Source organism: Tenacibaculum aiptasiae, from assembly GCF_965221665.1.
In the GTDB taxonomy this organism is placed as follows: domain Bacteria; phylum Bacteroidota; class Bacteroidia; order Flavobacteriales; family Flavobacteriaceae; genus Polaribacter; species Polaribacter aiptasiae.
This window is the reverse complement of sequence record NZ_CBDCSN010000002.1, coordinates 749,727-865,069: the sequence shown is the minus strand read 5'-3', so window position 1 is coordinate 865,069 and position 115,343 is coordinate 749,727. Positions and strand designations below refer to the sequence as shown.

General features: G+C 31.3%; 105 protein-coding genes and 1 tRNA gene (2 of these 106 cut by a window edge). 53 read left to right on the top strand and 53 right to left on the bottom strand.

The features are described 5' to 3' along the window. The 3 genes from ACOQN8_RS04250 to ACOQN8_RS04240 form a co-directional block, all read right to left on the bottom strand. On the bottom strand, window positions 1-43 hold the beginning of the coding sequence (locus ACOQN8_RS04250) for a Kelch repeat-containing protein (RefSeq protein ID WP_420551736.1). Its footprint begins 1,100 nt before the window's first position; the window shows 43 of its 1,143 coding nt (coding positions 1-43); it begins with the start codon at window positions 41-43; its stop codon lies off the left edge, out of view. A 20-nt stretch (window positions 44-63) separates the two neighbouring features. Further along, entirely contained in the window at window positions 64-786 is a 723-nt protein-coding gene (locus tag ACOQN8_RS04245; protein ID WP_420551735.1) for a hypothetical protein, read from the bottom strand. A gap of 139 nt (window positions 787-925) precedes the next feature. Continuing rightward, complete coding sequence (locus tag ACOQN8_RS04240) at window positions 926-2,569, bottom strand: hypothetical protein (RefSeq protein ID WP_420551734.1); 1,644 nt, start codon at window positions 2,567-2,569, stop codon at window positions 926-928. 200 nt (window positions 2,570-2,769) lie between these two features. On the opposite strand from ACOQN8_RS04240, the gene ileS reads away from it, so the two are divergent. The 5 genes from ileS to ACOQN8_RS04215 are packed head-to-tail and all read left to right on the top strand — an operon-like array spanning window position 2,770 to window position 8,527. Then, window positions 2,770-6,168, top strand: coding sequence for an isoleucine--tRNA ligase (gene ileS / locus ACOQN8_RS04235; protein ID WP_420551733.1), 3,399 nt, complete (start codon window positions 2,770-2,772; stop codon window positions 6,166-6,168). Between the two features lie 4 nt (window positions 6,169-6,172). After that, window positions 6,173-6,550 carry a TraR/DksA family transcriptional regulator gene (locus ACOQN8_RS04230; RefSeq protein ID WP_150898439.1) on the top strand — a complete coding sequence of 126 codons (378 nt, stop codon included), beginning with the start codon at window positions 6,173-6,175 and terminating at the stop codon, window positions 6,548-6,550. 48 nt (window positions 6,551-6,598) lie between these two features. Then, window positions 6,599-7,246: a hypothetical protein gene (locus ACOQN8_RS04225; protein WP_420551732.1), complete on the top strand. Its 648-nt coding sequence runs from the start codon at window positions 6,599-6,601 to the stop codon at window positions 7,244-7,246. A gap of 43 nt (window positions 7,247-7,289) precedes the next feature. Beyond that, entirely contained in the window at window positions 7,290-7,871 is a 582-nt protein-coding gene (locus ACOQN8_RS04220; protein WP_235274197.1) for a lipoprotein signal peptidase, read from the top strand. A gap of 53 nt (window positions 7,872-7,924) precedes the next feature. After that, a complete protein-coding gene (locus tag ACOQN8_RS04215; RefSeq protein ID WP_150898442.1) occupies window positions 7,925-8,527 on the top strand; it encodes a DUF4230 domain-containing protein in 603 nt (200 codons plus the stop codon). Here the strand turns inward: ACOQN8_RS04215 and ACOQN8_RS04210 are convergent. The 10 genes from ACOQN8_RS04210 to pdxA form a co-directional block, all read right to left on the bottom strand. Next, a complete protein-coding gene (locus tag ACOQN8_RS04210) occupies window positions 8,524-8,937 on the bottom strand; it encodes a DUF6691 family protein (RefSeq protein ID WP_420551731.1) in 414 nt (137 codons plus the stop codon). The two genes, ACOQN8_RS04215 and ACOQN8_RS04210, sit on opposite strands and share 4 nt — an antisense overlap. A 1-nt stretch (window position 8,938) precedes the next feature. Beyond that, window positions 8,939-9,499, bottom strand: a complete 561-nt coding sequence (locus tag ACOQN8_RS04205) for a YeeE/YedE family protein (RefSeq protein WP_420551730.1) — start codon at window positions 9,497-9,499, stop codon at window positions 8,939-8,941. After that, window positions 9,499-10,737 carry a 3-deoxy-D-manno-octulosonic acid transferase gene (locus ACOQN8_RS04200; RefSeq protein WP_420551729.1) on the bottom strand — a complete coding sequence of 413 codons (1,239 nt, stop codon included), beginning with the start codon at window positions 10,735-10,737 and terminating at the stop codon, window positions 9,499-9,501. The genes ACOQN8_RS04205 and ACOQN8_RS04200 overlap by 1 nt, the downstream gene beginning before the upstream one ends. A 29-nt stretch (window positions 10,738-10,766) precedes the next feature. After that, the gene (locus tag ACOQN8_RS04195) at window positions 10,767-11,627 is read right to left on the bottom strand and encodes a DUF2911 domain-containing protein (protein WP_420551728.1); all 861 of its coding nucleotides are present in this window, start codon (window positions 11,625-11,627) and stop codon (window positions 10,767-10,769) included. A gap of 111 nt (window positions 11,628-11,738) precedes the next feature. Next, window positions 11,739-13,076 carry an acetyl-CoA carboxylase biotin carboxylase subunit gene (gene accC / locus ACOQN8_RS04190; protein WP_150898447.1) on the bottom strand — a complete coding sequence of 446 codons (1,338 nt, stop codon included), beginning with the start codon at window positions 13,074-13,076 and terminating at the stop codon, window positions 11,739-11,741. A 65-nt stretch (window positions 13,077-13,141) separates the two neighbouring features. Further along, window positions 13,142-13,633, bottom strand: a complete 492-nt coding sequence (gene accB / locus ACOQN8_RS04185; protein ID WP_420551727.1) for an acetyl-CoA carboxylase biotin carboxyl carrier protein — start codon at window positions 13,631-13,633, stop codon at window positions 13,142-13,144. Between the two features lie 26 nt (window positions 13,634-13,659). Continuing rightward, entirely contained in the window at window positions 13,660-14,655 is a 996-nt protein-coding gene (locus ACOQN8_RS04180; protein WP_235274191.1) for a beta-ketoacyl-ACP synthase III, read from the bottom strand. A 149-nt stretch (window positions 14,656-14,804) separates the two neighbouring features. Then, on the bottom strand, window positions 14,805-14,999 hold the full coding sequence (gene rpmF, locus ACOQN8_RS04175) for a 50S ribosomal protein L32 (protein ID WP_150898450.1): 195 nt from the start codon (window positions 14,997-14,999) through the stop codon (window positions 14,805-14,807). A gap of 8 nt (window positions 15,000-15,007) precedes the next feature. Then, window positions 15,008-15,547 carry a YceD family protein gene (locus tag ACOQN8_RS04170; protein ID WP_150898451.1) on the bottom strand — a complete coding sequence of 180 codons (540 nt, stop codon included), beginning with the start codon at window positions 15,545-15,547 and terminating at the stop codon, window positions 15,008-15,010. A gap of 74 nt (window positions 15,548-15,621) precedes the next feature. After that, entirely contained in the window at window positions 15,622-16,656 is a 1,035-nt protein-coding gene (pdxA, locus tag ACOQN8_RS04165; protein ID WP_420551726.1) for a 4-hydroxythreonine-4-phosphate dehydrogenase PdxA, read from the bottom strand. A 62-nt stretch (window positions 16,657-16,718) separates the two neighbouring features. Between pdxA and ACOQN8_RS04160 the strand changes: the two genes are divergently transcribed. From ACOQN8_RS04160 to ACOQN8_RS04115, 10 genes are all read left to right on the top strand, one after another. Further along, the gene (locus ACOQN8_RS04160; RefSeq protein ID WP_420551725.1) at window positions 16,719-17,306 is read left to right on the top strand and encodes a riboflavin synthase; all 588 of its coding nucleotides are present in this window, start codon (window positions 16,719-16,721) and stop codon (window positions 17,304-17,306) included. 416 nt (window positions 17,307-17,722) lie between these two features. After that, a complete protein-coding gene (locus ACOQN8_RS04155; RefSeq protein WP_420551724.1) occupies window positions 17,723-22,186 on the top strand; it encodes a PKD domain-containing protein in 4,464 nt (1,487 codons plus the stop codon). A 709-nt stretch (window positions 22,187-22,895) separates the two neighbouring features. Next, the gene (locus ACOQN8_RS04150) at window positions 22,896-23,018 is read left to right on the top strand and encodes a hypothetical protein (RefSeq protein ID WP_420551723.1); all 123 of its coding nucleotides are present in this window, start codon (window positions 22,896-22,898) and stop codon (window positions 23,016-23,018) included. Window positions 23,019-23,238: 220 nt separating this feature from the next. Then, window positions 23,239-23,388 carry a hypothetical protein gene (locus ACOQN8_RS04145; RefSeq protein WP_420551722.1) on the top strand — a complete coding sequence of 50 codons (150 nt, stop codon included), beginning with the start codon at window positions 23,239-23,241 and terminating at the stop codon, window positions 23,386-23,388. Between the two features lie 743 nt (window positions 23,389-24,131). Further along, window positions 24,132-24,410, top strand: a complete 279-nt coding sequence (locus tag ACOQN8_RS04140) for a hypothetical protein (RefSeq protein WP_420551721.1) — start codon at window positions 24,132-24,134, stop codon at window positions 24,408-24,410. 264 nt (window positions 24,411-24,674) lie between these two features. After that, entirely contained in the window at window positions 24,675-24,878 is a 204-nt protein-coding gene (locus ACOQN8_RS04135; RefSeq protein ID WP_420551720.1) for a hypothetical protein, read from the top strand. Further along, window positions 24,872-25,066 carry a hypothetical protein gene (locus ACOQN8_RS04130; RefSeq protein WP_420551719.1) on the top strand — a complete coding sequence of 65 codons (195 nt, stop codon included), beginning with the start codon at window positions 24,872-24,874 and terminating at the stop codon, window positions 25,064-25,066. The genes ACOQN8_RS04135 and ACOQN8_RS04130 overlap by 7 nt, the downstream gene beginning before the upstream one ends. 78 nt (window positions 25,067-25,144) lie before the next feature. Beyond that, a complete protein-coding gene (locus tag ACOQN8_RS04125) occupies window positions 25,145-30,484 on the top strand; it encodes a T9SS type B sorting domain-containing protein (RefSeq protein WP_420551718.1) in 5,340 nt (1,779 codons plus the stop codon). Window positions 30,485-30,507: 23 nt separating this feature from the next. Then, window positions 30,508-31,428, top strand: a complete 921-nt coding sequence (locus ACOQN8_RS04120) for a PorP/SprF family type IX secretion system membrane protein (protein WP_420551717.1) — start codon at window positions 30,508-30,510, stop codon at window positions 31,426-31,428. Between the two features lie 10 nt (window positions 31,429-31,438). Then, window positions 31,439-33,367 (top strand): OmpA family protein, encoded by a 1,929-nt coding sequence (locus ACOQN8_RS04115; RefSeq protein WP_420551716.1) that lies wholly within the window; start codon window positions 31,439-31,441, stop codon window positions 33,365-33,367. Between the two features lie 4 nt (window positions 33,368-33,371). On the opposite strand, the gene ACOQN8_RS04110 is transcribed toward ACOQN8_RS04115, so the two are convergent. The 9 genes from ACOQN8_RS04110 to ACOQN8_RS04070 all read right to left on the bottom strand — a co-directional run bounded on the left by ACOQN8_RS04110 (window position 33,372) and on the right by ACOQN8_RS04070 (window position 45,435). Continuing rightward, window positions 33,372-36,122 carry a M16 family metallopeptidase gene (locus tag ACOQN8_RS04110; RefSeq protein WP_420551715.1) on the bottom strand — a complete coding sequence of 917 codons (2,751 nt, stop codon included), beginning with the start codon at window positions 36,120-36,122 and terminating at the stop codon, window positions 33,372-33,374. Between the two features lie 32 nt (window positions 36,123-36,154). After that, the gene (locus ACOQN8_RS04105; RefSeq protein ID WP_420551714.1) at window positions 36,155-37,387 is read right to left on the bottom strand and encodes a DUF4929 family protein; all 1,233 of its coding nucleotides are present in this window, start codon (window positions 37,385-37,387) and stop codon (window positions 36,155-36,157) included. Window positions 37,388-37,419: 32 nt separating this feature from the next. Further along, complete coding sequence (locus tag ACOQN8_RS04100) at window positions 37,420-38,778, bottom strand: RagB/SusD family nutrient uptake outer membrane protein (RefSeq protein WP_420551713.1); 1,359 nt, start codon at window positions 38,776-38,778, stop codon at window positions 37,420-37,422. Between the two features lie 18 nt (window positions 38,779-38,796). Beyond that, window positions 38,797-41,886 carry a SusC/RagA family TonB-linked outer membrane protein gene (locus ACOQN8_RS04095; protein ID WP_420551712.1) on the bottom strand — a complete coding sequence of 1,030 codons (3,090 nt, stop codon included), beginning with the start codon at window positions 41,884-41,886 and terminating at the stop codon, window positions 38,797-38,799. A gap of 292 nt (window positions 41,887-42,178) precedes the next feature. Continuing rightward, window positions 42,179-43,000: a hypothetical protein gene (locus ACOQN8_RS04090; protein WP_420551711.1), complete on the bottom strand. Its 822-nt coding sequence runs from the start codon at window positions 42,998-43,000 to the stop codon at window positions 42,179-42,181. Between the two features lie 2 nt (window positions 43,001-43,002). Then, complete coding sequence (locus ACOQN8_RS04085; RefSeq protein ID WP_420551710.1) at window positions 43,003-43,668, bottom strand: DinB family protein; 666 nt, start codon at window positions 43,666-43,668, stop codon at window positions 43,003-43,005. A gap of 46 nt (window positions 43,669-43,714) precedes the next feature. Further along, on the bottom strand, window positions 43,715-44,170 hold the full coding sequence (locus tag ACOQN8_RS04080) for a nuclear transport factor 2-like protein (protein WP_420551709.1): 456 nt from the start codon (window positions 44,168-44,170) through the stop codon (window positions 43,715-43,717). A gap of 168 nt (window positions 44,171-44,338) precedes the next feature. Beyond that, window positions 44,339-44,412, bottom strand: a tRNA-Ile gene (locus tag ACOQN8_RS04075). A 51-nt stretch (window positions 44,413-44,463) separates the two neighbouring features. Further along, on the bottom strand, window positions 44,464-45,435 hold the full coding sequence (locus ACOQN8_RS04070; protein WP_420551708.1) for a polyprenyl synthetase family protein: 972 nt from the start codon (window positions 45,433-45,435) through the stop codon (window positions 44,464-44,466). Window positions 45,436-45,561: 126 nt separating this feature from the next. Between ACOQN8_RS04070 and ACOQN8_RS04065 the strand changes: the two genes are divergently transcribed. The 4 genes from ACOQN8_RS04065 (at window position 45,562) to ACOQN8_RS04050 (ending at window position 52,302) form a co-directional block, all read left to right on the top strand. Continuing rightward, entirely contained in the window at window positions 45,562-46,167 is a 606-nt protein-coding gene (locus tag ACOQN8_RS04065) for a TetR/AcrR family transcriptional regulator (RefSeq protein WP_150899855.1), read from the top strand. 132 nt (window positions 46,168-46,299) lie between these two features. Next, window positions 46,300-47,622: a TolC family protein gene (locus ACOQN8_RS04060; RefSeq protein ID WP_420551707.1), complete on the top strand. Its 1,323-nt coding sequence runs from the start codon at window positions 46,300-46,302 to the stop codon at window positions 47,620-47,622. Between the two features lie 13 nt (window positions 47,623-47,635). Further along, window positions 47,636-48,817 carry an efflux RND transporter periplasmic adaptor subunit gene (locus ACOQN8_RS04055; RefSeq protein WP_420551706.1) on the top strand — a complete coding sequence of 394 codons (1,182 nt, stop codon included), beginning with the start codon at window positions 47,636-47,638 and terminating at the stop codon, window positions 48,815-48,817. A 23-nt stretch (window positions 48,818-48,840) separates the two neighbouring features. After that, window positions 48,841-52,302: an efflux RND transporter permease subunit gene (locus ACOQN8_RS04050; RefSeq protein ID WP_420551705.1), complete on the top strand. Its 3,462-nt coding sequence runs from the start codon at window positions 48,841-48,843 to the stop codon at window positions 52,300-52,302. An 83-nt stretch (window positions 52,303-52,385) separates the two neighbouring features. Here ACOQN8_RS04050 and ACOQN8_RS04045 read toward each other — a convergent pair whose 3' ends face one another. Next, window positions 52,386-54,713, bottom strand: coding sequence for a TonB-dependent receptor (locus ACOQN8_RS04045; RefSeq protein ID WP_420551704.1), 2,328 nt, complete (start codon window positions 54,711-54,713; stop codon window positions 52,386-52,388). Between the two features lie 211 nt (window positions 54,714-54,924). Between ACOQN8_RS04045 and ACOQN8_RS04040 the strand changes: the two genes are divergently transcribed. From ACOQN8_RS04040 to ACOQN8_RS04030, 3 genes are read left to right on the top strand one after another with little or no spacing between them, the layout of a single operon-like run. Beyond that, complete coding sequence (locus tag ACOQN8_RS04040) at window positions 54,925-56,004, top strand: sensor histidine kinase (RefSeq protein WP_420551703.1); 1,080 nt, start codon at window positions 54,925-54,927, stop codon at window positions 56,002-56,004. A gap of 5 nt (window positions 56,005-56,009) precedes the next feature. Further along, complete coding sequence (locus ACOQN8_RS04035; protein WP_420551702.1) at window positions 56,010-56,723, top strand: LytR/AlgR family response regulator transcription factor; 714 nt, start codon at window positions 56,010-56,012, stop codon at window positions 56,721-56,723. A 17-nt stretch (window positions 56,724-56,740) separates the two neighbouring features. Further along, window positions 56,741-57,214: a regulatory protein RecX gene (locus ACOQN8_RS04030; protein WP_420551701.1), complete on the top strand. Its 474-nt coding sequence runs from the start codon at window positions 56,741-56,743 to the stop codon at window positions 57,212-57,214. On the opposite strand, the gene ACOQN8_RS04025 is transcribed toward ACOQN8_RS04030, so the two are convergent. Further along, window positions 57,198-57,746, bottom strand: a complete 549-nt coding sequence (locus ACOQN8_RS04025) for a hypothetical protein (RefSeq protein WP_420551700.1) — start codon at window positions 57,744-57,746, stop codon at window positions 57,198-57,200. The genes ACOQN8_RS04030 and ACOQN8_RS04025 overlap by 17 nt on opposite strands. A 161-nt stretch (window positions 57,747-57,907) precedes the next feature. Between ACOQN8_RS04025 and ACOQN8_RS04020 the strand changes: the two genes are divergently transcribed. The 3 genes from ACOQN8_RS04020 (at window position 57,908) to ACOQN8_RS04010 (ending at window position 60,144) form a co-directional block, all read left to right on the top strand. Next, entirely contained in the window at window positions 57,908-58,876 is a 969-nt protein-coding gene (locus ACOQN8_RS04020; protein ID WP_420551699.1) for an NAD-dependent epimerase/dehydratase family protein, read from the top strand. A 110-nt stretch (window positions 58,877-58,986) separates the two neighbouring features. Further along, entirely contained in the window at window positions 58,987-59,577 is a 591-nt protein-coding gene (locus tag ACOQN8_RS04015; protein WP_420551698.1) for a thioredoxin family protein, read from the top strand. A gap of 90 nt (window positions 59,578-59,667) precedes the next feature. Continuing rightward, complete coding sequence (locus ACOQN8_RS04010; RefSeq protein WP_420551697.1) at window positions 59,668-60,144, top strand: ABC transporter ATPase; 477 nt, start codon at window positions 59,668-59,670, stop codon at window positions 60,142-60,144. Window positions 60,145-60,148: 4 nt separating this feature from the next. Here the strand turns inward: ACOQN8_RS04010 and ACOQN8_RS04005 are convergent, their stop codons facing one another. The 6 genes from ACOQN8_RS04005 to mce all read right to left on the bottom strand — a co-directional run bounded on the left by ACOQN8_RS04005 (window position 60,149) and on the right by mce (window position 63,821). Then, window positions 60,149-60,688: a hypothetical protein gene (locus tag ACOQN8_RS04005; protein ID WP_420551696.1), complete on the bottom strand. Its 540-nt coding sequence runs from the start codon at window positions 60,686-60,688 to the stop codon at window positions 60,149-60,151. A 34-nt stretch (window positions 60,689-60,722) separates the two neighbouring features. Further along, on the bottom strand, window positions 60,723-61,418 hold the full coding sequence (truB, locus tag ACOQN8_RS04000; protein ID WP_420551695.1) for a tRNA pseudouridine(55) synthase TruB: 696 nt from the start codon (window positions 61,416-61,418) through the stop codon (window positions 60,723-60,725). Further along, entirely contained in the window at window positions 61,418-62,227 is an 810-nt protein-coding gene (locus ACOQN8_RS03995; RefSeq protein WP_420551694.1) for an undecaprenyl-diphosphate phosphatase, read from the bottom strand. The genes truB and ACOQN8_RS03995 overlap by 1 nt, the downstream gene beginning before the upstream one ends. A gap of 2 nt (window positions 62,228-62,229) precedes the next feature. After that, window positions 62,230-62,472 (bottom strand): DUF3098 domain-containing protein, encoded by a 243-nt coding sequence (locus tag ACOQN8_RS03990; protein WP_420551693.1) that lies wholly within the window; start codon window positions 62,470-62,472, stop codon window positions 62,230-62,232. Between the two features lie 6 nt (window positions 62,473-62,478). After that, window positions 62,479-63,357: a cell division protein FtsX gene (locus ACOQN8_RS03985; RefSeq protein WP_420551692.1), complete on the bottom strand. Its 879-nt coding sequence runs from the start codon at window positions 63,355-63,357 to the stop codon at window positions 62,479-62,481. Between the two features lie 62 nt (window positions 63,358-63,419). Next, window positions 63,420-63,821, bottom strand: coding sequence for a methylmalonyl-CoA epimerase (gene mce / locus ACOQN8_RS03980; protein ID WP_272151626.1), 402 nt, complete (start codon window positions 63,819-63,821; stop codon window positions 63,420-63,422). Between the two features lie 97 nt (window positions 63,822-63,918). On the opposite strand from mce, the gene ACOQN8_RS03975 reads away from it, so the two are divergent. The 7 genes from ACOQN8_RS03975 to ACOQN8_RS03945 all read left to right on the top strand — a co-directional run bounded on the left by ACOQN8_RS03975 (window position 63,919) and on the right by ACOQN8_RS03945 (window position 69,162). Then, window positions 63,919-64,545 (top strand): hypothetical protein, encoded by a 627-nt coding sequence (locus ACOQN8_RS03975; RefSeq protein ID WP_420551691.1) that lies wholly within the window; start codon window positions 63,919-63,921, stop codon window positions 64,543-64,545. A 244-nt stretch (window positions 64,546-64,789) separates the two neighbouring features. After that, complete coding sequence (locus ACOQN8_RS03970) at window positions 64,790-65,443, top strand: hypothetical protein (protein ID WP_420551690.1); 654 nt, start codon at window positions 64,790-64,792, stop codon at window positions 65,441-65,443. Window positions 65,444-65,544: 101 nt separating this feature from the next. After that, window positions 65,545-66,069 carry a hypothetical protein gene (locus ACOQN8_RS03965; RefSeq protein WP_420551689.1) on the top strand — a complete coding sequence of 175 codons (525 nt, stop codon included), beginning with the start codon at window positions 65,545-65,547 and terminating at the stop codon, window positions 66,067-66,069. Beyond that, a complete protein-coding gene (locus tag ACOQN8_RS03960) occupies window positions 66,042-66,791 on the top strand; it encodes a sensor histidine kinase (RefSeq protein ID WP_420551688.1) in 750 nt (249 codons plus the stop codon). The genes ACOQN8_RS03965 and ACOQN8_RS03960 overlap by 28 nt, the downstream gene beginning before the upstream one ends. Before the next feature lie 69 nt (window positions 66,792-66,860). Next, window positions 66,861-67,505, top strand: coding sequence for a response regulator transcription factor (locus ACOQN8_RS03955; RefSeq protein WP_255689061.1), 645 nt, complete (start codon window positions 66,861-66,863; stop codon window positions 67,503-67,505). Window positions 67,506-67,526: 21 nt separating this feature from the next. Next, window positions 67,527-67,922, top strand: coding sequence for a 30S ribosome-binding factor RbfA (gene rbfA / locus ACOQN8_RS03950; protein WP_235273612.1), 396 nt, complete (start codon window positions 67,527-67,529; stop codon window positions 67,920-67,922). Between the two features lie 37 nt (window positions 67,923-67,959). Beyond that, the gene (locus ACOQN8_RS03945) at window positions 67,960-69,162 is read left to right on the top strand and encodes an ABC transporter permease (RefSeq protein WP_420551687.1); all 1,203 of its coding nucleotides are present in this window, start codon (window positions 67,960-67,962) and stop codon (window positions 69,160-69,162) included. A 3-nt stretch (window positions 69,163-69,165) separates the two neighbouring features. Here ACOQN8_RS03945 and dusB read toward each other — a convergent pair whose 3' ends face one another. Continuing rightward, entirely contained in the window at window positions 69,166-70,167 is a 1,002-nt protein-coding gene (gene dusB, locus ACOQN8_RS03940) for a tRNA dihydrouridine synthase DusB (RefSeq protein ID WP_150899877.1), read from the bottom strand. A 103-nt stretch (window positions 70,168-70,270) separates the two neighbouring features. Here dusB and lepA point away from each other — a divergent pair, with 103 nt between their 5' ends. Then, window positions 70,271-72,067 carry a translation elongation factor 4 gene (gene lepA / locus ACOQN8_RS03935; protein ID WP_235273610.1) on the top strand — a complete coding sequence of 599 codons (1,797 nt, stop codon included), beginning with the start codon at window positions 70,271-70,273 and terminating at the stop codon, window positions 72,065-72,067. 33 nt (window positions 72,068-72,100) lie between these two features. Here the strand turns inward: lepA and ACOQN8_RS03930 are convergent, their stop codons facing one another. The 4 genes from ACOQN8_RS03930 to ACOQN8_RS03915 form a co-directional block, all read right to left on the bottom strand. After that, window positions 72,101-72,865 (bottom strand): LytR/AlgR family response regulator transcription factor, encoded by a 765-nt coding sequence (locus ACOQN8_RS03930; protein WP_420551686.1) that lies wholly within the window; start codon window positions 72,863-72,865, stop codon window positions 72,101-72,103. Between the two features lie 4 nt (window positions 72,866-72,869). Continuing rightward, complete coding sequence (locus tag ACOQN8_RS03925; protein WP_420551685.1) at window positions 72,870-73,877, bottom strand: sensor histidine kinase; 1,008 nt, start codon at window positions 73,875-73,877, stop codon at window positions 72,870-72,872. 69 nt (window positions 73,878-73,946) lie between these two features. Beyond that, on the bottom strand, window positions 73,947-76,319 hold the full coding sequence (locus tag ACOQN8_RS03920) for a TonB-dependent receptor (RefSeq protein WP_420551684.1): 2,373 nt from the start codon (window positions 76,317-76,319) through the stop codon (window positions 73,947-73,949). A gap of 207 nt (window positions 76,320-76,526) precedes the next feature. Next, window positions 76,527-77,225, bottom strand: a complete 699-nt coding sequence (locus tag ACOQN8_RS03915; RefSeq protein ID WP_420551683.1) for a zinc metallopeptidase — start codon at window positions 77,223-77,225, stop codon at window positions 76,527-76,529. Between the two features lie 97 nt (window positions 77,226-77,322). On the opposite strand from ACOQN8_RS03915, the gene ACOQN8_RS03910 reads away from it, so the two are divergent. The 6 genes from ACOQN8_RS03910 (at window position 77,323) to ACOQN8_RS03885 (ending at window position 81,653) form a co-directional block, all read left to right on the top strand. Continuing rightward, on the top strand, window positions 77,323-78,354 hold the full coding sequence (locus tag ACOQN8_RS03910) for an asparaginase (protein ID WP_420551682.1): 1,032 nt from the start codon (window positions 77,323-77,325) through the stop codon (window positions 78,352-78,354). A gap of 254 nt (window positions 78,355-78,608) precedes the next feature. Next, window positions 78,609-79,328 (top strand): MotA/TolQ/ExbB proton channel family protein, encoded by a 720-nt coding sequence (locus ACOQN8_RS03905; protein ID WP_420551681.1) that lies wholly within the window; start codon window positions 78,609-78,611, stop codon window positions 79,326-79,328. Between the two features lie 8 nt (window positions 79,329-79,336). Beyond that, entirely contained in the window at window positions 79,337-79,774 is a 438-nt protein-coding gene (locus tag ACOQN8_RS03900) for a hypothetical protein (protein WP_420551680.1), read from the top strand. Between the two features lie 6 nt (window positions 79,775-79,780). Continuing rightward, window positions 79,781-80,407, top strand: a complete 627-nt coding sequence (locus tag ACOQN8_RS03895; protein ID WP_420551679.1) for an ExbD/TolR family protein — start codon at window positions 79,781-79,783, stop codon at window positions 80,405-80,407. An 18-nt stretch (window positions 80,408-80,425) separates the two neighbouring features. Beyond that, the gene (locus ACOQN8_RS03890) at window positions 80,426-80,896 is read left to right on the top strand and encodes an ExbD/TolR family protein (protein WP_420551678.1); all 471 of its coding nucleotides are present in this window, start codon (window positions 80,426-80,428) and stop codon (window positions 80,894-80,896) included. 82 nt (window positions 80,897-80,978) lie between these two features. Continuing rightward, window positions 80,979-81,653, top strand: coding sequence for a porin family protein (locus ACOQN8_RS03885; protein WP_420551677.1), 675 nt, complete (start codon window positions 80,979-80,981; stop codon window positions 81,651-81,653). Here the strand turns inward: ACOQN8_RS03885 and ACOQN8_RS03880 are convergent. The 11 genes from ACOQN8_RS03880 to ACOQN8_RS03830 form a co-directional block, all read right to left on the bottom strand. Next, entirely contained in the window at window positions 81,648-82,250 is a 603-nt protein-coding gene (locus ACOQN8_RS03880; protein ID WP_420551676.1) for a hypothetical protein, read from the bottom strand. The two genes, ACOQN8_RS03885 and ACOQN8_RS03880, sit on opposite strands and share 6 nt — an antisense overlap. Next, window positions 82,250-83,713 carry an RNA polymerase factor sigma-54 gene (gene rpoN / locus ACOQN8_RS03875; protein ID WP_150900133.1) on the bottom strand — a complete coding sequence of 488 codons (1,464 nt, stop codon included), beginning with the start codon at window positions 83,711-83,713 and terminating at the stop codon, window positions 82,250-82,252. Before rpoN ends, ACOQN8_RS03880 begins: the two co-directional genes overlap by 1 nt. Window positions 83,714-83,796: 83 nt before the next feature. Further along, window positions 83,797-85,230 carry an asparagine--tRNA ligase gene (gene asnS, locus ACOQN8_RS03870; protein WP_420551675.1) on the bottom strand — a complete coding sequence of 478 codons (1,434 nt, stop codon included), beginning with the start codon at window positions 85,228-85,230 and terminating at the stop codon, window positions 83,797-83,799. A gap of 77 nt (window positions 85,231-85,307) precedes the next feature. Then, window positions 85,308-87,671 carry an efflux RND transporter permease subunit gene (locus tag ACOQN8_RS03865; protein WP_420551674.1) on the bottom strand — a complete coding sequence of 788 codons (2,364 nt, stop codon included), beginning with the start codon at window positions 87,669-87,671 and terminating at the stop codon, window positions 85,308-85,310. 97 nt (window positions 87,672-87,768) lie between these two features. Next, window positions 87,769-88,323 (bottom strand): ribosome recycling factor, encoded by a 555-nt coding sequence (gene frr / locus ACOQN8_RS03860; RefSeq protein ID WP_150899893.1) that lies wholly within the window; start codon window positions 88,321-88,323, stop codon window positions 87,769-87,771. A 47-nt stretch (window positions 88,324-88,370) separates the two neighbouring features. Next, window positions 88,371-89,081, bottom strand: coding sequence for a UMP kinase (pyrH, locus tag ACOQN8_RS03855; RefSeq protein WP_420551673.1), 711 nt, complete (start codon window positions 89,079-89,081; stop codon window positions 88,371-88,373). A gap of 110 nt (window positions 89,082-89,191) precedes the next feature. Continuing rightward, entirely contained in the window at window positions 89,192-90,160 is a 969-nt protein-coding gene (tsf, locus tag ACOQN8_RS03850) for a translation elongation factor Ts (RefSeq protein ID WP_150899895.1), read from the bottom strand. A 90-nt stretch (window positions 90,161-90,250) separates the two neighbouring features. Further along, on the bottom strand, window positions 90,251-91,015 hold the full coding sequence (gene rpsB / locus ACOQN8_RS03845) for a 30S ribosomal protein S2 (protein ID WP_150899896.1): 765 nt from the start codon (window positions 91,013-91,015) through the stop codon (window positions 90,251-90,253). A 120-nt stretch (window positions 91,016-91,135) separates the two neighbouring features. After that, entirely contained in the window at window positions 91,136-91,522 is a 387-nt protein-coding gene (gene rpsI, locus ACOQN8_RS03840) for a 30S ribosomal protein S9 (RefSeq protein ID WP_150899897.1), read from the bottom strand. Then, the gene (gene rplM / locus ACOQN8_RS03835) at window positions 91,522-91,977 is read right to left on the bottom strand and encodes a 50S ribosomal protein L13 (protein WP_150899898.1); all 456 of its coding nucleotides are present in this window, start codon (window positions 91,975-91,977) and stop codon (window positions 91,522-91,524) included. Before rplM ends, rpsI begins: the two co-directional genes overlap by 1 nt. A 169-nt stretch (window positions 91,978-92,146) precedes the next feature. Then, window positions 92,147-92,995 (bottom strand): OmpA/MotB family protein, encoded by an 849-nt coding sequence (locus ACOQN8_RS03830; protein ID WP_150899899.1) that lies wholly within the window; start codon window positions 92,993-92,995, stop codon window positions 92,147-92,149. A gap of 132 nt (window positions 92,996-93,127) precedes the next feature. Here ACOQN8_RS03830 and ACOQN8_RS03825 point away from each other — a divergent pair, with 132 nt between their 5' ends. Next, window positions 93,128-94,102: an FAD:protein FMN transferase gene (locus ACOQN8_RS03825; RefSeq protein WP_272151600.1), complete on the top strand. Its 975-nt coding sequence runs from the start codon at window positions 93,128-93,130 to the stop codon at window positions 94,100-94,102. Here the strand turns inward: ACOQN8_RS03825 and ACOQN8_RS03820 are convergent. The 6 genes from ACOQN8_RS03820 to ACOQN8_RS03795 all read right to left on the bottom strand — a co-directional run bounded on the left by ACOQN8_RS03820 (window position 94,099) and on the right by ACOQN8_RS03795 (window position 103,335). Further along, window positions 94,099-94,869, bottom strand: a complete 771-nt coding sequence (locus tag ACOQN8_RS03820) for a class I SAM-dependent methyltransferase (protein ID WP_420551672.1) — start codon at window positions 94,867-94,869, stop codon at window positions 94,099-94,101. The genes ACOQN8_RS03825 and ACOQN8_RS03820 overlap by 4 nt on opposite strands. Before the next feature lies 1 nt (window position 94,870). Continuing rightward, on the bottom strand, window positions 94,871-95,689 hold the full coding sequence (map, locus tag ACOQN8_RS03815) for a type I methionyl aminopeptidase (RefSeq protein ID WP_150899901.1): 819 nt from the start codon (window positions 95,687-95,689) through the stop codon (window positions 94,871-94,873). A gap of 29 nt (window positions 95,690-95,718) precedes the next feature. Then, complete coding sequence (locus ACOQN8_RS03810; RefSeq protein ID WP_420551671.1) at window positions 95,719-96,258, bottom strand: thioredoxin family protein; 540 nt, start codon at window positions 96,256-96,258, stop codon at window positions 95,719-95,721. Window positions 96,259-96,265: 7 nt separating this feature from the next. Further along, window positions 96,266-97,783 carry a 2,3-bisphosphoglycerate-independent phosphoglycerate mutase gene (gene gpmI / locus ACOQN8_RS03805; protein WP_420551670.1) on the bottom strand — a complete coding sequence of 506 codons (1,518 nt, stop codon included), beginning with the start codon at window positions 97,781-97,783 and terminating at the stop codon, window positions 96,266-96,268. A gap of 146 nt (window positions 97,784-97,929) precedes the next feature. Further along, a complete protein-coding gene (locus ACOQN8_RS03800) occupies window positions 97,930-101,862 on the bottom strand; it encodes a GEVED domain-containing protein (protein ID WP_420551669.1) in 3,933 nt (1,310 codons plus the stop codon). Window positions 101,863-102,561: 699 nt separating this feature from the next. Continuing rightward, window positions 102,562-103,335 carry a M48 family metalloprotease gene (locus ACOQN8_RS03795; RefSeq protein ID WP_420551668.1) on the bottom strand — a complete coding sequence of 258 codons (774 nt, stop codon included), beginning with the start codon at window positions 103,333-103,335 and terminating at the stop codon, window positions 102,562-102,564. 113 nt (window positions 103,336-103,448) lie between these two features. On the opposite strand from ACOQN8_RS03795, the gene ACOQN8_RS03790 reads away from it, so the two are divergent. Then, entirely contained in the window at window positions 103,449-105,191 is a 1,743-nt protein-coding gene (locus ACOQN8_RS03790) for an aromatic amino acid hydroxylase (RefSeq protein WP_420551667.1), read from the top strand. Between the two features lie 47 nt (window positions 105,192-105,238). Next, entirely contained in the window at window positions 105,239-105,520 is a 282-nt protein-coding gene (locus tag ACOQN8_RS03785) for a rhodanese-like domain-containing protein (protein ID WP_235273588.1), read from the top strand. 9 nt (window positions 105,521-105,529) lie between these two features. On the opposite strand, the gene ACOQN8_RS03780 is transcribed toward ACOQN8_RS03785, so the two are convergent. Then, the gene (locus ACOQN8_RS03780) at window positions 105,530-106,480 is read right to left on the bottom strand and encodes a GSCFA domain-containing protein (RefSeq protein ID WP_420551666.1); all 951 of its coding nucleotides are present in this window, start codon (window positions 106,478-106,480) and stop codon (window positions 105,530-105,532) included. Window positions 106,481-106,593: 113 nt separating this feature from the next. Here ACOQN8_RS03780 and ACOQN8_RS03775 point away from each other — a divergent pair, with 113 nt between their 5' ends. The 11 genes from ACOQN8_RS03775 to ACOQN8_RS03725 all read left to right on the top strand — a co-directional run. Continuing rightward, a complete protein-coding gene (locus ACOQN8_RS03775; RefSeq protein ID WP_420551665.1) occupies window positions 106,594-107,487 on the top strand; it encodes a MerR family transcriptional regulator in 894 nt (297 codons plus the stop codon). Window positions 107,488-107,697: 210 nt separating this feature from the next. Next, window positions 107,698-108,660, top strand: a complete 963-nt coding sequence (locus tag ACOQN8_RS03770) for a fasciclin domain-containing protein (protein ID WP_420551664.1) — start codon at window positions 107,698-107,700, stop codon at window positions 108,658-108,660. 77 nt (window positions 108,661-108,737) lie between these two features. Beyond that, window positions 108,738-110,219 carry a phytoene desaturase family protein gene (locus ACOQN8_RS03765; protein ID WP_420551663.1) on the top strand — a complete coding sequence of 494 codons (1,482 nt, stop codon included), beginning with the start codon at window positions 108,738-108,740 and terminating at the stop codon, window positions 110,217-110,219. Further along, entirely contained in the window at window positions 110,203-111,045 is an 843-nt protein-coding gene (locus tag ACOQN8_RS03760) for a phytoene/squalene synthase family protein (protein ID WP_420551662.1), read from the top strand. Before ACOQN8_RS03765 ends, ACOQN8_RS03760 begins: the two co-directional genes overlap by 17 nt. A 1-nt stretch (window position 111,046) precedes the next feature. Next, entirely contained in the window at window positions 111,047-111,493 is a 447-nt protein-coding gene (locus tag ACOQN8_RS03755) for a sterol desaturase family protein (RefSeq protein WP_420551661.1), read from the top strand. Then, on the top strand, window positions 111,490-112,188 hold the full coding sequence (locus tag ACOQN8_RS03750) for a lycopene cyclase domain-containing protein (RefSeq protein ID WP_420551660.1): 699 nt from the start codon (window positions 111,490-111,492) through the stop codon (window positions 112,186-112,188). The genes ACOQN8_RS03755 and ACOQN8_RS03750 overlap by 4 nt, the downstream gene beginning before the upstream one ends. Next, complete coding sequence (locus ACOQN8_RS03745; RefSeq protein WP_150899916.1) at window positions 112,178-112,657, top strand: TspO/MBR family protein; 480 nt, start codon at window positions 112,178-112,180, stop codon at window positions 112,655-112,657. Before ACOQN8_RS03750 ends, ACOQN8_RS03745 begins: the two co-directional genes overlap by 11 nt. Window positions 112,658-112,662: 5 nt before the next feature. Beyond that, window positions 112,663-113,316, top strand: coding sequence for a TetR family transcriptional regulator C-terminal domain-containing protein (locus ACOQN8_RS03740; protein WP_272151583.1), 654 nt, complete (start codon window positions 112,663-112,665; stop codon window positions 113,314-113,316). After that, window positions 113,313-114,623: an ABC1 kinase family protein gene (locus ACOQN8_RS03735; protein ID WP_420551659.1), complete on the top strand. Its 1,311-nt coding sequence runs from the start codon at window positions 113,313-113,315 to the stop codon at window positions 114,621-114,623. The genes ACOQN8_RS03740 and ACOQN8_RS03735 overlap by 4 nt, the downstream gene beginning before the upstream one ends. 56 nt (window positions 114,624-114,679) lie before the next feature. Beyond that, window positions 114,680-115,234 (top strand): flavin reductase family protein, encoded by a 555-nt coding sequence (locus tag ACOQN8_RS03730; protein ID WP_420551658.1) that lies wholly within the window; start codon window positions 114,680-114,682, stop codon window positions 115,232-115,234. Beyond that, window positions 115,235-115,343, top strand: the 5' end (the start) of a protein-coding gene (locus ACOQN8_RS03725; RefSeq protein ID WP_420551657.1) for an SDR family oxidoreductase. Its footprint extends 1,304 nt past the window's final position; only the first 109 of its 1,413 coding nucleotides appear in the window; it begins with the start codon at window positions 115,235-115,237; its stop codon lies beyond the right edge, outside the window.

Here is a 115,343-nt window from a genome sequence, read left to right as displayed (position 1 = left end):
GGCTAACACACAATAATAAGGGAAATATTATTTTATTATTCATATGATAATGTATTTATGTTTTTAGTTTAAGCTTTCTTCTAAGTTATGTCTAACCAATAAGGCAGAAGCAACACTAGAAATTACAGTTTGTAGCTCGTTGTTTAGATCGTTTTTAATCCAAACACGTCCATTATTAAGTAAAGAAACAGCAGCTATTGATGTACCGTTGTATAAGAATTCGAAGCCATGATTATCTATTTGAATCCAGTTAGCTTGTCCCTCTATTTTTTTTACAGGTTTAATTATAATTTGCTGTTTGTTTTTTGAATTTTTAATAAAACCAAAAGTGCTATTTTTCAAAGAATTTCCATTAGGTTCATGTAAAATGAAATTCCAGTTGTTTTTAGAAGAATCTATACTAATAGAACCTGCAAAATAGTTTTTATAGGATAATTCAATAGCAAAAAAATCTTCAATTAAATTGTATTCAGTACTTTTAAATTTACCAATACAATTAACTTGAGCTTTTTCGTTAGTGGTGTTTTGAATAAAACTTAGTTTTTCTTTAGCTCCTTTGAAATGAATTTTAAATGGAATGTTATAACCTAGGTTCCAACCTCTCTTTATTTTAGATGTTTTGAAGTTACCAAAGCTTATTATTTGATTGAATTGCCACCCTTGTCTACCAGTAACTTCATAAATTGATGTGTTGTTTTTTAAACTAGAAGAAACAACAATATTAGGAGTAGAACAAGAAAAGAAACTACCTATTAAAAAAAGAGAAACAACTATGTTTAGCTTCATAAAAACATTGCTTTTAAATTCAGGAAGCAAAATTAGAGTAGACTTAAAAAAAATAGTTGTTGTAAGGGCTTACAAAGAGTTTATTCCTGTAATCTTGTATGTTACAAAAGCATTACATTTTAATGTATATTATTGTTTATTAGTGTTTTTGAATGAAACTGTATAGAGAAGTGTTTTTGTCTAAAGATAATTTTGTTTTCAATCTACTTTTAGCAACATTTATGGTATTTACAGATTGTTTTGTAATCTCTGAAATCTCTTTTGTACTAAAATTTAGTTTAATTAAAGCAGCCAATCTCATTTCATTTTTGGTTAATTTGTACCCTTCTTTACTCAAAGATTTATAAAAATTAGGATGTACTTTTTCGAAGTGATATTCAAATTCATTACCAATAGAATCTTTAATATTTTGTTGAATTTTTTTATAAATATCTAAAAAAGCATTTTTGTCTTTTGCTGCATTATTCGCATGAGTTTTTACATCAGAAGCAAGCTGTTTTAAAAAAGTTTGTTTTTCATCAACTAATAAATTTTTAAATAATAGTTGCTGATGATTTTGAATGTTTTCATCTCTTAAAGAACCTACTTTTGAATATAGTTTGCTGTTTTTTAAATGTTGTCTCTTTTTATATTTCAAGAATAGATAAATAGCGAAGCTAAAAAAGACTAAAAGCAATAAAATAATAACTAAGTAAAATCTTTTCTGAGCAGAGCTTCTTATACTTTCCGATTGCAATTTTTTTTCTAGGTTTTTATAAATAGCAATTCCCTGATCTTTTTTAAGTTTTTTACTATTCTCTTTATCGGCTATGTTCTTATTGTATTTTCTTAAAGCCCAATGTGCTTTTTCAAACTGTTTGTTGTTTATATACGCTTTTTCTAGCCATATATAAATTGTTTCAAGTTGAAGAAAATCGTTTAAATTTTCAAAATAAGGAATTGCTTTTTTTAATAAATTAATTCCTTCGTTATTAAAATCTTGACTTATTAAAATACGAGCACGTTGTACTTTAATTTCATTAATAAATTTTGTTTGTTTAAACTTCAGAGCGTTTTTTTCAGATAAATTAAGTAAACTATCAGCTTTTATTAAATTACCTCTACTAATTTCATTGGCTCCTAGATTTATATAGCAAAAGGTAAGTAGGTAATCTTTTTTTAATTGGATACTAGCATCAAGAGCTTTTTTAGTGTAATAATAAGCAGAATCAGGATTGGAATGTGCAAACCCCATATTAAAATAACAGCCCATAGCTGGAGAGTTTTTTTCTAATCCAAGTTGTATTCCTTTTTTAAAGTAATATTGAGCACTGTCTTTATGGTTTTCGTTTGAATAAGAATGACCAATATTGTTATACAAACTATTAATATCATCTATAGAATCTGGATATTTGTTTAAAACAATTTCTAAAGATTTTTTAAAGTTTTTTATGGCTAAGTCATGATGAAAAAAACCGCTATATATGGTACCTATTCCATTTAAAGCATCAGCTTTGGTATAGTCAGAAATAATAGGTTGTTCTAACGCAAAATAAAAATGTTTATTAGCATTTTCATGATCTCTATAAATTGCATATTGATAATTTGCAAGAGCAACATAAAAATCAGCAAGTTTATCTTTAGGGAGTGTATGTAAGTTTTTTAATTGTTTGTCAATTTCATCTTTGTCAATATCAGGGCTAAAAGCTCTCAATCTATTGTATAAAGGAGTTGTTTCCTTTGATTGAGCATTGCTTCCAAAGACGATAAAAGATAGTAAACAAATAGTAAAAATATACTTCATAAATAAGTATTTAAAAACCAAAAATAAGTAATCAATATAAATAGCAGCAATAAATACAATATAAGCTTAAAAAGTGTGAGATGTTTGAAAATAAATAATAACGCTAAAAAGCTTAAAATTAGTATACATTTTTTATAAGGCAACCCCAACAATTACAAGAAAATACGTAATTTCGCACATTCAATTAATATTATAAAAAAATGAGTACGAAGTTTACTGAATACAAAGGGCTTAATTTGCCAAATGTTGCTGAAGAAATCCTTAATTATTGGAAGGAAAACAACATTTTTGAAAAAAGTATAACTACACGTGATGACAACAAACCATTCATATTTTTTGAAGGACCACCTTCTGCAAATGGTTTACCAGGGATTCACCATGCAATGGGACGTACCATTAAAGATATTTTTTGCCGTTATAAAACATTAAAAGGATTTCAAGTTAAACGTAAAGCTGGATGGGATACTCATGGATTACCAGTTGAGTTAGGAGTAGAAAAAGAACTTGGAATTACTAAAGAAGATATTGGTACTAAAATTACAGTAGAAGAATACAACGTTGCTTGTAAAAAAGCTGTAATGAAGTATACAGATATTTGGAATAACTTAACAGAAAAAATGGGGTATTGGGTAGATATGGAAGATCCATATGTAACCTATAAGCCTAAATATATGGAAACGGTATGGTGGTTGTTAAAGCAGATATACAACAAAGACTTGATGTACAAAGGGTACACAATTCAACCATATTCACCAAAAGCAGGAACTGGATTAAGTTCACATGAGGTAAACCAACCAGGAGCTTACCAAGATGTTACAGATACTACAGTTGTAGCACAGTTTAAAGCAGTTAATGAAACTTTACCAAGTTTTCTAGAAAACAGAGGAGATATCCATATCCTTGCATGGACTACAACTCCATGGACTTTACCAAGTAATACAGCTTTAACAGTTGGGCCAAAAATAGATTATGTATTAGTTAAAACATTTAATCAATATACATTCGAGCCAATTCAAGTAATACTAGGAAAGCCATTAGTTGGAAAACAATTTGCAGGTAAAAAGTTTAAAGCGGTTGAAAATGAAGCAGATTTGGCTTCTTATAATGCAGGAGATAAACAAATACCTTATTGCGTTGTAGCGGAATGTAAAGGAGCAGACTTAGTAGGAATTAAATACGAGCAATTATTGCCGTATGCGTTACCTTATGAAACACCAGAGCAGGCATTTAGAGTTATTCCTGGAGATTTTGTTACTACAGAAGATGGTACAGGTATTGTACATACTGCACCTACTTTTGGTGCAGATGATGCTTTGGTAGCAAAAGATGCAGGAGTGCCACCAATGTTGGTAAAAGATGCAAACGATAATTTAGTGCCATTAGTAGATTTGCAAGGGAAATTTACAAGAGATATGGGAGAGTTTGCAGGAATGTATGTTAAGAATGAGTATTATGTTGAAGGAGAAGCTCCAGAAAAATCTGTAGATGTACAAATAGCAATCAAATTAAAAGAAGAAAATAAAGCTTTTAAGGTAGAGAAATATGTACACAGTTACCCACATTGTTGGAGAACAGATAAGCCAATTTTATATTACCCATTAGATTCTTGGTTTATCAAAGTAACTGATGTAAAAGAACGTATGTATTCTTTAAATGAAGAAATTAACTGGAAACCAGAAGCAACAGGAACAGGTCGTTTTGGTAATTGGTTAAAGAATGCAAACGATTGGAACTTATCGCGTTCACGTTTTTGGGGAATTCCATTACCAGTTTGGAGAACAGAAGATGGAAAAGAAACGAAAATCATAGGTTCTATAGCTGAGTTGAAAGAAGAAATGCAGCGTTCAGTAGAAGCTGGTGTAATGACTGAGGATATTTTTGCTGATTTCGTATCAGGAGATATGTCTGAAGAAAATTATGACAAAGTAGATTTACATAAAAATGTAGTTGATAAAATTACATTAGTTTCAGGTAGCGGTGAGCCTATGAAACGTGAATCAGACTTAATTGATGTTTGGTTTGATTCTGGTTCAATGCCATATGCACAATGGCACTACCCATTTGAAAATAAAGAATTAGTAGAAGAAGGGTGGAAAACAGCAGATTTTATTGCTGAAGGAGTAGATCAAACTAGAGGTTGGTTCTATACACTTCATGCAATAGCTACTATGGTTTTTGACGATAAAGCATATAAAAATGTTGTATCAAATGGATTAGTATTAGATAAGAATGGACAAAAAATGTCTAAACGTTTAGGAAATGGAGTAGATCCATTTGAAACATTAGATCAATATGGTCCAGATGCTACTCGTTGGTATATGATATCAAATGCGAACCCATGGGATAACTTAAAGTTCGATTTAGATGGAATTACAGAGGTTAGCAGAAAGTTTTTTGGAACATTGTATAATACTTATTCATTCTTTAGTTTATATGCTAATATTGATAATTTCACCTACAGTGAAGAAGAGATAGCAATACAAGATAGACCAGAGATTGATTGTTGGATTTTATCAGAGTTAAATACATTGGTTCAAAAAGTAGATAAATTCTATGCAGAGTATGAACCAACAAAAGCAACAAGAGCAATTTCTGATTTTGTTCAAGATTACTTAAGTAACTGGTATGTTCGTTTATGTAGAAGACGTTTTTGGAAAGGAGAATATGCTCAAGATAAAATTTCAGCATATCAAACGTTATATACTTGTATGGTTACTGTAGCTAAACTTGGATCTCCAGTAGCACCTTTCTTTATGGATAAATTATATAAAGATTTAATTAAGGCTACAGGAACTGAAGATTTTGAAAGTGTACATTTAGCAGAGTTTCCAAAATACAATGCAGATTTAGTTGATAAATCGTTAGAGCGTAAAATGGAAAATGCACAAACTATTTCTTCATTAGTTTTATCGTTAAGAGCTAAAGAAAAAATCAAAGTACGTCAGCCATTACAAAAAATAATGATTCCTGTATTAGGGGAAACTCAAAGGGAAGAAATTTTAGCTGTAGCAGATTTAATTAAATCTGAGGTAAATGTTAAGGAAATAGAGCTATTAGACGATGCTTCAGGTATTTTAGTTAAGCAAATTAAACCAAACTTTAAAGCCTTAGGGCCTAAGTTTGGGAAAGATATGAAGTTGATTTCTAGTGAGATACAAAAATTCGGTCAAGAAGAAATAATTAAAATTGAAAAAGAAGGGAGTATTTCCATTGAAATTAATGATAAAATCATTAATTTAGAAACCGCTGATGTAGAGATTTCATCCAAAGATATCGAAGGTTGGTTGGTAGCAAATGCTGAAGGTTTAACCGTAGCTTTAGATGTTACAATTAATGATGATTTACGTAAAGAAGGAGTTGCAAGAGAATTAATTAATAGAATTCAAAACGCACGTAAAGAGACCGGTTTAGATGTAACTGATAAAATAAAGTTAACAATTTTACAAGCTGCCGATTTAGAGAATTCGGTTATAGCAAATGAAAACTATATAAAAGCTGAAACATTAACAGATACGTTAGTTTTTGTTGATGATTTAAAGACTGGTACGGATATTGAATTCGATGCCATTAAAAGTAAAATGTTAATAGAAAAAATATAGCGTTATGGATGATATTAAAGTAAGATACTCTGACGGTGATCTACAAGAATTTAAAGAAATCATTTTAAAGAAAATAGAACACGCTGAAGAAGATTTAAGACTATTACAGGATTCATATAAAAATGGAGCCGACAACGGAACTGAAGATACTTCACCAACATTCAAGTCGTTTGAAGAAGGATCTGATACAATGGCAAAAGAAGCAAATATGCAATTAGCCATTCGTCAAGAAAAATTTATTCGTGATTTAAAAAATGCACTAATTCGTATTGAAAATAAAACATACGGAGTGTGTAGAGTTACAGGTAAATTAATTCAAAAAGAGCGTTTAAAATTAGTTCCTCATGCAACTTTAAGCATAGAAGCTAAACGTAAACAATAAAAAAATATAAATAATATATAAAGCCTCTATAAAAGAGGCTTTTTTTATATGAGAAACTTTTTGATATACATCTTCATATTTTCAAGCTTTTTAATTTTTTCACAGGAAAAGTTAATAAAGCAGAAAAATATACAAGCAGAGGTAATAGAAATTATTACTGATGGGTTGGATGATGTTATTATAGAATACTCTTTAGAAGATAAATTAGAGGTAGTCCTATTAGATGAAAATCCAAATTCACATGCAATCCTTATAGAAGAAGATAGAGAAGAAGTCAGAATTAGATTTAAGTTAAATTTTAAAGCTTTTGATAATGGAGTTTTTAGGAAATATATAACGAAGCGTATAGAAAGAGCCAGTGCGGTTATAAGAGTTCCAAAAAACAAAAAAGTTATTGTTTACGGTAAGAATGTTGGAGTAGCATCAAAAAGCTACAAAGGAGATTTGTCTGTTTTTATAGAAAGAGGAAATGTAAAATTAAACGAAGTACAAGGAGATATTTTGGTAAAACTATTCTTAGGAAATGTTTATGCAGAATTAAATAAAAATATAAGTTTAGATATCGAAACTACTAACGGAAAGTTTACTTTAAACAATAAAAAAATGAATAATAAATTTTATGAAAAGAAGGTAAATTCTAGCCCTAATTTTAAAGTAAAATCTATAAATGCTAATGTTATTCTAATAAGAGAATAAAAACCAATACTTTTCTTATTTTTGTTGCTATTAAATTCTCAAAATGTCTAAAAAAAATATAGCAATACTTACCGTAATTTTGGCAATATTAATTGACCAAATTAGTAAAATATATGTAAAAACTCATTTCCAATTAGGAGAAGAAGTCGTTGTATTTAGCGATTGGTTTAAAATACATTTTACAGAGAATAATGGTATGGCTTGGGGTTTTGAGTTTGGAGGAAAAGCAGGGAAATTATTTTTAACACTGTTTAGAGTTGTTGCGGTATCAGGAATTATTTACTGGTTATGGCAAACTATAAAAAGACAAGCACATACTGCAGTAGTAGTAGCCATATCATTAATTTTAGCAGGAGCTGTAGGTAATATTATTGATTCTGTTTTCTATGGAGTAATTTTTGATTCATCATATCATAATGTAGCAACATTGTTTTCAGATAAACCTTACGGAGAGTTATTTTATGGAAAAGTTGTAGATATGTTGTACTTTCCAATTTATGAAGGAGAAAATTTTACTTTTTTTAATGCAATATTCAATGGAGCTGATTCTTGGATAACCATTGGAGTAGCATTATTATTCTTATTTAACAAACAAGCATTTCCTAAAGAAGAAAAAGAAGCTTAGTTTTTAAAATTATACTTATTACAGATTTTCTATATTTATAGAAAATAAAATCTATGCGTCTCTTAAAGTACATTGCTGTTTTTTTATTAGGCTTTCTTATTGCTAAATTTTGGTATGAAAGAAAAGAAGAAAAACATCAACAAGAAGAAATAAAGGTAGTTTTAAACGGAATTCAAAACTTAAGCAAATTAGTAGTTTCAGAAGGGAATTTTTCTGAAATGTACAGTTATACAGACACAAAAAAATACTTTTATAATTATTTATCCTTCGAAAAAAAAGCAATGTTATCTGTCAATGCTAAAGTTGAAGTAGGCTATGATTTATCTAAATTAGATATTCAAATAGATAGTATTGCAAAACAAATAATTATCAATAAAATTCCAGAAGAAGAAATAGTAATATCTCCAGATATAAAGTATTTCGATTTACAACAAAGTAAGTTTAATACTTTTTCAAAAGCTGAATTGAATAAACTTACTGATAAATCAATCGAAAATATAAAATCAACCATAACGGTGTCTAACTTACAAAAAGAAGCTAAAACACGCTTATTTGAAGAATTATCTAAATTATATCAACTATCTCAAATATATAATTGGGAGGTAATAGATAATACCAATTCTAAAATAAGAGAAGCTATTTTAATTAAAGATTAGTTAGGAAGTTTGTTACTTAATAGCCCATAAATAAAAGCACCCAACATAGCACCAATAAGAACTATTAAAATTGGTAATATACCATGACCAATTAATACAAAAATTGGAGCGGGGCAAGCACCAGCTAAAGCCCATCCTAAACCAAAAATAGTACCGCCAATTAAAGTTCTAATAAATCCTTTTTTCTTTTCTTTTACCGTAATTTGATTCCCTAAGTAATCTTTGATAGTTCCTTTTTTAAAGAAGTGCATTAAAATTAAAGAAATTCCTACAGCAGAACCTATAATTCCATACATATGGAAAGATTGAAACTTAAACATTTCATAAATTCTATACCATGAAATAGCTTCAGATTTGGTTAAAACAATTCCGAAGAAAATACCGAGTAATAAAAATTTTAAATTCTTCATCTTATCCGAAAATTAAAGGGAATAAAATCCATGTCATTAATAAGCCACCAATAAAAAAACCAATTACAGCAATTAACGATGGTAATTGTAAACTACTCAAACCTGTTATTGCATGACCAGAAGTACAACCTCCAGCGTATCGAGTACCAAAACCAATAAAAATACCAGCAACAAGTAATATTATAAAACCTTTTAAAGTAAACATGCTTTCAATGCTAAAGATTTCATTAGGAACAAAAGAATTAGCAGTTTTAGAAAAACCTAAATCGGCTAAATCTTTCACAGTATCTGGATTCAAATCAATAGTAGTCGTAGTAGATAAATAATTTACAGCGACATATCCTCCGATAATTAATCCAACAATAAAAACAAGTGCCCAATCACGCTCTTTCCAATCTTTTTTAAAGTAATCAGATATCTTTCCTGCACCTGCAATAGTACACATGGTTTCTAAGTTAGTAGATATACCAAAGTTTTTACCAAAATAGAAAAAGAAAAAAAGAACTAAAGCAATTAAAGGGCCAGAGACATACCATGCCCATGGTTGAAATAAAATATCCATTATAATATGTTTTTAATATAATTTAAAATGGCTTTTGTAGCTCCAATATTATCTTTAATGTATTTATGATTCGTGTTCCCCATTTGCTCCCTTAGTTTTTTATCATTCTTTAACGTGGTAAAAATACTAGAAAAATCTTCATTGTTTGTAACAATTGTAACACTCTTCAAATCAAGTAAGTCAGTGGCTTCATTGAATTTCTTGTATTTTTTTCCACCAAATACTACAGGAATACCATAAGTAGCAGGTTCTAAAATATTGTGAAGCCCAGTAGCTAAACCACCACCAACATAAGCAACATCTGCATAAGAATAGATTTTAGTTAAGAGGCCAATAGTATCAATAATAAAAACTTGATATTCAGATAGATTTAAGTTGTCTTTTTTAGAAAACAATACAGATTTTTTATGAATAGACTTTTGTAATTCTAAAATTTGCTTTTCGTTTATATTATGAGGCGCAATGATAAATTTTTCACTATCATCAGCAAAGTTATTAATATAGTTTACCAGTAGCTTTTCATCCTCTTTCCATGTACTTCCTGCTACTACTGTGTAATGGTTGTTTTGAAATTCAGAAATAAAATCTATGGAATTGTCTTGCTTTAGTATATCGTATACTCTATCAAAACGAGTATCGCCAGCAATGGTACTATTGTTAAGGTTTATAGAAGATAATAATTGTTTTGATATTTCATTTTGAACAAAAAAGTGATTAAAAGCTTTTAGTTTTTTTCTTGTAAAACCACCATACCATTTAAAAAATGATTGTTTCTTTCTAAAAATACCAGAAATTAAAATAGTGTGTATTTCTTGCTTTTTTAATTCAGACAAGAGGTTTGGCCAGAATTCATATTTAATAATAATAGCAATTTCTGGGTGTACTTTATTGATAAACTTCCTAACATTTGCTTTTGTATCAAGGGGTAAATAACAAATAACATCAGCAAGTTTATAGTTTTTTCTGATTTCATAACCAGAAGGAGAGAAAAATGTAACAACAATTTTATGGTTTACATATTGCTTTTTTAATCCTTCAATAATGGGTCTACCTTGTTCAAATTCTCCTAATGAGGCAGCGTGAAACCAAATAACTTTATCAGAAGAGCTAATACTGTTAAGCTTACTGAATGTTTCTTTTCTACCATTAACAAAAAGCCTTATTTTTTTATTAAATAAGGCAATAAGAGGCAGTATGATTGATGCTTTAAAAAGCAATAAGTTATAGAGCAAATTCATACTGCGAATCTATGAAATAAAAAAGAAAGTTATTTTTTATTATGGTTTATAGCTTTTAATAGTAATGAACATTTAGCGATATAGCCATAGTCTGACGATTTACTTTCTTTAGCAGCCTTTAAACATTTTTTAGCTCCTTCTTTAGCTATGCCGTTTTTCTTTAAGACATGAGCTAATTCAGCTTTGTAATATACATACCAAAAAGCACCAGGTCTTAGTTCAACAGCTTTACTAAACCATTTAAAGGCAGTTTCTAAATCTTTATTTTTTAAATAATAATATTGAGCAGCGTCAAAATATGTTTGAGCTTTTACAGGAGTTTCAGAATTGATTATCTTTTCATTTATTTGATTCTGTATAATTGCATCAGAATCTACATTGACAGGAATAATAACTTTTGAGTTTTCCCAAGTAATGAATAGGTCAGCACCATTTACAGTAAATTTTTCAAAACCTATTTGTAAAGTTTCCACTAGGCATTGAGTTTTTATTACAGGAACAGTAAAACGAATTAAATCGTTAGCTTTTTGATAGCCACCAGCTCCCCATAAGTTACTTTTTTTATGAATAATAATGGTCCATTCTTTTGTGTCTGGAATTGTATATAAACCATAAGTTCCAGCTGGCATTTTATGATTAGCAAATGATACCTCTTTGTTTACGGTAATTTTTGTAGAAGCATTGGCTCCAGTTCTCCATAGTTTCTTATAGGGAATTAAAGCTCCAAAGATTTCTCTATTATTTCGGCTTGGTTGGCTGTATTCAAGAGTAAAATTGGCTAAGCCCACTTGTTGTTTGGTTATAATTTTAGGGCTTAAGCTAGGTTTTTCAATTTGAGAAAAACTATGTAGAGTAAGAAATAGAAATAAAGTTAAAATGCTATTTTTCATGATTAAGTTATTTTATTGAAAAATAGACGTGAAAAACGTTAGAAGATTACAATAAAATTAAAGGTATAAAAAAAGGCTAATGAAAATTCATTAACCTTTTTATTTTTATATCTATTTCATTTCGAAATCCTCCATGAATTTTGTGGTATAATTACCAGCAATATAATCTGGGTGATCCATTAATTGTCTATGGAAAGGAATAGTAGTTTTAACTCCTTCAATTACGTACTCATCTAATGCACGTTTCATTTTATTAATTGCTTCTTCACGAGTTTGTGCAGTAACAATTAATTTAGAAATCATAGAATCATAGTTCGGTGGAATCATATAACCAGCATATACATGCGTGTCAACACGTACTCCATGACCCCCTGGTGCGTGGTATGAAGTAATTTTTCCTGGAGCTGGTCTAAATCCATTAAAAGGATCTTCAGCATTAATTCTACATTCTATTGAGTGTAATTGAGGATAGTAGTTTTTACCAGAGATTGGTACTCCAGCAGCTACTAAAATTTGCTCACGAATTAAATCGTAATCAACAACTTCCTCTGTAATTGGGTGCTCTACTTGGATACGAGTATTCATTTCCATAAAGTAGAAGTTACGATGTTTGTCTACTAAGAACTCTACAGTTCCAGCACCTTCATACTTAATATATTCAGCAGCTTTTACAGCAGCTTTACCCATTGCTTCTCTTAATTCATCTGTCATGAATGGAGAAGGTGTCTCTTCAGTTAATTTCTGGTGACGACGCTGTACAGAACAGTCTCTTTCAGATAAGTGACAAGCTTTACCATAAGAATCTCCAACAATTTGAATTTCAATATGACGAGGCTCTTCAATTAATTTCTCCATGTACATTCCATCGTTTCCAAAGGCAGCCTTCGCTTCCATACGAGCAGAATCCCATGCATCTTTTAAATCTTCTTGTTTCCAAACAGCACGCATACCTTTACCTCCACCACCTGCAGTAGCTTTTAACATTACTGGGTAACCAGCATCATTAGCTAACTGTTCGCAAGTCTCATAGTCAGGAATAATACCATCAGAACCAGGAATACAAGGCACACCAGCAGCAATCATAGTTGCTTTCGCTGTAGCTTTGTCTCCCATTTTAGAAATCATCTCAGCAGAAGCACCGATAAACTTAATTTCGTGCTCTTCACATAATTTAGAGAATTTTGCATTTTCTGATAAGAAACCATATCCTGGGTGTATTGCATCAGCATTTGTAATTTCTGCTGCTGCTATAATGTTTGCCATCTTTAAGTAAGATTCGTTACTTGGAGCAGGTCCAATACAAACAGCTTCGTCAGCAAACTTCACGTGTAAACTTTCTGCATCTGCTTTAGAATAAACAGCCACAGTTTTAATTCCCATCTCTTTACAGGTTCTAATTACGCGCAGCGCAATCTCACCTCTATTGGCGATTAATATCTTTTTAAACATATGTTCTAAAATTTAAAAACTCTAAATAAAAAGTACAGTACTTCTTATTTAGAGTTATATGTTAATTAAGATGGATCTACTAAAAATAATGGTTGATCAAATTCTACCGGAGAAGAATCATCTACTAATATTTTAACGATTTTACCTGAAACTTCAGATTCAATTTCGTTAAATAATTTCATTGCCTCAATAATACAAACAGTATCACCAACTTTTACTTCAGTTCCTACTTCAGCAAAGTTTGGCTTGTCTGGAGAAGGTTTTCTATAAAATGTTCCAATAATTGGAGATTTGATTGTAATGTATTTTGAATCGTCCTCAGCAGCAGGAGCGTCATTTGCAGGAGCAGCAGCAGGAGTTGCTGGCTGTGCTACAGGAGCTTGAGCTACCATTTGAGGAGCTGCAGCTATTTGTGGAGCTGCTTGAATAATTGTAGTTTCAGGAGTTTCACTTCCAGTTTTAATGGTGATTTTAATATTCTCCATTTCTAACTTCACTTCGCTTGCACCAGATTTAGCTACAAACTTTATAAGACTTTGAATTTCTTTAATATCCATTTTCCTAATTTTAGTTGTTTGGTTTTTTATGAATTATATGCCCATTTTAAATAGATAGCTCCCCATGTGAAGCCTCCACCAAATGCAGCAAAAATTAAATTATCTCCTTTTTTCAACTCTTTTTCATAATCTGCAAGTAATAACGGTAAAGTAGCAGATGTTGTATTTCCGTACTTATGTATATTCATCATTACTCTATCACTTTCAAGCCCAACTCTATTAGCTGTAGCTTCAATGATTCTTTTATTTGCTTGATGTGGAACTAACCACTGAATATCATCTTTTGTTAAGTTATTTCTAGTTAACATTTTTTCAGATACGTCAGCCATGTTAGAAACAGCATATTTAAATACTGTTTTTCCTTCTTGATGAACAAAATGTTTTCTGTTCTTTATAGTGTCCTCAGTAGCAGGTAAAATTGAACCTCCAGCTTCAATTTTTAAGAATTCACGACCAATACCGTCACTTCTTAAATATTCATCTTGTAAACCTAAACCTTCTTCATTTGGTTCAAATAATGCTGCACCAGCACCATCACCAAAAATTATACAAGTAGCTCTATCCGTATAGTCGATGATCGAAGACATTTTATCTGCTCCAATAAGCAAAACTTTTTTATAACGACCACTTTCTATGTAGCTAGAAGCTGTAGACATACCATATAAGAAACTTGAACAAGCTGCTTGTAAATCATATGAAAATGCATTTACAGCTCCAATTTGTGAAGCAGTGTAGGCAGCAGTTGAAGCTACAGGTAGGTCAGGAGTTGCAGTTGCAACAATAACCATGTCTATTTCTTCAGGTTTAACATTTGATTTTTGAAGTAAATCCTCGGCAGCTTTTATGGCCATAAAAGAAGTTCCAAGACCTTCTCCTTTAAGAATCCTTCTTTCCTTAATTCCAGTTCTGGTAGTAATCCACTCATCATTGGTGTCTACCATAGTCTCCAGCTCTTTATTTGTAAGAGCGTATTCTGGAAGATATTTCCCTACCGCTGTGATAGCTGCAGTTATTTTAGTCATAGTTGTTTGTTTTGTCGTAAAACGAGTTTTCAAAGAAATGAAAATTATTTCACTTTTGTATAGAAAAAATTACCAAAAACGTTAATTTTTGGTTTAAAAACACAAAAAACCCTCTGTTTAAGAGGGTTTTTTATTTTTTTAACTAATTTTTAAGCCTCAGCAGCTGCACCTTCTAATACTACTTGACCTCTGTAGTATAATTTTCCTTCATGCCAGTGAGCTCTGTGGTATAAATGAGATTCTCCAGTAGTAGGATCAACAGCTATTTGAGGTACAGAAGCCTTATAGTGAGTTCTTCTTTTATCTCTTCTAGTTTTTGATATTTTTCTCTTTGGATGTGCCATCTTATATTTTATTTATCTGTTAGTAAATCCTTTAATTTATCCCATCTAGGGTCTGTTGATTCTTCTTCTTCAACAGGTTTTTCTTCGTTTATTCTTAATTCCTCTAATCTTTTTAATGCATCAGATTCCATAGATCCATCGATTACATTTGGGTGAATCCTTTTTCTTGGAACAGATAAAACTGCTAACTCATATATATATTGAGCTATGTTTATTTGATAAGCTTCATGTGGAAGAATCAAAATTTCATCGTGTCCATCATCAAATTCAGGTCCAAACTTAACAACTAAGTTTAAATTACCCTCAATTTTTAAATCAAATGGTTCATTTGTAATGTCACAAGGAACATTTACAGTTCCTTTAATAGTAAAAGAAAGCTCAAAAAGAGTACTTTTTTTTACGAAAATAACATTAGCGTCTATGTTTGAATTGTTAAACTCATCAAACTGAAATGCATCAAAGAACGTGTTGTCAATTTGATATTCAAACAAATGACTCCCTTCTTTTAAACCTACAAAAGGTATGTTGAATTCTTTTAAGTCTTTCATTTATAATGATCAATTTGAGCGTGCAAAGATATAAAAAATGTTTTTACTTTTATATTTTACCTAAAAAAAATAAACTATTTTACTTTCAGCGTATTTTTTGTGAGTTCTTTATGCTGTTTTCTGTTCTTAAATATTTGTAATGAGGTAAATAAAGCTTCCTTGAATGAAGATGGATTAGCCTTATTTTTACCTGCAATATCAAACCCAGTTCCGTGATCAGGTGAGGTTCTAACTTTACTCAATCCAGCTGTGAAATTTACACCATTACCAAAAGATAAAGCTTTAAAAGGAGCTAAACCTTGATCATGGTACATTGCTAAAACTCCATCAAACTGTTTGTATGTCTTTGAACCAAAAAATCCATCGGCAGCATAAGGACCGAAAACTAATTTTCCAGCATCTTTAATTTTAGCTATAGTTGGACGGATAATTTCATCGTCTTCTTTTCCTATAATTCCCTTGTCACCACAATGTGGATTTAAGCCTAAAACAGCTATTTTAGGTTTACTGATATTAAAATCTTGTTTTAATGAGGTGTGCATAATATCAACCTTAGCTTCTATTAATTCTGGAGTTATGGTTTCTGCAACTTGAGAAATTGGAATGTGTCCAGTTATTAAACCTATACGAAGTTCATCTGTCATTAAAATCATTAAACTTTTACCTTCTAAGTTTTCTTCTAAATATTCTGTATGCCCAGGGAAATTAAATTCTTCAGACTGAATATTATCTTTACTTATAGGAGCGGTAAGTAAAATATCAATAGCATCATTTTTTAAAGCAGTAGTTGCAGCTTTAAGCGATTTATGAGCAAATTTACCACCAATTTTTGTTGTTTTACCTAACTCAATCTTTACTTCTTCTTTCCAAGAATTTACTAAATTTATCTTGCCATGAGTAATTTTATCGATAGAATTAATACTGTGGATACTATTATTCAGTTTAAGGTTTTTCTTATGGTAAGAGATTAGTTTGTTTGATGCAAATAAAACAGGTGTGCAAAAATCAAGCATACGTTTGTCTTCGAAAGTTTTTAAAATAATTTCGATACCAATTCCATTTATATCTCCAACTGAAATTCCAACAATAATTTTGTTTGTATTATCCATAGTTACTTTCGTGCGTAAAAGTTGTATTTTTGATGCAAACAAAAGTAACTAAAATTTAGAGAATGTTTACTGGAATAATTGAAACTCTTGGAACTGTAAAAAGTATAGAAAAAGATAAAGAAAATATACATATCACAATTCAAAGTGATATTACCAATGAATTAAAAATTGATCAAAGTGTTGCTCACAACGGTGTTTGTTTAACAGTGGTTAATATTTCAGGGAATGAATATACGGTTACTGCTATTAAAGAGACTCTTGATAAAACAAATATTGGTAGTTTAAAAAGTGGTGATGAAGTAAACTTAGAGAGAGCAATGAAATTAGGTGCGCGTTTAGATGGTCATATAGTACAAGGTCATGTTGATAAAACTGGAGTGTGTAAAAATATTCAAGATCAAGATGGTAGTACGGTTTTTACTTTTTCTTACGATTTTGATGGAAATAATATTACTATTGAAAAAGGTTCAATAACAATAAACGGAGTAAGTTTAACAGTAGTAAATTCAAAAAAAGATGAATTTAGTGTAGCTATTATTCCTTATACATTGGAACACACTACTTTTAAAAACCTTAGAATAGGTAGTGAAATTAATCTTGAATTTGATGTTATAGGTAAGTATGTAGCAAGACTTACGCAATTTCAGTAATCATATAAATAACTCCTTGTGTATATAATGTGGTTAAAAATACAAGGAGTATTTTTCTTTTCTTGCTGATTAATAGGTGTTTATGATTTAAAATGTTATATTTATGTCGTTTTTAAATTTAAACCGCCCCCGGAATCATGAGAAAAAGAGCCTTAAATCACGTATCTTCATTTAAGAGTAGTTTGTTATACTTCGAAAAAATTAAACTTCTAGACTTTTTATAATCAAGAATAATTTTTTAACTGTTGTGGGTTTAAGTATCCATAATTGTTTCTATGTATAGGGGTTAATACGTAGATGAAATTATTGTTGTAATCTTATTTATCTATTATATAGTTGGGGTTAGAATAGATATGCATCTATGGTACATTATATCCTTATATCTACAAGAATATAATAACTATCAATAAACTTTTATGAAGAACAAAAGCATTAAATTTTTAATGGGAATTTTCCTGTTAATAAGTTACTTTAATGTTCAGTCACAAAATTGTAGTATTAATGCAGGTGCAGGAGGAGAAATTTGTGAAGGAGCAGAGTTTAAACTAGATGGGTCTGGAGATGCAAATATAAAACCCGGAACTATTTTGTGGACCCAGATAGCTGGACCAACAATAGGGATAAGCGATCCTACAGCTTATCAACCAAATATTACTGGTGCAACAGGAGGAAATACATATAAATTTAGATTGACAGCTGTATGTACTGATAACCTTTCAACTTTTCAAGATGTTGTTTATACTGTAAAACCCAGTCCAACAGCTACAGCTGGAACTGATATAACAAATTGTCCTGGAACTTATTCATTAGCAGCAAATACTCCTAGTGTAGGCTATACTGGTACTTGGACTATAATTGGTTCTAATGGAGCAGGATTAACAATAACCAATTCGAATTCTCCAACATCTACTATAAATTTGCCTCAAGAATCATCGGGTGCTACTATTTTAGAATGGAGAATTTCCGATGGGGATAATACTACTTGTGATGGAGTTTCCAGAATAACAGTAACAAATATAGGAGGGAACCCAGTGGTGTCTGCTGGTGCAGATCAAGTGTTAAAACCATGTTTTGATGCAACAACAACAGCAACTTTAGATGGTTCGTATGGAGGAAACGGGTTTAATGGGCAGGAAGGACTTTGGGAGTTGGTTAGTGGGCCTAATAGTCCTAAAATTAGGAATGTAAATAAAAAAGATACAAAAGTTAATGATTTAATAGAAGGTACCTATGTTTTTCGTTGGACGGTATCAGGTCCTTGTGCTTCAGGGACAAGCACTGTATCAGTTACGGTTCCATCTCCAACAGGTTCAGTTACGAGTGCAGATAGTTTGATAGATGATGATGTAATAAGAATTTGTCATAGTGATACAAATCCAACTACAGAATATTTATTGGTAGCTAATCCGCCCAAAAAGACGGGAGAAACTGTCGAATGGACTCAAGTATCAGGGCCAGGAGGAGTAACAATAGTAAATCCAAATTCGCCTACAACCTTAGTGACAGGATTATCTCAAACGGCTGGAGGTAACGCAAATCTTGTTAATTATACATTTAGATATACAGTAAAAGGCCCAGATAATAATTCAGATTGTTTTAAAACCAAAGATGTACGAATTAAATTTATTAAACAGCCGTTGTTTGTTGAATTGACTGATGATGGAACTCCTTCGGAATGTATCTTTGCAACGTTAGATAGTTCTGGTTCTGTTGACGTAAAATTTGGTATTAATAGAGATAATACAGGTTCTAATACTAGATATAAAATCTTAAGTGGTCCAGTTACAACTTCAAATTATGTAGGGATAGGTTCAAACTCGTCAGGTAATTCATCATCTGGAAAAGATTTAACGCTAACTTTTACAGAAATTGGTACTTATGTTGTAGGAGTTCTTAGGCGACCAAATGGTGATGTAAATAATGGATGTGAGAATGCAGCTGATGAAATTACAGTGAAAATTTCTGGGCCAGCAACAAATGCAAATGCGGGATCAGATATATATGTATGTACACCAACAACGACAGCAACCTTAGCAGGAAATACACCAGTACAAGGAGAAGGAATGTGGTCACAGGTTAGTGGGCCTAATACAGCGGTAATATCAGATGTTTTTGATAGAAATGCTGAGTTATCTTCTCTTATAGCAGGTGCTTATGTATTTCGTTGGAGTATAAATAGCGGTCCAACAAGTACAATTGATCCTTTAGATTCAGATGAAGTTTCAGTAATTATATCTACAGGACCTCCATCTCATCCAGCAAATTTTGCAGGTACAGATGTAAATGTATGTGCTGGAAGTTATCAAATGCAAAGTCCAGCTTTACTAGTAAATGAAGCAGGAAGATGGACTGTCAGTCCTTCTGCAGGAGTAACTATTGTTGATGATACTGATCCTAAGACATTAGTTATGGGGTTAAGCCCTTTAACAGTTTATACCTTTACGTATACGATATCTAATGCATGTGGAAGTATAAATGACTCAGTTATTGTATCAACTACAGGGAACACAAGTCCATCAACAGCAAATGCAGGTTCGGATATTTGTTTAACATCAGGCACATCAACTACATTAAACGCAACAGCAATTACTACTGGAGAAATGGGAACTTGGACTCAAGTTTCAGGACCTAATACAGCAAGTTTTTCAGATATTAATTCAGCGTCTACATCTATTACAGGGTTGGTGCCAGGAAATTATGAGTTTAAATGGAGGATAACAAATACTTCTTGTCCTTTAAATATAACCGAAGATACTGTAAACGTATCACTATTAAATTCTGTGCCTTCAGCTGGTGCAGATCAGGATATTTGTGGAGCTAGTACGATAACTATGGCAGCAGATGCAAATCCAAATGGAGGAGGTACTTGGGTGCAAACGTTTGGTCCAGCAGGTTGGACGGTAACAGATATAACAAGTCCTACAGCAATGTTTTCTAACTTAAGTGATGGGAAATATGAATTTGAATGGAGGGTTTCGTTAGCAGATTGTTTTGTGAATGATAAAGTTGTTTTTACAATAACAAATACTCCAACCGTAGCAAGTGTAGCTGTACCAACAATAGCTTCTTGTTCTAATACGGCTACATTAAATGCTAACCCAGTTACTGTAGGGGTTGGAAAATGGGTTTGGGTTTCAGGTCCGAATACACCTTCAATAAATGATGCAAATTCACCAACAGCTACAATAAGTGGTTTGGTAACTGGAACGTATGAATATAAGTGGACTAGTTCTCCTCTTTATCCAAGTGCTGATCCAACATGTAATTTAGGAAGTAGTGCAGATTTAACAATTAATGTTGTGGCTCCAGCAAATGCAGGAAATGATCAAGATTTGTGTGCTGCTAATGAAGTGTTATTACAAGGTACTGTAGGTTCTACTGGTACTTGGAGTTTTCAAAGTTCTACAGGTATAGATAGCCCTACACCAGTAGCAATTAATGCCAATATGGCTAAGGCTACAATTATTCCAGGTAATAATTATGTATTTACCTATACACTTACAATCCCAGGAGGTTCTTCATGTGTAGGTTCTTCTGATGATGTAACAATTAATAATGCGTTAACTAATACAGCGAGTATAACTACGGTAGATCAATCATTATGTTTACCAACAAGTTCGGTTTCTGTAACTGCAGCTGAAGTTTCAGGTACTTGGACTTATCGAGAATCTCTTAGTCAAGCTACAAGTTCTGCAGGTTTACCTTCTGCGGCAAGTATAGGGATTTCTAATCCAAATGCTCAAACAACTACTATTACAGGTTTAACAAATCCAGGAATCTATATATTTAGATGGACAACTGGTAGTGGAGATTGTCAAAAATTAGATGAAATAACAATAACAGTTCACGAAGCACCGAGTACTGCAGATGCAGGGCAAGCGGCAATGGATCTATGTGTATTGGATGCAAGATTAGCCGCAACTGCTCCTACGAGCGGATTAGGAACCTGGTCTTTTGTAAGTGGTATAGGATTGTCTTCTGGAGATGTTGTTTTTGATAGTCCTAATAGCCCTACATCAACATTAACTTTAACAAATGCTAATGCAGGTGATACGGCAATATTAAGATGGACAGTAAGTAGTGGAGGATGTACTCCAAGTACGGATGATATAACTATTACTATTGTTGAAAGTATAACAGCAACATTATCGGCTTTAAGTTCAATGAATAGTTGTCAAGGAGCGAATAATGGAAGTTTATCAGCAACAGGTTCAGGAGGAGTAGCTCCTTATTCTTATAACCTCTTATATGCTACTAGTTCGGGAGGAGTTTTTATAGATGCATCTCAAACAGATGGAGATAGTGATGGAAGTTATACAGGTTTACAACCTGGATTTTATAAAATAGTTTTGACAGATTCGCAAAACTGTGGAAGTGTAACAAGTGCAGAACAAGAAATAATAGAACAAGCACAAGCACCGTTGCCAATTGTAACTAATGGAGTTTATTGTGAGGGAACAGCAGCTGATCCTTTATCAATGAGAGCTACAGGTTCAGGTGTTTTAACATGGTATGATTCAGATGCAACAACAGTTTTGTCTGCTTCTACTGTGCCAAGTACAGCTTCAGCGGGAGTAAAAACGTATTATGTAAGTAACACGGTAGGTGTGTGTGTGAGTGCAAAAGTATCAGTAACTATAACTGTTAATGAAGCTTTTTCAATTGATACCCAACCAGTGGCAAGTACGACAGTTTGTAAAGATGGAGCAGTGACTCTAAATGTAGGAGCGAGTGGTGGCGTAGGAAGTTTAACCTATCAATGGCAATCAGCAACAAGTTTAGCAGGGCCTTATAGTAATGTAACCAGTGGAACAGGAGGTACAACGGCGAGTTATAGTCCAGTCACTTCTAGGAACTTTATATTATCAAGTGGTAGTTAGCAATGCGGTACGGGATGTACCACTGTTACCAGTAATTAACAGTTATAGTTAACCACCATCGATACTGTGCCGCAAGTACGACTGTTTGTAAAGATGGAGCAGTGACTAAATGTAGCAGCAAGTGGTGGCGTAGGAAGTTTAAGCTATCAATGGTAATAAGTTTAGCGGACCTTATAGATGTACTAGTGGAACAGGAGTACAACAGCGAGTTATAGTCCAGTCACTTCTACCGAAGGAGTTTATAAAGTTAGTTAGCAATGCAGGAACAGGATGTACTAGTGTTATAAGTTCCAAATGCATTACCAACATCCGCAAGCACGACTAAAGATGGAGCAGTGACTTTAAATGTAGCCAGTGGCCGCAATCAGCAACAAGTTTAGCAGGGCCTTATAGTGATGTAGCTAGTGGAACAGGTGGTACAACGGCGAGTTATGTAAGGAACTTTATATTATCAAGTAGTAGTGGAATGGAGGAACAGGATGTACAGTGTTACCAGTAGTAAATCAACAGTTACAGTAATGCATTACCAACCATTGATACTCAGCCAGCAGCAAGTACGACTGTTTGTAAAGATGGCGCAGTGACTTTAAATGTAGGCGGTAGGAAAGTTTAAGCCTTATAGTAATGTAACTAATGGCGAATTATAGTCCAGTAACTTCAAACGAAGGAACTTTAATTATCAAGTGGTAGTTAGCAATGCAGGAACAGGATGTACCATGTTACCAGTAGTAAATCAACAGTGATAGTAAATGCATTACCTACCATCGATACTCAGCCAGCAGCAAGCACGACCGTTTGTAAAGACGGAGCAGTGACTTTAGTGGCGGCGTAGGAAGTCTAGGTTTAGTAGGACCTTATAGTGATGTAACCAGTGGAACAGGAGGTACAACACAATTATAGCGAGGTAGTTAGCAATAGGAACAGGTTGTACTAGTGTTACAGTAATAAATCACTTCTAAATGCATTACCAACCATCGATACTCAGCCAGCAGCAAGCACGACTTTGTAAAGACGGAGCAGTATTTAATTGTAGTAGCAAGTAGGAAGTATCAATGGCAGTTGCAACAAGTTTAGCAGGACCTTATAGTGATGTAACCAGTGGAACAGGAGGTACAACAGCGAATGTAGTAACTTCAAACGAAGGAACTTTATATTATCAAGTGGTTAGCAATAGGAACAGGCTGTACGAGTGTTACCAGTAGTAAATCTACTGTTACAGTAAATGCATTACCAACCATTAGATACCCAGCCAGCCGCAAGCACAACATTTGTAAAGATGGTGCAGTGACTTTAAATGTAGCAGCCAGTGGTGGCATAGGAAGTTTAACCTATCAATGGCAATCAGCAACAAGCAGCAGGCAATTGATGTAACCAGTGGAACAGGAGGTACAACACTTCTACCGAAGGAACTTTATATTATCAAGTGGTAGTTAGCAATGCAGGAACAGGTTGTACGTGTTACTGTTTGTAAAACCATCGATACTCAGCCAGCAGCAAGCACGACTGTTTGTAAAGATGGCAGTGACTTAAATGTAGCAGCGAGTGGTGGCGTAGGAAGTTTAACTTATCAATGCTCAGCAACAAGTTTAGCAGGGCCTTATAGTGGTGGAACAGGAGTACAACGGCGAGTTAAGTCCAGTCATTTACCGAAGGAACTTTATATTATCAAGTGGTAGTTAGCAATCAGCAACACCAGTAATAAATCAACAGTTTAGTTAACCAAGTTCCAACCATCGATAGGGCCGCAAGTTATTTGTAAAGATGGAGCAGTGACTCTAAATGTAGCAGTAGTGGTGGCGTAGGAAGTTTAAGCTATCAATGGCAATCAGCAATAAGTTTAGCAGGACCTTATAGTGATGTACTAGTGGAACAGGAGGTACAACAGCGAGTTATAGTCCAGTAACTTCAACCGAAGGAACTTTATATTATCAAGTAGTAGTTAGCAATGCAGGAATGTACTAGTGTTATAAGTAGTAAATCAACAGGAAATGTTACCAACTTGATACTGCCAGCCGCAAGCACGACTGTTTGTAAAGATGGAGCAGTGACTTTAAATGTAGCAGCTAGTGGTGGAGTAGGAAATTTAACTTATCAATGGCAATCAGCAACAAGTTTAGCAGGGCCTTATAGTGATGTAGCTACAGGTACAACGGCGAGTAACTTCAACCGAAGGAACAGTACTAGTGTTACCAGTAGTAAATCAACAGTTACAGTAAATGATTGATACTCAGCCAGCAGCAAGTACGACTGCATTACTTTAAATGTAGCAGCAAGTGGTGGCGTAGGAAGTTTAAGCTATCAATGGCAATCACCACCTTGATAATGTAACTAGTGGAACAGGAGGTACAACAGCGAATTATAGTCCAGTAACTTCAAACGAAGGAACTTTATATTATCAAGTGGTAGTTAGCAATGCAGGAACAGGATGTACCAGTGTTACCAGTAGTAAATCAACAGTGATAGTAAATGCATTACCTACCATCGATACTTGCCAGCAGCAAGCACGACCGTTTGTAAAGACGGAGCAGTGACTTTAAATAGTAGCGAGTGGCGGCGTAGGAAGTCTAAGCTATCAATGGTGGCAACAAGTTTAGTAGGACCTTATAGTGATGTAACCAGTGGAACAGGAGTACAACAGCCAATTATAGCCCAGTCACTTCTACCGAAGGAACTTTATATTATCAAGTGGTAGTTAGCAATGCAGGAACAGGTTGTACTAGTGTTACCAGTAATAAATCAACAGTTACAGTAAATGCATTACCAACCATAGATACTAGCACTCAAGCAAGCACGAGCAGTGACTTTAAATGTAGTAGCGAGTGGCGGCGTAGGAAGTCTAAGCTATCAATGGCAGTCTGCAACAAGTTTATAGGACCATAGTATGTAACCAGTGGAACAGGAGGTACAACAGCGAATTATAGCCCAGTCACTTCTACCGAAGGAACTTTATATTATCAAGTGGTAGTTAGCAATGCAGGAACAGGTTGTACTAGTGTTACCAGTAATAAATCAACAGTTACAGTAAATGCATTACCAACCATCGATACTCAGCCAGCAGCAAGCACGACTGTTTGTAAAGATGGAGCAGTGACTCTAAATGTAGCAGCGAGTGGTGGCGTAGGAAGTTTAACCTATCAATGGCAATCAGCAACAAGCTTAGCAGGCCCATATAGTGATGTAACCAGTGGAACAGGAGGTACAACAGCCAATTATAGCCCAGTCACTTCTACCGAAGGAACTTTATATTATCAAGTGGTAGTTAGCAATGCAGGAACAGGTTGTACTAGTGTTACCAGTAGTAAATCTACTGTTACAGTAAATGCATTACCAACCATCGATACTCAGCCAGCAGCAAGCACGACTGTTTGTAAAGATGGAGCAGTGACTCTAAATGTAGCAGCTAGTGGTGGCGTAGGAAGTTTAACTTATCAATGGCAATCAGCAACAAGTTTAGCAGGGCCTTATAGTAATGTAACCAGTGGAACAGGAGGTACAACGACGAGTTATAGTCCAGTCACTTCTACCGAAGGAACTTTATATTATCAAGTGGTAGTTAGCAATGAAGGTACGGGATGTACCAGTGTTACCAGTAATAAATCAACAGTTATAGTTAACCAAGTTCCAACCATCGATACTGAGCCAGCCGCAAGTACGACTGTTTGTAAAGATGGAGCAGTGACTCTAAATATAGTAGCGAGTGGCGGCGTAGGAAGTCTAAGCTATCAATGGCAGTCTGCAACAAGTTTAGCAGGACCTTATAGTGATGTAACCAGTGGAACAGGAGGTACAACAGCGAGTTATAGTCCAGTAACTTCAACGGAAGGAACTTTATATTATCAAGTGATAGTTAGCAATGCAGGAACAGGTTGTACTAGTGTTATAAGTAGTAAATCAACAGTAAGAGTAAATGCATTACCTACCATCGATACTCAGCCAGCAGCCAGTACAACTGTTTGTAAAGACGGGGCAGTGACTTTAAATGTCGCGGCGAGTGGTGGCGTAGGAAGTCTAAGCTATCAATGGCAATCAGCAACAAGTTTAGCAGGTCCTTATAGTAATGTAACTAGTGGAACAGGAGGTACAACTGCGAGTTATAGTCCAGTAACTTCTACTGAAGGAACTTTATATTATCAAGTGGTAGTTAGCAATACAGGAACAGGCTGTACGAGTGTTACCAGTAGTAAATCTACTGTTACAGTAAATGCATTACCAACCATTGATACCCAGCCAGCCGCAAGCACAACAGTTTGTAAAGATGGTGCAGTGACTTTAAATGTAGCAGCCAGTGGTGGCATAGGAAGTTTAACCTATCAATGGCAATCAGCAACAAGCTTAGCAGGCCCATATAGTGATGTAACCAGTGGAACAGGAGGTACAACAGCCAATTATAGCCCAGTCACTTCTACCGAAGGAACTTTATATTATCAAGTGGTAGTTAGCAATGCAGGAACAGGATGTACTAGTGTTATAAGTAGTAAATCAACAGTTACAGTAAATGCATTACCAACCATCGATACTCAGCCAGCAGCAAGCACGACTGTTTGTAAAGATGGAGCAGTGACTCTAAATGTAGCAGCGAGTAGTGGCGTAGGAAGTTTAACTTATCAATGGCAATCAGCAACAAGTTTAGCAGGGCCTTATAGTAATGTAACCAGTGGAACAGGAGGTACAACGGCGAGTTATAGTCCAGTCACTTCTACCGAAGGAACTTTATATTATCAAGTGGTAGTTAGCAATGCAGGTACGGGATGTACCAGTGTTACCAGTAATAAATCAACAGTTATAGTTAACCAAGTTCCAACCATCGATACTGAGCCAGCCGCAAGTACGACTGTTTGTAAAGATGGAGCAGTGACTCTAAATGTAGCAGCTAGTGGTGGCGTAGGAAGTTTAAGCTATCAATGGCAATCAGCAATAAGTTTAGCAGGACCTTATAGTGATGTAACTAGTGGAACAGGAGGTACAACAGCGAGTTATAGTCCAGTCACTTCTACCGAAGGAACTTTATATTATCAAGTGGTAGTTAGCAATGCAGGAACAGGATGTACTAGTGTTATAAGTAGTAAATCAACAGTGACGGTAAATGCATTACCAACAATTGATACTGAGCCAGCCGCAAGCACGACTGTTTGTAAAGATGGAGCAGTGACTTTAAATGTAGCAGCTAGTGGTGGAGTAGGAAATTTAACTTATCAATGGCAATCAGCAACAAGTTTAGCAGGGCCTTATAGTGATGTAGCTAGTGGAACAGGTGGTACAACGGCGAGTTATAGTCCAGTAACTTCAACCGAAGGAACTTTATATTATCAAGTAGTAGTGAGTAATGGAGGAACAGGATGTACTAGTGTTACCAGTAGTAAATCAACAGTAACAGTAAATGCATTACCAACCATCGATACTGAGCCAGCCGCAAGCACGACTGTTTGTAAAGATGGAGCAGTGACTCTAAATGTAGCAGCTAGTGGTGGCGTAGGAAGTTTAACCTATCAATGGCAATCAGCAACAAGTTTAGCAGGACCTTATAGTAATGTAACTAGTGGAACAGGAGGTACAACTGCGAGTTATAGTCCAGTAACTTCTACTGAAGGAACTTTATATTATCAAGTGGTAGTTAGCAATACAGGAACAGGTTGTACTAGTGTTATAAGTAGTAAATCAACAGTAAGAGTAAATGCATTACCTACCATCGATACTCAGCCAGCAGCCAGTACAACTGTTTGTAAAGACGGGGCAGTGACTTTAAATGTCGCGGCGAGTGGTGGCGTAGGAAGTTTAACCTATCAATGGCAATCAGCAACAAGTTTAGCAGGACCTTATAGTAATGTAACTAGTGGAACAGGAGGTACAACTGCGAGTTATAGTCCAGTAACTTCTACTGAAGGAACTTTATATTATCAAGTGGTAGTTAGCAATACAGGAACAGGCTGTACGAGTGTTACCAGTAGTAAATCTACTGTTACAGTAAATGCATTACCAACCATTGATACCCAGCCAGCCGCAAGCACAACAGTTTGTAAAGATGGTGCAGTGACTTTAAATGTAGCAGCCAGTGGTGGCATAGGAAGTCTAAGCTATCAATGGCAATCAGCAACAAGCTTAGCAGGCCCATATAGTGATGTAACCAGTGGAACAGGAGGTACAACAGCCAATTATAGCCCAGTCACTTCTACCGAAGGAACTTTATATTATCAAGTGGTAGTTAGCAATGCAGGAACAGGTTGTACTAGTGTTACCAGTAATAAATCAACAGTTACAGTAAATGCATTACCAACCATCGATACTCAGCCAGCAGCAAGCACGACTGTTTGTAAAGATGGAGCAGTGACTCTAAATGTAGCAGCGAGTGGTGGCGTAGGAAGTTTAACCTATCAATGGCAATCAGCAACAAGCTTAGCAGGCCCATATAGTGATGTAACCAGTGGAACAGGAGGTACAACAGCCAATTATAGCCCAGTCACTTCTACCGAAGGAACTTTATATTATCAAGTGGTAGTTAGCAATGCAGGAACAGGTTGTACTAGTGTTACCAGTAATAAATCAACAGTTACAGTAAATGCATTACCAACCATCGATACTCAGCCAGCAGCAAGCACGACTGTTTGTAAAGATGGAGCAGTGACTCTAAATGTAGCAGCGAGTGGTGGCGTAGGAAGTTTAACCTATCAATGGCAATCAGCAACAAGCTTAGCAGGCCCATATAGTGATGTAACCAGTGGAACAGGAGGTACAACAGCCAATTATAGCCCAGTCACTTCTACCGAAGGAACTTTATATTATCAAGTGGTAGTTAGCAATGCAGGAACAGGTTGTACAAGTGTTATCAGTAGTAAATCAACAGTTATTGTTGGAAAATGTGCTGATTTGAGCTTGATTAAAATAGTTGATAACTTAACTCCAAATGTAGGTGATGTTGTCACGTTTACTTTATTGATAAATAATCAAGGACCTAGTGTAGCAAATGACGTTAGTGTAGAAGATATATTACCTTCTGGTTATGAGAGTATAACTCAGATAAGTAATGGAGGTGTTTTAAGTGGAAGTAAAATTACTTGGAGTGATTTAACAATAAACACTTCAGGAATCAACTTAACATATAAAGCAACTGTTAAGGCTCCTACAGGAGTAGCAAATGAATATAAAAACATAGCTCAGATTACTGCAAGTGATAGTGGAGATATAGATAGTAATGTAAATAATGATGATGGGGATCAAAGTGAAGATGATGAAGATAGTATTGTTATTATTCCTCAAGTAGTTGATTTAAGTTTACAAAAAACTATTAGTAACCCAACGCCAAATGTTGGGGATGTAGTCACTTTTACAATTGATTTAAGTAATTCAGGAGCTAATACAGCAACAGGTGTAAGTGTAGAAGATGTTTTACCTGCAGGTTATGAGAATATAACTTCGATTACAAATGGAGGAGTTTTAATTGGAAATAAAATTACATGGTCTAATCTGACAGTAACTAGCTCTGGATTACAATTAACGTATGACGCTACTATAAAAGCTCCAACAGGAGCTGTAGATGAATATAAAAATATAGTGCAAGTAATAAAAAGTGATCAGTACGATATTGATAGTGAGGTGGATAATGATGATGGAGATCAGAGTGAAGACGATGAAAGTAGTGTCGAAATCTTATTACAAGGTGTAGATTTAGCTTTGACAAAAGAAGTGGATAATCTTGAGCCAAGGGCTAATACTAATGTTATGTTTACTATTACTTTAACAAATAATGGTCCAGGTGTTGCAACCAATGTTGAGATAGAAGAAGTTTTACCAGATGGGTATGAGTTTGTTTCTTACACAGCTAGTTCAGGAACTTATGACGATATAGCCGGTTTGTGGCTAATACCTACGCTTAATTCAAATGAAATAATCAAATTATATTTAATTGTAAAAGTGAAATCTTCAGGAGACTATTTGAATATAGTCAATGTATCTAATTTAGATCAGTTTGATGGTGATTCTTCAAATAATTCTTCATCAGCTAGTGTAACTCCTATTTGTTTAACAGTATTTAATGAGTTTTCACCTAATGATGATGATACAGTCAATAGTAGGTTTAAAATAGATTGTATAGAAAAGTATCCAAATAACACGCTAGAAATTTTTAATAGATGGGGGAATTTGGTTTATAAAAAGAAAGGTTATGATAATACTTGGGATGGTACTTCAAATGGAAGAGCAACTGTAGAAAAAGACGTTAAACTACCAGTAGGGACTTATTACTATGTATTAAGCTTAGGGAATAATGAAAAGCCAATTGTAGGCTGGTTGTACATTAACAGGTAAAAATAATTTGAATAGAAAAAGATATGAATAATTCACATTTTAAAATAATAACTATAATTTTCTTATTACTAACTCTTGAAGTGTGTTCTCAGCAAGATCCGCAGTATACACAATATATGTATAATACAATGAGTGTAAATCCAGCTTATGTTGGATCAAGAGGACATACTACTATTACTGCTTTAGGAAGAACCCAATGGGTGGGGGTTGAAGGAGCTCCTGATACACAAACGTTGAGTTATGATACACCATTGGGGTATTCAGGGGTAGGATTAGGGGTGAATTTAACTAATGATAATATAGGACCATCTAGTGAAATTTATTTGGATGTTAATGTTTCTTATACAGTAAGAACTAGTGATGAAGGAAATTTAGCTTTTGGATTAAAATTAGGTGGAAGACATTTGAATATTGATTGGTCAAAAGGAATTTCTGAAAACCCTGATATTTTATTTGAAAGTAACGTGAATAAATTTTTACCTACTATAGGAGCAGGAATCTACTATCACAAACCTAAATGGTATATGGGGTTAGCAGTTCCAAATATTTTAAGAACCACTCATTACGATGATACTTTTAATGGAGGAGACGAAGCTGAAGAACGATTGCATTTCTTTTTGATAGGAGGATATGTTTTTGATTTAAGTGAACGTATAAAATTTAAGCCTGCAGCTCTAGCTAAAGTGGTGAATGGAGCTCCGATTTCAATCGATTTATCTGCAAATGTTTTGTTTAATGAAAAGTTCAGAGTAGGACTAGCATGGAGATGGGACGATTCTATTAGTGCTTTATTAGGACTACAAGCATCAAAAGGATTGCATATTGGGTTTGCTTACGATTTAACAACTACTAATTACAGTAATTATAATTCTGGTACTTATGAACTGATGTTGCGTTATGAGATTTTTAAACCAAACGTATTGAAATCACCAAGATTCTTTTAAAGCTTAAAAAATGAAAAAAATTATATTCATAGTAATTTTACTAAACACGGTTTTAGGATATTCTCAAAGGAAATATGCAGCCAATAGATATTTTAAGGAGTATGCATATAAAAAGGCTGCTGAATTGTATGAGTCAATATATCAAAAAGGAGATACTTCAATGGCAATAATAAGTAGATTGGGAGATGCTTATTATTTCAATACAGAATCAATAGAAGCAGAAAAATGGTATGCTTTATTGATGGAAAAACATGAAACGATTGTTTTACCAGAATACATTTTTAGATATGCACAGGTTTTAAAAAGTAATGGCAAAGTTAAAGAGTCTGATACTTGGTTGAGAAAACTAAAAAAAGTAAAGAGTACTGATAGTAGGGCTATAGCTTTGGAGAATAATAAAGATTACTTTGTGAATTATTCGAAGAAGAAAAAAACGTTTGTAAATATTAATAACCTGTCATCAAATACAGCGTATTCCGATTTTGGAGGATTTATTTTTAATAATAAATTATACTTCGCATCTACAAAACCCCAAGGAACTAAGTTTGATAAAAACTTATACAAATGGAATAATCAACCTTTTTTAAATATTTACGAAGCAGAAGAAACATTCAATGATGAAAGTGAATTGATAGATGTGTCAGGTGTAAAGAAGTTGAAATCGATTAACACTCGTTATCATGAATCTAATGTAATTATTACTAGAGATGGGAAAACAATGTATTTTACTAGAGACAATTATAATGATGATAAATTAAAAGGAGATAAAAATAGTATAACACATTTAAAAATATTCAAGGCTGAGAATATAAAAGGAGAATGGAAAAATGTAAAAGAATTACCATTTAATGCAGATGGATTTTCGTGTGGGCATCCAGCTTTAAGTCCGGATAAGAAAACGTTATATTTTGTTTCTGATATGCCCGGAGGAATTGGAGCAACAGATATTTATAAAGTAAATATTTTAGATAATGACGGTTATAGTAAGCCAGAAAATTTAGGTAATATAATAAATACAGAAGGGAGAGAAATGTTTCCATATGTAGGAATGGATGGAACATTATATTTTTCATCTGACGGTCATTTAGGATTGGGAGCTTTAGATGTTTTTGAATCAAGGAGTCAGGATAATTCTTTTTCAAAACCAGTTAATTTAGGAGCTCCGGTAAATGGAAGTTTGGATGATTTTGCATTTGTAATAAATGATGAAAAAACAAGTGGTTTCTTTTCGTCAAATAGAAAAGGAGGAAAAGGAGATGATGATATTTATAGTTATATGATTTATAACTGTAAAGAAAGTATCAAAGGAGTTGTAACAGCAGTAGGTACAAATGAACCTATTGAAAATGCTACGGTAAAACTGATTGATGAGAAAGGAAATGTTTTAAAATCAGAAAGAACAAATGAAGATGGAAGTTATATTTTTGATGAAATAGATTGTGAGAAAAAGTTTGTTGTTATAGCCTCAAAAGAAGATTATAGAAATGATCAAAAAGAAGTACAAACATTTGATGTTAACAATAAATCAATTATAACTAATTTACAATTAGAACCGTTAATTGTGGAAGATCAAATAGTAATTAATCCCATATACTTTGATTTTGATTTGTATAACATTCGAGAAGATGCAGAGTATGAGTTAGAACATATTGTTTCGGTTATGAAAAATAATCCTGAAATGATTATCAAAATAGAATCTCATACCGATAGTAGAGGAACAAAAAAGTATAACAAGCAATTATCAAAAAGAAGAGCGATTTCTACAAAAAACTATATTATTTCAAGGGGTATTTCAGAGGAAAGAATAGAAAGTGCCATTGGTTATGGAGAAGAACAATTATTAAACAATTGTGATGATTTAAATCAAAATAAATGTACGGAAGAAGAACATCAAAAAAATAGAAGGTCTTATTTTTATATAGTGAATCTTGAAAAGTAATTTTTTATGGTTGTTGGCTTACAACTTGGACAGTATTTTTTTTAGATTCTTTAAAGTTAGATTTTAAAAAGTTCTGTAAGTCTTTAATAGTAATATTCTGTAAAGTTTTTTTGTAGTTGTTCAGTTCATTTACTGAAACCTTATTCGATAGGCTTTTATGTAAACTGAATCCCCACGTATGAGTACTGGTACTATTTATAATAAAATTATACTGTAAATATAATTGTTGTTTATAACTGTTAAAATCTTGTTTAGAAAGCGTAGTTTTTGCAATATTAGATAACAATTCTTTTAGTTTCTTTTTAGAGTGTTTAAGGACAGAAGGTTTGCACTGCCAGTTTATTTTTAAGATGGCTTGTTTGTTTAAAATATCTTTTTCAATACTTATAAGTGGCGTGTATACAAAACCTAAGCTTTCTCTTAATAATAACGTAATCTTATCGCGAAGCATGCGTTCGCTTAAAGAAAGAAGTAAACTATTTTTAAGATTGGCTTTATAAGGCAAGTAATAAACTTGTGTATTGTCTGTATTAATAGTTGTACTCTTTTTGTTGTAAGTGTAAATACTATCAATAATTTTAAGATTGAATAAAGGTTTGTTTTTTATAGGATTAGGGTTGTTTTTTAGATTACCAAAATAAGTATTAACTAAAGGTAGTATTTCTTCATTTTTAAAGTTTCCTGTTACAATAAATTGCCAATCATTAGCAAAAGAAAAGCATGTGTTATACCAATCTTTCATTTGATTTAGGTTTAATTTTTTAAATTCTTTTTCAGAATTGGCACTTTTTCTATTAGGATGATAAGCGCCTGAGAGTTCCGCTATTTTAAAGTCAGATTTTATTGCAAAAGGGCTTTCATGTATTGGGGATAAACTTTTAATTTCATCAGAAACTATCGATTTAAATTCTTTTTCGTTAGCACGAGCAGCTGTCATTTTTAAATATAAAAATTTAAAAAAATCAGGAATATCTTTTTGCGATGAGAAACCATAAATAGCACGACTGTCTTCTGAAACAATTTGAGAAGTTCCCATGTTTTTGTTTTCTAAAAATTTTTCTAGATTTTCATAATTTAAATTTCCAATACCACCTAATTCTATATATGAAACTGTAGATTCTAATTGGTAATAAAGAGTATCTGGAATATTTGATGTTCCTCCGTTAGCGTATCCAAGAATGCGAATTTCATCGGTTGGATCTATAGGTTTTAAGAATACTTTTATACCGTTTTTATACTCTACTTCTAAAATACCTAAGTTTTCATGTTCTTTTTTAATTATAGGATGCTTTGGGGTTAATTTTTCAGTTGTTAAAACAGGAGTTTTTTCCTTTTTTTCAATTTTCTTAATAGGAGTTTTATAATGATAGTCGTTTAGTTTTTTTCGATTTACTTTTCGTATAATACTTTCTAAGTTTTTAGTACTAATATTCTTTTTAGAATGTAAAGAATCTATAATATAAACTCTTTTAATAGAGTTTTTCCATAACTTTTTAGCTGCTTTTTTTATAGTAGAGGTGCTAATTTTTTTAGTTGAATTTGTAGATTTCTTTTTAATGCCTAATTGAAAATCTAGCCATTGGTTAGCATGGAAGAGATTACTCTTAGAGTTGTTTTTTTGTTTATTCTCTTTAAGATAATTTTTTAATTCATTGTTAGAAATACCAAAAAGGGCTAATCGTTTCAATTCAGTAAAGATTGTAGTTAATATGGTTGAAGGATTTGATGTTAAATTAGACTCAACCGAAGTGTAGCGTACATCTCCCAAAAAGTAATTATTACGAACAATAGGATTTGATTTTGATGAAAGAATAGTGTCTAATCGTTTAGAAAGAACATTACTTAAGATGCTTTTTATTTTTCTTTCTGTTTTTGAAGTAGGGGTATGTTTTTCAGCCAAGTTTAGAATGAGTTTAGGCTGTTTAGTTTTTTTTAATTGATTTATAGCTACAGTATTGTTTAAGTTTTTAAAAAAGTTTTTAGAAACAGAGCTTTTATTTGTGTTTTTAATAAAAGAAAATGTGTTTTCTATTATTTTTTTCGATTTATTAATTGATAGGTCTATATCTCCAATAATAAGTAGTCTAGTGGCGTGAGGTTGGTACCATTTTTTATAGTACTCCTGTAGTTTTTTTGAAGTAATTCCTTGTATGCTTTTTGTAGTTCCAATGGCTAATCTATCAAGATATCTAGATTTTCCAAGCTTAAAAAAAAATAAAGAGTCAGCTTTAGCGGCAGCTTCTTTTTCTGCTAAAACAATTTTTTGCTGTGTTTGAATATCTTTTTCATTTAAAGATAAATCACTTAAGATGTCAGCAAAAAAATAGAGTACTTTTTTAAGGGTAGTTTCTGAAATAGTTTTAGGAAAATTAATTTCATATAAAGTATAATTATAATTTGTTGTAGCATTAAAATTTACACCTATCTGTAGTCCTTGTGATTTTAAATACTGAACGAAAGAATCGTTTTTAAAACGCTTTCCTCCATTGAAAGCCATATGTTCTAAAAAATGAGCATAACCTAATTGTTTATCAGATTCATTTATAGAACCTGTTTTTACTAAAAAATAGAATATCGTTTCATTAGTGCTTTTGTTTTTTTGAATGGTATACTCCATTCCGTTTTTTAATTTATTAGAAAGTAGCACGCTTTCCTGTTGTTGGAAAGCGTGCGTTTTTATACTAGTAAGGTATAAGAAGATGAACACTTCTATGAATAAAAGTAGTAGTTTGGTTAATTGACTCGAAGTGCTCATCTAAGAAAATAATTGTTTGTTATAATGTATTATTAGTTAGGTTGTGTGAACTTAACAGTTACAATATCATAAGATCCAGAGTTCGTATGATCTGTATTAAATTTAAAGTTCATTTCTGTTGCGTTGTATGAACTAGTAGGAGCAACCCAGTTACCTTCTCCCCAGTCATCAGACAAGATAGTACTGTAACCAATGTAGCTATTTGGATAGACAGAACCACCTGTTGTTATGTGTTCAGTTAATGTAGCATTTCCATTTGCTAATGCTAATAACTCATCCCATAAAGGAAATTCGTATTGGAAATCAACAGCAGCCAAATCTTTGGTTCTATTAGGGTCTGTGAAGTTTGCATAAATATCATAAGTATTATTTTCACGAATATAATCTATTTTTCCGCCTGATTTAAACTCTAAGTCGTCTACCTTTACATTAAAATCATATTCTTTATTTTTCCACTTGTTTACTTTTTCATCGCCTAAAGCTTTTAAAACTTCTGTAGGAGCTGGTACACCAGAGTTGTTCCAGTAGTCTGTATTTAAAATAGTTTCATTTCTAAATACAAATTGTAAATACTCTGATAAGCCAAATGCATTCTTAGACATTTCTAATAAAGGCTTTTCTTTAGTGGCGTTTTTACTTAAAGTAATGTAAGTAAGACCTGTGTATTTTAATGTTTGTGTTTTTTCAAAAGCAGGTAAGTAACCTCCTGAAGCAGTAACAACTTCAACTTCTACAGGAATTTTACCAATCCACATAGAAATATCAATTCCTTGGTCTTTATAATGTTTAATTAAAACTTGCTGATCTGCAGTTAAAGGCGTAATTCCTTCTTCTGCTTTTACTTTCACTACGTAATCGGTTGTTAAATATAACTTATTGGTTATCCCTTGGTAATCTTTTATCTTAAAGGTTAAGTTTAAATCATCTGATAATACATTTTCTGCATCAGGTTTTTTAGTGGCAGTAACAGTTAAAACTCCTTTAGTTTGATCTTTAATTATTGTTACCGGCTCAATACTTAATAAATTAGGATAGTTCACTAACTCATCTAAATCAAAGTTAATAGTAATATCTTGTTTAAAAGCATTACTTAAAACTACATCATATGTAAAAGTAGCAGCTTCTCCTTCTATTACTTCTGTAGATCCTTTGTTAATTAAAGTTACACTAACGTCACCTGAAAAAACAGGGATGTCATCATCGCTACATGATGTTAGTATGGTACTTGCTATAAGTACAAAAAATAGTGATTTTAAAATTCTCATAATTGTTTATTTAGTTTTACTTTATTTATTAATTACCAATTCGGGTTTTGTTGATTTTGAATGGCTTTGTTGTTCGATAGTTCACTTCGGGGGATTGGTAATAACCATCTGTAATCGTCAGGTTGTATAGTAAATAAATTGCTATTGTTGGTTTCGTTTACTCTTGGCAATTCTATTGCTTGTTGTTTTAAATCGAAATAACGATTTCCTTCTCCTATAAATTCCTTTTGTTTGTCCTTTAAAAGATCATTTAAAAAAGCAATTCCAGAACTTGTAATAGGAGGTGCTTTTCTAATTGTTAAAAGATTATTTATAGTTTCTCTTGCTTCAGTTTCTTTGTTTAAGGCTACTAAACTTTGAGCTTTTATATAGTATAATTCAGCTGTTCTAAGTACAACTGTTGACGTGTTGAGTTCTTCTACTACATTATTTCTGTATTTTTTTAGAAAATTTACTTTTATGATAGTGTTGTTAACTAATCTGAAATCTTCATTAATAAAAGTATTAGCTAAACGAGTATCATTTGTATCTAAGTTTACAGAGAAGTTAGCGTAAAATTCATCGTTGTTTTCTGTATCGTCATAAATAGAACTATAATAAAAGTTTTCTCCATCAAATGTTAGTAAAGCTTCATTGTTATTGTTTGGAGCTAACCAAACGGTATTTAAATCATCACTCTCCAAAGGTAGGTTTACTATTATTTCTGTACTTAAATCAATGGCTTTTTGGTATTTTTTCCAGTTAAAATATAGTTTGGCTAATAATCCTTTAGCGCTGTTTTTTGAAAAACGCAGATTCGAACTATTTTCTTCTGGAAATAAATCAATGGCTTTCAATAATAATTTTTCAACGGCTAAATAACTGTCTTCTTGTGTGCTTCTTGGAAGTTCAGCAGAAGCTATATCGTCTTTTAAAACAATTCCTAAATTGTTAGCGTTGTAGTTTGTACAGTATAATTGAATAAGTTCAAAATAGGCATATGCTTTTAAACATAGCGCTTGTGCTTCAATGTATTTTAATAAATTAGAATCATCAGTACTTGAAGTCTGTATTAAAGGGATTCTACTAAGTAATATGTTTGCTTTAGCATTTACACTGTAATAAGCAGTCCATAAAGAATTTGATAAAAAAACTAATTGTTGCGAATTCCATTTGTATAAATTGAAGCTTGATAAATTATCATCAATAGTATGGTTTGGATATAAATCGTCCGATAGTTTTGAAAAATTTACTCTTTCATTAGGAAAGGCTTTATAAATACCCGATAAACTTTCGTTTGCGGTAGCCACATTATCAATAGCGTCTAAACCGGTTATTTGATCTTCAACAGGTAAATCCAAGCTACATGCTATGTTTACTATAAATAGTAATAAGTAAATTGATTTTTTCATTTTTAATTTTATTTAAGCTTAAAAAGTAATGTTGGTTCCGAAGGTTAATATAGGTTGTGATGAACCTTGTAAGTTCCCAGATTCAGGATCACCTCCTCCGAAATTTGTCCATGTGTATATATTGCTAACTTGAGTATACATTCCCCAATTTTTAATAAGTCCTTTACTTATTTTTTGAAGAGTCTGATTGTCAAAGTTGTAGCGTAGCATGATGTTGTTAAGTCTAATAAAGTCAGTACTACTAATATTTTGTGTATTTGCTAAGTCAATTAATTCGCTATACTTATTGGTGTGTAAATTTAATGTTGGATAAATTTTATTTACATCTCCAACATTAAACCATGTATGTTGTAATTGTCCAGCATTAAGGTTTTTATGTACATCTTCTTGATTGTATACTTTACTTCTATTAGTATGTATTGCTTTACCGCCAAAATTGTAGTAAATATCTATTCCTAATTGCCAGTTTTTATAACTTAAGTTATGAAACCAACCACCTGTAAAAGGAGGGGTAGATCTACCCATTACAATAAAGTCTTCCTTATTGGGTCTTTCGGTATTGCCATCAAAACTACTACCATCTTTTCTTTGGAATAAAGGATGTCCATCAGCTGGGTTAACTCCTAGGTATACTAAACCATAAATAATATCAGTTGATTTCCCTACTTCATAATCTGGATATAAGTAACCATGTTGTTTATCGGTTACGTTAAGAGTAGGGCCGTCATATAAATCAATTACTTTGTTTCTGTTGTAAGAAAAAGTAGCAGAAGTATTCCAGTGAAAAGTGCTGTTTTTTATAGGAGTAGTATTTAAAGTTATTTCTATCCCTTCGTTATCCATAACTCCAACGTTTTTTAACTGATGTGTAAAACCGTTAGAAGGAGGTATTGATACAGTAAGTAACATGTCTCTTGTTCTTCTGTGATATACTTCTGCTGTTAAATTAAAAGTGTCAAATAATCGCAAATCAACTCCAAAGTTTATAGAGGTGTTTTCTTCTGGTCGTAAATCTTCATTAAATAAATTTACCAATGAAAAATCACGAATTCCTAAATAAGCATCTGTTCCGTAACTAAAAGTTGGTATTGCTAAAGATGGTGTTATACCAGCTAAACTAGCAGTTTTACCATAACTAGCTCTAAATTTTAACCTATTTAGCCAAGAATTGCCTTTTAAAAAAGATTCATTACTTAAAGTATAACCAATACCTGTTGCCCAAAATGTATTCCAACGTTTGTCGCTTGGTAAAAGAGAAGAAGCGTCTCTTTTATAACTACCATAAATGTCTATTTTATTATTCCATTCATATAAAGTTGAAAAACCATAACCTAAAGTGGCTTCTTGTACTTTAGAAGAAGATGTTCTGGCTCTATTTGTTCCAGTTAAATTATTGTTTATACCTGCGCCTGAAAGTAATTTACTCGGTAAACCATGTCCACTAATACCTATAAAATCATTGGTTGATTTAAAATAATCCATATTGGCACTAAAAGAAAGATGATGTTTGCCAAAGTTTAAGTCGTAATTTAAACGTGTATTAGTGTTTAAATTAGTGTTAACTATTTTAGTTTTGTTTGCTTCACCTCGTTCATGTACAGGAACTCCTTTTATTATTTGTGAATAATTGTCGGGAGGAATTATAGATAGGTTTTCACTTAATACGTAATCAACACCAACAATGGTTGCAATGTTTAAGTTTTTTGATAGTTTGGCGGTTATGTTAGATGAAAAATTAAAACGTCTGTCTTTAGATGTTCTGGTATATTGATTAATTAATTCTTGAAATGTATATCCTCTATGAGAAATTAACTTTCCAGCATTTTTTTGTTCATAGGGATTTAAAACATAAATCAAATTAGTAGGAGAGAAGTTAGATCCATGTGGCGTTGTGCTTTCAGATATACCAAAACCAGCATTAAACATTGAATAGATGTTTTTTGAAACATTGTATTCATAATTTAATCTACCAGTAAATCGATCAATTTCGTTTCCATCAAATTTTCCACCGTGTTTAGAGAAATTACCAGAAACATAAAACTTGCTAGATTCGTTTCCGCCACGTGTACTGATATTGTATGATTGATAAGTGCTAACACGAGTTAATTCATTAAACCAATTTGTGTTAATTTTTTTTATAGAATCTAGTTTTCGCTGCCCTTCAGCTACTAACTGATTAATATTTGGATCACCACTAAATGTTTGTCTAATATATTCTTCTGATAAGTAGTAACCAGGAGTAGCTTGATTTTTAGATAAACGTTCGAACTCTAATTTCTCTTCAGTTCCCATCATAGATCTATTAGGTTTACCTTTAAAAGTAACACCTTGTTGGAAATTAAATGCATATTGAGTTTTACCATTAATACCACGCTTACTTGTAATTTCTATAACTCCATTAGAAGCTTTCACTCCGTATAATGCATTAGCGGCTGCATCTTTTAATACTTTTATTTCTTCAATATCATTTACATTTAAAGTAGCAAAAGCATCAGCTGAAATTATTTGCCCATCCAGTACAAACAAGGGTTGGTTGGCTTTATTGTCTAATAATTCTCGTTGTTCATCAGTTAATTGACTATTGGTTGGTGTTTTTATAGGTAATGTTGAAGTTCCTCTAATCCTAATCTTTAAAGGTTTACCTAACTCACCACTAGCTTTTATAGTTAAACCAGCTACTTGACCTTGTAGAGGTTGTAGTGCATTAACAGTGGGCCTATTTATTATTTTTTGCGATTTAACTGTGGAAATGGCTCCTGTAGCCTTACGTAAATCAATATCATTAATGTTTTTCTTTGCAATTACTTCAACCTCATTTAACATTTCAGCTTGAGGTTCTAATTGTATAACTAAAGGATTTTTTTTATCGGATATGTTTAAGGTTTTTGTCTTATAGCCAATATAACTAAATGACAATTTTGATGTAGCTATTATTTTAAACTCACCATTTAAATCTGTAGAAGCACCAGTTTTTTTGTTTTCATTAACAATGGTTACTCCAATTAAAGGTTCTTTACTAAAGGTATCTATTACCTTACCTTTTACTAATTTCTGAGCGGTAATATTAATTGCTATGAGCATTAATATAAGGGAAAATACTCTCTTCATTTATTTAGATTAAATAAAAATAGATTGCAAATGTATTCTTTATCCTGTTCAGAAAAAACATATTTAGCTAAAAAAAAGTGTTAAAGTTTTTAACGTTTATAAACTTTAGTGACAGTTTTGACTAAAGTGATTGGTTATGAGTTGTATATGGAAGGTGTGAGCTTTTAAGTATGGGATGATTTCTTATTTGTCTTAACTACATATCAAAAAAGCTTTACTATTTCTAGTAAAGCTTTGTGTGTGTTGTGCTTGTTTGGTTGTTAACTCTCTACTGAAAAAATAAAAAGTATTTTTATAAATCGTAGTATTCTTTCAAGACGATATTTTTGTTCTGAGTTAGTCTTTTCAATTCACTTAAAATATAATATCTATGCATAAAACCACATAGAACAACAATTCTCTTTCCTTGGTTTTGTTCAGAAATTCGCATAATATTTTTAGCCATCGTTTGATTTCTTAAATCCCAAAAATCACCAGCCAATTTATATCCATCTCTATAACTAATTTTTTCTCCATTAGGTTTAGTGTGAAAATGTGTAGCAAATTCTTCTCTATTATTTGTGATTTTTTTCAGCATCTGATATTGATAATATTGTCTTTCTGCACAAATACTATCCGTTTTAGAATTGTTGAAGTTTTCAGGAGGTTTTGCAGCTAAATCAATTAAAGGTAAAATAAGTGCTTTGTATTTGTTATGAATTTTAGCTTCCGATTCAGATAATAAACCAGCCCTGTTTAAACTATCTAAAAGTTTTGTGGTAAATTTATCTGTTGGACGCGAACCGATATTAATTCGGTATTGATTTCTTCCTTCAAATTCATAAGGTCTTAACTTAGTGTTTGGGTATTTTTCAGCATACATTTCCGAGGCCATTCCTTCATTGCTTTTTAAATCAACTTTATGTCTAAAATCAGGAGTAAATGCAGCAGAATCTAATTCTCGCAATATAAAATCAGGTTTTACATCTTCTAATATATTGAATAGAATTTCTGAATTAAAATTAGGCTCAGGATTGTGTAAAGCACCAATAACAATAATCTCTGTTGTTTTTTCTGTTTTACAAGAAAAAAAAGTGATTAAGGAGAATAATAGTATGAGTAGTGTTTTGTTCATTTTTAGTTTTTCTTACTAGATGGAAGACGTTTTTTTATAAACTTAAATTGTCCGTTGTGGTTTGATTCGTGTTCACATACGTGGAACCATTTGCAGTAATTATTTGTAGGTCCCCATGGCCAATTTTTATCTACTTTCATTAGCCAATCATCGTCTCGTTTTGCAAATTCTTTAAGGGTGTGTTCTCTTACTTTTTCTAGCTTTTCAAGATAGAATTCTAAATTGTTTCCTTTAATTTTTTTACGGGCTTTGTCTCCAAGTCCTGAAGCAATACTCCAATTATCCTTATCCTCTTGATCCCAATCACCCCATTCTCTTCCTTCAAAAGTATGGATTTGATAAAACCTTTCTGTAGCAGCTAAATGCCATAGCATAGCTCCGATTGAGTTTGCATTATCATCAACTAAATAATCTAAATCGCTTACACTCATTTCTCTTACAGGCATTAAGATTACCATTCGCATCCAGTCCATCATAGAAACAAGCGTTCCTATTTGAGGGGTAAAGCCTTTTTTAGGTCCAATAACATTAATGTCGTTTGTGCTTCCCATTAAGGGAGCTGCTGAGATATCTTGAGGAAAACTTAACAAACTTCCTGCTCCGAGAGTAAATAAAGATGATTTTTTAATAAAGTCTCTACGACTAGATTTTTCTTGTAGTTTTTTCATAAAATTTATTGTTAAATATATAGTGGTTTTGTTTTTTGGGGTGTAATTACCAATATTCAAATATTCTAAAAATTTTTCCTTTTTTAAATTCAAAAAGCGTCATTTTAGGTTCTTCATCTTTAAGTTTACCATTTTTGTTAATAACATAGCTTCTTTGAATAACTGCAGCGTTTAAACCAATTATTTTATTTACAATTTTCACAGCAGTTTCTTCTCCTCTATAGCCACCATTTTTTTGGTTTCTAACATATCCATTGTATAAATCTTCACGGGTATAGGTACCTCCGTATTTTGGATGTATATAGGTGAAATCGTCAGAGAAAAGTTCAAAAATTTTATTGACATCTTCAATTTTTGAATTGGCTTGAAATACTTTTAGGTTTAAATCATAGTATTTCTGGATTATGGTATTTAGTGAGTCTTTATGTGTTTTTGTTGCATTTTGTGCTATGGCTTGATTTAATGTCCATAGAATTAAAAAAGATGAAAAAAATATTCTCATAAAAGAATTTGTGTAAGGTAATTGTGTGTTTAGGGCAACCAATTTAATAAATACAGAAATAAAAGAGTGTTAAATAAATCTTATTCTATAAAAGGAAAAGTAAGGTGAATTATTGTTTGTTTTACACTTAAAAACAAAAAAGCTTCACTAAAAGTGAAGCTTTAAAGGTGGTCCCACATGGGCTCGAACCATGGACCCCCTGATTATGAGTCAGGTGCTCTAACCAACTGAGCTATAGGACCGGTTAAATTGGGATGCAAAAATAAAAACTTTTTTGAATAAAATGCAATTTTTTACACTTTTCTGTTCATTAAATTTTCACCAAACATACGTAAGCCCTCTTTAGCATCCTCACTAATGTTTAAGTGAGTTAAACATTCAAAAGACTTATTAGTGTAATACTCAATAAGTTCGTGAGTGTGTTTAGGAATGTCATTGTCAGAAAAAATACTAGTAACCGTCTTTATTTTTTCTGAAATATTTTCTTGATTTTCGTTATAAAGAGCAAAAAGTTTCTGCTTATCATCGTTATTTGCTACTTCTAAAGCTTTCAAATAAAGAAAAGTTTTCTTGTTTTCAATGATATCTCCACCAACTTGTTTACCAAAAGTTTTAGGATCACCGTAGGTGTCTAAATAATCGTCTTGTAATTGAAAGGCAATACCTAAATTTAAACCATAGTTATATAAATGTTGTGCCTGTTCTTCATCAGCTTCAGCAACAATAGCTCCCATTTTTAAGGCAGCAGCAACTAAAACAGAGGTTTTTAGAGTAATCATTTTGATGTATTCTTCAATAGTAACATCGTTTCTAGTTTCAAAATCAACATCTAATTGTTGTCCGTCACAAACTTCAAGAGCGGTTTTACTAAAAAGTTGAGCTAATTTTTGGAAAATAGCAGGAGGATAGTTCTCAAAATACTGATATGCTAAAATTAGCATAGCATCTCCAGATAAAATTCCTGTATTAATATCCCATTTTTCATGAACAGTTTCGTTTCCTCTCCTTAGAGGTGCATCGTCCATAATATCGTCATGAACTAAAGTAAAATTATGAAAGACTTCAACAGCTAATGCAGCGGGCATAGCTTGTGAAAAGTTTCCCGAAAAAATATCAGAGGCAATAAGAGTAAGAATAGGACGAATTCTTTTACCGCCTAGTTGAAGTATATAGTCTATTGGTTCGTAAAGATTCTTTGGTTCTCTAACAATTTTTTGAGATTCTAAATAAGTTAAAAAGTCTGATTGATATTGTAATATGTCCAAATCTAAAATTTTTTGTAAAAATAAGGTAAACTTAAATTCTATACTTAAGAGAATGTTAAAAAATCTTTAAAACTCTGGAAACTTTTTTTGTTTCTAAAGTTTCCTGACGTACCTTTGCCCAGAATTATGAGAGATAAAATATTAGAAAAGGCAGGGCAAATGTTTTTGAACTATGGGTTCAAAAGTGTAACGATGGACGATATTGCTGGTGATTTGGCAATATCAAAGAAGACGCTATATAAGTATTTTTCAAACAAATCAGATTTGGTAGATGCTTCTATAGAAGCAGTTCAGAAAGCAATTGACGATACTATTATGTTAATAAAAGAACAAAAGTATAATGCAATTGAAGAAGAATTTGCTGTAAAGAAGGTTTTTAAAGAAATGTTTAAAAATGCGAAAACCTCACCAATGTTTCAATTAAAAAAGTATTATCCAGAATCGTATACAAATCTTATAGAAAGAGAAGTGTGTATGTTCAGAGATTGCAATAGTGATAATTTAGAAAAAGGGATTGAGCAAGGTTTATACAGACCAGAAATAAAAAAGGAATTAGTAACAAACTTCTATTTCACATTAATATTCGGAATTTTTGATAGCGATTATTACGGAGAAAGAATGGATGAATTAATGAAAGTTGAGTACGAAGTATTAGAATATCATATACGAGCTATAGCTACTAAAAAAGGATTAGAAGTTTTAGAAAGGGAATTAAAAAATAACACCATATAAATACATAAGAAAAGAAGATTAATATTTCAAAGTATTCTTTTTAATTCCTTCTAAAGGAATAGTAAAACAAAAGGGTACTTATTAAAAAGGGATTAAAAGTTAAAACACCAAATACAAAACTATTAGGAATACATGAGAAGAATAATTTATGCAGTTTGCATATTCTTTTTTGCATTGAGTTCAAATGCTCAAGAAAAAGAAATGAGTTTGTCTATGAGAGAAGCCATACAATTTGCAATAAAGAATAGCTATAATAACAAAGTTGCTTTAAACGATATTGAAGCGGCTAAAAAAAGAAAATGGGAGACCACAGCTACTGGATTACCACAAATTAGTGGAGTTGTAAACTACCAAAACAATTTAAAACAACAATTTCCAGGAGTCGATTTTAATGGAGATGGAACTGTAGATTTTGGAGCAAAGCACAATGTTACGGGTACAATTACTTTAGATCAGTTATTATTTGATGGTTCTTATTTAGTAGGATTACAATCGGCAAAAACCTATTTAAAAATTTCAGAACAAGCAAAGGAAAAAACAGAATTAGCTACTAGAGAAGCAGTTATAAATGCTTATGGAAATGTGTTAGTAGCTGAAGAACGTATTGAAATTTTGAAAGGAAATAAGAAAACTGTAGATCGTCAACTAAAAGGAGCGGTTGAAGGATTTAAACAAGGGTTGACAGAGGAAGAAACTGTTGAGCAATTCAAAATTACGCAAGGAAATATTATTAGCCAACAACGTAATGCTGATAGAAATAGAGAGATTGCTTATCAGATGTTAAATTTATCGTTAGGGAATCCTATTAATGCGAAATTGAAGCTAACAGATAGTTTGGATGATTTAGTTGTAAATAATACAAATTTGAACTTGTTAGCGCAAAAATTCGATCTTGATAATCATATTGATTTTAGAATTGCTGAAAACGATAGAGAGGCGAAGCGTTTACTAATGAGGTTAGAAAAAAGTAGGGCCTTACCAAGTGTAAGAGCCTATGTAAACTATTCTAGATTAGCAAATGCAGATAGTTTTAACTTTTTTAATTCATCTCAAGATTGGATTTCAACTTCAGTTTTTGGAGTAGGTATAAATATTCCAATTTTTAGTTCTTTAGGAAGAAGTGCAAAAACTGCTCAAGCAAAAATAGCATTAGAAAGTGCTGACATTCGTTTAGCAGAAACGAAGCAAAGATTAAATCTACAAGCAGAGCAAGCTCAAAGCAATTATCAATTAAGTATAGAAAATTATGAAACTGCTAAGAAGAACTTAGCATTAGCAACACGTATTGAGCGTAAGCAAAAAATAAAGTTTGATGAAGGGGTTACAACTAGTATCGATTTATTATCGGCACGTAATCAGTTGTACTCTCAACAAAACAACTACTTACAGTCAATATTAAATATTATTAGCAACAAAGCTAAATTAGATAACGCATTAAACACACCAATAAAATAAAAAGTCAACTATAATGAGAAAAATATATTCAATAGTATTACTAACCGCACTTTTAGCTTCTTGTGGAGGAAATAAAGGGCAGTCTATTCAAGATGTAATTGCTACCAATGATTTAGCTCAAATAAGAACGAAAAAGGCTGAGTTAGATACAAAACAACAAGAGTTAGCTGCTGAGATAAAGCAGTTAAATGATAAGATTTCTGAATTAGATACGAACAAAAAAATACCTTTAATTACAGTGTTTTCTGCTAAAACAGAGGATTTTGTTCACTACTTAGAATTACAAGGAGATGTTCAAACAAAGCAAAATGTTTTAGTGTATCCAGAAATGGCAGGACAATTAGTAAGCATTTATGTAAAAGAAGGTCAAAGAGTAGTTAAAGGACAAGCTTTAGCAAAAATAGATGATGGAGGTTTAGGAAATCAAGTAGCACAGGTAGAAGCGCAAGCTGCTTTAGCTAAGACAACTTACGAACGTCAAAAAAGATTATGGGAACAAAAGATTGGTTCTGAAATTCAGTATTTACAAGCTAAAACTTCATATGAAGCACAAAAGAATGCGGTAACTCAGTTAAAGAGACAATTAGGAAAATCTGTAATCAAAGCACCATTTACAGGAGTTATTGACGATGTAATTAAAGAGCAAGGAACAGTAGTAGCACCAGGAATGGGATCTGAAGTATTTAGAATTGTGAACTTAGGTGATATGTATATTGAAACTGATGTTCCAGAAAGCTATATTACTTCAATCAAAAAAGGGAAAAGTGTTGAGGTTGAGTTCCCAATTTTAGGAAAATCATTACACTCTAAAATTCGTCAAGCAGGAAATTTTATCAATCCAGCAAATAGAACATTTAAAGTAGAAATTGGTGTTCCAAATAAAGATAGAAGCATCAAGCCAAACTTAACTGCGAAGTTAAAAATCAACGATTATACAAATCCAAAAGCGATTTTAATACCACAAAGTATTATTTCAGAAAATGCAAAGGGAGAGCAGTATATCTATTTAGTAAAAGATGTTAAAGATCAAAAAGGAACTGCTAAACAAGCAATTATTACTACAGGGAAAACTCAAGGAGATGTAATTGAAGTTTTAACAGGAGTAGAAAACGGAGCTCAAATTGTAGAAGAAGGTGCTCGTAGTGTAAAAGATGGACAAGAAGTAAAAATCTTAGCCGCTGCTAAAGCAAAATAATCAACTAAAGATTACAAGTTAACATGACTGAGAAACAAAAAAAACAAGTCGATAAAGAATTCGGTTTATCCTCTTGGGCAATTAATAATAAGACAACCATTTATGTAATGATGGTGATGATACTTATTATGGGTATTTCTGCCTTCTTAAGTATGCCAAGAGAGAACTTTCCGGAAATTAGAGAAACTAAAATTTATATTAGTTCATTATATCCAGGAAATACAGCTGAAGATATAGAAAAACTAATTACCGATCCGTTAGAAGATAAGTTAAAAACGGTAAGTAATGTAGTAGAAATTACGTCAACTTCGCAAGAAGATTATTCGATGGTGGTTGTTGAGTTTGATGAAAATATTACAGTAGATCAAGCAAAACAGAAGGTAAAGGACGAGATAGATCAAGAAACTTCTGGTGAAGACTGGCCAACTTTTAACGGGGCTAAAGTAGAGCCTAATGTGTTTGAGTTGAGTATGTCTGAAGAAATGCCAATTTTAAATATTAATATTTCTGGTGATTATCCAGTAGATAAATTAAAAGAGTTTGGTGAATATTTAGAAGATGAAATAGAGGACTTAGGTGAGATTAAAAAAGTAGATATTCGTGGTGCAGAAGAGAAAGAGGTTGAAATAGCAGTAGATATTTATAAAATGATGGCTGCTCAGGTAAGTTTCCAAGATATTATCAACTCGGTAAATGGAGGGAATTTAACAATGTCAGCTGGTAACTTAATTGCAAGTGGTCAACGTCGTACTATTCGAATTTTAGGAGAAATAGAAGATCCTCAAGAATTACAAAACTTTGTAGTAAAATCTGAAAAAGGAAATTCTATTTATTTAAAAGATATTGCAAAAGTATCTTTTAAAGATAAAGATAAAACTACCTATGCACGTGAGTTTGGTGAAGCTGTGGTAATGCTAGATGTAAAGAAGCGTTCTGGTAAAAACATGGTAGAAGCAGCTGAAAAAATTCAAGAGATAGTAAAAGATGCTAAAGAAAATGTATTTCCAAGTAACTTAAAAGTTACCATTGCTAATGATCAATCATCGAAAACCATAGGACAAGTAGATGATTTAGTAAACAATATTATTTTCGGGGTAATCTTAGTAGTATTAGTACTAATGTTTTTCCTTGGGTTTAAAAACGCATTATTCGTAGGGTTTGCAATTCCAATGTCGATGTTCATGTCGTTAATGATCTTAAGTTGGTTAGGTTATACGATGAACACCATGATTCTTTTCGGATTAATTATGGGGCTTGGAATGCTAGTAGATAACGGTATTGTAGTTGTAGAAAACGTATATCGTTTAATGGATGAAGGAATGCCAAGAATTGAAGCGGCTAAAAAAGGTATTGGAGAAATAGCTTTTCCTATTATCATTTCAACAGCAACTACAGTAGCAGCATTTATTCCATTAGGAATGTGGCCAGGAGTTATGGGGCAGTTTATGATTTATTTCCCAGTAACATTATCGGTAGTATTAGGATCGTCTTTATTTGTTGCAATTTTCTTTAACTCAGTAATGGTATCTCAGTTTATGAGTGTAGAAGATAAGAACATGCCATTAAAGAGAATTATTACCTTATCATCTATCATGGCAGTAATAGGGTTGTTAATTGTAATTTTTGGAGGAGCTTACAGAGCTTTAGGTACAATTATGGTATTTACAGCGGTTATGTTATGGGTATATAGAATTGCATTAAGACCTTGGGCAAATGCTTTTCAAAATAAAGTATTGCCACGTTGGGAACGTTTTTACGAAAGAGTATTAAGAGCTGCATTAAAAGGATGGAGACCTTATGCAATTACTATAGCAACAGTTCTTTTATTATTCTTTGCTTTTGGTGGTTTTGGAGCATCAGTAGCAAGCCAGAGAACTAAAGTAGAATTCTTCCCAGACAATACGCCTAACCAGATTATTGTTTATATAGAGTATCCTCAAGGAACGGATATTGAGAAAACAAATCTGATCATGAAAGATTTGGAAGAGCGTGTATACAATGTGTTGAATTCGCCAGAATATATGCACGGAGATCATAATTTCTTAGTAGAAAGTGCTGTATCGCAAGTGGGGGCAGGATCTGGAAATCCACAAACAGATGGAGGTTCAACAGCAGAAATGCCACATAGAGGAAAAATTACTGCTTCAATGCGAGAGTATAAATATCGTGAAGGGGCAGATAGTAAAGAATTACAAAAGAAAGTAACAGAGGCATTAAAAGGAATCTATCCAGGTTTAGCAATTTCAGTAGAGAAAGAAGCGGTAGGACCACCAGCTGGATATCCTATTAATATTGAGTTAGAAGGGAAAGATTATTCAGAATTGATTAATACTGCTGAAAAAATGCGTGATTTTATCAATTCGAAAAGTATTGCAGGTATTGATGAGTTAAAGATTGATGTAAACAAGTCTAAACCATCAATGTTAGTAAATGTAGATCGTAAAAAAGCCGGTGAATTAGGAGTAAGTGCATCTCAAGTTGGAGGTCAGTTACGTAATGCAATTTTCGGTTCTAAAGCAGGTATTTATAAAGAAGATGGAGAGGATTATGATATCTATGTGCGTTTTAATAAGGATAACAGGTATAATAAGAGTGCTATTTTCAATCAGAAAATAACGTTTAGAGATATGGCTTCAGGTCAAATCAAAGAAATTCCTGTATCAGCAATAGCGAAACAAACAAATACTTCTGGGTTTAGTGCGATTAAACATAAAGATGTAAAGCGTGTGGTAACCGTATATTCAGCTTTAGCACCAGGGTATACAGATGCAGCAGCGATTGTAGCGAAGATTGAAAGTGAAATGAAATCGTTTACCGAAAAACCAGCTACGGTAAAGATTAATTATACAGGTCAAATTGAAGAGCAGAACAAGCAAATGGCGTTCTTAATGGGAGCATTCTTTGCAGGTTTAGGATTAATCTTCTTAATATTAATTTTCCAATTCAACTCAGTTTCTAAACCAGGGATTATCATGTTAGCGATTTTCTTAAGTCTAATTGGTGTATTTGGAGGATTGATAATTACAGCGAAGCCATTCGTAATTATGATGACAATGATGGGGATTATCTCATTAGCAGGTATTGTAGTGAACAATGGAGTGGTATTACTAGATTATACGCAGTTATTAATTGATAGAAAGAAAGTAGAGAATGGAATTGCTGAAAGCGATTATGTAGATGTTGAAACTTTAGGAGAAGCGGTAATTAGAGGAGGTAAAGCTCGTTTACGTCCAGTATTATTAACAGCAATTACAACAATCTTAGGGTTAATTCCGTTAGCAACTGGATTCAATATTAACTTCTATACTTTATTTAGTGAGTTTAATCCACATATTTATATGGGAGGTGATAACGTAATTTTCTGGGGGCCATTGGCATGGACAGTAATTTACGGATTATTCATTGCAACATTCTTAACTTTAATTGTAGTCCCTATTTTATTCTACTTAATTACTAAGTTTAAAATGTGGTTACGTAGTTTATAATTAATTTTTGTTAACAATAAAGAATGGCTAAAAGTAAAATACTTTTAGCCATTCTTGCTTTTAAAGTTGTGGTTTAATTGTTTTTAGTCAGGTAAGCGATCTCTATCTTTTTTAGTCCTATTAAATCGATATGTAAAAGTGATTGATGTAAATCTACCAATAGGTCTATTGTAATTATTGGTAGTATAATTTTCACCAGTAATTAATTGTCTACTTACTCTAGAGTCTAAAATATTATTCATATTTAAAGTTACAGTAGCTTTGTCTTCCCAAAAGTCTTTACTAATTCCAATGTTTGCTCTGTATTGTGCTTCGGTAAATATTTGTCCACTTTGTCTTTCTCCACGATAATTAAAACTAGATTGAATAGTTAGTTTAGAAAACTTCATTCTTGAATTTAAACGTGTAGACCATGTGCTATCATCAACAGTATATAAACCTCTTTGATCAAAAGAAAAGTAATTAAATTCACTAGATAATCGCCACCATTTAAAAGGAGAGTATCGAATAGCTAATTCAGCACCAAACCTTTTTTCAATACCTGAATTAATTGGTTTTGATACCAAAGCTCCAAATGGATTAGGAGTTATTAAAGTTTCAAAAACATTAGTTGTTCTTTGGTAATAAATAGATGGATTTAAAGTGAATTTTTTCCATCGTTTTAATAAACCTAACTCAAAAGAGTTTGTGTACATAGGATTTAAATCTGGGTTACCAACACGAATGTTTCTTCTGTCTGAAATTCCTCCAAAAGGATTTAAGTGCCAAAAGCTTGGGCGTCTAATTCTTCTACTATAACTTACTTGTACATTGGTAGCTTGATTAAAGTTATAAGTTAAATGAACGGTTGGAAATAAATCGGTATAACTTTTAGAAGTTCTAAATTCATCTCTTCTATCAGTACTTCCTGTGTTTGCATGTTCGGCACGTAAACCTAGTAAATACTGTAATTTGTTTTTTCTATTTCCATATTGGATATAAGCACCATAAATACGTTCGTTATATTTTAATAAATTATTTAAAGTATCTACTACTACATTGTTATCCCAAACTTTATAGTCACTATCAATGTTTCTTATTTCACCTTTTATACCCATTTCAACATGTGATTTTTTTGTAATAGGGAGTTTAAAGTCAGATTGGAATAAGAAATCTTTACTACTTTCTATATCTCTACTTCTTAATAAGTTGATTGCTGAGGTAGTTGGAAATTGTTGTTGCTCTTCTACCGATTCGTTTTCATCGTCGTTCCAAAAGTCATATTGAAAATTCACTGTAAGTTTTTGTCCTTTTTTATCAAAGGTTTTTACATAGTTAAGTTCAATTTGATTGGCTTTTTGAGGTTCTCTATACGATTCGTTTGAAGTAAGAATATTGTCAACTTGTTTTTGAGCGTTTAAAAAGTTAAAGGTATAATCAACATTATTTTTGCTTGTGTTATTTCGGTAATAATAACTTAATGTTAGTGTGTTTTTGTCGTTAATATAATAATCACTTCCAAAATAAAGATTGAATGTTCTACGACTTCTAGTGCTATTAGTGGTTCTGTTAGAAAAAGATACAGGTACATTATTCGTAAAATTGGTTCTGTTTAAGTAACCGTTTCCATCGAATGATAAATAGCGATACCCAATATTAGAAAACAAATTAAACTTTTCCTTTTTATAATTAACATTATAATTAATGCTATGATTATCTGGTATACCAGTAGTTAGTTGAAGCGAGCTTCCAAAGCGTCCCTTTTTATTCTTTTTCAAAATAATATTGATAATTCCTGCTGTTCCTTCAGCATCATATTTAGCAGATGGGTTGGTAATTACTTCTACTTTTTCAATGTTTTCAGAAGGAATAGATTCTAATCCGTTATTTGCTGTTAACACAGAAGGTCTACCATTAATTAAAATACGAACATTAGAATTACCACGTAAGCTCACGGCTCCTTCAATATCAACATTAACAGAAGGAACATTGTTTAAGATGTCGTTTACAGATCCTCCTTTTGAAATCAAATCTTTTCCAACATTAAAAACGCGTTTGTCTAATTTGTATTCTGTAGTTGATTTTTCAGCAACTACTTCAACTTCGTCTAGCGCTTCAGAGTCTTCTTGTAAAAATATAGTTTGAATTGATTGATTCTTAGTTAGTGAAAAATTATTTATGGTATGACTTTTAAAACCGATAAATTCAATTTTAACATTGTAGATTCCTTTTTTAGCTTTAATAGAAAACTCTCCTTTACTGTTAGTTGATTCGCCAGCAATTACGTTATTGTTTTCAGGGTTAGTTAAAATTACAGTGGCAAATTCTAAGGGGTGTTGCGTGTTTTTTTCAACTACCTTACCGGTAAGGTTTATTTGAGCAAAAGCACCAATAGTGCTTATTAATAGGAGAAGGAACAGTATTTTTTTCATTTTGTTTATTATTTGTATTACGATGCAAATATGAACTGGAATAAGAAGCTAAAGTTTTATAATCGACAAAGGGGTTTAAAAAATCGACGTTTACAACTGTTTTAAAGAAGTAGAAGGGTTAAGGAGGTGAAATAGCTTATTTAGGTGTTTAAAAACAAGTTTCGTCTATTTGTATTAGAAGTTGAAAGAATAGATTTTATTTTTGTTTTATATGGATACACTACATAAATTTTCTGATCACATAAGAAAGAATCAATATTCTCGTCATGTTTTATTTTGGCTAATACTTTTTAGTTTAGATCTTTTAAGAGACGTGATAATTAATGATAAAGACCAACATTATACAATTATTGAAGCTTTAATTTTTAATTGTATAAGTTTTTTAACTCAAATATTAGCAGCTTATTTTGTAGCATATTTATGGATACCTAAATTCATAAAAACCAAAAAATACTTGTTATCAATACTAACTTTTTTATTGGCGTTTTATTTATTTGGGGTTTTAAGTAGAATTTTAGTGGTACACGTTGCAGAACCTTTTGTAAGAACGCCTCCATTTGAACAAGAGTCTATTCAGGAAATATTTTCAGATTATAGATGGTTAATGGCAAAATATATTCCCACTATTTTGTTAAATGTATTAGTGTTTGTTGCTGTGAAATACTATTTTGAGGATGAAAGAGAAAAATCAAAAAAGCTAGCTTTAGCTAAAGAGAAATCGGAAATAGAATTAAAGACTTTAAAGGGACAGCTGAATCCTCACTTTTTATTCAATACGTTGAATAATATATATTCGCTTTCTGTGGTTAATTCACCTAAAACATCAACATCAATAAGTAAATTATCTGAAATTTTAGATCATGTATTGTATCGTTGTAATGGAAAATATGTGTTGTTGTCTAGTGAAATAGACTTATTAAAAAACTTTATAGAATTAGAAAAGCTACGTTATGATGAAAGGTTAAAAGTTAGTTTTACAGAAAATATAGATAATGATATAGAAATTCCACCTTTAATATTATTGTCTTTGGTAGAAAACGCTTTTAAACACGGAGCGGGAGAAGATAGCGGTTCTCCAGAAATTGATATTGATATTTCAAGTAAAGGGTCAAAGTTTCAATTTGTAATAACTAATACGGTAGTAGATGGTTATGAGGTTAAAGGAAAAGATAGTATAGGTTTGTCTAATATTAGAAAACAATTAGATTTAATATGTGGTAACAATTATGAGTTAGATATTAAATCTAGTGAAAATAGATTTACTGTTACTTTAAAAATTAATCAAGAATAAGAAATATGAAAGTAAAGTGTTTGGTAGTAGATGATGAACCCTTAGCAATAAAATTGCTAGAAAAGCATATTTCTAAAATTGATGCATTAGAAATAGTAGCTACATGTAATAATGCTATAAAAGCTTTTGAAATATTAAATACTCAAGAAGTAGATTTGTTGTTTTTAGATATAAAAATGCCAAACTTAACGGGGATAGATTTTTTAAAAACATTAAAGAATCCACCAAAAACCATATTTACTACAGCGTACAGAGATTACGCAATAGAAAGTTATGATTTAGGTGTTATAGATTATTTATTGAAACCTATTACTTTTGAACGTTTTTTTAAGGCTGTAGATCGTTATTTAGGAGATCAAAAAAAACAATCACAATCAATTCAACATAAAGGAAAAGATACTGATGATTTTATGTTGGTGAAATCGGGAAATAAACATCATAAAGTGGTTATTAACGATATTCTATTTATTGAAAGTTTAAAAGACTATATAAAAATACACACAGTAGATAATAAAAGAATAGTTTCTAAATATAGGATTAGTGAAATAGAACAGGAATTAAAAGAAGAGAATTTTTTAAGAGTTCACCGTTCTTATATTATAAATATTAATAAAATTTCTGCTTTTACAGTTAATGATATAGAAGTGAATTCAACAGAAATTCCAATAGGAGCAAGTTATAAAGAAAAGGTAGTGTCTTTTTTAAATAACTGGAAATAGGATAGTATTTTTGTTTTATGAAGAAACAAGTTATTTCGGTTGAAGAAATAAAAAGAAAGTTGGAGAGTTTTTGTGTGTATCAAGATAGATGTCATAAAGAGGTAGAGAAAAAATTATCAGAATATAATTTAATTCCAGAGGCTAAAGACGATATTTTATTACATCTCTTACAAGAAAATTTTTTAAATGAAGAGCGATTTTCAAAAAGTTTTGCTAGAGGTAAATTCAGAATTAAAAAATGGGGTAAGCAAAGAATAACTCGTGAACTTCAAATGAGAGATATTTCTACTTATAATATTAAAATAGCATTAAAGGAAATTGATGAAGAAGAGTATATATCAACACTATATGCTTTAGTAGAAAAGAAAAACAAATTAGTGTCTGAAACAAACTTATTTAAGAGAAGAAAAAAAGTAGCAGATTACCTATTGTACAGAGGTTTTGAAAGTAATTTAGTATACGAGGTTATCAATACTATTCAAAACTGTTAAATAAACTGTCTAATTTAACGGCTTTATCAAAACGTTTTTTAGCGTAAACAGCATTTATTTTATCGTTCATACTACCAAAAAGAGAAAGCATTTTTTCAACTTGACTATTAACATTCTTTGAAGATATAGAAGGAATATAAGTCATGTCGGCAAGCCTTAAAACTTCATTTTCAAAAACATTTACACGAGCCTTAAAAGCTGGAGTTTTTAAATTTTCTATATTTAAACTGTCTTTTAATTGTTTGGCTAGTTCTTTTAATTCTAAAGCATTGTTTAAAGCATCAGTAGGACTAATATTTTTAAATTGAGCTAAAAATTCTTCAGTTATAAAATATTCTTTCCAATTTCTAATTTCCTGTATAGACCCTTTATCAAGTACTGTGTATTCAGCATGTTTTACAGAAGTGGTAACATCTGTTTTCTGAATATTTTCTTTATTTTGATTTTTTTCTTTTTTACAAGAAATAAAAACAATTAAAAAAGAAAATATAAGAATTTGAAAAGGTCTCATTAAACGATAAATTAAAAGCATAAAAGTACATATTTTACTTGATTTAAAAATGAAAATAGAATTATAAGTTTGTAATCAGGTAATTAAGTTCTTGTTTTGTCGATAGTTAAAAAAGGATAAATATTTTTTGTGAAATATGAAATTTAATAACTTTGCCGCACTATATTTTTGAATTATTAGAAATGAATGACACGATATTAGTTTTAGGAGCTTGTGGGCAAATAGGAACAGAATTAACACAACAATTACGTTCTATTTACGGTAATGATCATGTAATAGCTTCCGATATTAGAGAAGGAGGAAAAGAAATGATGAGCTCTGGTCCTTTTGAAATAATTGATGCAACTAGTCAAGAAGATATTTTAAAAGTAATTCAAAAATATAAGGTAAACCAAGTATACTTGATGGCTGCAATGTTATCAGCAACCGCAGAAAAATATCCATTAAAGGGTTGGGACTTAAATATGACATCTTTATTAGCTGTTTTAGAATTAGCAAGAGAAAAACATATTGAAAAAGTGTACTGGCCAAGTTCAATGGCATCTTTTGGACCTACATCGCCAAAAATTAATACACCACAACAAACAGTTATGGAGCCTTCAACAGTTTATGGGATAAGTAAAGTTGCTGGAGAGCACTGGTGTAATTATTATCATGAAAAATATGGAGTAGATGTAAGAAGTATTCGTTACCCTGGAATTATAAGTTGGAAAACATTACCAGGAGGAGGTACAACAGATTATGCAGTTGATATTTACTTTGAAGCATTAAAAAAGGGAACTTTCGAATGTTTCTTATCAGAAAATACTCGTTTGCCAATGATGTATATGAATGATGCTATTAAAGCAACAATACAGTTAATGGAAGCTGATGTTGAAAAAATAAAAACTAGAACTTCGTATAATTTATCAGCTATTAGTTTTACACCAAAAGAAATAGCTGAAGAAATTCAAAAATACATTCCTGAATTTACAATTTCTTATAATCCAGATTTTAGACAAGCAATTGCTGATAGCTGGCCTCAAATCATTGACGATACAGAGGCAAGAAAAGATTGGGGATGGCAACATGAATATGATTTAGCATCGATAACTGAGGATATTATAAGTAATTTAAAATCTTTAGAAAGTCAAAAATTAGAAGAAGTGTAAGCTTCTAATCATCTTTACGTCTATATTATTCCGTTTTTGTAGTTCGTAACTTAGGTTACTGTATACATTAAGAGGAACTAGTACATTTGTAGTATAATAAGATTATTAAGATGAAAGAAATTATAGAAAGCAGTTTACAAAAAGCCATTTCATATTCTGAATATAGAACTCTTGTAAAAGATTTGTTAGAGCAAGGAAAGTCAACTGGATTAACTCAATCTGATGCCTTATTAAATTATAGTTTACTAAACGATAAAAGAATGAAGCGTTTAGATAAAACTATAAAAATTTCTGAAGAAACTATAGCTAAGGTTAAGGATGTAAAAGAGCCACAGACTTGGTTGGTTTTAACGGAAGGTTGGTGTGGAGATGCTGCTCAGAATTTACCAGTTATTAATAAAATAGCAGAAGAAAACCCTAACATTCAATTAAAGTTAGTATTGAGAGATGAGAACTTAGAATTAATGGATAAGTTTTTAACTAACGGAGGAAGGTCTATTCCTAAATTAATTGCATTAGATAAAGAAAATGAGGTAGTTGATACTTGGGGGCCAAGGCCATCAGTAGCTACTAAAATGGTTGCTGATTATAAGACTGAGCACGGAAGTTTAGATGCAGATTTTAAAAAGGATTTACAAGTTTGGTACAATAAAAATAAAGGGAATAATATGCAAGAAGATATTCTTACATTATTGAAATAAAATTCTTTTTTATAAAGTAAATCCTCTTCTTGAATCTTAACAAGAAGAGGATTTTGTTTTCTGTATATTTGTCGCACAGAAAGAATAATTATGTTAGTAGATTTCAATACGTTATCAGAAGAAGCTAAAGTTTGGATTTATCCATCTAGTAGAAAGTTTTATCCGCAAGAAATAGAGGGTTTAAAAGAAAAACTAAAAACATTTTCCGAAAAGTGGAAGTCTGAAGAAGATTTTAAAGTTTCTTTTGAGTTAAGGTATAATCGATTTATTATTTTTTCAGTAGAAGATAATATACAGTTATCTAATGCGGAAATAGATAAACAAGTAGCTTTTGTATTACAATTACAGCAAGAATACGATATTGAGTTGTTAGATAAAATGAATGTTTGTTTTAAACAAGGGGAATATACTCAGTATAAAGAGCTAAAAGATTTTAAAAAGCTAATAAAAAATAAATCTGTAACTGGTAAAACCATTGTTTTTGATAACTTAGTTCAAACAAAACACGAGTTAGATAATTATTGGGAAGTACCAATTACAGAGAGTTGGTATAGCCGTTTTCTTTAAAAAATTAGAATAAGGTAAAACCAATGCCAAGAGAAATACTGTCTAGATTTCCATTTCTAAATTGAGCTATTTTTTTTCTTTGAAAATCTAAACGTATCATTCCGTTAAAACTACTGTTACTAAGAGATAAGATTCCTAAGCCAACCTTATAATAGTTACCATTTGAAAATCGATTGGAAGGACGAAACATTTGTCCGTAGCTAGATTCAATAAAATAAGCACTACTGGCTTTTTTTATAAAATTGTAACGTACACTAGCGTACATTGGAATAGAGTTGATAGCGTATGTAAAATGATGGTCGTAACCGATATTAAAAGTAGATGCCCAACGACCATTAAATTGATATCCAAAACCAGTTCTTAATAAAATAGATTTAGGTACAATTAAAGGGCCGTTTCCTTCTTCGCCTAATTTGTATTTTTGATTAATTCCAAAAGTAGTACTTATAGATCCAGTAAAGAAGGGACGTTTACCTTCATTTTGAGCATTCATTTTAAAGCTAATAACTAAAGCTATAAAGAATAGTAGTGTAGTTTTTTTCATAGAAGTAAATGTTTTTTGCTCTATGAGACAAAAACTATTCCACTTCTAAAGATTTTATAAAATTATCAATACTTAGTCCGTCACTAACAGAGAAATTCCCAATTTTGGTTCTTCTTAAGGCAGATAAATGGGCTCCAGAATTTAAAGCTAAGCCGAAATCATAAGCTAAAGAACGGATATAGGTACCTTTACTACAAACAACTCTAAAGTCAACTTTGTTAGCGTTAATATTGGTGATTTCAAATTCAGAAATAGTAATTTCTCTTGATTTTATCTCAGTAGTTTCTCCTTTACGAGCTAGTTCATATAAACGTTTACCATCCTTTTTAATTGCTGAAAAAATAGGTGGCTTTTGTTGAATTTTTCCTATAAATTGTTCTGTTGTTTTATGAATCAATTTTTCAGTAATATGTTCTGCAGGGAAAGTTTCGTTTACTTCAGTTTCTAAATCGTAACTAGGGGTTGTTTCACCAAGAGTTATTGTGCCTGTATATTCTTTTATTTGACCTTGATATTCGTTGATGTTTTTAGTCTGTTTTCCAGTACAAATAATCAATAAACCAGTAGCTAAAGGGTCTAAAGTTCCTGCATGACCAACTTTAATCTTTTTAATATCAAAACGTTTACGAATATGCCAACGTAATTTATTGACAACTTGAAAAGAAGTCCACTCTAAAGGTTTATCAATTAATAAAACTTGTCCGTTTTTATAGTCTTCAGCAGTCAGCATTATATAGAAAGTTTATACACGAAAAAGTGAATTAATAATAAGGCAATTCCAAATATAATACGGTAGTATCCGAAGATTTTAAATCCTTTTTTACTTAAATAATCGATGAACGATTTGATAGCTATTAAAGCAACAATAAAGGCAACAACATTACCAATAATAAGGTAGTTTACTTGTTCAGAAGATAATTCAAAACCAGCTTTATAATAATCATAGGTTTTTTTAGCAGTAGCACCTAACATAGTAGGAACGGCTAAGAAGAAAGAAAATTCAGCAGCTGTTTTTCTATTTATTTTTTGAGTCATACCACCTACAATACTAGCACCACTTCTTGAGGTTCCAGGGATCATAGCTAAACATTGAAAAAAACCAATTTTTAAAGCAGTAGCATAACCTATTTCAGTATGAGCTGTCGGATTTTTTTCATCAAACTCTTCGTTGGCTTTAAACCAATCGTCAACTTTTAATAAAATTATACCTCCAATAATTAGAGAAATTGCAACTGTTACTGGACTTTCCAATAAACTATCAATAACATCATTTAAAAGTAGTCCTAACACAACAGCAGGAATAAATGCAACTAACAGTTTTAAATAGAAATCGAAACTTTGAAAAAAGCGTTTCCAATATAATACTAAAACTGATAAAATAGCGCCTAGCTGAATAACTATGGTGAATAGTTTTGTGAAATCATCTGTTGCTATCCTCATAAATGAAGAAGCGATAATCATATGTCCTGTTGAAGAAACAGGTAAATATTCAGTAATACCTTCAATAATGGCTAAGATAATAGCCTCTAATAATCCCATGCTTATTTTTTTGGATTGGCAAAAATAGCATAAATTTCAATACCCAATCCAATAATAACAAGAGTTGGAGCTAAACGAATTCTTTGCCAGTTATAAATTTCAGGATTAAATACTTTTGGGTCATCACTACCACCACCGGCCATTAGAATAAATCCTAATGTTATAACAGCTAAGCCAATTAACATGATTGTATAATTGCGTTTACCGAATAAAAATTCTTGTTTGGTTGAATTATCTTTTTTCATAAAATCTTAGTAATACAAATCGTTAGTTTGTAAGTTTAAAAAACGTTGTGTGGCAAAAAATGTACTTATCCAGGTAATAAAGAAAGATACAAATAATACACCTCCAGCAACATAAGCCAAAGGAGTGTAGTCTGATAACATTTCTAACGTAGGAATATATTTGTTTATATAGTAAATTAAAAGTGCTATTCCACATAATGCTATAAAAGCACCTAATAAACCTAGCTTAATACTTTGCCATATAAATGGTCTACGAATAAAACTTTTAGTTGCTCCAACCATTTGCATGGTTTTTATATTGAATCTTTTAGAATAAATAGATAAGCGAATGGAGCTATTAATTAATATAATAGCAACAATACCAAAGAAACCGCTTAGCACCAACAACCAAAAACTAATTTTTTGAATGTTTTGTGTTAGTAATCGAACTAAAGGTTTGTCATAATTTACTTCAGCAACCAATTTATTTTTTTCAAAAGATTTTTCAATCTCGCTCATCTTTTCAGGAGTTACATAATCAGCTTTTAGATAAATGTCTAATCCATTTTTAAGAGGGTTATCACCTAAAAATTTTAAAAAATCTTCACCTAAGTCTTTTTTGTAAGTTTTTGCAGCTTCTTCTTTAGTTATATAGACAACTTTATTTGTGTATTCTTTTTTCTTTAAAGTTTCTTTAAAGCTTTTCGATTGCTTAACAGTAACATCATCTTTTAAAAATAGAGTCATTACTACTTTCTCTTTAAAGTGATTAGCAACTTTAGTAGATTTTAATAAAACCAAACCTAAAATTCCAATCATAAAAAGTACTAGCGCAATACTAACTACTACGGAAACATAAGATGATTGTAAGCGTCGTTTTTGAAAAGAATCAAAAGAGGTTGTCATTATTTAATGTTATAATTTTAACATTGCAAGATACAAATATTTAGTAATTCCTATTGAACGAATTATTCAATTTCCTGACATAATTCAATTAAAACCCCATTGGTGGTTTTTGGGTGTAAAAAAGCGACTAATTTATTATCAGCTCCTTTTTTAGGCGTTTCATTTAATACCGTAAAACCTTCCTTTTGTAAACGCTTTATTTCTGCTTCAATATTTGTAACTGCAAAAGCTATATGGTGAATTCCTTCTCCTTTTTTTTCTATGAACTTAGCTATAGGACTATCAGGTTTAGTAGCTTCTAAGAGCTCTATTTTGTTAGGGCCAGTTTTAAAAAATGAGGTTTTTACACCTTCGCTAGCGACTTCTTCAATTTTATAATGAGGTTCTCCAAAGAGTGATGCGAAAAGCTGATTTGATTTTTCTAAATCTTTTACTGCAATACCAATATGTTCAATTTTATCCATAAGGTAAAAGTATAAAAGAAAAATGTATCTGTTTGAATTTGTAAAAAAAATAAATATTAAATTAATCCCAATATTAACCTAAAAACTATAACTAGTATTGAAAACTATAAAAAAAATATTGGTTGCATCTATAGGTGTGGCTAGTTTATTATCTTGTACACAAGATAAATCAACGGATGTTTTAATTGAAAAAACGGTAAAAACAGAAAAGCCTAAAAATTTATTAATGTATAAAGAAATGGTTGCGATGTTGGAGCATTATGACAAAACAAGAAAACCTATTTTAGAAGAAGCTTTAGGTAGGGAAGATACTCGCATAAATTTTTATACAATTGAAACTCTAGAAGCTTATTTAAATTATGTAAAAAAAATATCTCAAGAAAAAGGAATAAAGTTATCAGGAATAAATATAGTATCGGCTTCTTATCCTGAAAACACTTTGTATGGAGTCCCCAATTATCAAACAGTAATTTTTATGCCAACAACAGAAATAAATGGTAATAATATAGCATTTGCCCCAGAGGTTTCTAATAATGGAGAAATTGTAACTATGAAAGAAATATTAGGAGAGTATGGGTATAGTTGGATATACGATACTAAAGAAGATTATAATAATAGAAATTTAGTAAACAAAGAAATTCAAAAGAACTTTTTGAATAGAAATAACAATACTGATAAAGAAAGTTCAAATGGAAATAGAGGGCTTCTTCAACCACCTTATTAAGGAAAGGCTTTAGAATAGGTGTTAATGTATATTGTGATGGAAACGACTCAAAGTTCTAGGGTAAAAATATTGAAAAACCTATAGGGTATTCATTTATAAGTCATAGGTGTTTTTCCTATTTTTTTAAAAAGTGATAAAACTTAAGTGTTTGATAGAATGCTTTGTAAGAAAAGTGTTAGGTTAAGGTAAATATAATTGAAAATAAGCTAGTATATTTAAAGTGAATTTAAATATTATTTTTATTATGAAAAAAACTAACCTACTAAAAATGTTAATCATTTTTTTCACATTGAATTTTATGGCTTCATGTGAAAAACACAAGTGTAAATGCGATGATTGGCAATCACAAATCCCAGAAGGAACTTTTTGTTATTCCGATGAAGGAAGAACTTCAGAAATGTTAGATTATAAGGAAATAGTTAGTATGTTAAGAAACTATGATACTACACGAATAGCTCCGTTAGAAAAAGCATTGGGTTATGAAGATTCTCGTATAAATACTTATGACTTTAAACAATTTAGGAAGTATTTAGGAAGAATAAAGAATTTAAGCAAAAAAGCAGGGATTAAAATTTCTGGAATTAGCTTTATTTCAGCTGCTATGCCAGATTATAATGGAACAGGAAGAAGTTATCAAGATTTAATTTATATCCCAACTACAATAGTTGATGGGAAAGAGGTTGCTTTTGATCCATTACAGTCTTATGAACAAGGAAAGTTGGTTACATTTAAAGAAATGTTAGCTAAGAATGGATATAACTGGATTTATAACTCTACTGAAGATTTTACGAAAGGAAAAAGAGAAGACAACAACTATAGTATAGAATTGATGTCAGATGATCCGTCAAAAGATTTAAGTGGAGCAGGAAATAGAGGAACATTATCACCTCCATATTAATAGATTTAATGCTGAGTAAGTTTCAAATTTTTACTTTGTCAATTCAATTTTTGACAGTTTTAATAAGTATATTTTTTTATAAAAAGTTTAGAAGTGGTTTCATGACTATATTATTATCATTGTTAATTATTTCTGTGCTGGTAGAGTTTATAGGTGCTTATTTTTTAATAACCAAAAATAAAGGTTCATTTTATGTGTTTTATTTGCACTCTTTTTTTGAATTTAATTTAATAACGTTATTGTTTTATCGACTGTTAAAGACTGGAAATGCTACAGTATTAATACTTGGAGCTATTTTTAATATCTATTATTTAATCTCTTTATTTAATCCTCAAAGCGCATTTTATAATCTAATAATTTTAGGATCTATAAATGTTGGAATTTATTCTTTTTTGTTTTTAAGGGAATTGTTGAATTCAAATAAAATTCTAAACTATTCTAAACTATTACCTTTTTGGGTGGCTGTAGGCTTTTTAGTTTTTTATGTACCAACAATACCTTTTTTTGTAATGATTAAGCATATGAGTGATAGAGGATTATTCTTTTTACTTGATATTTTTATTATAATTATGAACTTTTTTATCTGTTATGGATTAGTATGCAGCAACAAGGAGATGAAATACTAATAGTAGCAACATTATTGATAGCAATAATAATAGTCTTTTTAGTGACTCTTTTTTCTGTTTTTCAGCAACGTAAAAACAAGCTTTTAGTAGAACGTGCTGAAAATAGAAAACGATACGAAAGAGAATTAGCTGAAACACAAATAGAAATACGAGAAGAAACCTTAAGAAATATAAGTTGGGAGTTGCACGATAATATCGGGCAACTTTTAACTTTGGCTAAAATACAAATGCAACATGCCTCCCCAGAGAACATTAATGAGATTGCAGATACTATAGCTAAAAGTTTAACAGAAATAAGAGCACTATCTAAATCAATAAACCCAGATTTTATAAATGCTATAAAACTAAAAGAAGCAATAGAACTAGAATTAAGAAGATTTAATAGATTAAATTATATAGAGTCTAGTTTTGAAGTAGTAGGAGAAGAAAGAGAAATTAATCAAAAGCATGGAATTATAATCTTCAGAATTCTACAAGAATTTTTTTCAAATACGATAAAACACTCAAAAGCAACCAAACTTGAAGTGTTTTTAAATTATAAAGAAGATGCCATTGAAATCGAGGCAAAAGATAATGGTGTTGGTTTTGAAATGAAAAAAGTAAGATTAAAAGGTATTGGTTTACAGAATATTAAAGCGAGAGCAAAGCTTATTAATGCGGAAGCAAAATTTAAATCGGAACCTCAAAAAGGAACCAGTTTAATAATAAATTATTATATTTAAGAATTGTAGTACATTGTCCCTTCATTATATTGTCCCTCACAACAAGATAATAACCTAACTTACGTAATTATGAAATATTCAGTTGTTGTTGTAGATGATCACACTCTATTATCACAGGCAATTGAAGGTATGGTAAATACCTTTGATAAATTTAAAGTGTTATATACATGTAAAAATGGGAAAGAAGTTTCGGAGAAGTTCTCTGCATCACCTAAAAACATTCCAGACATTGTTTTAGTTGATGTAAATATGCCAGTAATGAATGGTATTGAAACTACCGAATGGATTGTAGAAAATCATCCACATGTACATGTTATGGCATTATCTGTAGAAGATGCAGATGGTACTATTTTAAAAATGCTTAAAGCAGGAGCCGTTGGTTATTTGCTAAAAGACACTAAAAAAGAAGTGTTAGAAAGAGCTCTGTTAGAAATGATGGATAACGGTTTCTTTCATACGAGAAATGTTACAAACTTATTATTAGATTCAGTATCAGGTAAAAATGGTAAAAATTCTATTCGATTTAAAGAAAACGAAATTATTTTTATGAAATTAGCCTGTTCAGAATTAACCTATAAAGAAATAGCAGACAAAATGTTTTTAAGTCCAAAAACTATTGATGGTTATAGGGATAGTTTGTTTACCAAATTAAATGTTAGAAACAGAGTAGGCTTAGTAATGTACGCTATAAAAAATAAAATTTACACTCCGTAAATTTATGCCTAAATTTGCAGCATGGAAGAAACAAATAGACAACGAAAAATTGCAGGTGTACTGCAACAAGATTTAGTAGATGTTTTGCAGCGTGCTGCGCAAGATGGAATGAAGGGAGTGATTATATCGGTATCAAAAGTTTCTGTTACTGCTGATTTAGGAGTGGCAAAAGTGTATTTGAGTGTTTTTCCTTCTGAAAAAAGAGATGAAATTATTGAGGGTGTTAAATCTAACACACCATTAATACGCCATGAATTAGCACAAAGAACTAAAAACCAACTTAGGAGAATGCCTGAATTATTGTTTTTTGGAGATGATAGTTTAGATTATATTGAAGATATTGATAAGTCTTTAAAAGGAGGAGATGTCGATCCTATTAAAAATCCAGAGATTTTACCACGTCGCCAAAAACGTTAATAAATTTGTTTACATTGCTACTTAGATTTATTAATAGTTGAATTTTCCTTTATACATAGCTAAAAGATACTTGTTTTCGAAAGCAAGCACCAATGCAATAAACATTATAACTTTTATAACTGTTTTTGGTGTTGTTGTTGGAACCTTAGCTTTGTTTATAATTTTATCAGGGTTTTCAGGATTGAGAACATTTAGTGATTCTTTACTTCAAGATTCAGATCCAGATATTAAAATATCAGCAGTTAAAGGAAAAACTATTAAGTATTCTGATGATATTTATCAAAAAATAATAGTAAACGATGAAGTGTTAGCTGTATCTAAAGTGATAGAAGAGCGTGTTTTCTTAAGTTATAAGGATAAAAATCAAATAGCCTATATAAAAGGGGTAGAGCAAAACTATAATCAAATTTTACCTGTAGACTCTCTTTTAAGAGTTGGAACATGGATAGATCCAGAATTTAGAAATACAGCCGTATTAGGTTATGGTATTGGGTATAAACTGTCATTAGGAATAATGAATTTTGGTGAACCTTTAAAAATCTTGGTTCCCAAGCCAGGAAAGGGGTTTGTGAATCCAAATAATGCTTTTAATTCTGTGCCAGTTCAAATAATAGGAGTCTATAAAGGTTCAGAAGAATTTGAGGGTAAATTTGTTTTTACAGAAGTTGAACTAGCTCAGAAATTGCTTAATTATAAAGACAATCAATTTACGGCTATAGAATTAAAACTAAAAGAAGGTGTTGATTTAGATAACTATCAATCTAGTTTACAGGAAAGTTTAGGAGAGGCTTTCAAAGTGCAAACCAGAGCACAATTAAATACGGTGTATTATAAAGTAGTAAATACAGAAAACTTTATTTCTTATTTAATTTTTACATTGATTATAGCTATTGCATTGTTTAATGTAATAGGTTCAATTATTATGATGATAATTGATAAAAAACAAAACCTAAAAACTTTAGTCGATTTAGGAAGTACAATAGAAAAAATAAAAAGAATTTTTGTCTTACAAGGCTTTTTACTTACCCTAGTAGGAATGGGTATTGGGCTTTTAATTGGAATTGTTTTGGTGTTAATTCAGCAAAAATTCGAATTATTTATGATTACAGAAACCTTAGCCTATCCCGTAGAGTTTAGGTGGTTTAATTTATTCTTAGTAATGCTTACAATTTCAATACTAGGTTATGTAGCGGCAAAAATTGCAAGCTCAAGAATATCAAAAGCATTTATTGAGAAATAAAGCTTATTTTATTTCAGGAATAGTAGCGTTTCCAAATTTAGCTTCCACTTCATTAAAAGTAGCAAAAACATCTTTAGGATCGTCAGAAGTAACCATTTTCATACGATAATCTTTAAAATGAGGAATACCTTTAAAGTAGTTTGTGTAATGTCTTCTTGTCTCAACAACACCTAAACGTTCCCCTTTCCAGTCAATAGACATTTCTAAATGACGACGAGCCATTTCAACACGTTGTGCTATGGTAGGTTTTGCTAAGTGTTCACCAGTTTTAAAGAAGTGTTTTACTTCGTTAAAAAACCAAGGGTACCCTATAGAAGCTCTACCAATCATACAACCGTCTAAACCATATTCATCACGCATTTCCATTGCTCTTTCAGGAGAAGTAACATCACCGTTTCCAAAAACAGGAATGTGCATTCTTTGATTGTTTTTTACTTGTGCAATTGGCTTCCAGTCGGCATCACCTTTATACATTTGAGCACGAGTACGACCATGTATAGCAATAGCTTTGCATCCTACATCTTGTAAACGTTCAGCTACTTCAACGATTCTTATAGAATCATGATCCCAACCTAAACGAGTTTTAACAGTTACGGGAAGTTTGGTATGTTTTACCATAGCTTCTGTAAGTTTAACCATTAAATCGATATCTTTTAAAATACCAGCACCTGCACCTTTAGAAACTACTTTCTTTACAGGACAACCAAAATTAATATCAATAATATCTGGATTTGATTTTTCAACTATCTCTACAGTTTTAAGCATAGAGTCTAGGTTAGCTCCAAATATTTGAATTCCAACAGGGCGTTCTTTCTCGTAAATATCTAATTTCATTACGCTTTTTGCAGCATCACGAATTAGTCCTTCCGAAGAAATAAATTCAGTATAAACCACATCTGCACCGTTTTCTTTACATAAAGCTCTAAACGGTGGATCACTCACATCTTCCATCGGCGCTAATAAAAGCGGGAAATCAGGAAGTTCTATATCTCCAATTTTTACCATGTTGCAAAGTTACTTTTTATTTTTTTATTGAATAAATTTTTATTTGTGGATGCATTTTACATAAAGTATCTTTGTCGACTATAAGAAGTTAGAAATACGACGAATGAAGAAAATTAGAAATTTTTGCATTATTGCACATATTGATCATGGTAAAAGTACACTTGCTGATAGATTATTAGACTATACAGGTTCTGTGTCAGAACGTGAAAAGCAAAATCAGTTACTAGATAATATGGATCTGGAGCGTGAACGTGGAATTACGATTAAATCGCACGCAATTCAAATGGATTATAAATATAATGGAGAAGATTATATTTTAAACTTAATTGATACTCCAGGGCACGTAGATTTCTCTTATGAAGTTTCTCGTTCTATTGCAGCTTGTGAAGGAGCTTTGTTAATTGTAGATGCAGCGCAAAGTATACAAGCACAAACAATTTCTAACTTATACTTAGCGTTAGAAAACGATTTAGAAATAATTCCAGTTTTAAACAAGGTAGATTTACCATCAGCAAATCCTGAAGAAGTTACAGATGATATTGTAGATTTATTAGGTTGTGAGCCAGAAGATGTAATTCATGCAAGTGGTAAAACTGGTTTTGGAGTTGATAATATTTTAGCAGCAATTATTGATAAAATTCCTGCTCCTGAAGGAAATCCAGATGCGCCATTAAAAGCATTAATTTTCGATTCTGTATACAATTCTTATAGAGGGATTGAAACTTATTTTAGAGTAATAGATGGTTCTATTAAAAAGAACCAACGTATTAAATTCATGGCAACAGGGAAAGAGTATGGAGCTGATGAAGTAGGTACTTTAAAGTTAGAGCAAGTTGTTAAGCAAGAAATTAAAACAGGAGATGTAGGGTATTTAATTACTGGAATTAAAACAGCTAAAGAAGTAAAAGTAGGAGATACTATTACTGATTTTGCAAACCCTACTACCGATACTATTGATGGTTTTGAAGATGTAAAGCCAATGGTTTTTGCTGGTATTTATCCAGTAGATACCGAAGATTATGAAGAGTTAAGGGCTTCAATGGAAAAACTACAGTTGAATGATGCATCTTTAGTTTTTCAACCTGAAAGTTCAGCGGCTTTAGGATTTGGTTTCCGTTGTGGATTCTTAGGAATGTTACACATGGAGATTATTCAAGAGCGTTTGGAGCGTGAATTTAACATGACCGTTATTACAACAGTACCTAACGTATCTTATCATGCTTTTACAAAGAAAAATCCTGATGATATTATTATTGTTAATAACCCAACAGATTTACCAGATCCGTCGAAATTAGACAGGGTAGAAGAGCCGTTTATTAAAGCTTCTATTATAACAAAATCTGACTTTGTTGGTCAAGTAATGAGTCTTTGTATTGAAAAGCGTGGACAAATTGTAAATCAAACTTATTTAACTCCTCAACGTGTTGAGTTAATTTTTGATATGCCTTTAGCAGAAATTGTATTTGATTTTTACGATAGATTGAAAACAGTTTCTAAAGGATATGCTTCTTTTGATTATTCGCCTATTGGAATGCAAAAATCTAAATTAGTACGTGTAGATATGCTATTAAATGGACAAACTGTTGATGCGCTTTCTGCCTTATTGCATGATAGTAATGCATATACTATAGGTAAAAGAATTTGTGAGAAATTGAAAGAATTAATTCCACGTCAACAATTCGATATTCCAATTCAAGCAGCTATTGGAGCAAAAATTATAGCCCGTGAAACAGTGAAAGCACTTCGTAAAGATGTAACGGCTAAGTGTTATGGAGGTGATATTTCTCGTAAACGTAAGTTATTAGAAAAGCAGAAAAAAGGAAAGAAACGTATGCGTCAAGTAGGTAACGTAGAAATACCACAGCAAGCGTTTATGGCAGTTTTAAAACTGAACGATTAAATAAAATTAAAGCATCGAGTAATCGATGCTTTTTTAGTTTTCCAACCATTTTCTAAAATCGGCAGTAGTTGAAGAACTAGTCATTGGTTTTTCTTTAATACCTTTCATACTAATTAATAAACGGTTTTTAAAATGATTTTCAATATTTTCGATATAATCTATATTGATAATTTCACTTCTATTGATTTTGAAGAATTTAGTAGGATTTAATTGTTTAAATGTTCCACCTAATGTTTGAGAGATATTGTGACGTTTTCCATTAAAGTCGGTAGCAATACAAAAATCTCCTGATGCTTCTATTAAACTAATATCCACAACATTTAAGAGTTGGATTCCTTTAGTTTTCTTTATAACAAATCGTTTCTTATAAGAATAGTTTTCTTCTTGTAAAGCAGATTTTAAGTTGGTTAAGGTTTCGTGGTTTAATTTATTGTAATCTCCTTGTTTAAATAGCTGTTGATATTTGTTAATGGCTTTATTAAAATCGTTTTTAGAATAAGGTTTTAAAATATAAGCAATTCCATTGGTGTTAAAAGCTTTAAACAAATAATCGTCATGTGCAGAACAAAATATAATAGGTATGTTGATGTTTAGTTCATCAAATAAATCAAAAGAAATACCATCTAACAATTGAATATCTGATAAAATAAAATCATAAGTGTTTTCTGTTAAGAATTTTTTTCCATCTGAATTTGTACGAGCTACATCATGAGAAAAATTTTCTCCAAAAGAGTCTTTCAAATAACTTATCAGTTTTTGATAAGCAGGTATTTCGTCTTCTAAAATTAAAATATTCATATTGTTAGTTTTCATCACTCAATTTAATGATAGGAATAGATATAATGAACTTATTAGTATTATTTCCTACAGCTATTTTTTTATCAGATAATAGCTCATAACGAGTTTGTAAATTCTCTAATCCTGTTCCTAAACTTTCCTTGTTCGGAGTATTGGTTTTGGTGTTTTTTACAGTTAGCCAACCTTCAGTTATGGTAATGTTTGTTTCTATAGGTTCTTTATTGGCTTTGTTGTGTTTTACTACGTTTTCTAAAAGGGTTTGTAATGCACCAGTAGGAATAAATTTGTTTGATATAGTTACTTTTTTTTCAATATTGAATTTGTAATCATTACCAAAACGAGTTTCAATTAAGAAAATATAGTTTTCAGCGAATTTCAATTCTTTTGAAAGTTCCATCACTTCTGCGTCTTTGGTTTGAATTAGATAGCGATAAATTAACGATAATCTATTAATGTATTCTTTTGCTTTTTCTGAATCTGAATCAATTAAGCTATCAAGTGTATTTAGATTATTGAACAAAAAATGAGGGTCTATTTGTGAGCGTAATAGTTTTAACTCACTTTCTTTTTGCTGTTTTTCTATTTTTAAGAACTGATTTTGACCTTCATAGAATTTCTTCATCAATAATATTCCTAAAGGAAAGCCAACCATGTCAGTTGCATTATATAAGCCTTTTTGTAAAAACAAAAAAACATTTGATATTTGATTTAAAGACTTGCCAGCACTTAGTCTTCCAATAATATTATCTAAAGTACCAAGTAAGGTTAATAATAATATGGCTATAATAAAAAAAAGAAGAAACTTTTTTTGTTTGATTAATAGTTTAGGAACTAATATTTGAATAAAAATTAGAATTATAGTTATAGAAATTAGTGTGGAAGTAGGAAAATCAATAATGTATTCAATTAACTTATTTCCCTCTCTGTAGTAATCAAAGCAATTAAGTATAATAGTTGCTCCGAATATAACAAAGAGAATTAACCAGTCTGATTTATTAAGTTTAGTATCCATAGAAATTTAAGTTAGACATCACAAGTTATGAATTTTGTGATGTCCATATAAAAACAAAAGTATAAGAAATTAGTTATTGTCTTGAATTCTATTTTCTTCATCTCTAGAAGAATTACGTTTTGATTTTTTCTTTCCGAATTTTGATCCAAAACTATATACAAATCTCAATTGAATGTTTTGACGCGACCCATTACTTTCTACTTTGGCTGTACCATTACCGTAATCGATTCTTCCATTAAAACCACGGTCTAACATTTTATTAAAACCAAGATTTACTTTTAACTTGTTGTCTAAGAATTTTTTTCCGAATGAAAAGTCTAAACCAGCTAACCAATCAACTTCTATTTGGCCTTCTAAGGCACCAGTTCCATAATTAGCACTAAGTTCAAAGTTTACATCCCAAGGTAGTTTGTAGTTTGCTTGAGCAAACCAAAATAAGTTCCATTTAGATAAGTTTACATTGTGTATTGCTGAGTTGTAAGAGTTTTTATTAACGATAAATCCTGTATAACCTTCTAAACCTTTAACAAAACTCAATGGAGCGAATAATCTAAAGTTCCAATTAGTAAAATCTTCAACGTTTACTGCCTGTTGTCTAATTTGAGCAGTTGTGTTGTTTTGTTTTATTAAGTCGAAAATAACATCGTTTGTTTTACTGTAGCCTACTGTAAAAAATGGTTGACCATCATAAGTTAAATTAAACTGATAGTTGTTTGTAAAAGCAGGTCTTAAACTTGGATTTCCTTCACCAGCTGAAAAAGGATCTAAGAAAGTAGCAAATGAATTCAAACTATTATATGAAGGTCTTCTAATTCGATAACTATAAGATAGACTAGCTCCAATACTTTCGGTTATTTTTCTACTAACTGATGCACTAGGAAATAGTTTGCTAATAGGTCTTTTCTTTACTTCGTTTACCATTTGACCGTTTTTTAAAAAAATAGAAGTTCCGTCAGTGTTACTATCTTCATAACGTAATCCTCCAGAAAAGGTCCATTTCCCTGCAGTAGCATTAACTTTTGAGTAAATTGCAAATATTTTTTCGTCTACTAAAAATCGACTGCTATTAGATTGGTCTAAATCAAAGCCATTTGAATTATTTTCTAAAAATGACTGTAAATCACTATCAGTTTTTACCATAGCATATTTACTTCCAATACTGAATTTAAAATTATCAGAAACAGTTTTGCTATAATCTACTTTATAAGTTTTAATAGTGTATTTTCCATCTTGTATATATCTTCTGTCTTTAAAAGGAAGCGTGCTTCCTGCTACGTCAGATAAAGTATTGGTATTGTCATTTTTATAATCGATATAATTAAAATCTATAAATAATTTATCGGTATCAGACTTATATTCATAGTATGGGTTAATATTGAAATCTATTCTATCTCTGTCAAAAGTGTTTTCTGAAAAAAGAGTGTTTGTTGTTAAACTGCTAGAAATGATGGTTTTACTAGTTGCAGTTCTGTCGGATTTCCTGTTGTTCCAACGTCCACCAATTCCAATAGAATGTTTATCGTTTATGTAATAATCTAAGTTACCGCTAAAAGTAAGGTTGTTCGGTTTATATGGTTCTTTGGTTACTTGATCATAAGTTTCGTTTTCAACAGTTCTAACTAAAAACAAATCATCTCTCCATGTAGGCTGTGAATGACTAATACTTGTTTGCCAATTTAATTTGTTTTTATAACTAGCAATAGAAGCTCTAGTTCCATATTCAAAACCTTCATCTTCACCAATCCATCCAGTTAAACTACCATGAGTACCTAAACGAACATTTTTCTTTAGAATAATGTTTATGATAGCTCCTGAACCAGAAGCATCATATTCGGCACCTGGCTGTTCTACTACTTCAACTTTAGCAATATTATCAGCAGGAAAATCACGAAGTAAACTCTGAACATCCATATATTCAGTGGTTTTTCCATTAATCAGAATTCTTACCCCGCTTTTTCCAGCAATAGAAATTCCATTGTTTGTAACTAATACCCCAGGAACTTTACGCATTACATCTTGTAAGTTAGAATTAACCATTTCGGTTTTTTCTAAATCAACTACCAACTTTTCCGCAGTTTGTTTTATTATAGGTCTTTTAGATTTTACAACAACTTCATTTAAAGTTTGACTTTCTTCTTGTAAAGTGAAGTTGAAAGTTTTATTAGAAGATAATTGAAACTCTGCAACCTTTTCGCTTTTAAAGCCTAAAGTAGTGACAGTTATTTGGTACTTTCCTTTTTCAATGTTTTTTATAGAATAATTTCCATCTTCATCTGTAATAGTCCCTTTAGGTTGCCCAGGATTATCTACACTATAAAGTATAACATTAATAAAGGGTAATGGTTTTTTCTGATTGTCAACAATTTTTCCGCTTATGTTGTATTGAGCATGGGCAGTAATTATGGTAATTAATACAAATAAAATAGTAGTAATAGCTTTCATATCTTTTTTTATTTAACACTTCAAAAGTGTGTTCTTCTTGAAAATTAAAAAATAGAAATCTGATAAAGCGGGTTAATTTTCCGATGAATAGATTTTTATTTCCTATAACCTTAAAGACGCAATTAGATATGAAATGGTTTTCTGAAGTCATAAAAAAAGCTTCGAATATATTTCGAAGCTTTTGATGTTTTAGTAAATATAATTTTGTTAATCTCTGTTGCCTAATACTCTTAACGCCCAGTATAGTAGCATAGCTAAAGATCCTAAAGCAGCAACTAAATAGGTTCTAGCAGCCCATTTTAAAGCGTCTTTTGATCCAGCTAATTCTTCTCTAGTAACTATGTGTTTGTTTTCTAACCATGCTAAAGCTCTATTACTAGCATCATATTCAACAGGTAAAGTGATGAAGCTAAATAAAGTACCTAAAGCCATAAATATTAAACCAGCTACAGCTATTAATTGTCCAATGCCTGGTTGTCCAGCACCAGCACCTAGTATAATACCACCAATAACCATGTATTGAGAAAATCGTGATGAAATGCTAACTATAGGTACAAGTTTTGAACGCATTTGTAACCATTGATATGCTTGAGCATGTTGTACAGCATGACCAACTTCGTGTGCAGCTACAGCAGCAGCGGCAGCATTTCTTTGATTATATACAGCCTCACTTAAATTAACAGTTCTGTTTACAGGATTATAATGATCGGTGAGTCTACCAGGAGTAGAAATTACTTTTACGTTAAAAATTCCATGATCGGCTAACATTTTCTCAGCTATTTCAGCACCACTCATCCTATTTCTTAAGTGTACTTGAGAATATTTTTTAAACTTTCTTTGTAGCGTATTACTTACTAGCCAACTAAATAATGTAATAACACCAATTATTGCATAAAAACCTAACATAATATAGTATTGTTTTAAAATTTTTGTGTCATTTTTGTTCGATAAATTTACAACATAAATTATTCCATTTTAGAATTTAATAATATAAGATGTCAAAATGACAAATAAGCCTAAGATTTTAATTGTATATACAGGGGGAACTATTGGAATGGTTAAAGATTATAATACAGGAGCATTAAAAGCTTTTGATTTTAGTCAAATTTCAAATAAGATTCCAGAATTACAACAACTACATTGTGATATTTCTACTATATCTTTTGAAGAACCTATTGATTCTTCAAACATGAATGTGAATTATTATATCAATATAGCTGAAATTATTTCTGATAACTATGACAAGTTTGATGGATTTGTAGTATTAACAGGTTCTGATACGATGTCGTATACATCATCAGCTATTAGTTTTATGTTTGAAAATTTACAAAAGCCCGTCATTTTTACTGGATCTCAATTGCCGATAGGAGATTTAAGAACGGATGCAAAAGAAAATTTAATTACCTCTATACAAGTAGCTTCTACATATGAAAATAATAAGCCTGTTATTCAGGAAGTAGGTTTGTATTTTGAATATAAGTTGTATAGGGCAAACAGAACAACGAAAATTAATGCAGAGCAATTTGAGGCTTTTGCTTCCATGAATTACCCTCCTTTAGCAGAAAGTGGAGTTCACTTAAATTTTAATTATTCTCTTTTATTAAAACCTAATAAAAAAGAAGAGAAATTAGTTTTTAGAAAGAAATTAGACAATAATGTCGCTATTTTAAAGTTATTTCCTGGTATTACAGAGTCGGTTGTAAAAAGTTTTATAAATATACCTAATTTGAAAGGTATTATTTTAGAAACATATGGTTCTGGAAATGCACCTACACAAAAGTGGTTTATAGATTTATTAGAAAAAGCTGTTGATAAAGGAGTTTACATTGTGAATGTAACTCAGTGTGCTGGAGGTAGCATTATCATGGGGCATTATGAAACTAGTTCTGAGTTAAAACGTATTGGAATTGTTGATGGAAAAGACATTACAACCGAAACAGCGGTAGCAAAAATGATGTATTTACTAGGAGAGAAGTTATCAAAAGACGAATTTAAACACTATTTTGAAACTTCTTTAAGAGGAGAAATTAACTAATTTGTAAATAAATCGTTAAATTTACCGCTATAACTACTTGAAATAGTAGTTAAAAGAATAAAAATGAGCCGTAAGTATATAAATACTACTGTTTTTTTTTAATGTCCCAACAATTTTTTGTTACTTGGCACTCTGAAAAAATAAAAAAGTGTAATAAGTACAAGAAAAGAATTACTTATTAATAAAAAATTAAGTTGTTCACAGTAAAATTTGTATTTTTAAACCGTTAACTATTTAAAATTAATTATAACAAAATGAAAAAAGTAGTAAATATCCTAACTATTACAGGATTTATGTTTTTAGGAGCTATTCAGTCAACTTATGCTCAGGCAGCTGAAGCGGACAAAACTTTTCACCAAGAGTTAAAACAACGTTTTATTGAAGGAGATCCTAAATTTATGGGGATTGTATTAGTAGCTTTAATATTAGGTTTAGCTATTGCTATTGAAAGAATCATTTACTTAAACATGGCTACAACTAATACAAAGAAATTAGTTGCTAGTATCGATGATGCTTTAAGTTCAGGTGGTGTTGAAGCTGCAAAAGAAGTTTGTAGAAATACAAAAGGTCCTGTTGCATCTATCTTTTACCAAGGATTAGAAAGAGCAGATGAAGGTTTAGAAGCTGCTGAAAAAGCTGTAGTAGGATATGGGGGAGTTCAAATGGGATTATTAGAGAAAAACGTTTCTTGGTTATCTTTATTTATTGCATTAGCACCAATGTTAGGATTCATGGGAACTGTAATAGGTATGATTCAAGCATTTGATACTATTGCTGTACAAAATGATATTTCTCCTGCAACAGTTGCTGGTGGTATTAAAATTGCACTTTTAACAACAGTATTTGGTCTTATCGTAGCAATTATATTACAGATTTTTTACAACTATATCGTATCTAAAATTGATAGTATCGTAAACAACATGGAAGATGCTTCAATTTCTTTAATCGACTTATTAGCTAAGTATAAAAAATAATAAATCATATGAATAATAAAGTATTAACATTACTTATAACCTTAATATCAATTATTGGTGCGGGGTTATTTGTAAACGTTGTTAGAATAGATGAAGAAAATCTCGAAGCACTTTCTAGTGCTGTTGGGCCTTTAGTTACTTATTCAACATGGTTATTAATAGGAGTAGTTGTAGTAGCTATTGTTGCTTCTTTATGGGGGATGTTTAAAAACCCTGCAGCATTAAAGAAAACATTATTAGGACTTGTAGCTTTAGGAGTAGTATTTGCTATTTCTTATTTTATGGCATCTGATGGACAAGTATTAGCATCTGATGGATCAGAATTGTCTCCAGCTGGAAGTACTTCTAAATGGGTTGGTACAGGAATCACTTATAGTGTGTTTTTAGGAGCTATCGCTAGTGTATTCTTTATATGGGATTTATTGAAAGGAATTATTAAATCATAAAAAATTATGGCAAGAAGAGAAAACCCAGAAATTAATGCAGGTTCGATGGCAGATATTGCATTCTTGCTACTAATCTTTTTCCTTGTAACAACTACTATGGATGTCGATTCAGGTATCCCTAAGAAGTTAGCTGAAAAAACAGAAGTTGAACCACCTAAAATTAAAGAGAAAAATATTTTTCAAATCACTATTAACAGAAATAATGAATTGTTCGTAGAAGATGAAGTTATGGAGTTGAAGGATTTAAGAAATGCAGCTTTAAAGTTTATAGATAACGGTGGAGGTGTTGGTAATCCAATGCCTGGAAAAGATGCAGGAGCACCTTGTGATTACTGTAAAGGAGAAAAAGACCCAGCGTCTTCAGATCATCCAAATAAGGCAGTTATTTCCGTAGAGAGTGATAGAGGTACTGAGTATGGTATTTATGTTAGTGTTCAAAATGAATTATTAAAAGCATATACTATATTACGTAACAGACTATGTCAGGAAAAATATGGAATAAGTTTTACAGAGCTAGAACAAGCTTTTAAAGATAGTGCTAGGAAAGATCAATCCTTAAGAAAAAAGGTAGAAGATATAAAGAGTAGTTACCCTCAAATTATATCTGATTCAGAGCCTACTAATGTTCAATAATATTAAAACAATTTAAGTATGTCTAAATTTAGAAAGAAAAAAAAGGAAGTGCCTGCAGTTAATACGTCTGCATTACCTGATATTGTTTTCATGTTATTATTCTTTTTCATGGTAACAACTGTGATGAGAGAAACAGATTTAGCAATTGAGAACCCTCGTTTGCCAAGTGCAAGTGAAGTAAAAAAACTTGAACGTAAAAGTTTAGTAAGCACAATTTACGTGGGTAAGGCAAAAGATGCTAAGTATGGAACTAGTTATAATAGAATTCAGTTAAATGATAAGATTGCTACACCTGATGATGTACCAGCTTTTATCTTTTTAGAAAGAAGTAATGTGTCTGAAGCTGAAGTTCCTTTTATGACTACTTCTTTAAAAATGGATAAAGAATCTAGTGTAGGTACATTAGCAGATATTCGTGAGAAATTAAGAGATGTTAATGCTCTTAAATTAAGTTTATCTACTCACAAATCAAATGAAATTCCTAAGTAATTACATTTAAATAATTAAAAAAGAGCAATCTCATGATTGCTCTTTTTTTATACAAAAAAACTATCTTTAGCGTTAGGTAATTATGAAAAACTATATTCAAGCAATTTTTTTACTGTTTTTAAGTGTTAGTGTTTACTCTCAAAAGGATTCTTTACAAATAGGAGATAAGTATTGGGAAGATCAGTTGTATATTGATGTAACTTATAATGTGTTAAATAGCCAGCCATTAGAGGTTGCTAAAAGTGGTTTTTCTTTTGGATTTTCTGGAGGTTATATAAAAGATATTCCAGTGATAAAAAGTGGTAAAATAGCTATTGGAGTAGGCTTAGGATACACTTTTGATTCCTTTAATCATAGTTTAAATATTTCAGAAACTGATAGAAATGTATTTGAGGTTAATAATACAATTACAGCTAATAAGTTAAAAACACATGCTATTGAAATACCTATTCAGTTTAGATGGAGAACTTCAACTGCTAAAACATATTCTTTTTGGAGAATTTATACAGGGATTAAGCTAAGTTATAGTTTTATTAATGTTTTTCGTTATAATAATGCCGCAGGTACTACTATTAGTTTTTCAAACATTTCTCAGTTTAATAAATTTCAAACAGGTTTAATATTGTCGGCTGGATATGGTACTTTTAACTTTCATGCCTATTATGGTTTAACATCTATGTTTAAAAATGCTGTATTAAATGGTAATCCAATAAATACTAAGGTAATTAAGTTTGGGTTGAGTTTTTATCTGTTATAATATATAGAAAGCTAAAAAAGGGCTAATTAAGCCAATAAAAAAACCAATATACACTTCTCTACTAGTATGAGCCTTTAAATGCAATCTTGAGGCTGCTAATATCCCAGAAAGTAAAATAAAAACTATAATTAAAGGTAGGATATTGATATTATGTATTTGTTGGAATAATAAAAAATAACCGGTTGCTGCTCCCATAGACAATAGATGTAAGCTGGTCTTTATTTTTGATATAAAAAGTAAATAAATTACAATTAACCCTAATACAACACCGAAAAATAAATAAGATAAATCTCTAATAATACTTATTTCAGCAAAGAATTTACCTACCATAAACAATAATGTCATCATAAAAAATATAGGAACTCGTCGTTCTTTAATTCCATGTACTTGAAATGATTTAATATAGTTTATACGTTTTAAAAAAATTAATAAAAGAAGTGGAATAATATAAGTGGCGGTAAAAACAATTCCCAATATGGTATATTGCTGTCGTGTACTTAAATTAATTGGAGTTAATATAAAATAAAGAATAATCCCAATCGTAGGCATTACAATTGGGTGAAGAATGGTTGATATGAACTTATACCAACGTTTCATTATATTTCTTTACGTAATCTGGCCACTGGTATGTCCAACTGTTCTCTATATTTAGCCACAGTTCTTCTAGCTATAGGATACCCCTTTTCTTTTAAGAGTTTAGATAATTTCTCATCAGTTAGAGGTTTTCTTTTTTCTTCTTCATTAATAACAGTCTCTAGAATCTTTTTAATCTCCCTAGTTGATACGTCTTCTCCTTGATCATTTTTCATTGATTCAGAGAAAAAGTCTTTAATTAACTTTGTACCATATGGGGTAGAAACATATTTACTATTAGCAACTCTCGATACTGTTGATACATCCATTTGAATTTCATCAGCAATATCCTTTAAAATCATCGGTTTTAACTTACGTTCATCACCAGTTAAGAAATACTCTTCTTGACGATGCATAATAGCATTCATGGTAACTAAAAGCGTTTGTTGACGTTGTTTTATAGCATCAATAAACCATTTAGCAGCATCTAATTTCTGTTTTATAAATAATACAGCATCTTTTTGAGCTTTGCTTTTTTCTTTAGATTTACTGTATCCTTTCAACATGTTGTTGTATTCTCTAGAAACATGCAATTCAGGAGCATTTCGAGAATTTAAAGTAAGTTCTAAATTACCATCAATAATGCGTATAGAGAAATCTGGAACAATTTGTTCTGCTATTTTATTATTACCAGCATACGAACTTCCAGGTTTTGGATTTAATTTACTTATTTCAGTAATTACTTCTTTTAATTGTTCCTCATCAATATCAAATTTTTCAAGAAGCTTTTTATAATGCTTCTTTACAAAATGATCAAAAGCATTTTCGAGAATATTTATCGCTAAAGAAGTACTTTTCTTTTCAGGTTTAGATTTAAGTTGAATAATTAAACATTCCTTCAAATCTAAAGCACCAACACCAATAGGGTCTAATCGTTGAACTACAGTTTTTAAAACAGTTGTTACCTTTTCTTCAGTTGTAAATACGTTTTGAGTAAAAGCTAAATCATCTACTAAATCAATAATATCTCTACGGATATAACCACTGTCATCTATACTTCCGACTAAAAATTCAGCAATAGCACGTTCTTCATCATCAATTCTAAAAGTATTTAATTGATTTTTTAAGGATTGATGAAAGGTAGTTCCAGCTGCATAAGGAACTTGTTTCTCATCATCATCAGATGAATAGTTATTTGCTTGAGTTTTATAGCTGGGAAATTCATCGTCACTTAAATACTCATCGATATTAATATCGTCTGTTTCAATTTTTTCGTTTCCAGTATCATCATACTCAGAATCATTAGATAAAGTATCTTCAAAACTTTCAGGTTCTTCTTTACCAGTATCTAAAGCTGGATTTTCCTCTATTTCTTGTTTTAAACGTTCTTCAAATGCTTGCGTAGGCAATTGAATTAGTTTCATCAACTGAATTTGTTGAGGAGATAATTTTTGTAATAATTTATGATGTAAACCTTGTTTTAGCATATCTACAAATATAAGAAAAGGCTTAAAAAAAAATCGCCATTCTATAAGGAATGACGATTGTGTTTATAAGTTTTATGATTTTTTTAAAACTCTGCGTTTTGAGGTGTTCTAGGAAATGGTATAACATCTCTAATATTACTCATACCTGTAGTAAATAATACTAAACGTTCAAATCCTAAACCAAAACCTGAATGCACAGCTGTACCAAATTTACGAGTATCTAAATACCACCATAATTCCTCTTCTGGAATATTTAAAGCAGCCATTTTCTCTTTTAATACATCTAAACGCTCCTCACGTTGTGATCCTCCAACCATTTCTCCAATACCAGGGAATAAAACATCCATAGCACGTACAGTTTTACCATCTTCATTTAAACGCATATAAAATGCTTTAATATCTGCAGGATAATCAAATAAGATTACTGGACATTTAAAGTGTTTTTCAACTAAATAACGCTCGTGTTCCGATTGTAAATCAACACCCCATTCGTTTACAGGGAATTGGAATTTTTTCTTCTTATTTGGCTTAGAGTTACGTAATATATCTATAGCTTCTGTATAAGAAACACGTTTAAAGTTGTTATCTACAACAAAGTTTAACTTTTCAATTAAAGTCATTTCACTACGTTGCGCTTGAGGTTTAGATTTTTCTTCTTGCGTTAAACGGTTGTCTAAAAATGCTAAATCATCTTTACAGTTATCTAATACATATTTTAAAACTGACTTAATAAAATCTTCAGATAAGTCCATGTTGGCATCTAAATCGTTGAATGCTACTTCAGGTTCAATCATCCAAAATTCAGCTAAATGACGTGTTGTATTAGAATTTTCAGCTCTAAATGTAGGTCCAAAAGTATATACTTTACCTAGTGCCATTGCATAAGTCTCAGCTTCTAATTGACCAGATACTGTTAAGTTTGTTTCTTTACCAAAGAAATCTTGAGTGTAATCTACATTACCCTCTTCATTTAATGGAGCTTTGTTAGCTTCAAAGTTTGTAACATGAAACATTTCACCAGCACCTTCAGCATCAGATCCAGTAATAATAGGTGTGTTTACATAGTTAAAACCATTTTCTTGAAAATATTTGTGAACAGCAAAAGATAAAGCTGAACGCACTCTCATAACAGCACTAAATGTATTTGTTCTAATGCGTAAATGCGCATTTTCACGTAAAAACTCAAGACTATGTCTTTTTGGTTGAATTGGATATTCATCAGGATTAGAATCACCTAAGATTTCTAAATCTGTCACTTGAACTTCAACTTTTTGTCCTTTACCTTGACTCTCAACTAATGTACCTGTAATGCTTACTGCAGCGCCAGTATTTATTCTTTTTAAAAGTTCTTCATTTGTATTTTCAAAATCGACAACACATTGAATATTATTAATAGTAGAACCATCATTTAGAGCAATAAAACGATTGCTTCTAAAAGTTCTAACCCATCCTTTTACATGTACTTCTTGTAAAAATTTTTCAGAATGTAATAATTCTTTAACGCTACTTCTTTTCATCTTTTAAAAATTGAAGAGCAAAGATACTTTTTTACAAAGAATTGAGCAATGTTGATATATAAAATGCGAATAAACTTTTATTTGTCTTCTTTTGGAGGTAAAATTTTAAAGTTAGTTTCTTTTAAAACCTTTTTATTCGCAATCTTTTTCTCAAAAGAAAGTAATAAAGATGGTAATAATAATAGGTTAGATACCATTGCTAATAAAAGAGTAACAGAGACAAGACCACCTAATGCAATTGTTCCTCCAAAACTAGAAACTGTAAAAACTAAAAAACCGAAAAATAATACTATTGAAGTATAAAACATACTAACTCCTGTTTCGCGAAGAGCTGCATATACAGCTGGTTTTATTTTCCAATTGTTAGCTAGTAATTCTTGACGGTATTTAGCTAAAAAGTGAATTGTATCGTCAACTGAAATACCAAAAGCAATACTAAATACTAAAATTGTTGAAGGTTTAATTGGAATACTAAAGAATCCCATTAACCCAGCAGTAATTAATAAAGGAAGCATATTTGGTATTAATGATATAAATATCATTTTGTATGAACGGAACATCCATGCCATAAAGATTGAAATCAATAATATGGCTAATGATAAAGAAATAACTAGGTTTTTAATTAAATAGTTAGTTCCTTTTAAAAACACTAATGCTTTACCAGTCATAGAAACGTTAAACTTTTCGTTTGGAAACTGCTTCTTTATAACAGCTTGTAAACGATCCTGAATAATGTCCATTTTATCCGTACCAATATCTTTCATAAAAGTAGTGATACGTGCATAACGACCAGTTTTGTCTACAAAGTTTTTCAACATACCAGCGTTACTATTTGAGTTTTTAGTATAAGCAAAAATGTGTGCTTTTTCCTGACTCGTTGGTAGTTGATAATATTTTGGATTTCCTTTATAATATGCTTGCTTAGAATATTTAACTAAGTTAGTTACTGAAATAGGTTTTGATAACTCAGGGAAAGTTTCAATAGTTTCATTTAACTTTTCCATCTTTTTCAAAGTAGAAAGTTTCATAACACCTTTTTCTCTTTTGGTGTCTATTAAAATTTCTAAAGGCATAATACCTCCAAATTCGCTTTCAAAAAATTTGATGTCCTTATAAAACTGCATACCTTTTGGCATGTCTTCAATTAAACTACCAGAAACTCGGATTTGAAATAATCCTATCATACTTAATATGATAACGATTACCGTAGTAATATAAATTGCAATTCTTTGTTGCTTTACCATGCGTTCCATCCAAGAAACAACATTCCCCATCCATCTTTTTTCTAAGTGGTTTAAATGCTTTTTCTCTGGAAGAGGCATAAAACTGTATAAGATTGGAATAATTAATAAAGCAAGTATGAAAATACTAATAATATTAACCGATGCTAGAATACCAAATTCTCTTAATAATTGACTTTTAACAAAAACAAAGGTTGCAAAACCAGAAGCTGTTGTTATGTTTGTCATTAAGGTAGCATTACCAATTTTTGAAATTACACGTTGTAAAGACTTTGCTTGATTCCCGTGTTTTTTTATTTCTTGCTGGTATTTGTTAATTAAAAATACCGCATTAGGTACACCAATTACAATAATTAATGGAGGAATTAATGCAGAAAGTACCGTAATTTCATATCTGAATAAACCAATAAATCCAAATGCCCAAACTACACCAATACCTACTACTAATAGAGTTATGAACGTTGCTCTGAACGAACGGAAAAAGAAAAAGAATATGATAGCAGTAATTAGTAAAGCACCAACTACAAATATTCCCATTTCATTAATAATGTTTTGAGAATTTACAGTACGTATATAAGGCATTCCAGAAACACGAACATCTATATTATTATCTTTCTCAAATTTATCTATAGTAGGAATTAAAATTTCCGCAATAAAATCTCGTCGAGCAGGTGTATTTACAATGTCTTTATTAATATAAATAGCAGTTTGTAAAGTACCTTGATCGTTATATAATAGATTATCGTAAAAAGGAAGTTTTTCAAATAATTGTTTCTTTATTTTGTTAACTTCTTCATCTGTAGAAGGAACCTTATCAAATAATGGTTCTACAATGAATTTCCTTTTTTTTCTATCTGCTTTCAGTTGCTTAACATCTGCTACAGAAACAGTAAAGTCAACTTGTTTTACGCTGTCTAAACTCTTTACAAGTTTATTCCAAGCGTTAAATTTTTGAGGGGTAAAAATTGTTGAATCTTTTACACCTAGGATTACTAAATTACCTTCTTCACCAAAAATTTCTAAAAACTTGTCATATTGAATGTTTGCCTCATGGTCTTTAGGAAGCAAATTTGCCTCGGTATATGAAAAACGCATATACTTCATCTGAGTGACTAAAAGTCCCGTAATAACAGCTATAGTAATTAAAACCAAGTATCGGTTTCGTAGTAAAAATCCTGCGATTTTAGTCCAAAAAGTCATTCAAAAAAATTTTAGCAAAGTTAGGGTAAATGAAACAATTAAACGAAAAAAAAGAGTGTCTTAAAAACACTCTTTTTTATAATGTTTATAAAGAGACCTAAACAGTCATAATTTCTTTTTCTTTTACAGAATATTTTTCATCAATATTTTTAACAAAACTATCTGTTAAATCCTGAACGCTTGTTTCTGCATTTTTCTTCATGTCATCAGAAGCATCAGTTTTTTTGATTTCATTGTTAGCATCTTTACGAGCATTACGAACACCAACTTTAGCATGTTCTGCTTCAGCTTTTGCTTGTTTAGCAAGATCTTTACGACGCTCTTCGGTTAATGGAGGAACGCTAATAATAATGTTATCACCATTGTTCATAGGATTAAAACCTAAATTTGCAATCATAATAGCTTTTTCTATTTCTTGCAACATGTTCTTTTCCCATGGTTGAATAGTAATTGTTCTTGCATCTGGTGTGCTTACATTAGCAACTTGACCTAATGGAGTTGCTGCTCCATAGTAGTCAACTTGTACGTTAGCTAACATTGAAGGAGATGCCTTACCAGCTCTAATACTACGTAATTCTTTTACCAAGTGTTCTATAGCATTATTCATTGCCTCTTTGGCCGAATCTAAAATAAAATCAATTTCTTCGTTCATTTTGTTCGTATTTATTGACCTCTGTTTTTGAAGGAGGTTATTTCGGTTTATTCGTTATCAACTATTGTTCCAATTTGTTCACCAGAAACTAACTTTAATAAGTTACCGTTAGTATTCATGTCAAAAACAATAATTGGTAATTTGTTTTCTTCACTCAAAGTAAAGGCAGTCATATCCATTACTTTTAAGCCTTTTTCAATAACATCTTTAAAAGATATATTGTTGTATTTTATAGCATCTTTATCTTTTTCTGGATCGGCATTGTAAATACCATCAACTCTAGTTCCTTTTAAGATAGCATCTGCATTAATTTCAATAGCTCTTAAAACGGCTGCAGTATCTGTTGTAAAATAAGGGTTTCCAGTTCCTCCACCAAAAATAACAACACGTCCTTTCTCTAAATGACGGTTTGCACGTCTTTTAATGTATGGTTCTGCTATTTCTTTAATTTCGATAGCTGTTTGTAAACGAGTATGAATACCTTCGTCTTCTAAAGCGCTTTGTAAAGCTAAACCATTTATACAAGTAGCTAACATTCCCATGTGATCTCCTTGTACACGATCCATACCATTACTAGCTCCAGCAACACCTCTAAAAATATTACCACCACCAATAACAATGGCAACTTGAATGTTTTTGTCTACTACTTGTTTAATTTCTTGAGCGTATTCTTTAAGTCTTTTTGGGTCAATACCATATTGACGTTCTCCCATTAAAGCTTCTCCGCTTAATTTTAAAAGGATTCTTTTATATTGCATAGTCTTGTTGAAAGTTGTGCAAAACTACGTATTTTTTTTGAGTTTGTTTTTTTATAAAATAAAAAACCATCCAAAAAATGGATGGTTTTATATAAAATTTCTGTTGAGAATTATCCTAAAGTAACTCTTACGAAGTTTTTAACTTCTACATCACCAAAAGAAGCAACGTATTCAGCAACAGTTTTCTTTTCGTCTTTGATAAACTTTTGATCTAATAAACATTGTTCTTGATCTAAAGTTGTGTTATCAGAAATAAATCTTTCCATTTTTCCTGGTAAGATTTTATCCCAGATTTGCTCTGGTTTACCTTCAGCTTTTAATTGCTCTTTAGCAGCTTCTTCAGCATTAGCTAAAGCTTCATCAGTTAATTGTAATCTAGATACGAATTGAGGTACGTTCTTTAAAGTTTTACCTAAACGACCTAATTCTTCGTTATCTTTTACAATAGCAGCAATTCTTGCTTCAGTTTCAGACTGAACATATGCAGGATCAAAATCTTTGTAAGATAATGAAGTAGCTCCCATTGAAGCAGCTTGCATAGCTAAATCTTTAGTTAAAACAGCAGAGTTTTCAACTGGTGCAGTTAAACCAACCATTGCAGCAATCTTACCAACGTGAGTATAAGCTCCTACGAATGGTGCTTCAATTCTTTCGAAAGAAGTGATATCAATTTTCTCACCGATAACTCCAGTTTGCTCGATTAACTTTTCAGCAACAGTAATTCCACCGAAGTCAGCAGCTAAAAATTCTTCTTTAGTTTTTGTGTTAAAAGCAATATCAACAAATTGAGAAGCTAAATCTTTGAAAGAATCATTTTTAGCAACGAAATCTGTTTCACATGCTAATACAATAGCAACACCGTAAGTGTTGTCATCACTAATTTTAGTAATTGCTACACCTTCAGTAGACTCTCTATCTGCTCTTTTAGCAGCGATCTTTTGTCCTTTTTTACGTAAAATTTCAATTGCTTTATCGAAATCACCACCAGCTTCTACTAATGCATTTTTACAATCCATCATACCAGCTCCGGTACTTTCTCTTAATTTTTTTACGTCTGCAGCGCTAATTTTTACTGACATCTCTATTGTTATTTTTTAGTTGTAAATATTTTATTGTACAAAGTTGTAAAAATTTAAAGGTTCCAATGTAATGAAACCTTTAAATTTAAATTATTTTGCTTCTTCTTTAACCTCAGTTGAAGTTGTTTCTTCTTTAGCTGGAGCTTTTTCAGCTTTTGCTTTTTCTTTATCAGCTTTTCTTTCTGATAAACCTTCAGCAATAGCATCAGTTACATATGATAAAACTTTATCAATAGACTTAGAAGCATCATCATTTGCAGGGATTACGTAATCTACTGGTCTTGGATCAGAGTTCGTATCAACCATTGCAAAGATTGGAATGTTTAATTTTTGTGCTTCAGCAACTGCAATGTGCTCTTTCTTTACATCAATTACAAATAAAGCAGCAGGTAAACGAGTCATATCAGAAATAGATCCTAAGTTCTTTTCTAATTTAGCTCTCTGACGGTTGATTTGTAATTTTTCTCTTTTAGATAATGCATCAAAAGAACCATCTTGCTTCATTCTATCAATAGTAGCCATTTTCTTAATAGCTTTACGGATAGTAACAAAGTTAGTTAACATACCACCTGGCCAACGCTCAGTAATGTAAGGCATGTTTACGTTTGTTGCACGATCTGCAACGATATCTTTAGCTTGCTTCTTAGTAGCAACGAATAAGATTTTACGTCCAGAATTAGCTATTTTTTGTAAAGCGTTTGCAGCTTCCTCAATTTTAGCTGATGTTTTATACAAGTCGATGATGTGAACACCATTACGTTCTGTATAAATGTATGGAGCCATGTTTGGGTTCCATTTTCTTGTTAAGTGACCAAAGTGAACGCCACTTTCTAATAATTCTTGAATGTTTGCCATTTTAATAAATGTGTTTACGTTCTGTTTTCGCAATATTTCAGTAGTTTATAAAGTCTGAAATATTTAGATACTAAACTGTTTGTTATAAATTGTTTTATAAATAACAGCTCTAATAAACGATTAACGTTTAGAGAACTGGAATTTCTTACGTGCTTTCTTCTGACCGAATTTCTTACGCTCAACCATTCTTGGATCACGAGTTAATAATCCTTCTGGCTTTAAGATTGCTTTGTGCTCTTCGTTGATAGCTACTAATGCTCTAGTAATTGCTAAACGGATAGCTTCTGCTTGACCAGTAACACCTCCACCATAAACATTTACTTTAATGTCATAAGACTCTAAGTTGTCAGTTAACATTAAAGGCTGCTTTACTTTATATTGTAAAGTAGGAGTTGTTAAATAGTTATTTAAATCTTTTTTGTTAACAGTGATGTTTCCACTTCCTTGAGAAACGTAAACACGTGCAACAGCTGTTTTTCTTCTACCTATTTTGTGAACAGTTTCCATTATTTAAGATCGTTAAGGTTAATAGCTTTTGGGTTTTGAGCGTCTTGTTTGTGCTCTGTACCTGCGTAAACATATAAATTTCTGAATAACGCACTACCTAATTTGTTTTTAGGTAACATTCCTTTTACTGCTTTCTCGATTAATCTCGTAGGATCTTTTTCGAACATTTCTGTAGCAGTTAATGATCTTTGACCTCCTGGATATCCTGTGTGACGGATGTAAGACTTATCAGTCCACTTTTTTCCAGTTAAGTTAATTTTCTCTGCGTTGATAATAACCACGTTATCTCCACAATCTACGTGAGGAGTATAGTTTGGCTTGTATTTACCTCTAATTAGCATTGCTACTTTAGAAGCTAGACGACCCAACGTTTGCCCGTCCGCATCAACTAAAACCCACTCTTTGTTAACAGTGTTTTTGTTAGCCGATACTGTTTTGTAACTTAATGTGTTCATAATTACACGATTAGTTTTTGTTTATTAATATATAATTTGATCCTTAAAAAAGGTGTGCAAATGTACGATTAATTATTTGATTGACAAATAGTAGGTTAGTTTAATTTTAAGATATAAAAAAAACGTGCAATTTGCACGTTTTTTATTTTATATAAATAGAACTTTTAAATTACTCAGCTTTTTGTTCTAGCAATTCAAAAAATTGGTTCAATCTTGGTAAGATAATAATCTTAGTTCTTCTGTTTTTTGCTTTGTTAGCAGGAGTGTCATTTGCTACTAAAGGAGCAAAACTACCTCTACCTGCAGCAATTAATCTGCTAGGAGCTACCTTGTATTTATCTTGTAATTCACGAACAATAGAAGTTGCACGTAAAACACTTAATCCCCAGTTGTCTTTTAAAGCAGATCCAGAAGCAACTGGTGTGTTATCTGTATGTCCTTCAATCATTACATCCATTTCTGGTTGTCCGTTTACAACTGTAGCTACTTTTTCTAAAACTTTTGAAGCTTTGTCTGATACTGTATAGCTTCCGCTTTTGAATAATAACTTATCAGAAATAGAAATGAAAACAACAGTTTTTTCAACATTTACTTCGATATCTTGATCATCAATACCTTGTTGTAATTCTTTCTTTAAGTGAAATGCAACAACTAAGTTTAATGAATCTTTCTTAGAAGCAGCTGCTCTAATTCTGTTGATGTATTTGTCCTTTTTGCTTAATTGAGTTAATGTTTCTTTGATATTGTCATTAGCTCCTTTAGTTAAAACAGTTAAGTTTTCAACTTGTTGTAATGTGTTTTGCTTGTCTTTTTTCAAGTCACTAACAGTAGCTTCTAAATTTGAAACCTTATCTTGGAAACCATCTTTTTCAACTAAACATTTTGTTAAGTTAGCTTTTACAGCTAATAATTCTTCTTTTGTTTTTTCGTGCTTTGTTTTCAAAGCATCTAATTCTTTTGTAGAAGCACAAGATGCTAATAAAAGAGTTGCGGTAAGAAATAAAAATATTTTCTTCATGTTATTCTGATTTTTCAGATGTAATGTTACATATAATGATAAAGCAAATTTAAAAAAATGATGATACAAAAAAGAGAATTAACAATCTTTTATGAAGTAAGAATGAATTATTTTTGCAGTTAAATTTGAAAGATGTTTAAAAATATAATTTACACAACTAGTATAGTGATGTTTTTTCTTGTTTCATGCAAGCAAGAACAGAAGTTAAATAAAACAAGGTTACAAGGGAATGTTTTTGGTACTACATATCATATTACTTATTTGAATGAGGAAAATCATCAGAAATCAATCGATAGTTTGTTTAATTTGATAAATAAGTCATTGTCTACTTATATGCCGACTTCAGATATTTCTAAAATTAATAAAGGCGATAGTACTGTGGTTGTTGATGATTTTTTTGTAGAAGTTTTTGAAAAGGCTAGAAAGATTTATAATGAAACTGATGGATACTTTGATCCTACTATTGGTAGATTAATTAATGCGTATGGTTTTGGTTCTGGAAAAGAAAAGAAAAACTTATCTGAAGAAGAAATTAAAGAACTTATGTCTGGAGTAGGTTTTGATAAGGTTACATTAAAAGAAAGAAGGGTTTACAGAGATAATTCTAATATTGAATTGAATGTAAATGCTTTTGCAAAAGGTTATGGAGTTGATGTTATAGGAAGGTTTTTAGAACAAAAAAATATTAAAAACTACATTGTTGAAATAGGTGGAGAAATTAGAGCTCGTGGTAGTAAAAAAGGTAAGCCTTGGAGAGTGGCAATAGAAAAACCAAATGTAGATGGCACGAGGTCTGTTCAAAAAGAAATTAATTTGATAGATGAGTCTATGGCTACTTCTGGAAATTACAGAAAGTATAAAATTAACGATAAAGGAGAGAAGATTGTACATACAGTAAACCCTAAAACAGGATTGGCTCAAGAAAGTAATTTGTTAAGTGTTTCTGTAAGAATGAAGGGAGATTGTGCTGATGTAGATGCTTATGCGACTGCTTTTTTAGCTATGGGATTAGAAAAAACCAAAGAATTCTTAACAAAACATTCTGAGTTGAAAGTTGTTTTGTTGTATAACGATAAAAACAATGAATTACAGGAGTATGTAAATTAACTCTTGAAACAAACAGGTAAAATTTCGCCTTTCATTAAAGCAAATCGTTCTAGTTTTTCTGGAGCGATTTTTTTTGTAAAATCAATTTCATCGACTTTAAATCCTATAGAGCGAAGTTTGTCAAAATAGTCGCGTCCATACACTCGTACATGATCGTATTGTCCAAATATTTTTGCGCGTTCTTTTGGATCGGTAATAGAATCGTCTTCAAAAGTAGTTTCTCTGTTAAGGTCTTGTGGTATTTGAAAAATTCCGAAACCACCACTTTTCATTACTCTGTATAGCTCCTGCATTGCTTTGGAGTCATCTGGAATATGTTCTAAAACATGATTACAGAAAATAACATCAAAAGAATTTTCCTCAAAAGGTAAGTCGCAAATATCTGCTTTTACATCTGCTATTGGCGATTCTAAATCTGAAGTAATGTATTCTAAGTTTTTTTGCTTTCTAAAAATATCGAGAAAGCATTGTTCAGGGGCAATATGAAGTACTTTTAATTTCTTTTCTGAAGAAAAAAAATCAGATTCGTTTTGTAAATAGAGCCATAACAAACGATGCCTTTCTAGTGAGAGGGTTGATGGTGATAATGCATTTTCTCTTTGTATACCATATCCATATGGTAAAAACTTGCGAAATGATTTACCGTCTATGGGGTCGGTAAATTTATCACCTTTTAACCACCAAGCTATTACTGGGCGTGCCCAATAACTAGCTTTTATTAAAATGGGTCTAGGTATTGTGTTTAGTATGGCTTTAAATAAGGACACTTTATAAAACTAAAGGTTGTTGTCTAAACTCATCCTCTTCATTGCTTTCAATACCTAAAGCTTCGTAAATGTATTTAAAAGTTGAAAGTAATTCTGGTTTACCATCTACAATTGCTACATCATGCTCAAAGTGAGCAGAAGGCTTACCATCTAAAGTGGTAATTGTCCATCCATCTTTATGTTGTAGTATCTTTTGAGTTCCCATATTTATCATAGGTTCTATGGCAACTACCATTCCTTCAATAAATTTTTTACCACGACCTCTACGACCATAGTTTGGCATTTCTGGGTCCTCATGCATTACTTTTCCTAATCCGTGACCAACTAATTCACGAACAACACCGTATCCGTGTTTTTCTGTGTAGTTTTGAATAGCAAAACCTACATCTCCAACACGATTTCCAACTTTTAATTCACGAATACCAACGTATAAGCTTTCTTTTGTTACGTCTAATAATTTTTGAGTTTCAGGAGCTATTTCACCTACAGCAAATGTGTAAGCGTGGTCTCCATAAAAGTCGTTTTTAATAGCTCCACAATCAATAGAAATAATATCTCCTTCTTGTAAAGGAGTTTTGTTTGGAATCCCATGTACAACTTGCGAGTTTGGACTCATACAAAGTGTGTTGGGGAAATCGTAAAGTCCTAAAAAACCAGGGATAGCACCTTGCTCACGAATAAATTCTTCAGCAAGTTTATCTAAATATAAAGTAGTTACTCCAGGTTTTACCTCTTTAGCAAGCATTCCTAAAGTTTTAGACACTACCAATGCACTTTCGCGCATTAATTCTATTTCTTCTCTAGTTTTTGATTTGATCATGTTAAAAATATTGAAGCGCAAATTTACGGTTATTTTTGATATGGATGTGTGTAAGGTTGTCCAGAAACGATTTTTAAAATATCGTCTTCTATTGTACTGCCATCTATAGCATGTTCTACAAATCTACCAATCTCTTTTCCGTCCTTATAAAAAATAAAAGTTGGGACTCTAAGAATATTGAATCCTTCTTCCAAACCATTTGCTTTTTTACTTCGATTAACGGTTACCAATTCTAAGTTTTTATAATTGAATCCAGCTTCATCTAATAATTTGTAGAAGTTTGGAATTTCTCTTTTGCTATCTCCGCACCAAGTTCCCATAAACCCTTTGATTTTTACATCTTTTAAATATGGTTTTAATTTATTGATGGTGTTTTGATCTGTTTCATAATAACTGTAAAAATCATTAAACCATTCTGAACCGTATGGTTCTTGTTGGAAATCTTTTTTAGTAGCAATACCAACTAAATTTCCGTCTTTATCTTTAGTAGCTAATTGTTTTTGTTTAGGCGCAGAAGCACATGAAACTATAAAAGCTGTAAAAAGTATGTATGCGATTTTTCTCATCATTATTGTTTTAAATAAGTGAATGTTGTGTCATTTCTTTTGGTTGATCTACTCCCATTAGTTTTAATATTGTTGGAGCAATGTCGCCTAATACCCCATTTTCTATAGACTTTAATTCTTTGTCAATTAAAATCATAGGAACTGGATTAGTGGTATGCGCCGTGTGAGGAGTTCCGTCAGGGTTTATCATTGTTTCACAATTACCATGATCTGCAATTAAAATAGTGGTGTAGTCATTATTTAAAGCAGATGTAACAACGTCTTTAACACAAGTGTCTACTGTTTCACAAGCCTTCACTGCTGCTTCAAAAACTCCCGTATGTCCAACCATATCTCCGTTAGCAAAATTTAAGCATACAAAATCCACTTCTCCGTTTTCTAACTCAGGAACAATAGCATCTCTAATTTCATAAGCGCTCATTTCTGGTTTTAAATCGTAAGTAGCAACTTTTGGAGATGGGCATAATAAACGTTTTTCACCTTTAAATTCTTCTTCTCTACCCCCTGAAAAGAAAAATGTAACATGAGGATATTTTTCTGTTTCTGCTATTCTAATTTGTTTTTTATTAGCAGACTCTAAAACTTCTCCAAGCGTATTTTCTATGTTGTTGCTGTTATAGATTACTTTAATGTTTTTAAAAGTTTCGTCATAATTTGTCATGGTAACAAAGTATAAAGGTAACTTTTTCATGTTGAATTCTGAGAAGTCTTTTTCGTTTAAAGCTTCTGTTAATTGACGACCTCTATCAGTTCTAAAGTTAAAGAAAATAACAACATCATCTTCTTTGATGGTAGTTTTTGGTTGATTGTTGTTATCAACCATTACAATTGGTTTTATAAATTCATCAGTAATATCACTATCATAGCTTTGTTGTATGCTTTCAGTGGCATTAGAAGATAAAGTTCCTTTAGCATTAACTAATGCATCGTAGGCTAGGTGTATTCTTTCCCATCTGTTATCTCTGTCCATTGCATAGTATCTACCTGTAATTGAAGCCAATTCCCCAGTAGTTTTTTGCATGTGTTCTTGTATGTCGTTTATGAAATACTTACCTGACTTTGGATCACAGTCTCTACCATCTGTAAAAGCATGTAAGTATACATTTTTAAGCTCATGTTTATTAGCAGCATCAAGGAGACCTTTTAGATGATCAATGTGTGAATGAATTCCTCCATTAGAAACCAATCCTAAAAAATGAATGTTTTTTTGATTTTTTTTAGCGTAATCAAATGCTTTTAATAATTCTGTTTCTTGAGCTAAAGTATTTTCTTTTACAGCTTTGTTTATTTTAGCTAAGTTTTGATAAACAATTCTTCCAGCTCCTAAATTCATATGTCCAACTTCAGAATTCCCCATTTGACCTTCTGGTAGCCCTACATGTTCCCCATCAGTACGTAATTCGGCATGCGGAAATTTGTCGTATAATGAATTTATAAATGGTGTTTTTGCATTATATATAGCTGATACTTTTGGGTCTTGAGTAATTCCCCAACCATCAAGTATCATTAAGATTACTTTTTTGTTCATTTGGTGTGTTTTACAAAACAAAAGTAAGAAAGATTTTAAGTGCTTTTTTAAAAATTAACGAAACCGATTGCATAAGATGAAAATGAGTATTGTTTTTTAATAAAAAAAGACTACCGAAGTAGTCTTTTAAAATGCTTTTAGGAAGTTTATTTTACAAAGAACTTCTTTTGGAATATCTTGTTTTCTTGTTGTCCTTTTATGAAATAAATGCCTACAGGAAGATCTTTTACTGATATTTTAATTTGATTTTGATTAGGGGTTTTATCAGCTTTCATAATAATTTTACCTTGTATGTTTATTAATTCGTATTGTACGTTTTTGTTAGTTTCGAATTTAAGGAATATAAAACTGTCAGAAGGGTTTGGGTAAAGCCTTATATTCTCAATTAAATTAGTAGTATTAGTTCGTGCAACAGAATTATTTTTAACTAAGATTGTATAGTCTTCAACTTCACCAAAATAAGTATCTTCGCCACATGGTGTTATTTTGTATTCAGCTCCATATGCGTATCGAACTCTCATTTTAAGTGGGGTGTTTTTTACAGCATTGTTAGGTGCTGATATGTTAACTGAATATGGTCCTGCTTTAAATGCTTTGTATACTCTTTCACTATTTGAAAAATTACCATCATTATTCCAATCAACCCAAACACCAATAGCATTGTATGTCCAATGATCGTTTTTAGTTGTGATTTTTAAATTAAAAGATTCTTGAGGTGAAATAGTATGTGATAGATTTTGATAATTAGAGTATGAATTAAATCCTGTTGAATTGTTAATTGCTCCAAATGATACATTGGTTATAAATGAATCATTTCTAAGTGTACTTGCATAACAATGTGCTGATATTTTGATAGAATAATCTTCAACTTCACCAAAGTAAGTGTCTTCACCACATGGAGTAATCTTACTTTCAGAACCGTAAGCATATCGTATTCTCATTCGAAGAGAAGTGTTTTTTACAGCGTTGTCAGGGACTGTTATGTCTGTTATGTATGGTCCAGCCTTATATGCTTTGTACACTCTTTCGTTATCTGAAAATTCACCATCATTATTCCAGTCAATCCAAGTACCAATAGCATTGTATGTCCAATGATCGTTTTTGGTTGTAATTTTTAAATTGAATGTTTGACCAGAAGCGAATGTATTTGAAATGTTTGAATAATTTGAATATGAGTTGTATCCACTATTGTTATTAATTGATCCGAAAGTCACATTTGTGATGTAAGAATCGTTTCTAAGGTTTGAAGCGCTACAATAATTAGAAGAAGAGGAGTCATTGTCGATTATAGTTCCAGTAGCTGTAATTGAGTTAGCGGTAATATTGTAATTTTCGCTAGGTTCAACTGTAGAGTCGTCGATAGTTGGAACTTTTATTGTAAATGTTTTTACTCCAGAAGGAATTGTAGCTTCTTCTTGGTTGTAAGTAACTCCATTTGTAAAAGTTGGGGTATTAAAATCAGTTCCATTAATGGCGGTAGCATTATTTATAGATAAAGCTATTTTTGTTTCTTCAACAGTTGTGTTGTCTAAGGTAACTAAATGTTGTAATTCAGCTCCTTCTTCTTTGGTGTCATCAGAAATTGAAACTATTGAAGATGTGGTGTTCCCGTTTCCTTTTTTTATTAAAATACTGTAGTCAATAGTGTTTCCGCTATCGTAAGCACCACAAGAAGTTTCTCCTTTACCATCAACAAAATGACCAGTAATTCGAAGTCCAATTTTTTTGTCTATTGCTGCATTGTTAGGAACGGTTATATTTGATGTAAATGTATATTCTCCGTTTTGATCATAGTTATTAGATTTCACTTCTTTGTTAACTAATAATTCATCTTGTGTAAACTGACCATCATAATTCCAGTCGGCCCAAACTTTTACTTTATTAACATCAGAATCACCTCCATTTCCTTTTTCTGATTTAATGGTTATAGGATAGGTTTTTCCAGTTTCTAAATCAGTTGAAATGGTGTTGTAATAATTATAATAGTTGCTTTTCCCTGGTTCGTGGTTTATGGTATTAAAATTGACTTTGTTTACACTAAAGTAAGTACCGTAGTTAGGGTATGATTTACAGTATTTTAATCTTGAGGTAATGTAATCACTTTTTTTAATGGTCTTTTTTAAACCGTTTGTAGAAGTTACTTCTAAAGTTACATCATAAGTACCTTCAATAGGGAATAAAATATTTGTTGGATTTTTTTCTGTAGAATTAGCAGGCGATCCACCTTCAAAAGTCCATTTCCAGCTTTTTAAACTATCTCCATTAGCAGCTATAGAAAAATCGTTAAACTGAACTTCTTCAGATAGGTTAACAGTTGTAGGTTGTCCAAAGAAATCAACTTCAAAAGGAGTGTTTTCAGGAACAATTGAAAGGTCATAATCTTCAGATTCTCCACTATCTATTGTAGAACAAGCTGAATCCCCTTCGTTACTTTGTACATAGTGTGCTAATACTCTAAAGGCAGTGTTACCCATTTTAACTGAGTTAGGAATTTGAACACTTGTATTGTAGGTATAATTCCCATTATTATCAGTTTGAGTATTTTTATAAGGATGACTAACTATAAGTTCGTTGTCTTCATACACAAAATTTGAATTCCAATCTGCCCAAACTTGAATTCTTAAATTATCATTTGCACCACCCGCTCCTTTATTGGTTGTAATGCTTAGTGGGTATGTTTTGTTCTTTTTAACTTTAAATTTTACTGTTGGTGCATAGTTGCTTATGCCATCGTATCCTGTAGTATTACTGTTTTCGTTAAAAGAAACATTGGTAATGTGAGTGTAAGTTTTGTATCGAATATTGATGTTACAAAACTCTGTGTAAGGGTCGTTAAACTTTACAGAAATGTTCTCAATAGAATCCTTGTATAAAATCGAGCTTCCACCTGTAATAATTGAAGAATTAAATTTAAATGCTAAATTATTTATTGAGTTTGAAGCTGAGTGATTTGTAGCAATGCCATTAAAATTGATAATAGCTTTTGTATTGTTAATAATGTCAACTTTGGTGGTTATTCCTTCTGGAAGATTTTGGACGGTATAGTCTGTAGAAAGATTCATAGTTCCAGAACTTTTCGTAAATGTGCATTCTTCACAAGAAACTTCAATAGAGGTTTCTAAAACACCATCGTTTAAATATCGTTCTTTAACTTGAGATGTTGAAGTTATTAATCTTGGTCCTAAGTTAGCATTTACACCAGTTGCTATTAGGTTTTTTTCAGTCCACAAGGTGTTTCTTGTAGGTGAGTTTTCTAAAGCATTAATCATCCTGTTTACTTGTCCTTGGGTAAACATTTTGTAACAATCTGTATAATCCATAAAATTTTCATTGTTAATTTCTTGGTTTAAACAGTTTTTAATAACCTGACACCCTGTTCCTGATGAGTTGTTTTTATGAGAAGGGGTATCAGCAATTCCATCACCAGCTTTTGGGTCGGTAGAGCAAACAGCACCATAAAAAGTATGAGGTAAATCTAAGTAATGACCAAATTCATGTGTAAGAACTGATCGAAAGTTTTCGTTAGTGTTATTTCCTAAATAACTTCCGTTATAAACAATTCTTGCAATGTTTAGGTCAGACATAGTTTTGTTAGGGTACCATGCAACTCCAGAATTGTAAAAATCACCGTTACCATAAAGGTCTCTAGTAATGTATATGTTACAGTACTTGTAATTGTCCCAAGCAACATTTTTTACTTCTGGGGAATTGTAATTTCCCATGCCTGAAGCTTTATCGTAAAAAATAACACCAGAAGTAGGGTTTCCGTTAGGGTCAATTTTTGCTAGTTTAAAAGTAATGTCTAGAGGTTTTTTGATAACATCAAAAGGGGCGTCAATGGTGTTGTAATCACTATTTAGACCTTGAAAATCTTCATTCGTTTTTTTTAAGGCGTCTTCAATAATTTCTTGAGTAACTACAGTTCCTGAATTGTAATTTTTACCAAAAACATGAAAAACAACAGGTATAACATAGGATGGGGAACTAGTTTTTTGTGCTTGATTTTCGGGGGAGATTTTCAATCGTAAAGAATTTAGTTCGTTTTTAGCATTTTTGTTTTTTTCGAATAATTCTTTCATTGCTTTGTCTGTACCGCAAGAACTTTTTACGTTTTGAGAGTGTAGTTCTTTAAGGGGTAAAATGCTTAAAATTAATAGTAAATGAAAGCATAAGTGGGGGTTGAAATGTTTCATGATTTCTAATTAATAATTTGATTAGTAAACAAAGTTATCTTCTGTTAACTCTTTGTTTTTGATGTATTTAAACTTGTTTTGATATTATTTTAACAAAAAACATGATGATTTCTTAAAAAATTAACATATGTTAATAAAAATTGATAAAGCGGTTTTTGAGAGGTAGGCGAATTTTTTTTTAAGAAGAGGGATTGTATTGAGTCTATAGAATAGAATTATTTACTCAACTCTTATTTAAAAATATATGAAGTAAGTTAAAGTAGATAGGAAGAGTATAAAAAATATAATTCTTTTAATAAGGGCTAGTTGGTTTTTTTTTGAATCTTGTTTTTTATTTGGTTAAGTTGTTGTTGAGAAGCCGATTTATCAAAATGAAGTTTTGTGTTAGAATCTGTTTCATAGCCTTCAATTTTCTCGAAAGTAGATACACGATTTCTTTTGTTGTTTTTTTAAATTGGTTATCATTGCTGATACAGCACCTCCCAAACTCATGGCTATTACTTTTTGGTTGTATGTTGTGGGTGTTGGTTTGTACAAAAATGTTACAAAAAATGCTTTTAGTGAGTCTAAAAGCATTTTGAAGAGTTATTTCTTGTATTTACGAATAGCTTCTTTAATTTTTTCAATTCTGTTTTCTGGGTCTGGATGAGTACTCTGAAACTCAGGAGTTCTATTAGGTCCAGCAGCAGCTTTTAAAATTTCCATAACACCAATTAAACTTTCTGGGTTATAGCCAGCATCTACCATTAATTTAACGCCTAATTCATCACTTTCTAATTCATCACTTCTACCATATTTCATGTTAATAACATTTGCAATAGCAGCCATTCCTTGCGCAGTACTAGGATCAAAACCAACAGCAGCTCCTGATAATATACCTTGAGTTAAATCTTGTTTAGCCATACGTGCAGCAGAATGACGTCCAATAACATGACCGATTTCATGTCCTAAAACTCCAGCTAATTGATCTTCATTTTTTAATTTAGAGAATAAAGCAAAAGTGATAAAAATTTGTCCGCCAGGTAAGGCAAAAGCATTAATGGTTCTTTCGTCTCGCAGTAAATGGAAGTCAAAAGGATAACCAGATTGTTTAGCAATACTGTTGTCAACAAGTTTTTTACCTATTTTATCTACTAAATCTTGATATTGCTGACTAGGGTATAAGCCTCCATGTTGTTGTGCCATTTGTGGAGCGCTACTTAATCCAATAGCTATTTCTTGTTTAGGAGAAATAGATATGTGTTGTTTTTTTCCGGTGTAAGGATTGATTTCAGCACTTGAACAATATTTTACTAAGGCAAATAAAGCAATACCAGCACCAATTAAAAGTCTAATTCTTAAACTCCCCCGATTTCTCATGTTTTTTTGATTTTTTGTGATAAAAGTAAAGGTACAAAATATATAATTTAACAATTGTCGATTTTTTGTAAACTAGAAAAAACTTAAATTTACCCAGCAAAACAAACAACTATATGGAGCCTCATTTTGAGTTAAACGAAATCACGAAAAAATTACCTAAGCATTTACATAAATTTGTAGTAAGACAGCCTTATGAAGAGTACACGGCACAAAACCAAGCAGTTTGGCGCTATGTAATGAGAATGAATGTAGATTATTTAGGTAAGGTAGCTCATTCTTCATATGTAAATGGATTAGAGAAAACAGGTATTTCAGTTGAGAATATTCCTGAAATGGAAGGAATGAATCGTATTTTAAAAGAGATTGGTTGGGCAGCTGTTTCGGTAGATGGTTTTATTCCACCAAATGCTTTTATGGAGTTCCAGGCATACAATGTGCTAGTGATAGCTTCAGATATGCGAACTATAGATCATATTGCTTACACTCCTGCGCCAGATATTATTCATGAGGCAGCAGGACATGCTCCAATTATTGCAAACCCAGAATATTCTGAGTACCTACGTAGGTTTGGAGAAATTGGTTCAAAAGCAATTTCTTCTGCTAAAGATTATGAAATGTATGAGGCAATTAGGTTATTATCCATATTAAAAGAGAATCCTAATTCTACACAGAAAGAAATTGATGAAGCGCAAGAAAAAGTAGAATGGTTGCAAGATAACATGGGAGAAATGTCAGAAATGGCACAAATAAGAAATTTACATTGGTGGACTGTAGAGTATGGTTTGATAGGTGAATTAAATGATCCTAAAATTTATGGGGCTGGTTTACTTTCGTCAATAGGAGAAAGTAAATGGTGTATGCAAGATGAGGTAAAAAAAGTGCCTTATTCTATAGAAGCTGCAAATGTTAGTTTTGATATAACAAAGCCACAACCGCAATTATTTGTTACACCAGATTTTGCATATTTAAGTCTAGTGTTAAATGAATTTGCCAATACAATGGCATTGAGAACTGGCGGATTGAAAGGTGTTGAAAAATTAATAGATTCTAAAAATTTAGGTACAGTTGAGTTGAGTACTGGAATTCAAATTTCTGGAATATTTAGTAATGTTATAGAAGATAAAAAAGGAAAAGTAGCTTATATCCAAACAACAGGTCCAACAGCTTTAGCAAACAGAGATAAGGAATTGATTGGGCATGGAATTAGTTACCATGCAGAAGGTTTTGGAAGTCCAGTAGGGAAGTTAAAAGGAATTAATTTGCCTATTGAAGATATGAGTCCACGTGATTTAAAAGCGTATGGAATATATGAAGGTGAAGAAATGACTTTAGAATTCGAGAGTGGTGTGGTTGTAAAAGGAAGAGCAATTACTGGAACTCGCGATTTAAGAGGGAAAATATTGATAATATCTTTAAAAGATTGTACAGTAACTTATCAAGATCAAGTCTTATTCAGACCAGAATGGGGAATTTATGATATGGCAATAGGGAAAGAGTTGGTTTCAGCTTATTCTGGACCGGCAGATGTTGATTCTTTTGAAGATATAGGGAAAGTTTCTGAAACCAAAACGGATAAAATAATCTACAGTGATTTGCAGAAGAAACTTTATAGTTTATATGAAGAGGTAAGGGAAATTAGAGAAAAAAAGAAAGTAACTGAAGATAAAATAATTTCAATTTTTAACGTTTTAAAGACTGAGTTTTCTCAAGATTGGTTGTTGGTTTTAGAGTTGTATGAATTAGCTTTAGATAAGGAGTATTTGGTAAAGGAAGAGTTGAGAGATTATTTAGAAAAATTAAAAAGTAACAAGAGTTACAGTACTTTAATAGAAAACGGACTACATTTGTTGTCGTAAGAATTAAAAAACAAATGGGGTTATTAAATTTTTTTAGGAAGAAAGATATGACAAACGAAATACAAGAATATTTAAATAAAGGGGCAGTAGTTTTAGATGTTAGAACTTTAGCAGAATGGAATGAAGGACACTCTGAAGGAGCGAAGCATATAGTTTTAACAGTAGTACCTTTAAATGTTGAAGAAATTAAATCTTGGAATAAACCAGTGATAGCTGTGTGTAAAAGTGGAGGAAGAAGTGGACAAGCTACACAGTTTTTACAAGGTCATGGAATTGACGTAATTAATGGAGGTCCTTGGCAAAATGTAGATCAGTATTTGGTTAAATAAATACCGAATTTAAAATTTTATAAAAGGAAATGCTTTTTGAAGTGTTTCCTTTTTTTGTTCCAAATTATTTAAGAATTTAAGGTGAGCTTCAGATTTAGGGTTAAAAGGTTTGTGAGCTAAACCTTTTTGAATACTCTCAATTTCCTGTATTGTTTTTTGGGTTACTTCATTAAAAAATACACTACTGAATTTTTCCCATATATAATTTATAGCTGTTTCATTGGGGTGTATCATGTCTTGTTTATAAAATCTATAGTCACGTAATTCATCCATCATAATTTCATAAGAAGGGAAGTAGTCAATGTTTTTTCTGTTGTCAGTTATTTGATGGATAGCAGAAATTAAATGAGCTTTGCTACGTTGGTTTTCAATAAATCCATCTTTTAAATGACGAACTGGCGAAACGGTATAGGTTATAGAGATGTCTTTATTTATAGATTTAATAAGAGTATTTATGGCGTCTAAACTTTCATGAATTTCATCAATAGAAAGGATTTCTTTTAAAAACTTTTTCTGAGGAATTTTATGGCAGTTTGCTACAATTTTATCAGAAGAAATATGTCTGTATATCCAAGCTGTACCTAGTGTTATAATTAAATGCGATGAGTTTTTTAAGTGTTCAAGAGTTAGTAGGGTATTGTTATTTAAGCTATCTAATAAGTCATCCTTGTTGGTGGAGCTTAAGTTAGAATGGGCATCAAAACAATGCCATCTTTCGTTGTGAAAAAAGATATCTTTTTCAGAATATTTCTTTTCATTGATAGCGTTTGTAATTAGGTTTTCAATTGCTTTTGGGTGAAATAAAATACCAAATGGATTTTGAATAGCTCTAAATTTGTAATAAGTAAGTTTTTTACCAATATTCTCTGTAAAGCAAGAACCAATTAAAGTAATTTCAGAATTGTAACTGATTGAGTTTAGGAGATTTTTTTTAATAGGTATCTGAGTTGATAATATCATAAAAAGAGAGCTATTTATACAAGTCAAAAATAATTATTGTTATTTTAAAAATTAATCAATTTACTTGTTTTATTTAAAATTGACTATATTTGTTTATTATTATTTGAAATAAGTTGAACAATATAAAAAGCATATTTACGATTAAAGACCTTGAAAATATCTCAGGGGTGAAGGCACATACCATTAGGATATGGGAAAAAAGATATAATTTATTAGAGCCTAACAGAACTAATACAAATATTAGATATTATTCTTCTGAGAGCTTAATGAAGTTGTTAAATGTAGTGTTGTTGAATAAACACAATTTTAAGATTTCTAAAATTGCTCAGATGAGTAATGATCAAATAAAAGTTAACGCTAGGGAGTTGGCGTTTAAGTATGCTGTAAATGATGAAGCTATCAATTCTTTTAAGATAGCGATGTTTCAATTTGATAAAGTTTTATTTAATAATACATATAATAAATTACTACATAAAAAAACATTTAGAAGTATATTCAAAGATGTCTTTGTTCCTTTTTTAAATCATATAGGGTTGCTTTGGCAAACAGATACTCTGCTGCCAGCTCATGAGCATTTCATTTCAAATTTAATTATTCAGAAAATACAGATAAACATTGAGAACCTTGAGCATTCAATAGTGAACACTGATAAAACTTATGTGCTTTTTTTACCGGAAAATGAAGTTCATGAATTAGGATTGATGTATTTGAATTATGAGCTTGTGTTAAGAGGATATCAAACAATTTATTTAGGTCAAAGCTTACCGTTGAATAATTTGAACTACTTTTTTGAAAGCAAATCTAAAATTTGTTTTGTTACTTCTATGACTGTGCGTCCTTATGATGATAAAGTAGTGGGTTATTTTTATGAAATAGAAGATGTGTTAAAAGGTACTGATCATGAATTAATGGCTGTAGGAAAAAAAGCAATGGACGTTGTAGGTATTGACTTTAAGTCTAATATTTCTATTTATCCATCAGTAATAGAGTTGCTTAGCGAACTCTAATTTTTTTTGTTAAAATTAATTTTGTTTAATCTTTTTTTGTTTTTGTTAAACATTATTTGTAGTTTTGAAATGTGTTTTGCTAGTCAAAACTATTTTTTTACTAAAATTAATTTTGTTTATGTTTTTTAAGAAAAGATTAAACAAAGTCTGAGGAGGCTAAAAAACAGACTGTAAAATAAAGAGAGTAAGCGCTAATTAAACAATATAATTATGTTATTTACAAAAAGTTTATCGAGGATACCCTTCTTCTTAGTTTTATTTCTAAGTATTTGTTTGTTTACATCCTGTAGTGATGATGATCCAATAATTATTGATAATGATGATATTGTACAAAAAGCAATAAAAACTTCTGACTTAAGTAGTTTGGTTGCAGCTTTACAAAGAGCTGATTTAGTTTCTGCTTTACAGGCAGATGGGCCTTTTACAGTTTTTGCTCCTAATAATAAAGCTTTTCAGGATTTATTGGATTCGAATAATTCATGGAATTCATTGGATGATATTCCTTTAGAGACATTAAAAACAGTTTTACTATTTCATGTTTTAAATGGTAAAGTTATGAAGAATGACTTGACGGATACTTATGTAAATACATTGGCAACTGGACCAAATGATGAGCCATTGTCATTACAGGTTGAGGTTACTGGAGCTGTTGAATTTAATGGAGATTCAAAACCAGTGACAACAGATATTTCAGCAACAAATGGTGTAGTGCATATTGTTGATAAGGTTATGTTGCCGCCAGATGTAGTAATATTGGCTTTAAATAATAGTGGTTTTACTTCTTTGGTAGCAGCGCTAACAGATTCTAGACATACAACAGACTTTGTTTCTTTGCTAAAAATGACAGGTCCATATACCATTTTTGCTCCTACAAATAGTGCTTTTCAAGCATTGTTAGATAGTAATGCTGCATGGAATTCATTAGCGGACATTCCAATAGCAACCTTAGAAGCAGTTTTAAAATACCATGTTTTTGCAGGAGGTAATGTGCAAGCTGATCAGTTAACAGACAACCAGGAGATAACTATGTTTAGTGGAGGTAAAGTTACTGTTGACTTGTCAAGTGGAGCTAAGTTAGAGACTTCATCAGGTCAATCGGTTGTGATATCTGTAACAGATGTTCAAGGTACTAATGGAGTTATTCATGCTATAGATAATGTATTATTACCTTAATTGTTAACTTATTGTATATGAGTGTGTTTTGTTTTTTTGTTAATCGTTTTTAAGTTATATTTATAATATATATAAAATTGGGAAAAAAAATATCAATAATAGGTTCAGGTTTTTCGTCGTTAGCAGCATCTTGTTATCTTGCTAAAGCAGGGTATGAGGTTGAAGTTTATGAAAAGAATTCAACAGTAGGTGGAAGAGCTAGGCAGTATAAAAGAGATGGTTTTACATTTGATATGGGGCCAACATGGTATTGGATGCCAGACGTTTTTGAGAAATTTTTTTCCGATTTTAATAAAAAACCTTCTGATTATTATCAGTTAAACAAATTAACACCAGCTTATCAAGTATATTTTGATGTTCTTGATTCAATTACAATACCCGGTAATTTAGAAGAAATTTATGAGGTATTTGAAAAAGAAGAGAAGGGAAGTTCAAAATATCTAAAACGTTTTTTAAAGTCGGCAGAATATAATTACAATGTGTCTATAAATGATTTAGTTTATAAGCCAGGTATATCCCCATTAGAACTAATAACGCCGGTAACAATTGGAAAAATTACACAGTTTTTTTCAACAATTAGAAAACAGGTAAGAAAAAAAATAAAAAGTAAAAAATTAATCCAAATATTAGAGTTCCCAGTCTTATTCTTGGGTGCAAAACCAAGTAATACACCAGCCTTTTATAACTTTATGAATTATGCCGATTTCTCCCTAGGTACTTGGCATCCTGTTGAAGGAATGTATAAAGTTATAGAGGCAATGGTTTCTTTGGCGGTTTCGTTAGGAGTACATTTCAAAACTGAAGCTATTGTTGAAGAAATTTGTGTAAATCCATTAGGAGATGCAAATGGATTGATAGCAAATGGTAATTTTATAGACGCTGATGTAGTATTAAGTGGTGCAGATTACCATCATACAGAAACACTTTTGCCTAAAGAATATAGACAGTATTCTGAAAAGTATTGGGAAAAGAAAGTTTTTGCCCCATCATCTTTATTATTTTATGTTGGCTTTAGTGAAAAGCTGAAAAATGTATGTCATCACACATTGTTTTTTGATACAGATTTTGATGAACATGCCAAAACAATTTATGATCAACCGAGTTGGCCAAAAGAACCACTGTTTTATGCAAGTTTCCCCTCGATAACCGATGGTTCTTTTGCTCCAACTAATAAAGAAGCAGCTACTTTTCTAATTCCTTTAGCCCCAGGGATAGAAGATACGCCTGCTTTAAGAGAAAAATACTTTAACATTATAATTGAAAGATTAGAAAAGTTAACAAAACAATCGTTAAAGGATTCAGTAATTTTTAAAGAAAGTTATTGTGTTAACGACTTTATTGAAGATTATAATTCGTACAAAGGAAATGCCTATGGTTTAGCAAATATTTTAACCCAAACAGCATTTTTAAGACCTAAAATAAAAAGTAAAAAAGTTAAGAACTTATTTTTTACAGGACAATTAACGGTTCCCGGACCCGGTGTTCCCCCTTCATTAATTTCAGGAAAAATAGCTTCAGATTTAATCATTAAAAACCACCAAAATGAAAAAACTATTTGATGAGGTTTCGTATTCGTGTAGTAAATTAGTTACACAAAAATATAGCACGTCATTTTCGTTAGCTACCAGAATGTTAGCGCCAAAAGTAAGAGTAGCTATTTATAATATTTATGGATTTGTCCGCTTTGCAGATGAAATTGTAGATTCTTTTCATGAGTACGACAAGGAAGAGCTTTTAACAAAATTTGAAAAAGATTATTACTTGTCAAAAAAGGAAGGTATTAGTCTAAATCCTATTTTGAACTCATTCATACATACAGTTAATACCTATAATATCCCAGATAATTTGGTAGGAGCTTTTTTGAAAAGTATGAGGGCAGATTTGTATAAGACAGAATATACAACAGAAGAAGAGTATAAAGAATACATTTATGGTTCTGCAGATGTTGTAGGGTTAATGTGTTTGAAAGTTTTTGTTAATGGAAATGAAAAACGATATAATGAATTAAAAGACGCAGCAATGCGTTTAGGTTCAGCATTTCAAAAAGTTAATTTTTTAAGAGATTTAAAAGATGATTATGAAGTATTGAATAGATCATATTTTCCAAATGTTAATTTAGAAAAACTAAATGATGCTTCAAAAGAAATGATAATTAAAGAAATAGAGGAAGATTTTGATTACGCTTTTAAAAATGGTATCTTAAAGCTACCAGTAGAAGCTAAGTTTGGAGTTTTTATAGCATACAGATATTACAAAAAGCTTTTAAAGAAATTGAAAGCTACTCCATCATCTAAAATTATGGATACTAGAATAAGAATTTCTAATCCAATGAAAATTAATTTATTGGCTAGAAGTTATGTGAAATATAAATTAAAACTAATCTAAAATGATATTTGCAACTGTCACAATACTAACTTTTATAATAATGGAAGGTGTTACATGGTGTACTCACAAATATGTAATGCACGGTTTTGGATGGTTTTTGCATGAGGATCATCATCAACCAGGTTATCCACATGTGTTTGAGAAAAACGATGCCTTTTTTGTGGTTTTTGCAATACCAAGTATGCTACTATTTTACTTTGGAATTAGACCAGAGCTAAATTATCTGTTTTTCATTGGTTTGGGTATTTTGTTGTATGGAATAGCTTACTTTTTAATACATGATGTATTAATTCATAGAAGATTTAGTTGGTTTAAGAATACAAAGAATAGATATTTAAGAGGTTTAAGAAAAGCACATAAGATACATCACAAGCATTTAGGTAAAGAAGAAGGAGAGTGCTTTGGTATGTTATTCGTGCCATTTAAATATTTTAAGAAAAGACAATGAGCAGTTACTTGTATTTAATATTAAATTTAGGAAGTATAAGTATACCTTTACTCTATAGTATTTTTGAAAAAGAGATACACTTTATTAAGTACGCAAAAATTGTTTTTCTCAGTATAGTTATAGTTGCGATCCCTTTTTTAGTTTGGGATGCAATTTTTACAAATTATGGTGTTTGGGGATTTAACAAAACCTATTTTTTAGGAGCAAAAATACTGCAAATGCCAATAGAAGAATGGATGTTTTTTATCTGCATACCTTATGCGTGTTTATTTACGCATGAGATGTTAAGGATTTATCAACCAAATTTAAAATTATCTAGAACACAGGCTATTATCATAAGTGTGGTAGCGATAATAATTGTTTTTTGGTTATTGATTTTTAATTTAGATAAAACTTACACGGTAGTAAATTTTTTATTATTTTTATCATTAATGCTTTATAGTTTAAAAAAGCATTTAATTGCGTTACAAGAATATTTTCCAAGTTTTCTGATAATTTTAGTTCCTTTTTTTATTGTAAATGGAATTTTAACAGGAAGTTTTATAGAGAGTCCAGTAGTTTGGTATAACAATTCAGAAAATATTAATGTTCGATTATTTACGATTCCCCTTGAAGATGTGTTTTATGCATTTAACTTATTGTTTTCAATACAGTTAATATTTAATCATTTTAAAACAAAAGTCTATGGGAATTAGTAAAGTTATCCGTTTTTTAATTTTTTTAAGTTTAAACTTTTTGGCATTAATCGTTGGGGTATGGTTAATGAATAATGGCCCCCAAACAGATTGGTACAAATCGTTAAATAAGGCGCCTTGGACGCCAGCAAACTGGGTTTTTGGAGCAGCCTGGTTTTTTATTATGTTTTGCTTTTCATTTTATATGACCAACTTAAGCTTCAGATTTAAACTAACTAAAGGAGGGTTTCTTATTGCATACTTATACATGGTTCAATGGATTTTGAATGTTATGTGGAATTACTTCTTCTTCAATCAGCATTATACAGTTTTAGGGTTAATTATAATAACCGCATTATGGCTGTTAATAGGGTATTTTACTGTTGAGTATTGTAGAAAAATGAAACTTTATACACTATTAATATTGCCATATTTAGTTTGGATGACAATCGCTACAAGTTTAAACGCTTATGTAGTATTTAATAATTAGAAATTATGAGTAGAAAGAAAAAAATAACACCAGAAATAATTATAGAATGGTATATGAACTCAGTTCTAATATCTGGAAAACCACATTCTATTTTTGAGTTTGCAAAGAATAACAATTTTGAAGAAGGAGATTTCTATAAGTTTTTTTCAAGTTTTGAAAGTTTAGAGAAGCAAATTTTTAAAACGTTTGCTAAAGAAACAATTCATATGCTTCATAAAACAGAAGCCTATCAAGATTATGGATCGAAAGAAAAACTATTAAGTTTTTATTTTACTTTTTTTGAGTTGTTAACCGCAAATAGATCTTATGTTTTACTTCAGTTAAAAAATAATAAGTTAGATTTTAATAAGCTTTCAGTTTTAAAGGAATTAAGAAAAGAGTTTATCAATTTTATAGATGGAATATCTCTTGAAAAGATTGATTTTAAAAATGATAAAATTAACAAGGTTCAGGATAAAACAATTGCTGAAAGTTATTGGATTCAATTATTAATGATTCTCAAGTTTTGGATAGATGATGAATCACCAAATTTTGAAAAAACAGATGTTTTTATAGAAAAATCAGTAAAAGCAAGTTTCGATATACAGCAAATAGCACCAGTAAAAAGTGTGATTGATTTAGCTAAGTTTTTGTGGAAAGAAAAAATGCCCATGGTATGAAAACACTAAATAAAATCCCCGTTTCAAAAATAGAAAGAGCTACAAAGTTGGTAACAACAGGGCTAAAAGTTGGAGTTAATTATGCCAAGTATTATGGGAATAAGTTAACACAAACAGAGGAAGAAGCTAGAGACCAATTAAATAAAGACAATGCAGAAGATATTTACGACGGGTTAAAGGAATTAAAAGGCTCTGCATTAAAAGTGGCTCAAATGTTAAGTATGGAGAAAAATTTACTCCCAAATGCTTACGTAGAAAAATTTTCATTATCGCAGTTTTCAGTACCACCATTATCTGGCCCCTTAGTTATAAAAACATTTAAAAAATATTTTAAGAAAACTCCAGAAGAGGTTTTTGATACATTTACAAATGAATCAGTAAATGCAGCAAGTATAGGTCAGGTTCATAAGGCGACAGTTAAAGATAAAAAGCTAGCAGTAAAAATTCAATATCCTGGTATTGCAAATAGTATTTCATCAGATTTAGCATTAGTAAAGCCAATGGCTATGAAAATGTTCAATATAAAAGGAGAGGGTTCTGATGAATATTTTAAAGAGGTAGAAAATAAGCTACTTGAGGAAACAAATTATGTCTTAGAGTTAAAGCAAAGTAATGAAGTAGCGAATGCATGCGCTAAGATTCCTAATTTGAAGTTTCCAGCCTATTATCAAGAATATTCGTCAGAGAGAATTCTTACAATGGATTGGATGGATGGTATTCATTTATCAGAGTTTACAGAGCAAAATCTTGATGAGAAGAAAGCTAATAAATTAGGACAAGCCTTATGGGATTTTTACATGTATCAAATGCATGTTTTAAAGAAAGTTCATGCTGATCCACATCCAGGAAATTTCTTGGTGTCTCCAAAAAACGAATTAATTGTTATTGATTTTGGTTGTATGAAGTCGGTGCCTGAAGATTTTTACGTTCCTTATTTTGAATTAGCAAAAAAAGAGAATATAGAAAATCCAGCTTTTTTTGAGAGTAAATTATACGAACTTGAAATCTTAAGAAAAGACGATACAAAAGAAGAGAAACAATTTTTTAAAGGGCTTTTTCATGAAATGTTATCTTTATTTACACAGCCTTTTCAAAAAGAAGAATTTGATTTTTCAGACGATGAGTTTTTCGGAAGAATAGCAGACTTAGGACAAAAGTATGCTAAAAATACCGAGTTAAAAAAGATGAATGGAAATAGAGGCTCCAAGCATTTTATTTATATAAATCGAACCTTTTTCGGATTGTATAATTTGATGCACGATTTAAAATCAAAAAAAATCAAAATAAATAATTATAAAAACCTGTAATGCATATTACAAGAAAAGAAATAGAAGCGTTTCCGCATTTGTACAAGATAAACCTAATGAATAGTATATCAGGGTACAAATCGGCAAATTTAATAGGGACTAAATCCCAAGAAGGGATAACCAATGTTGCGGTATTTAGTTCAGTAGTTCATTATGGTTCAAATCCACCTATTTTAGGATTTGTCTTGCGTCCAACTACAGTAGTCAGAAATACCTATAACAATATTAAAGAAACAGGGATTTATACAATTAATGCAATAAGTGAAGGTATGATAGAAGAAGCGCATCATACATCAGCAAAATATTCGGCAGAAATATCAGAATTTGATAAAACTAATTTAACCTCCGAGTATAAAAATAATTTTGATGCACCTTTTGTGGCAGAATCCCCTTTGCAATTAGGAATGAAATACCTAGAAGAATACCACATAAAAGCTAATGATACAGTTTTAGTATTGGGAGAGGTAACCGATTTATATTTTGAAGATACTATGTTATCGGAAGATGGTTTTTTAAATCTTTCTAAAGAAAATGTAGCAGCAATTAATGGGTTGGATACTTATATGGTAGCAAAAGAGTTTAAAAGATTGTCATATCAAAGACCAAAATAAATGAAAATATTAATCACAGGCACAACAGGATATGTTGGTAAGAGAATAATTCCAATCCTTCTTCAAGAAGGGCATACTCTTGTGTGCTGTGTGAGAGATTTAAATAGAA

Bases quoted from the DNA above. Each gene is read 5' to 3' on its own strand.
- ACOQN8_RS04245 (WP_420551735.1), bottom strand. From the start codon at position 786: ATGAAGCTAAACATAGTTGTTTCTCTTTTTTTAATAGGTAGTTTCTTT.
- ACOQN8_RS04240 (WP_420551734.1), bottom strand. From the start codon at position 2,569: ATGAAGTATATTTTTACTATTTGTTTACTATCTTTTATCGTCTTTGGA.
- ileS (WP_420551733.1), top strand. From the start codon at position 2,770: ATGAGTACGAAGTTTACTGAATACAAAGGGCTTAATTTGCCAAATGTT.
- ACOQN8_RS04230 (WP_150898439.1), top strand. From the start codon at position 6,173: ATGGATGATATTAAAGTAAGATACTCTGACGGTGATCTACAAGAATTT.
- ACOQN8_RS04225 (WP_420551732.1), top strand. From the start codon at position 6,599: ATGAGAAACTTTTTGATATACATCTTCATATTTTCAAGCTTTTTAATT.
- ACOQN8_RS04220 (WP_235274197.1), top strand. From the start codon at position 7,290: ATGTCTAAAAAAAATATAGCAATACTTACCGTAATTTTGGCAATATTA.
- ACOQN8_RS04215 (WP_150898442.1), top strand. From the start codon at position 7,925: ATGCGTCTCTTAAAGTACATTGCTGTTTTTTTATTAGGCTTTCTTATT.
- ACOQN8_RS04210 (WP_420551731.1), bottom strand. From the start codon at position 8,937: ATGAAGAATTTAAAATTTTTATTACTCGGTATTTTCTTCGGAATTGTT.
- ACOQN8_RS04205 (WP_420551730.1), bottom strand. From the start codon at position 9,499: ATGGATATTTTATTTCAACCATGGGCATGGTATGTCTCTGGCCCTTTA.
- ACOQN8_RS04200 (WP_420551729.1), bottom strand. From the start codon at position 10,737: ATGAATTTGCTCTATAACTTATTGCTTTTTAAAGCATCAATCATACTG.
- ACOQN8_RS04195 (WP_420551728.1), bottom strand. From the start codon at position 11,627: ATGAAAAATAGCATTTTAACTTTATTTCTATTTCTTACTCTACATAGT.
- accC (WP_150898447.1), bottom strand. From the start codon at position 13,076: ATGTTTAAAAAGATATTAATCGCCAATAGAGGTGAGATTGCGCTGCGC.
- accB (WP_420551727.1), bottom strand. From the start codon at position 13,633: ATGGATATTAAAGAAATTCAAAGTCTTATAAAGTTTGTAGCTAAATCT.
- ACOQN8_RS04180 (WP_235274191.1), bottom strand. From the start codon at position 14,655: ATGACTAAAATAACTGCAGCTATCACAGCGGTAGGGAAATATCTTCCA.
- rpmF (WP_150898450.1), bottom strand. From the start codon at position 14,999: ATGGCACATCCAAAGAGAAAAATATCAAAAACTAGAAGAGATAAAAGA.
- ACOQN8_RS04170 (WP_150898451.1), bottom strand. From the start codon at position 15,547: ATGAAAGACTTAAAAGAATTCAACATACCTTTTGTAGGTTTAAAAGAA.
- pdxA (WP_420551726.1), bottom strand. From the start codon at position 16,656: ATGGATAATACAAACAAAATTATTGTTGGAATTTCAGTTGGAGATATA.
- ACOQN8_RS04160 (WP_420551725.1), top strand. From the start codon at position 16,719: ATGTTTACTGGAATAATTGAAACTCTTGGAACTGTAAAAAGTATAGAA.
- ACOQN8_RS04155 (WP_420551724.1), top strand. From the start codon at position 17,723: ATGAAGAACAAAAGCATTAAATTTTTAATGGGAATTTTCCTGTTAATA.
- ACOQN8_RS04150 (WP_420551723.1), top strand. From the start codon at position 22,896: ATGTACCATGTTACCAGTAGTAAATCAACAGTGATAGTAAATGCATTA.
- ACOQN8_RS04145 (WP_420551722.1), top strand. From the start codon at position 23,239: ATGGCAGTTGCAACAAGTTTAGCAGGACCTTATAGTGATGTAACCAGT.
- ACOQN8_RS04140 (WP_420551721.1), top strand. From the start codon at position 24,132: ATGCAGGAATGTACTAGTGTTATAAGTAGTAAATCAACAGGAAATGTT.
- ACOQN8_RS04120 (WP_420551717.1), top strand. From the start codon at position 30,508: ATGAATAATTCACATTTTAAAATAATAACTATAATTTTCTTATTACTA.
- ACOQN8_RS04115 (WP_420551716.1), top strand. From the start codon at position 31,439: ATGAAAAAAATTATATTCATAGTAATTTTACTAAACACGGTTTTAGGA.
- ACOQN8_RS04110 (WP_420551715.1), bottom strand. From the start codon at position 36,122: ATGAGCACTTCGAGTCAATTAACCAAACTACTACTTTTATTCATAGAA.
- ACOQN8_RS04105 (WP_420551714.1), bottom strand. From the start codon at position 37,387: ATGAGAATTTTAAAATCACTATTTTTTGTACTTATAGCAAGTACCATA.
- ACOQN8_RS04100 (WP_420551713.1), bottom strand. From the start codon at position 38,778: ATGAAAAAATCAATTTACTTATTACTATTTATAGTAAACATAGCATGT.
- ACOQN8_RS04095 (WP_420551712.1), bottom strand. From the start codon at position 41,886: ATGAAGAGAGTATTTTCCCTTATATTAATGCTCATAGCAATTAATATT.
- ACOQN8_RS04090 (WP_420551711.1), bottom strand. From the start codon at position 43,000: ATGAACAAAACACTACTCATACTATTATTCTCCTTAATCACTTTTTTT.
- ACOQN8_RS04085 (WP_420551710.1), bottom strand. From the start codon at position 43,668: ATGAAAAAACTACAAGAAAAATCTAGTCGTAGAGACTTTATTAAAAAA.
- ACOQN8_RS04080 (WP_420551709.1), bottom strand. From the start codon at position 44,170: ATGAGAATATTTTTTTCATCTTTTTTAATTCTATGGACATTAAATCAA.
- ACOQN8_RS04065 (WP_150899855.1), top strand. From the start codon at position 45,562: ATGAGAGATAAAATATTAGAAAAGGCAGGGCAAATGTTTTTGAACTAT.
- ACOQN8_RS04060 (WP_420551707.1), top strand. From the start codon at position 46,300: ATGAGAAGAATAATTTATGCAGTTTGCATATTCTTTTTTGCATTGAGT.
- ACOQN8_RS04055 (WP_420551706.1), top strand. From the start codon at position 47,636: ATGAGAAAAATATATTCAATAGTATTACTAACCGCACTTTTAGCTTCT.
- ACOQN8_RS04050 (WP_420551705.1), top strand. From the start codon at position 48,841: ATGACTGAGAAACAAAAAAAACAAGTCGATAAAGAATTCGGTTTATCC.
- ACOQN8_RS04045 (WP_420551704.1), bottom strand. From the start codon at position 54,713: ATGAAAAAAATACTGTTCCTTCTCCTATTAATAAGCACTATTGGTGCT.
- ACOQN8_RS04040 (WP_420551703.1), top strand. From the start codon at position 54,925: ATGGATACACTACATAAATTTTCTGATCACATAAGAAAGAATCAATAT.
- ACOQN8_RS04035 (WP_420551702.1), top strand. From the start codon at position 56,010: ATGAAAGTAAAGTGTTTGGTAGTAGATGATGAACCCTTAGCAATAAAA.
- ACOQN8_RS04030 (WP_420551701.1), top strand. From the start codon at position 56,741: ATGAAGAAACAAGTTATTTCGGTTGAAGAAATAAAAAGAAAGTTGGAG.
- ACOQN8_RS04025 (WP_420551700.1), bottom strand. From the start codon at position 57,746: ATGCTTTTAATTTATCGTTTAATGAGACCTTTTCAAATTCTTATATTT.
- ACOQN8_RS04020 (WP_420551699.1), top strand. From the start codon at position 57,908: ATGAATGACACGATATTAGTTTTAGGAGCTTGTGGGCAAATAGGAACA.
- ACOQN8_RS04015 (WP_420551698.1), top strand. From the start codon at position 58,987: ATGAAAGAAATTATAGAAAGCAGTTTACAAAAAGCCATTTCATATTCT.
- ACOQN8_RS04010 (WP_420551697.1), top strand. From the start codon at position 59,668: ATGTTAGTAGATTTCAATACGTTATCAGAAGAAGCTAAAGTTTGGATT.
- ACOQN8_RS04005 (WP_420551696.1), bottom strand. From the start codon at position 60,688: ATGAAAAAAACTACACTACTATTCTTTATAGCTTTAGTTATTAGCTTT.
- truB (WP_420551695.1), bottom strand. From the start codon at position 61,418: ATGCTGACTGCTGAAGACTATAAAAACGGACAAGTTTTATTAATTGAT.
- ACOQN8_RS03995 (WP_420551694.1), bottom strand. From the start codon at position 62,227: ATGGGATTATTAGAGGCTATTATCTTAGCCATTATTGAAGGTATTACT.
- ACOQN8_RS03990 (WP_420551693.1), bottom strand. From the start codon at position 62,472: ATGAAAAAAGATAATTCAACCAAACAAGAATTTTTATTCGGTAAACGC.
- ACOQN8_RS03985 (WP_420551692.1), bottom strand. From the start codon at position 63,357: ATGACAACCTCTTTTGATTCTTTTCAAAAACGACGCTTACAATCATCT.
- mce (WP_272151626.1), bottom strand. From the start codon at position 63,821: ATGGATAAAATTGAACATATTGGTATTGCAGTAAAAGATTTAGAAAAA.
- ACOQN8_RS03970 (WP_420551690.1), top strand. From the start codon at position 64,790: ATGAAAAAAACTAACCTACTAAAAATGTTAATCATTTTTTTCACATTG.
- ACOQN8_RS03965 (WP_420551689.1), top strand. From the start codon at position 65,545: ATGACTATATTATTATCATTGTTAATTATTTCTGTGCTGGTAGAGTTT.
- ACOQN8_RS03960 (WP_420551688.1), top strand. From the start codon at position 66,042: ATGCAGCAACAAGGAGATGAAATACTAATAGTAGCAACATTATTGATA.
- ACOQN8_RS03955 (WP_255689061.1), top strand. From the start codon at position 66,861: ATGAAATATTCAGTTGTTGTTGTAGATGATCACACTCTATTATCACAG.
- rbfA (WP_235273612.1), top strand. From the start codon at position 67,527: ATGGAAGAAACAAATAGACAACGAAAAATTGCAGGTGTACTGCAACAA.
- dusB (WP_150899877.1), bottom strand. From the start codon at position 70,167: ATGGTAAAAATTGGAGATATAGAACTTCCTGATTTCCCGCTTTTATTA.
- lepA (WP_235273610.1), top strand. From the start codon at position 70,271: ATGAAGAAAATTAGAAATTTTTGCATTATTGCACATATTGATCATGGT.
- ACOQN8_RS03930 (WP_420551686.1), bottom strand. From the start codon at position 72,865: ATGAATATTTTAATTTTAGAAGACGAAATACCTGCTTATCAAAAACTG.
- ACOQN8_RS03925 (WP_420551685.1), bottom strand. From the start codon at position 73,877: ATGGATACTAAACTTAATAAATCAGACTGGTTAATTCTCTTTGTTATA.
- ACOQN8_RS03920 (WP_420551684.1), bottom strand. From the start codon at position 76,319: ATGAAAGCTATTACTACTATTTTATTTGTATTAATTACCATAATTACT.
- ACOQN8_RS03915 (WP_420551683.1), bottom strand. From the start codon at position 77,225: ATGTTAGGTTTTTATGCAATAATTGGTGTTATTACATTATTTAGTTGG.
- ACOQN8_RS03910 (WP_420551682.1), top strand. From the start codon at position 77,323: ATGACAAATAAGCCTAAGATTTTAATTGTATATACAGGGGGAACTATT.
- ACOQN8_RS03905 (WP_420551681.1), top strand. From the start codon at position 78,609: ATGAAAAAAGTAGTAAATATCCTAACTATTACAGGATTTATGTTTTTA.
- ACOQN8_RS03900 (WP_420551680.1), top strand. From the start codon at position 79,337: ATGAATAATAAAGTATTAACATTACTTATAACCTTAATATCAATTATT.
- ACOQN8_RS03895 (WP_420551679.1), top strand. From the start codon at position 79,781: ATGGCAAGAAGAGAAAACCCAGAAATTAATGCAGGTTCGATGGCAGAT.
- ACOQN8_RS03890 (WP_420551678.1), top strand. From the start codon at position 80,426: ATGTCTAAATTTAGAAAGAAAAAAAAGGAAGTGCCTGCAGTTAATACG.
- ACOQN8_RS03885 (WP_420551677.1), top strand. From the start codon at position 80,979: ATGAAAAACTATATTCAAGCAATTTTTTTACTGTTTTTAAGTGTTAGT.
- ACOQN8_RS03880 (WP_420551676.1), bottom strand. From the start codon at position 82,250: ATGAAACGTTGGTATAAGTTCATATCAACCATTCTTCACCCAATTGTA.
- rpoN (WP_150900133.1), bottom strand. From the start codon at position 83,713: ATGCTAAAACAAGGTTTACATCATAAATTATTACAAAAATTATCTCCT.
- asnS (WP_420551675.1), bottom strand. From the start codon at position 85,230: ATGAAAAGAAGTAGCGTTAAAGAATTATTACATTCTGAAAAATTTTTA.
- ACOQN8_RS03865 (WP_420551674.1), bottom strand. From the start codon at position 87,671: ATGACTTTTTGGACTAAAATCGCAGGATTTTTACTACGAAACCGATAC.
- frr (WP_150899893.1), bottom strand. From the start codon at position 88,323: ATGAACGAAGAAATTGATTTTATTTTAGATTCGGCCAAAGAGGCAATG.
- pyrH (WP_420551673.1), bottom strand. From the start codon at position 89,081: ATGCAATATAAAAGAATCCTTTTAAAATTAAGCGGAGAAGCTTTAATG.
- tsf (WP_150899895.1), bottom strand. From the start codon at position 90,160: ATGTCAGTAAAAATTAGCGCTGCAGACGTAAAAAAATTAAGAGAAAGT.
- rpsB (WP_150899896.1), bottom strand. From the start codon at position 91,015: ATGGCAAACATTCAAGAATTATTAGAAAGTGGCGTTCACTTTGGTCAC.
- rpsI (WP_150899897.1), bottom strand. From the start codon at position 91,522: ATGGAAACTGTTCACAAAATAGGTAGAAGAAAAACAGCTGTTGCACGT.
- rplM (WP_150899898.1), bottom strand. From the start codon at position 91,977: ATGAACACATTAAGTTACAAAACAGTATCGGCTAACAAAAACACTGTT.
- ACOQN8_RS03830 (WP_150899899.1), bottom strand. From the start codon at position 92,995: ATGAAGAAAATATTTTTATTTCTTACCGCAACTCTTTTATTAGCATCT.
- ACOQN8_RS03825 (WP_272151600.1), top strand. From the start codon at position 93,128: ATGTTTAAAAATATAATTTACACAACTAGTATAGTGATGTTTTTTCTT.
- map (WP_150899901.1), bottom strand. From the start codon at position 95,689: ATGATCAAATCAAAAACTAGAGAAGAAATAGAATTAATGCGCGAAAGT.
- ACOQN8_RS03810 (WP_420551671.1), bottom strand. From the start codon at position 96,258: ATGATGAGAAAAATCGCATACATACTTTTTACAGCTTTTATAGTTTCA.
- gpmI (WP_420551670.1), bottom strand. From the start codon at position 97,783: ATGAACAAAAAAGTAATCTTAATGATACTTGATGGTTGGGGAATTACT.
- ACOQN8_RS03800 (WP_420551669.1), bottom strand. From the start codon at position 101,862: ATGAAAGAATTATTCGAAAAAAACAAAAATGCTAAAAACGAACTAAAT.
- ACOQN8_RS03795 (WP_420551668.1), bottom strand. From the start codon at position 103,335: ATGAGAAATCGGGGGAGTTTAAGAATTAGACTTTTAATTGGTGCTGGT.
- ACOQN8_RS03790 (WP_420551667.1), top strand. From the start codon at position 103,449: ATGGAGCCTCATTTTGAGTTAAACGAAATCACGAAAAAATTACCTAAG.
- ACOQN8_RS03785 (WP_235273588.1), top strand. From the start codon at position 105,239: ATGACAAACGAAATACAAGAATATTTAAATAAAGGGGCAGTAGTTTTA.
- ACOQN8_RS03780 (WP_420551666.1), bottom strand. From the start codon at position 106,480: ATGATATTATCAACTCAGATACCTATTAAAAAAAATCTCCTAAACTCA.
- ACOQN8_RS03770 (WP_420551664.1), top strand. From the start codon at position 107,698: ATGTTATTTACAAAAAGTTTATCGAGGATACCCTTCTTCTTAGTTTTA.
- ACOQN8_RS03760 (WP_420551662.1), top strand. From the start codon at position 110,203: ATGAAAAAACTATTTGATGAGGTTTCGTATTCGTGTAGTAAATTAGTT.
- ACOQN8_RS03755 (WP_420551661.1), top strand. From the start codon at position 111,047: ATGATATTTGCAACTGTCACAATACTAACTTTTATAATAATGGAAGGT.
- ACOQN8_RS03750 (WP_420551660.1), top strand. From the start codon at position 111,490: ATGAGCAGTTACTTGTATTTAATATTAAATTTAGGAAGTATAAGTATA.
- ACOQN8_RS03745 (WP_150899916.1), top strand. From the start codon at position 112,178: ATGGGAATTAGTAAAGTTATCCGTTTTTTAATTTTTTTAAGTTTAAAC.
- ACOQN8_RS03740 (WP_272151583.1), top strand. From the start codon at position 112,663: ATGAGTAGAAAGAAAAAAATAACACCAGAAATAATTATAGAATGGTAT.
- ACOQN8_RS03735 (WP_420551659.1), top strand. From the start codon at position 113,313: ATGAAAACACTAAATAAAATCCCCGTTTCAAAAATAGAAAGAGCTACA.
- ACOQN8_RS03730 (WP_420551658.1), top strand. From the start codon at position 114,680: ATGAATAGTATATCAGGGTACAAATCGGCAAATTTAATAGGGACTAAA.